The following is a 112,615-nucleotide window of genomic DNA, read 5'->3' as shown; positions in this document are numbered from 1 at the left end:
AGGCTTCGCGATTGTTTATGAAGAAGCGGGACAGCCCCTCACGTCCCGCGAATGATCGGCCGTCTCCCCTCAACGCGTGCCGATCGACATCAGGCCCGGTGCATCCCTCACAAGGGAGCGCCGGGCTTTTTCTTGGATGTTTGCCCTTGGCTTGGCAAACTTGGAGGGCGGCGCGGCCGCCCCTTTCTATTCATTCGTCGCAGGTGGGATCGCCGGGGCGGCAATCAAAATCCCTGCGGTCCGGCCTGCGATCATCGCCTCTCCGGTCGTCCCTCTGCCGTTCACCTCTTTGCCGATCGTCCCTTTGATTGTCGTCGCGCCAGTCACGATCTCGGTCGCGCCCATCGCGGTCGCCATCCCGCTCGCGCCAGTTGCGGTCGCGATCCCGGTTATCCCGATCCCGATTGTCGCGGTCGCGGTAGTAATAATCCGGGCCGCGGCTCCAGCGGTCACGGTCGCGATAGAAATCACGGTTGCGATAATAGCGGTCCCAGTAATTGTCGACGCTGAAGCGGATAACCGGAATGCCGAGCGGACGGTAATATTGCGGGCCGACATAGATGCGGCGCTGCTGGTAGAGGGCCTGCACGTACTGGCCGGAAACCCAGCCGCGGCCGCCGTAGAATTCGACGTCGCACCAGTTGACGTCGGAAAGGCATCCGCGGATCTCGACGGAAGAACCGGCGGGTATGACGGCAACGGCAGGATATCGGGTGCTCGGACCGGCACGCATGTTGACATTCGCCGTCGAGTAGCCCTCGGCAGCCTGCGCTATGGCGGGAGCCAGCATAAGCAGGCCGGCGGCTGCGATTTTAACAAAGAGATTTTTCACGCTTCTCAGTCCTTGTTGGCACGCTTTTCAGGCAGCGCTTGGCCGCGTTTCCTTGGCATATGCCACTGAAACAAAAGATAGAGTGATCGCCCGCAGGTTTTTAGGGCGGTATCATTCATCTTATCTTTCAATGGCTTATATGTCGCTCGCGATGAACGTAGCTTGAACGGCGAAGTGTCGGTCATCGCTCCTGGAGCCGCGAGTGGTGCTTCCGGCAAGGGCCGATACCGTTAACGGTCTGTTAACCTTTCGGCGGCAGTCTCACTGCAATACCCGCTTGCTCCTTGACCACGGATGAACTGGCACTGAGATGAGCGGATGACGAAAGGCCGGGTCGAACCGGCCTTTTTGTTGTGCGCCTTTGCTGGCACGCCGGCATGCAAGGCGTGCCACTTCAGTTCAGGCAGCGAGCGCCTGAAGAATCCGCACCCAGGAGCGGATGCCCTTGTGGTAGGAGACGAGCTCGTATTTCTCGTTCGGCGAATGGATGCGATCGTCGCTGAGGCCGAAGCCGACGAGCAGCGATTCCATACCGAGCATCTTCTGGAAATCTCCAACGATCGGGATCGACCCACCCATGCCGATGACGATGGCGGGTTTCGGCCACTCGTCGGAAAGCGCGTTCTTCGCCTTGGTGAGAACAGGCGAATCATAGGAGAGATGGATCGCCGGCGAGCCGCCATGCGGATGGAACTCGACCGAGCAATCGGCGGGAATCTTCGCGCTGATATAGCTGCGGAAAGCCTCGCGAATGGCGGCCGGATCCTGCGTGCCGACGAGGCGGAACGAAACCTTCGCCGAAGCCTTGGCGGCGATCACCGTCTTGAAGCCTTCGCCGGTATATCCGCCCCAGATGCCGTTGATTTCGGCGGTCGGCCGCGCCCAGGTGAGTTCCAGCACCGAGCGGCCTTTTTCGCCCGATGGAATGGAAAGGCCGACTTCGCCGAGGAAGCTCTCCGCGGTCTTGCCAAGCGTCTCCCATGACGCCTTGATGTTTTCGGGCGTTTCCTCGACGCCGTCATAGAAACCGTCAAGCGTAATGCGGCCCGTCTCGTCATGCAGACCGGCAAGAGCCTCGACGAGAATATGGATCGGATTGGCTGCCGCGCCGCCGAAGAGACCGGAATGCAGGTCGCGATCGGCGGCCGTCACGATCACTTCCTCGCCGACGAGGCCGCGCAGCGCTGCGGCGATTGCCGGCGTGTCGCGGTCCCACATGCCGGTATCGCAGACCAGCGCATAATCGGCCTTGAGCTCGGCGGCATTGGCTTCGAGGAAGGGCTTCAGGGAGGGCGAGCCGGATTCCTCCTCGCCCTCGAAGAGGATGGTGACGCGGCAGGGAAGCGCGCCGTTGATCTCCTTATAGGCGCGGCAAGCCTCGACAAAGGTCATCAACTGGCCCTTGTCGTCGGAGGTGCCGCGGCCGGTCAGGATCTTGCGGCCCTCGCCGACATCCTTGATCGATGGCTCGAAGGGGTCGTTTTCCCAGAGCTCGATCGGGTCGACCGGCTGAACGTCGTAATGGCCGTAGAAGAGAACATGCGGAGCATCGGCCGAAGCGCCGGCATGGTGGGCGACCACCATCGGATGGCCAGGCGTATCGCGCACGGAGGCCGTAAAGCCGAGCGTCCCGAGATAGCCGACGAGCCATTCGGCGGCCTTTCGACATTCGGCTTTATAGGCGGGATCGGTCGAAATCGACTGGATGCGCAGAAGCTCGAACAGCCTTTCGAGACTCTTGGAAAGGTTCTGATCCGCGCGCGCAAGCACCTGTTGTACATCCGTCATTTTCGACTCCTTTTTGAAATTCGGCCGGACGATAGACCAAACCAGGAAGGCAGGCGAGGCGGAAAAGGCAAAAATGGGCGGCGCGTAAGGCGTCCAGATCTAGTATCGGGTTCAAGAACATTGCCGGATCTTATAGAAGAAGTTTCTAATTCAATTTACAGTTATTTAGTACAACCTCGATAGCCTGATCGAATTCAGCTGTTCGGGGGGACGGATGTTTGCGGTCATCACATGTATTCGGGACTATCACGATTGGCGCCTGGTGCTTGTGGCGGCCGCGGTTTGCCTGATCGGCGCGATGGCAGCGATGCTGCTGCTTTCCCGCGCCCAGGAATGCGATGCCGGGCGACGCAAGCTCTGGATCGGCGCCGCGGCTTTTGCTTTCGGCACCGGCGTATGGGCAACCCACTTCATCGCGATGCTGGCCTATGACGGCGGCATGCCGATCGGCTACCAACTGGGCCTGACGACACTTTCTTTCCTCCTGTCGGTTGTCGGTTCGTGGGCGGCGATCCTCGTCGCTTCGGAAAGCCGCGGCAGGTTTTCTCGCATCCGCGGCGGCGTCCTGATGGCGCTCGGCATCGCCGCGATGCATCTGACCGGCATGCAGGCGATCGAAACGCAGGCGGTAATCGTCTACGACCCCTATATGACGTTGAGTGCGGTTCTCGCAGGAGCGCTGTTGTCAAGCGCCGCCTTCCACGCCTTTTTCGAATTGAAGGGACCGAGGCGGCTCCTCGCTTCGTCAATCACTTTTGTCCTCGCGATCTGCGCTCTCCATTTCATCTCGATGGCCAGCATCACGCTCGTGCCGGATCCCGGCAAAGAGGTTCCGGCAACGGTGCTCGATGCCAGCCTGCTTGCTGCGATCGTCGTTGTAGCGGCGACGACGCTCATTCTCATTGCGCTCGCAGCGGTCTTTATCGAAAGCCACCTGACGGATCTGAGGGGGCTCGCGAATGCCTCGCAGGAAGGGCTGCTGATCCTGCGGGAAGGCCGGATCATCGATGCCAATGAACGTTTCCAGGAACTCTCCGGCTGGAAGCTTGCCGATCTTGCCGGCAAGGCGCCCTCTGCTGTTTTGGGCGCCGTCCAGGGACAGAACAGGCTCGGCGAGACGCTGCTCAACACCAGGAACGGCAAGGAGACCGCCGTCGAAGTGAACACAAGCAGGATCGTCTATCGCGGGCACAATTGCGACGTTCTGGCGGTGCGCGATCTCAGTGAGCGCAGACAGGCCGAGGAAATGATCGAACATCTCGCCCACCACGATGTTCTCACCGATCTTCCGAACCGATCATTGTTCGACACGCGCATCCGCCAGGCGCTGCAAATGGCCGAACGAAAGAACGGCGAGGTTGCCCTCCTCTATATCGATCTCGATCGCTTCAAGACCGTCAACGACGTTTTCGGCCACGCCGAGGGTGACCGAATTCTCTGCAAAGTCGCCTCTATCCTGCGTCGCGTGACTGATGAAAGTGATACGATCGCCCGCCTCGGGGGCGATGAATTTGCCATCATCCAGCCCTCCGGACAGCAGCCGGCGGCAGCGCAGAAGCTCGCGGCCGTGATCCTCGACGAATTCGCCGTCGAGATGGATACGGCACGCGACCCGACCGCCGTCGGCGTCAGCCTTGGCATCGCCATTTATCCGGCCGACGGCAGCGATGCAGACGAGATCTGCAACAACGCTGATATCGCGCTCTACCGGGTCAAGCACGGTGGCCGCGGCAAGGCCTGTTTTTTCGATGCGGAAATGGACGAGGCCACACGAGCCCGCCGCCTGATCGAAAGCGAACTGCGCCACGCCATCACTCGCCATCAGATCCATCTCAGCTATCAGCCAATTCTCGATGCACATAGCGGCGTGATCAGCGGTTACGAGGCCTTGATGCGCTGGAACCGGCCGGGCCACGGTATATGCGAACCGGACGTCTTCATTCCGATCGCCGAGGAAAGCGGGTCGATAGTCCAACTCGGGGAATGGGTGCTGCAGCAGGCCTGCTCGGAGGCCGCTCGCTGGCCGCATCCGCTGACGATTGCCGTCAACGTCTCGCCGGTGCAGTTCATGCTGCCGAACCTGGCCGAGCGAATCGAAACAATCCTCGAGGAAACGCGGCTCGCGCCAGATCGGCTGGAAATTGAAATCACCGAGGCCGCTCTCTTCCGTGATCGCGATCGGGTGATGACCACGCTGCAGCGTCTGCGCAGTCTGGGAGTTCACATCGTCATGGACGACTTCGGCACCGGTTATTCCTCCCTTTCCAACCTGCGAACCTTCCCTTTCGACAAGATCAAGGTCGACCGCAGCTTCACCGGCATGCTGGAGCATGATGCGGCGGCGCGGTCGATCGTGCGCGCAATCATCGGCCTCGGTCACAGTCTCGGCATGCCTGTTGTGACGGAGGGCGTCGAAACCGAGACGCAGCGCCGGATCGTCGTCGAAGAAGGCTGCGCGCAGGTACAAGGTTTTTTGCTCGGCAAGCCGGATATCGAGCCGAGCATCAAGTTCGCCGCCCGCAGAAACTTCCTGTCTCCGACGGCCGACGCCGACGCGCTGCAGATATCGCGGTGGCGACCTACGCGTCTTGCCTGCGAGTAATCTGGGTCAAAGCGCCTTGGCGTTTTCCAGAAGCCGGCGGATATATTCAAGCGTCAGCTCGCGCTCGAAAACCCGAAACCCTTTAAACAGCGCAAGATCGGCCTCACGCGCGGTCTCGATCGCCTCGGCCTCCATGGCGCGGGCTCTCGGCGTCAGGAAGAGCAGTTGCGCCCGCTTGTCGGATGGATGCGGCCGGCGTTCGATTAGGCCGTCGCGGACCATGCGCGAAAGCGTATTGGCCATGGTCGCCTGCTCGATATCGACCCGCTCGAGAAGCTGTTTCTGGGTCAGCCCGTCCTCGGCCCAGAGTTCCAGCAGAATGGGGAACTGCCCAGGAGAAAAACCGAGCCCGACCGCGCGCTGGTGCAGCGAGCGGGCAAAACCCTTCGCCAGCTGGCTGGCAAGGTAGGCTCCCGAATCCATGCGGTTAAATCCCATGATTGCAAGTTAGGCTCAAAACCATGCCGGAGACAATGCAGCAAATCGCATACGATGCTCCATAACATGCAAGCGGCGATCAGAATTTCGAGTGTCTCGAAAAAACAAAAATCGCCATGGCCTGGAGGTTGGCCATGGCGACTTTAAAGTGGGGACAAAGGCCCGGAGAGGGGGGATAAGGCCTTTGTCCAAGCCTGACGCGGCGGGGGACAAGCCGGTAATCAGACCCGCGGCGCAATCAAGCGCCGGTGACATGGATTTGTGCCTTAGAATGTGGTTTTTCAAGGGAGGGCCATCGTTACAAATCGGTAACAGTTTGGTGAGCCGGAATCCCTGCCGCACAATTCCTGAGATCGGAATCGATGGAAGGATAAAATTATGCAGCAACGCCAAGTGCCCAGCGTCCTTTGCACGTCCGAAAATGCGCGCGGCGACGTAGCGCTCCGAGCGCCATAATCCTTTTCGCGCGCCGAACTTTATGCCGAACTCCATATGGACCTCGTCCCATGCCCGCGCTATCCATGCACGCATGAAAAAAGGCGATCACCTCTTCCTAGTCGATGGTTCCGGATTCATCTTCCGGGCGTTTCATGCACTGCCGCCGCTGACCCGCAAGACCGACGGCCTGCCGATCGGCGCCGTGTCCGGTTTCTGCAACATGCTGTGGAAGCTGCTGAGGGACGCGCGCAATACCGATGTCGGTGTGACCCCGACGCATCTTGCCGTCATCTTCGATTATTCCGCCAAGACGTTTCGCAAGGATCTCTACAACGCCTACAAGGCGAACCGCTCCGCGCCGCCGGAAGAACTCATCCCGCAATTCGGCCTTATAAGAGAGGCGACCCGCGCCTTCAATCTGCCCTGCATCGAGACCGAAGGCTTCGAGGCCGACGACATCATCGCCACCTATGCCCGCCAGGCCGAAGCGACCGGCGCCGATGTCACCATCGTCTCCTCCGACAAGGATCTGATGCAGCTCGTCAGCCCCAATGTCCATATGTATGACAGCATGAAGGACAAGCAGATCGGCATTCCCGATGTCATCGAGAAATGGGGCGTGCCGCCGGAAAAGATGATCGACCTGCAGGCGATGACCGGCGATTCGGTCGACAATGTTCCCGGCATTCCCGGCATCGGCCCGAAAACCGCCGCCCAACTTCTCGAGGAATACGGCGATCTCGATACGCTGCTCGAACGCGCCACCGAGATCAAGCAGGTCAAGCGCCGCGAGACGATCCTCGCCAATATCGACATGGCCAGGCTCTCGCGCGATCTCGTGCGGCTGCGCACCGATGTGCCGCTCGATCTCGATCTCGACGGGCTGGTGCTTGAACCGCAGAACGGTCCGAAGCTGATCGGCTTCCTGAAGACGATGGAATTCACCACGCTGACGCGCCGCGTCGCCGAAGCCTGCGATTGCGATGCGAGCGCCATCGAACCGGCGATCGTCCGCATCGAATGGGGTGAGACGGCCCGCGGCCCGGATCTCGATGCGGCCGAGCCCGAGCCCGTTGCCGGCGGCATCCCCGATGTTTCCGGCGAATCCGTGCCGGTGCCGCCGCGTGCAAAGGCGAAGACCGCGGTCGAAGGCGCCTTTTCGCCCGCCGATCTTGCCAAGGCGCGGGCCGAGGCCTTCGCGACGCTGCCCTTCGATCATTCGACCTATGCCACGATCCGCGATCTGGCGACGCTCGACCGCTGGATTGCCGATGCGCGCGCCACCGGCCTCGTTGCTTTCGATACCGAGACCACCTCGCTGGATGCGATGCAGGCCGAGCTTGTCGGCTTTTCGCTGGCGATCGCCGACAATACGGCTGATCCCACCGGCACGAAGATCCGCGCCGCCTATGTGCCGCTCGTCCATAAGAACGGCGTCGGCGATCTGCTCGGCGGCGGCCTTGCCGAAAACCAGATTCCCATGGGCGATGCCCTGCCACGGCTGAAGGCATTGCTGGAAGACGAATCGGTTCTCAAGGTCGCCCAGAACCTGAAATACGATTACCTGCTGATGAAGCGCTACGGCATCGAGACCAGGAGTTTCGACGACACGATGCTGATCTCCTACGTGCTCGATGCCGGCACCGGCGCGCATGGCATGGACCCGCTCTCGGAAAAATTCCTCGGCCATACCCCGATCCCCTACAAGGACGTGGCGGGCAGCGGCAAGGCGAACGTCACCTTCGATCTGGTCGATATCGACCGCGCCACCCACTATGCCGCCGAAGATGCCGAGGTGACGCTGCGCCTCTGGCTGGTGCTGAAGCCGCGTCTGGCGGCGGCGGGATTGACCAGCGTCTATGAACGGCTGGAGCGGCCGCTATTGCCGGTGCTGGCGCGCATGGAAGCGCGCGGCATCACCGTCGACCGGCAGATCCTGTCGCGCCTCTCCGGCGAGCTGGCCCAGAGTGCAGCAAGGCTGGAGGACGAGATTTACGTGCTGGCCGGCGAGCGCTTCAATATCGGTTCGCCGAAGCAGCTGGGCGATATCCTGTTCGGCAAGATGGGCCTTGCCGGCGGCAACAAAACGAAGACAGGCCAATGGTCCACCTCCGCGCAGGTGCTCGAGGATCTGGCCGCCGCCGGTTTCGAATTGCCGCGCAAGATCGTCGACTGGCGCCAGGTCACCAAGCTGAAATCCACCTATACCGACGCACTTCCGGGTTACGTTCACCCCGAGACAAAGCGGGTCCACACCTCCTACTCGCTGGCATCGACGACCACGGGGCGCCTGTCCTCGTCCGAGCCGAACCTGCAGAACATTCCGGTGCGCACCGCCGAAGGCCGCAAGATCCGCACCGCCTTCATCTCGACGCCTGGCCACAAGCTGATCTCTGCCGACTACAGCCAGATCGAACTGCGCGTGCTTGCCCATGTGGCCGAGATCCCGCAACTGACCAAGGCCTTCGAAGATGGCGTCGACATCCACGCCATGACGGCGTCGGAAATGTTCGGCGTGCCGGTGGAAGGTATGCCGGGCGAGGTGCGCCGCCGCGCCAAGGCGATCAATTTCGGCATCATCTACGGCATCTCGGCCTTCGGGCTTGCCAATCAGCTTTCGATCGAGCGTTCGGAAGCCGGCGACTACATCAAGAAGTATTTCGAGCGTTTCCCCGGCATCCGCGACTATATGGAAAGCCGAAAGGCCATGGCGCGCGACAAGGGTTACGTCGAAACGATCTTCGGCCGCCGCATCAACTATCCCGAAATCCGCTCTTCCAATCCATCCGTGCGCGCCTTTAACGAGCGTGCGGCGATCAACGCGCCGATCCAGGGCTCGGCTGCCGACGTCATCCGCCGGGCGATGATCAAGATAGAGCCGGCGCTTGTTGAAGTCGGCCTTGCCGATCGCGTCCGCATGCTGCTGCAGGTGCATGACGAACTCATCTTCGAGGTCGAGGACGAGGATGTCGAAAAGGCGATGCCGGTCATCGTCTCGGTCATGGAAAACGCCACCATGCCGGCGCTGGAAATGCGCGTGCCGCTGAGGGTCGATGCCCGCGCCGCCACCAATTGGGACGAGGCGCATTAAAAGCATGTCGCGCAAAACTGTGCGGCGGTTTTGCGACAACGACATGCGTGGAAATAAAGCCTAAAGCGCCAGCAGCGATCTGAAAGATTGCGACGCGCTTCAGAGCACCTCCCCTAAATTGGCAAAGATTTTTCTCACTGCCAGAACTCATTGAAAGTGCAGCGATTTATCCCAAGGGGTCGTATCGGAACGATACGGCTGGAAGGAACTTATTAACCTTCCTTTTCTATCCCGGTAGGGTCGTAATTTGCAAAGCATGAGTGAGTAGCGGACGCATGCGTTTTCCCAGAACCAATTTGACGGATGCCGGAGATTTTTCCAGCGAGATTGAAACGGACCTTCCGGAGGAAAACCCAGGGGAGAAGCCGGCGGCGCCCATCTGGCAGAGCAACTTTTCCCTCGCGCCGAACGTCCGTTTCACCCGCACGCCGGAAACGCTGATCAGCAGGCGGCGCGCGCCGAATGAGCCGGTTCGCGATGATTCGCAGATTGGACAGCAGGCGATACGGATAGAGCCGGTTGCCGTTGATGTGCCGTTCGATATCTATCTGCCGGAGCCGGACGAAATTTCCGCAGCACCGCACAGGATCGAACTGCAGCAGGCACCTTTGCTTGACGAGCCCGGCGCGCCCGCCTTCCGCGCCAGCGCCGAGCTTTCCTCCATTTCGGATTTCGCCTTCTGGGAAGTCATGGCCTTCGAAGAGGTCGAGCCGGTTCGCGCGCCGCCGTTGATATCCTTCCCGAAGACCGAGACCTCGCCCGAATCGATCACGTCGCTGTTCCGGATCATGGAATGGCGCCCCGGCCGGCCGGCTCCGGCTCCCGTCGTCTCTCGCCCGGCCCCCCAGCCGGCCGCGGTCTCCGCAAAGGTCGCCGTGCGCCCTGCGGCCGCAATATCCCTGGAAAAGCCCAGGCGCATTCCTGTCGAGGCACCGGTCGCGCCGGCCCCCCGGGCTGCGCCGGCTCCTCACATCGTATCGCCCCCTCAGGTCGCGCCGGCGCCGCAGCGCACGCCGCCCGTCGCAGCGGTCCTGCCGTCGCCGCGCCTGGCGGTGAGGCCCGAAAGGATCGATGCATCCGGCTATGAATTGCCGCCGCGTGCCCTTCTGCAGGAGCCTCCGGAACGCTTGGGCGAGATCATGTCGCAGGAGACGCTGGAGCAGAATGCCGGGCTTCTGGAAAGCGTGCTGGAAGATTTCGGCATCAAGGGCGAGATCATCCATGTCCGTCCCGGCCCCGTCGTCACCCTCTATGAATTCGAGCCGGCGCCGGGTGTGAAATCGTCGCGTGTCATCGGCCTTGCCGATGATATCGCCCGCTCTATGTCGGCGCTCTCGGCCCGCGTTGCCGTGGTCCCCGGCCGCAACGTCATCGGCATCGAATTGCCGAATGTCACACGCGAAACCGTTTACTTCCGCGAGATGATCGAGAGCCAGGATTTCGAGAAGAGTGGCTACAAGCTGGCGCTCGGCCTCGGCAAGACCATCGGCGGCGAACCTGTCATTGCCGAGCTCGCCAAGATGCCGCATCTGCTCGTCGCCGGCACCACCGGTTCCGGCAAGTCGGTCGCCATCAATACGATGATCCTGTCGCTGCTCTACCGCATGACGCCGGAACAGTGCCGGCTGATCATGGTCGACCCGAAGATGCTCGAACTGTCTGTCTATGACGGCATCCCGCATCTGCTGACGCCCGTCGTCACCGATCCGAAAAAGGCGGTCATGGCGCTGAAATGGGCCGTGCGCGAAATGGAAGAGCGCTATCGCAAGATGTCGCGCCTTGGTGTCCGCAACATCGACGGTTACAACGACCGCGTCGCCCAGGCCCGCGAAAAGGGCGAGACCATCCATGTCATGGTCCAGGTCGGCTTCGACAAGGGCACCGGCACTCCGATCGAGGAAAGCCAGGCACTGGACCTGACGCCGATGCCTTATATCGTCGTCATCGTCGACGAGATGGCCGACCTGATGATGGTCGCCGGCAAGGACATCGAAGGTGCGATCCAACGCCTCGCCCAGATGGCGCGTGCCGCCGGCATCCATCTGATCATGGCGACACAGCGTCCGTCGGTCGACGTCATCACCGGCACGATCAAGGCGAACTTCCCGACCCGCATCTCCTTCCAGGTGACCTCGAAGATCGACAGCCGCACCATTCTCGGCGAACAGGGCGCCGAGCAGCTGCTCGGTCAGGGAGATATGCTGCATATGCAGGGCGGCGGGCGGATTTCCCGTGTCCACGGTCCCTTCGTCTCGGATGTCGAGGTCGAAAAGGTCGTTGCCCATCTGAAGACCCAGGGCCGCCCGGAATATCTCGACACCGTCACCGCCGACGAGGAGGAAGAGACGGAAGAGGAAGAAGCCGGCGCCGTCTTCGACAAGAGCGCCATGGCTTCGGAGGATGGCAACGAGCTTTACGAGCAGGCGGTCAAGGTCGTCATGCGTGACAAGAAATGCTCGACCTCCTACATCCAGCGCCGCCTCGGCATCGGCTACAACCGCGCTGCCTCATTGGTGGAACGCATGGAAAAGGAAGGCCTCGTCGGCCCCGCCAACCATGTCGGCAAGCGCGAGATCGTATCGGGACGGGGCGACGGCGAGTAATCGCCGGCGGCCAGGGCGTCTGACGGATTCCTGTTTTACATCATCGAGGCAGCCAGCCGAACCGTCTCGCTGACAAACTCGGTCTTTCCGCCGGTATAAAAATCCCAATCGCCGTCTGCCTCCGCAGCCAGCTGGCGTTTCAGATCGGCATAGGCCTTGGCCCTCTCGGTGTGATCCCTGAGATAATCGCGAAACAGAATGCGCTCCCGATGCGCGCGATTATTAGGCCCGCAAAGATAGAGCTTGAAGCCATAACCTTCACGATCGCGCGTGAAGGCCCAGCGTTGCTCTCCTGTATCGCCGTGGAAGACGAAATCCGCCGCGCGCACGACCTCGATCGCCGCCGGCAGGAATGCCTCGGATATCATCACGGCATCGAGGTCGATCTTCGGCTTGGCCGCCAGGCCAGCCACTGATGTGCTGCCGATATGATCGATGGAAAGCAGGCAGTCGCCGAGCAACGCGGAGACCTCGGTGCTGATCTCGGCAAACAGCCGCGGCCAGGAAGGATCGTAGTCGACCACCTTGATGACGCGCATGCCCTTCCTCTCGATCTGGTCAGGGCGCCTTGGTCAGCAATCCGTCGAGGATCTCGATCATCTTCTGCTCGGCCTCTTCGAGCGAGCCGCTATTGTCGAGCTCCACCACGTCATATTCGCCGCGCACCGTCAGTGGTCCGCGGGCAAGCCGGGCCATGATATCCTCATGCGTCTCGCGGCCGCGCGCCTCCAGCCGGCCGGCGAGCACCTCTGGACTGGCGGTAACGTTGATGACCTTCAGCCGCGGGAAGGCGGCCTGGAAGCGATGAAGCGCCGAGCGCGAGCCGTTGGCGACGACGACATGGCCCCTTGACAGCGCCACCGAAACCTCGGCCGGAATGCCGTATTTCAGGCCATGCGCTTCCCACCAGACGGCGAAGGAGCCTGACTGCTCCATGGAGGCAAAACCTTCGAGGGAGACGGAAAGATGGTCTTCGCCGCCGGCGTCACGGTGACGGGTGATGACGCGGCGGACGAAATGCACATCGTCGCGGCCCTTGAAACGCCGGGCCGCGAGGTTCATCAGCGTGTCCTTGCCAGCGCCGCTCGGTCCGACGACGACGACCATGATGCCGCGCTCGGCTCCGGCTCCGGGGTGGGGTTCGTGCGACATCATGCGACACGGTGTCCCTGGCGCCAGACCGAGCGTGTCACCGGCACGCCGTGCGAACGGTGGACGCGCACGAGATCGGCGCGCAGCCCCGCCGCGATCCGGCCGCGGTCATCGAGACTGACGGTGCGGGCGGGCGTCGACGTCACCATGGCGATCGCCTTCGGCAGGCTGATGCTCTCCACCTCGTCGGCGAGGATGAACGGCGCATGCAGCAGGCTGAGCGGTACGTAGTCGGAGGAAAGCACGTCGAGCACCCCCATTTCGGCAAGGTCGCGGGCGGCGATATTGCCGGAATGCGACTTACCGCGCACGATGTTCGGCGCCCCCATCAGTACGCTCATGCCGTGTCCGTGCGATGCCCGGGCGGCATCGAAGCTGGTCGGGAATTCGGCCAGGCGCACGCCGTTGTCGATCGCTTCGTCGACATGCGAGAGCGTCGCATCATCATGGCTTGCCACGGTGATGCCGCGCTCGGCGCAGACATTGGCGATGGCGGTGCGGTGCGGCGTCGAATTGCGCGCCGATTCTGCCTGGCGCTTGGCGACGAAACGGGCGAAGGCCTCGTCGCTCAGCCCCCGCTTCTTCTGGTAGTAGAAAATATACTGATCCATCGTCTGGAACTGACGCTGGCCGGGTGCATGATCCATCAGCGAGACGAGCCGCACATGCCGGTCGTTTTCGAAATCGGCGAAATGTTCGAGCACATTGTCGGCCGAGACCTCGCAGCGCAGGTGGATGAGGTGCTCGGCGCGCAGCCTGCCTTCCGTCTCCGCCGACTGGATGGCATCGGCCATCTCGCGCATTTCGCCATGTTCGAAGCCGCCGTCCTCGTCCGCACCCATGCGCAGGCAGTCGAACACAGTGGTGATGCCTGATGTGACGATCTGGGCGTCATGCGCCTGGATGGCGGCGGTCTTGTTCCAGCGGATGCCGGGGCGCGGCTGATAATGCCCTTCGAGATGGTCGGTGTGCAGCTCTACAAGGCCGGGAATGATGTAGTCGCCTTCAAAATCTTCGCCGGCTACCGAGTTGCCCTCGGAGATATCGGCGATCTTCCCGTCGCGAATGAGGATCGAGCCCGAGAGGATGTCGTCCTCGAGAACGATGCGGGCGTTGGAAAACACGGTCTCTTTGCTCATGGCGTCAGGTCTTTCAGCTTTTGGCGCCGGCAAGCGGCAGCCAGGAATGAACTTTGAATGGGGCGCCGCGCGTCTCCTCGATGAAAACGGCAAGGCCGGAAATCGAAAGCGGCCGGCCGGTGAAATCGGCAAAGCGCTCGGTCAGGATCGCTTTCATCACCGCGGCGCGTGTCTCGGGCACCTGGCCGCTCAGTGTCATGTGAAAGCCGAAATCCTCCATGACGTAAGGATAACCCCAGCGTTGCAGATGGGCGCGCTGGCTGTCGCTGAGCTTCTCCGGGTTGCGCCGCGTCATATCGGCCTCGGAAAGTGCTGCGCGGAACGGCTCGAACGACCTTACCACCTTCGCGGCGAAATCCTGAAGCGGTTGATGAAGAGAACCGGGAACGAGGGCAAAAAAACGGCCGAGCTGGCCAAGCACAAGTTCAGGAATCTCGAAGGCTTGCGTGCGCTGGGCAAAATCCTCGGCAACGGCCATGAGATCCTTCTCGGTGACGGAGGAGGCGAGTGAGAACGGCGCCTTGATCGTGGCGTGAAAGCCGTAGCGGCGGGGGTCGGCGGTCAGCTCGAACTGTTCTGCAGCACCCAGCTGCTCATGTTCCGGTGCAGGATAGGTCTCGCCGGTGAAGGCATTGCGGCCGAGCCAGAACGAGGCCGCGCCGGTCAGGGGATCATCCTTCGGCGGCGAGAAATAGAGAGCGTAGCGCAAGGCTTTTATCCTGGGGATCGTCCAAACGGGGGAGCGCACTGTGCAGTGATTTGGCGGCGAACCGCAAGCAGGCTCCCGGCTAAAAGATTTCCGTGACAGAATGATGATGGCGTCAATTCGTCAGTGGCCCTTTTTTCCCATCACGCGCGAACGCAGCGCATTCGAGAGGTTGTCGAAGGCGAAGACCACGAGGAGGATCAGCAGGACCATATAGGCGACTTTGTCCCAGTCCGAATTGGTCTTCATGGATTCGAGCAGCTTGAGGCCGATGCCGCCCGCACCGACGGCGCCGATGACGGTCGCCGAGCGGGTATTCGATTCCCAGAAGTAGAGCGATTGCGAGATGAACACCGGCAGGACCTGGGGGATGACGCCGTAGCGTTGGACGGCCACCGGTGTCGCACCGACCGATCTCACGCCCTCACGCTGTTTGTCGTCAATGTTCTCGAGCGCTTCGGCATATACCTTTCCGAGCGCGCCCGTATCGGTGAAGAAGATCGCCGCGATGCCCGGAAGCGGCCCTGGGCCGAAGGCACGGGTGAAGAACAACGCCCAGATCAGCATGTCGATCGAGCGCAGGAAATCGAAGAGCCGCTTCGTGCCCCAGTTCGCAGCGCGGCTCCGCGTGATGTTGCGCGCGGCGATGAAGGCAAGCGGGAAAGCGACCAGCGTGCCGAAGAGCGTACCGACAAAGGCCATGACCAGCGTCTGCATCAACTTCGACAGGATGTCGCCATGCTGCCAGCTTGCGTTGTTCAGGAAGTTGTCCAACGCCAGCGAGGCATTGGACTGATTGGGATCGAGCCGTTCGCCGGAGAACATCAGGCCGACCACCTCAGGCAGGTTCCGGCCCCAGAAGGGCGACTGCGTATCGAAGAAGAAGTTCGCCCAGCCGAGAAAGCGGCGCTGGACATAGACCTGGCTGGTACGGATTTCCGCCTGTCCCGCGAAGCCGTAATAGACGATCACCTTGTTGTCGTCCTGCTCCATCTGGGCAGGCGCATCGGCCGGCAGGGAGGCGCGATCGCGGGTGACGGTCACGGGATAGAGCTTGCCGCCGATATAGAGGTCGACGCGGCTCGGCGTCACTTCCATGCGGTCCTCGTCGCCACCGAAGATGACGGTGTATCGGCTGCTGTCGGCATTGGGCTTCAGCCAGTTGATATCGGCGCCCTCGGGATACTGGCGGCGGCTCGTCCATTGGGGGACGACCTGATCGTTCTGGAAACGCAGGCGCGGCTGGGCGCGCCAGGAATACCAGTCCTGGACATAGATCGCAGCACGGTCCCAGTTGCCGTTCACAAAGGTGGGGATGACGTTGAAGAACGCGAAGCAGAAGGCAAGATAAATGAAAACCGCAGCTGAAATGAGGAGCAGACCCCAGCGTTGCATGAAGCTGCGATGGAAGACGTCCGGATAGGCGGAAAGCAGTCGTTCGCGCTCGGCGGCGTTGATCGTCGGAACCGAGGACATCAGGCTGCTCCCTGTCCGAATTCGAAGGACTGCTTGCCGATCAGCCGGCGGCGCAGCCAGGCGGAGAATTGGTCGACGCAAATGACGGTGATCAGCAGCAGGATGATGATCGCATAGGTCTTGGCAGCATGGTCGCGTCCGATCGACAGACTGAAGACCTCACCTATGCCACCGCCGCCGACGGCGCCGATTATAGTCGAGGCGCGCACGTTGATCTCAGTCCGCAGCAGCGTGTAGGAGACGAAGTTCGGCAACACCTGCGGCAGGATCGCGAAGCGCACACGCTCCAGCCAGCTGGCGCCGGCGGCGCGCAGCCCTTCATCCGGCTTCATGTCGGCATTCTCGACGACTTCGAAGAACAGCTTCCCAAGCGCGCCGACGGTATGGACCCATACCGCGATGATCGCTGAAATCGGACCGATCGACAGGATCGCGGCGAGAAGACCGGCGACGACGATTTCCGGGAAGGCGCGCATGATTTCCATGATGCGCCGCACGACCCAGCGCGTCACGCCTGCACCGACCAGATTGGTGGAAGCGAAAAAGCAGAGCAAGAACGCGCCGCTCGCACCGAGAATGGTGGAGACGATGGCGATGTTGAGCGTGATCGCGAGCTGGTAGAAGAAATTCGGGATGTAGAAACTATCGGTGATCCAGACGCGGTCGCTTGTATAGTCGTATTTGATCGAACCATCGGAGAAGGGCGACGGCAGGTCGAACATGGCGCGGAAGATCTCCAGCGGACTGTCCGGCACGAAGCTCTTCATGAAGTCGAAGAAATAGGGAAGGCGCTCGAAGAACTTGCCCGAATTGGCGCTGTTGGCGAAGTCGAGCGAGGCGCCGAGGATGATCAGGAAGACCACGATTGAAACGACGGTATAGATCCGCCGCGTTCGAACCTGGCTCTGATAATGATCGAGGATGGTGCGGGAGCCCTCCTGCAATCCGCTCAGAGAGTCCGCGCCGGCCGAGTGCGCCATATGTGGCTTCCTTCTTGGAAAACGGCGGCATCATCATGATGCCGCCGCAAGACTGTTCAGACTGAGGATCAGCCGCCGATAACGGCCTTACGGGCGTCGATGATCGTCTGGTAGAAGCTCTGGTCGACCGGCGCCCAATCAACGTAGCCGCCGCCCGTGAACGATTCGAAGCAGCTCTTGTCTGTCTTCGGCAGTTCGGCGAAGTAGGTGGTAACCTTCTTCTGGACGTCGGCCGGCAGCTTCTGGGAAACCATCAGCGGACCGTTCGGGATGAGCGGCGACTTCCAGACTTCGACGATATCGTCCATGTCGAGCAGGCCCTTGGTGACCATCTGGTGCAGGTTGCCGGAGGAATAGCCCTGCGCCCAGTCGCCCTGACCGGAACCGAAGGTGGTACCAACGTCGAACTTTTTGTCGAGAACGCCGAGAACCAGGTTCTCGTGGCCGCCGCCGAAGCCGGTTTCAGAGAAGTACTGCTTGACTGGAGCGCCGGTGTCCTTCGGAAGGGCAACGTTAGGAACAAGATAGCCGGAGGTAGAGTCCGGATCGGCGAAGCCGAGCTTCTTGCCCTTGGCGTCGGCGAGCGTCTTGATGCCGGAATCCTTGCGGGCAACCATGATCGAGTAGTATCCGGTCGAACCGTCGGCCTGCTTGGTGGTCAGGACCGGAGTGACGGCGTTCGGATCCTTGATATAGATCGCGGCGTAAGAGGCGGCGCCCATGACGGCGAGGTCGATCGTGCCGCCAAGGAGACCCTGGATGACGCCGTTGTAGTTCGGCGACGGGAAGAGCTGAACTTCAGAAACGCCAGTGGCAGCGATCAGGCCCGGCTTGACGCACTCGGTGCGGCGAACCTGGTCGGCTTCGTTTTCACCGCCATCGAGACCGATGCGGAGGACCTTGACGTCCTGGGCAGCAGCATTGCCGGCGAGGGCGGCGACGGCGATGGTTGCCATCAGGATCTTGCGGAATGCAGACATGGAAGTCTCCTTTTGTGACATGGTTTGTTTGTCAGTTATTTTTCCGACCGTTGTCCCGTCGGCCGGAAACGGGTCAGTGCACGGCGGCTGCTTTGGCCACCCTGCCGGATGAGATATCCTCGGCGCGACGCTTGGATTCGAGGCTGGTTGAGGTCATCGTTTCGTCGATGCCGGCGCCGTCCTTGTCCGTCCCGTAGATTTCCTTCACCGCTTCGGCAGTCAGCTCCGAGGGCTTGCCGTCGAAGACGACGCGGCCGCCGGCCATGCCGACGATGCGCTCACAATAGTTGCGGGCGGTGTCGAGCGTGTGAAGGTTGGTGATGACGGTGATGCCCTCGCGCTCGTTGATATCGCGCAGCGCATCCATGACGATCTTGGCGTTCAGCGGATCGAGCGAGGCGATCGGCTCGTCGGCGAGCACCATTTTCGGGTTCTGCATCAGCGCGCGGGCGATCGCCACGCGCTGCTGCTGGCCGCCGGAAAGCGTGCCGGCTGCCTGAAGCGCCGTCTGCTCGATGCCGAGGCGTTCGAGTGCCGCGATGGCATGCACGCGTTCCTCGCGGGTGAAGATGTTGAGCAGGCTCATAAGCGTCGAGCGATGATTGAGGCGGCCGAGCATGACATTGGTGAGAACGTCGAGGCGCGGCACCAGGTTGAACTGCTGGAAGATCATCGCGCAGTCGCGCTGCCAGTTGCGCAACGCCTGGCCGCGAAGCCCGGAGACCTCGACGCCGGCGAAATGAACGGAGCCGGAGCTCGGCTCCTGAAGGCGGTTGATCATGCGCAGCAGCGTCGACTTGCCGGCGCCGGAGCGGCCGATGATGCCGACCATCTGGCCTTGGGGAATGGCGAGCGTGACGGAATCGACAGCGAGCTTTTTTCCGAAACGACGTGTGACATTCTTCAGCTCGAACATCATGCTCTTCCCTTGCAATCCATGCCTTAATCAGCATCGCATTAGTCCCGCTTGATGAACCTCGCATGTCATATTTGTGTAAGTCCTGTCACAATTCTTCGCTCCCATATCGGGGGTTTTAACCGCCGTAGCGGGACAGGAAATCTTCCGCGTCCAGGTTGCGAAAATCCTCGAGCGCCTGGCGCAGCCGGTCATGCTCCCAGTCCCACCAGGAAAGCCTGTCCATCCGTTCGCCGACCTCTCTTGGAAAGCGCTCGCGGATGAGCTTGGCCGGCACCCCGCCGACGATCGTATAGGGCGCGACGTCCTTTGAGACGACGGCGCCGGCTCCGATCACCGCGCCGTTGCCGACGTTGACGCCGGGCAGGATCGTCGCCCCGTGGCCGATCCAGACGTCGTTGCCGATCGTCACGCGGTTTGCGCGCCGCCAGGCGAAGAAGTCCGTCTCCACGTCGCCGTCCGGCCAATAGTCGGCGGCGCGATAGGTGAAATGATGCAGTGTCGCGCGCCAGGTCGGATGGTTGGTGGCGTTGATGCGCACGGCGGCGGCGATATTGACGAACTTGCCGATCGTCGCACACCAGACGGAGCCATCCTGCATGATGTAGGAATAGTCGCCGAACGTGGCCTCGCTGATGCGGCAGCGTTCAGAGACCTCCGTATAGCGCCCGAAAGTGGAATCGCTGACGGATGCCGTCTCATGAAAGTACGGCTCGATGCCAAGCTTGCGGCTCATGCAGCGATCTTTCTGGGTGAGAACTGCTGGACGTCGAGGATGCGGTCGGCGACGGCTTCGCGCACCTCTTCGTCGTGGAAGATGCCGAGAAGAGCCACACCCGCCTTCTTCTTTTCCGCGATCATGCCGACGACGACGGCACGGTTCCTGGCATCGAGCGAGGCCGTGGGCTCGTCGAGAAGCAGGATCGTGTGCTCGGTGATGAAGCCGCGTGCGATATTGACGCGTTGCTGCTCGCCGCCGGAGAAGGTGGCGGGCGGAAGCTGCCAGAGCGTTTCCGGCAGGTTGAGCCTGGCAAGCAGGGCGCCCGCCTTTTCCCGTGCCGTGACGGCGTCCTCGCCGCGTGCCACCAGCGGTTCGGCAACCACGTCGATCGCCGCGACGCGCGGCACGGTGCGCAGGAACTGGCTGACATAACCGAGCGTATTGCGGCGGACGTTGAGCACTGTGCGCGGATCGGTGGAGGCGAGATCGACGATACGTCCGTCGTGGCGGATGAGGATCTGGCCGGTGTCGACGGCGTAATTGCCGTAGATCATCTTGAGCAGCGAGCTCTTGCCGATGCCCGATGGGCCACCGAGCACGACGCATTCGCCCGATGCGACGGAGAAGGCGACATCGGAGACGACAGGTAGCTTGATGCCGTCGCGCAGATGCATGGTGAAGCTCTTCGAGACTTCGGAAACGACGAGGGGCGTTGCCATGATTTGTTCTTCCTTGGTTTCCGACCTCAGACCTGCAGGATCGAGGAGACGAGCAGCTGCGTATAGGGTTCGCGCGGGTCGTCGAGCACGCGGTCGGTGAGCCCGTGTTCGATGACGTAGCCGTCCTTCATCACCATCATCCGGTGCGAGAGAAGGCGGGCGACGGCGAGATCGTGGGTGACGATGATGGCCGAGAGACCGAGATCGTTGACGAGGCCGCGCACGAGATCGAGCAGGCGCGCCTGCACCGAGACGTCGAGGCCGCCGGTCGGCTCGTCCATGAAAACGAGGCGCGGGCCGGTGACGAGGTTGCGGGCGATCTGCAATCGCTGGCGCATGCCGCCCGAAAAGGCGCGCGGCTGGTCGTCGATGCGGTCGGCGTCGATCTCGACGCGTTCGAGCCAGTCGATCGCCGAAGCGCGGATCTTGCCGTAGTGCCGGTCGCCGATCGCCATCAGCCGTTCGCCGACATTAGCGCCGGCAGAAACGGTCATGCGCAGGCCGTCGGCCGGGTTCTGATGCACGAAGCCCCAATCGGTGCGCATCAGGAAACGTCGCTCGGCCTCGTTCATGCGATAGAGATCGCGGTAGCTTCCGTCGCGCATGTGATATTCCACGCTGCCGGTGCTCGGCAGCAGCCGGGTGGAGAGGCAGTTGAGCAGCGTCGTCTTGCCGGAGCCGGATTCACCGACGATGGCGAGCACTTCGCCGGGCCAGAGTTCGAAGGAGACGTCGCGGCAGCCGATGCGGTTGCCGTAGAATTTCGAAACGTCGTGGACTTTGAGAAGCGGGGTGTCGCTCATTCTGCAGCCTCCCGGGCCAGCATCTCGCCGACATGGCCGTGCTCGCGGCGGTCTTCGCAATGATCGGTATCGGAGCAGACAAACATCCGCCCGCCCTTATCGTCGAGAACCACTTCGTCGAGATAGACGTCCTCGGCGCCGCAAAGGGCGCAGGGTTTGTCGAAGCGCTGGATATCGAAGGGATAATCCTCGAAATCCAGGCTGACGACGTCGGTATAGGGCGGAACCGCATAAATGCGCTTCTCGCGTCCGGCGCCGAAGAGCTGCAGCGCCTCCGACATGTGCATCTTCGGATTGTCGAATTTCGGCGTCGGCGACGGGTCCATGACATAGCGGCCATGGACCTTCACCGGGTAGGCGTAGGTCCGCGAAATGCGGCCGTTATGGGCGATGTCCTCGTAGAGCTTCACATGCATGAGGCCGTATTCTTCGAGCGCATGCATCTTGCGGGTCTCGGTCTCGCGCGGCTCGAGGAAACGTAGCGGCTCGGGGATCGGCACCTGGTAAACGAGCACCTGCCCGAGCCTAAGCTTTTCCTCGGGAATGCGGTGGCGCGTCTGGATGATCGTCGCATCCTTGGTATGCGTCGTCACCGCGACATTAGCGACCTTCTGGAAGAAGGCGCGGATCGAAACGGCGTTGGTCGTGTCGTCGGCGCCCTGATCGATGACCTTCAGCACGTCATCAGGTCCGATGATCGAGGCCGTCACCTGCACACCGCCGGTGCCCCAGCCATAGGGCATCGGCATTTCGCGCGAGGCGAAGGGCACCTGGTAACCCGGAATGGCGATCGCCTTCAGGATGGCGCGGCGGATCATCCGCTTGGTCTGTTCGTCGAGATAGGCGAAGTTGTAGCTGGCCAGATCGGTCATTCGGCGGCTTCCTTCATGTCTTCGCCACCGTTGCGGGCGGCTTCGAATTCGCGGCGCATGCGGCGGACGAGATCGAGTTCGGCCTGGAAGTCCACATAATGCGGAAGCTTCAGATGCTCGACGAAGCCCGTCGCCTGGACGTTGTCGGAGTGCGAGATGACGAATTCCTCGTCCTGGGCCGGCGCGGTGATGTCCTCGCCGAGCTCTTCGGCACGAAGCGCCCGGTCGACCAGCGACATCGCCATCGCCTTGCGCTCGCTCTGGCCGAAGACCAGGCCGTAGCCGCGGGTGAATTGCGGCGGTGCCTTGGCCGAACCCTTGAACTGGTTGACCATCTGGCATTCGGTGATCTGGATCGTGCCGAGCGAGACGGCGAAACCGAGTTCCGGCACGTCGAATTCCACCTCGACGTCGCCGATGCGGATTTCACCGGTGAAGGGGTGATTGCGGCCATAGCCGCGCTGGGTGGAGTAACCGAGCGCCAGCAGGAAGCCCTCGTCGCCGCGGGCAAGCGCCTGCAGGCGGAGATCCCGGGTCATCGGAAATTCCATCGGCTCGCGGGTCAGGTCGCCGATCTCGTGATCTTCCGGCATGTCGCCGTCAGCCTCGATCAGGCCTTCCTCGCCGAGGATCTCGGAGACGCGCATGACGCGGCCGGTCTCGGCGGGGCGCTGAGCGGGCGTTTCCACCGCCTCATCCGAAAGCAGCGAGGGATCGAGCAGGCGATGGGTATAGTCGAATGTGGGCCCAAGAAGCTGGCCGCCCGGCAAATCCTTGTAGGTCGCCGAGATGCGGCGTTCGATCGTCATATCAGCCGTGTCGAGCGGCTTCGAATAGCCGAAACGCGGTAGCGTCGTGCGGTAGGCGCGCAGCAGGAAGATCGCCTCGATCATGTCGCCCCGCGATTGGCGGATGGCGAGGGCTGCGAGCGTGCGGTCGAAAAGCGAAGCCTCAGCCATGACGCGGTCGACGGCGAGTGCCAGCTGCGCCACGATCTGGTCGATGCCGATCGCCGGCAGCGAACGATCGCCGCGGCGGCGGTCGGCGAGCAGGCGGTGGGCATTGGCAATGGCGGCCTCGCCACCCTTGACGGCAACATACATGAGCTCAGATCTCCGTTGCTGTGATCTTGGTGGTGCGCGGCAGGCAGAGGAAGCGTTTACCCGCCGTCAGCACGATGTCGACGCCGCGCGGAAAGAGCGCACGGTTCTCCGTCCAGAGCCGCAGGAAGGTCTCCGGCAGGCCGACCGGCGCCATCTCCGCTACACTCTGGATGCCGGGACCCATCAGCGTCAGCATGCGGCCGCCCTCGAGTTCGGCGAGTTCGATGACGAGGGTCGTCGAGCGGTCGGGATATTCCTGCGTACCTGATGCAAAGAGGCCGAAGGAGGAAAGTGCGGTGCCAGCCTCGGTGAAAGCAAAGCGCGCCTCGGCCTTTTCGGTCGTCAGCGGCGCGCCGGTATGGAAGCCGAGCCACTCCGGCACGGCGGATCTCGCCAGTCCCTGGGAAAGCCAGACGGGCGTGTCGTGGTCGCAAAGCGTCAGCGCGATCGTGCCAGCGGCGATGCCGAGCGGCGCCGGCGGAGCGACGTCGGGCTGAACCGTCTGGATCGTGCCGGGGCGGGCCATGCCGTCCATCAGCATCTTGAAGACGCTTTGGGCATGGAAGACCGGCTCGGCAAAGCCGCCGGTCAGAGCTTCTGTCTTCAGGCCCATCAGTTGTCTCCCCGCACCATGGTGAAGAAATCGACGCGGGTTGCCGCCGTCTCGTCCGCCTTGCGGCGTTCGGCATCGGCGATCCGCTCAGTGATCGGTAAAAGCAGTGCCTGTTCGACGAAATCCTTCGTCGCCTCCTCCTGCCAGAGCGCGTCGAAGATCGCCGCAAGCCGGGCCTTCTCGCGGTCGGTGCCGAGCGCCTGCGCATGACCGACCGCACCGGAGCCGAGCCGGACCGTCGCCCGCGTCACGGTCACTTCGCCGAGATTGAAGGGAGCGCCGCCGCCGCCGATGCGTCCACGCACCATCACCAGCCCGGTCTCCGGTCCGCGCACCGGATGGGCCACAGGCTTTTCCGGCAATGCATCGAAGACCGCCTGAAGTTCGCCCCGCTCCGCCCGCGCCAGCAGATCGGCGGCGCGTTTGCGCCCGGATGCCGTCTGTGACGCAGCGTCTGTCCTGTCCGCTGATATCATCGCCGCTTCCCTTAAAATGTCTATTGATATAGACAACTATACAAGATACACTTAGCTCTAAATCGATGTCGTGACAAGCGTGTGACATCGCGAGTTAAATGGGTGGGCAGGGGTGGAATGGCGGGATTGAAGCAGGTGCAAAGGCAAACCGGCGTGGCGCTCTGGCGCCAGATCGCCGATCGGATTCGCGAGGCGATCAGCACCGGAGCCTATGACGAAACGGGAATGGTACCGCCGGAAACCATGCTGGCGCTGCAATTCGGCGTCAACCGGCATACGGTGCGCAGCGCTTTGGCGGCATTGGCGCAGGAGGGGATCGTCCGTGCGGTACAAGGCCGCGGCACGCTGATCGAGCGCAAGGAGCGGCTGAATTTCCCGATCACCAGGCGCACGCGCTTCACCGCCGGCATCGGCGATCAGGCCCGTGAAATGCGAGGCCTTCTGCTCGATGAGGCGAAGGAGGAGGCGAGTGCCGAGATCGCCCGCTGGCTGGGCCTGAAGCAAGGAGATCAGGTGATCCGCCTGGAAACATTGCGCCAGGCAGATAAGCGGCCGGTTTCAAGGGCGACGAGCTGGTTTCCCGCCAAGCGCTTTGCCGGTATCGGTGAGGCTTACCGGACGGGGGAATCGATCACCAAGGCTTTCGCCGAACTCGGCCTGCCGGATTATGTGCGCGCCACGACCGAGGTGACGGCCGCCCATGCCAGTGCGGCCGATATGGCCGACTTAGAACTCACCCCCGGCGCGATCCTTCTGATCGCCAAGGCGATGAATACCGATCTTGAGGGTGTGCCGGTGCAATATTCGGTCAGCCGCTTCGCGGCCGACCGGGTACAGTTCACCATCGAGAATTAAGCGCCTTTCCCCGCCGAAGCGGGGAAAGATCAGCTGAGATCAATGTGCGCCCGACATATCGCCGAGCACTTCCTTGGAAGCGACGGTGGAATCCGCCTTCAGCGTGTAGACCATCGGCACGCCGGTCGCGAGATTGAGGGCAAGCACGCCTTCGCGGGTGAGCTTGTCGAGCACCATGACAAGCGAGCGCAGCGAATTGCCGTGCGCGGCAACCAGCACCTTCTCGCCCCTGAGCACGCGCGGCAGGATTTCTGTGAGGTAGTAGGGCCAGACGCGGGCGCCGGTGTCACGCAGGCTTTCACCGCCGGGAGGCGGCACGTCATAGGAGCGGCGCCAGATATGCACCTGTTCCTCGCCCCATTTGGCGCGTGCATCGTCCTTGTTGAGGCCCGAGAGGTCGCCGTAGTCGCGCTCGTTCAGCGCCTGGTCGCGGATCGTCGGGAGATCGGGCTGGCCGACCTTGTCGAGGATGAGCTTCAGCGTGTGCTGCGCACGCACCAGCACCGAGGTATAGGCGACGTCGAATTTGATTCCGTATTCGGCGAGCGCCGCACCGCCTGTATTGGCTTCCTGGATGCCGAGCTCGGTCAGATCGGGATCCTTCCAGCCGGTGAAGAGATTCTTCAGATTCCAGTCACTCTGGCCGTGGCGAACGAGGACGAGGGTACCGCTCATGAATATGCCTCCGTAGTATCGTTATGAGGAAGAAAGCCCGAGCACGTCGAGCATGGAATAGAGACCCGGCTTCTTGTCGCGCGCCCAAAGGGCGGCCTTGATGGCGCCGCGCGCAAAGATCGAGCGGTCGGCCGCACTGTGCGACAGGGTGACGATTTCACCTTCTCCGGCAAAAAGCACGGAATGTTCGCCGATGACGGAGCCGCCGCGCAGCGTCGCAAAGCCGATCGTGCCCGCCTCGCGGGCGCCGGTATGGCCGTCGCGCACCCGGACCGATTGCGAGGCAAGATCGATGCCGCGCCCCTTTGCCGCGGCCTCGCCGAGGAGAAGGGCGGTGCCGGACGGCGCATCCACCTTGTGCTTGTGGTGCATTTCCAGGATCTCGATATCCCAGTCATCAGGATCAAGCGCACGCGCTGCCTGCTCTGCGAGCACGCCGAGCAGATTGACCCCGAGGCTCATATTGCCCGACTTGACGATGCGGGCATGGCGCGCCGCCGCGGCGATCTTGGCATTGTCGTCGGGTAAACAGCCCGTCGTGCCGATGATATGGACGATGCGGGCCTGCGCGGCAAGGCCTGAAAATTCTACCGTTGCGGCAGGCGAGGTAAAGTCGAGCACGCCTTCGGCATCGAGAAAAGCGTTGAGCGGATCGTCGCCGATGGTGACACCGGTCGGGCCGAGACCGGCGATCTCGCCGGCATCCTTGCCGACGAAGGGCGAGCCGGCGCGCTCGACCGCGGCATGCAGCCTCACGCCCTCGATGGAATGGATGAGCCGGATCAGCGTCTGCCCCATGCGTCCTGCTGCGCCAACCACCACCAGTTTCATCGCAGCATCGCTCATGTCAGTCTCACCAGGTCAGTTTGAATCGGAGGCCGAAGGCCTCTGCAGGTTGTTGAGGCGAGCGTAAAGACCGTCGCTGACCTTCGCAAGCGTCTCGTGATTGCCTTCCTCGACGACGCGGCCCTGCTGCATGACGACGATCTTGTCGGCCCGCACCACGGTCGAAAGCCGATGGGCGATGACGACGACGGTGCGTCCGCTCATCGCTTCGTCGAGCGCTTTCTGCACGGCCGCCTCGGATTCGGTGTCGAGGGCCGAGGTCGCCTCGTCGAGAAGCAGGATCGGCGCATTGCGCACCAAAGCGCGCGCGATCGATAGCCGCTGGCGCTGGCCGCCCGAAAGCGTCACGCCGTTTTCGCCGACCGGTGTCTCGTAACCCTGCGGCTGTGCCGAGATGAAGTCATGCGCATAGGCAAGCCGGGCCGCCTCTTCCACCTCGGCATCGGTCGCTTCCGGCCGGCCATAGCGGATATTGTCGCGGATCGTGCCCTCGAACAGATAGGGCTGCTGCGAGACATAGGCGAGCTGCTGGCGCAGCGACTTCTTGGTGATGTGGGCGATGTCCTGTCCGTCGATCAGGATTTCGCCCTCGCGCGGATCGTAGAAGCGCGGAATGAGGCTGATGACGGTGGACTTGCCGGCGCCGGAGGGACCGACCAGCGCTGTGGTCGCGCCGCCCTCGGCGGTGAAACTGACGCCGCTGAGCACGCTCTCATTGCCGTAGGCGAAGGAAACATTGCGGAATTCGATCCTTGCCTGCGTCACCGTCAGCGGCCGGGCATCCGGCAGGTCCCGTTGGCGCGGTTCCATGTCGAGCAGTTCATAGATCATCCGCGCATTGACGACGGCACGCTCCATCTGAACCTGCAGGCGGGCAAGCCGGCGGGCCGGGTCATAGGCAAGCAGCAGCGCCGTGACGAAGGAGAAGAAGGCGCCCGGCGGCACATTGAAGTAGATCGAGCGGTAGGCGGCATAGGCAAGCACGCTGGCGACGGCAAAACCTGCGAAGCTTTCCGTCAGCGGAGAGGTGCGTTCGGAAAGCCGGGCAATCCGGTTCGCCCGGCTTTCGGCGCCCTTGATCAGTTTGTTGACCTTGCGTTCCAGTTCTTCTTCCATCGTGAAGGCTTTCACGATGGCGATGCCCTGGATCGTCTCCTGCATGGCGCCGAGAACATGGCTGTTCAGATGCACGGCCTCGCGGGTCGCCGAGCGCAGCCGCTTGGAAACATAACGCAGTGCATAGAGTAGCGGCGGCGCCATGATGAACACGGCAAGGCTGAGCAGCGGATCCTGGATGATCATCACGGCGAGCAGCGAAACGAAGGTCAGCAGGTCGCGCACCGTCGAGGTGATCGTCAGGTTGAGCACGTCGCGGATGCCGCTGACGTTCTGGCTCACCTGCGCGGCGATATGGGCCGAGCGCGCCTCGCTGAAGAAGCCGACCGAAAGCGTCATCAGATGCGCATAGAGCCGGCGCTGGTAACGGGCGACGATATCGTTGCCGACCCTGGAAAGCGCCACCGCCTGGCCATAGCTCGCAAAACCGCGCAGCACGAAGGCGATGAAGATCGAAAGACAGATGATCCAGACGACGTCGGCGCGCCGATTGGCGAAGGCCTCGTCGATGATTGCCCGCATGATCCAGGCGGTGAACGCCGTCGAAAGCGCCACCACGATGAGGCAGGCGATCGCAAAGACATAGCCCCACAGATGGTCGCGGCCGTTTTCAGCGATGATGCGCTTCAGGATGCCGGTTACGGTATCGCTGCTGACGCTCTGCGTTCTGCTTTCCGCCGCTTCCAAATAGGGTTTCCTGTCTCGGGCCAAGCGCCCCGCGAGGGCGACACGCACTTTTGCCGGGGTCTATAAAGAGTTGGGACCGGTTTGGCTAGAGCGCCGCGCGTCCGGATGGGACGCGCCAAGAACGCTCTATTGCCTTGCATGCCGGGGTTAGCGCCGCCAGCGGCGGCCTTCCGTCGAGACGCCGAAATTCGCCGGCATGCGCGCATAGGAGGAAAGCCCGGCAAGCGCCGCCAGCGGATGCGTCACCACATAGGTCGGGATAGTGCGAAGCAGCGTCGTATGCGGCGCCTTGTCCTCGAAGGCGATGCGGAATTCCGGCCTCTTCAGCGCCGGGATGATCTTCTGCGAAATCCCGCCTGAGAGATAGACGCCGCCGCGCGCCATGAACACCATCGCCATGTCGCCCGCCACGCGGCCGAGATAGGTGGCAAACAGCGAGACGGTCTCTATGGCTGCCTTGTCGCTGCCGGCAAGCGCGTGCGAGGTGATGTCGGCGGGATCCTTCATCGTCGGCTCGATGCCGTCGACCACGCAAATGGCATGGTAGAGGTTGACGAGGCCGCGCCCGCACAGGATCTGTTCGGCCGAAACGCGGCCTTCGATCGTCTCGATATGCGGGAAGATTTCATAATCGCGCTTGCTGCGCGGCCCGAGATCGACATGGCCGCCTTCGCCGGGAACCGGGATCCAGCTGTGCTGGGCATGCACGAGCCCGCCGACGCCGAGGCCGGTGCCCGGTCCGAGCACGACGCGGGAGGCGATCATGTCGCCGGTGGCGTCGCCGATGCGTTCGCGGTTTTCATCCGAAAGCGCGGCGATTGCCAGCGCCTGCGCCTCGAAATCGTTGACGACGAGCACATCCTCCATGCCGAGGCCCTCGATCATCGTCTTCGGCCGCACCACCCAGTCGCAATTGGTCAGCGGGATCTCGTCGTCGTTGATCGGGCCGGCGACGGCGAGGATCGCCGAGCGCGGCTGCACGACAGTCTTGTCGAGCACGCCTTGCTGGATCGCTTCATCTATCGTGGCGAAATCCGCCGTGCGCACGTTCGGAAACTGCTTCGGCTCGGCATAGGCATCGGCCAGGATGGAGAAGCGGGCATTCGTGCCGCCGATATCGCCGATCAGGATCGGGAAAGGCAGCGGAGCGGTGCTGTTGTTCGGTTTTGGCATGGCCGGTTCCGTGCTGATCAGGCTTCGAGTGTGGGAAGAAGTTTTGTAGCGGTCGCGTGGTTGAGCGCCATCGGAATATCATAGACGATCGCCAGCCGCATCAGCGCCTTCACGTCGACATCGTGCGGCATCGGCGTCAAAGGGTCGACGAAAAATATCAGGGCGTCGACCTCGCCGGTCGAAATCAGCGCGCCGATCTGCTGGTCGCCGCCGAGCGGTCCGCTTTTCAGCCTCGTAACGTTGAGGTCGGGAGCGGCGTCGAGCACCCGCCCGCCGGTCGTGCCCGTCGCGACGATCTTCCAGCGCGAGAGAATGTCGCGGTTGGCGCGGGCGAATGCCGCCATATCGTCCTTCTTCTGGTCATGCGCGATCAGCGCAAGGCATTTGCCGCCGGCCATGAAGTGAATCCCCGCCCCCACAGTTCAATCGATTTGACCGCTGTATACCAAGAGCCTGCGATTTGAAAGACAGCGCATCCACCCCTTCATTGGATCGCCGGCTTGTCGTTCGGAACCGGGCCGACATCCGGCAACGCGCCATCGGCGCCGTCAGCCGACGCGGCTGCCGGAGCGGCGGCGAGCGCGCTTGCGGCGGAGGGTCCGCCATAGGTGGCGGCCTGCATCGAAGCGACGGAAGCGGCGTTGAGCGCGGCGGCGCAAGCGTTGGGCAGATCGGTGACCATCATCTCACGCGGCGGCTTGGGCGGCTTGGCACCGGGCTTGGGCGGTTTCGGCGGCGCCCAAGGCGCCGGCGTGAACCAATAGGCGAGCGACTTGTCGCAGCCGTCGCCGGCGGGGACAGGAGCTTGCGGCGTGCATCCGGCAGCGCCCGGCGGGCATTTGATGCGGATGTGGAAATGCGAGTCATGACCGTATATCGGCCGGAGCTTACCAAGGTTGGTGCGGTCGCCGGCCCAGGTGTCGCACATCTTCTTCTTGATCGCCGGATTGACGAAGATGCGCTCCACTTCGGGATAGCTCGCCGCGAGCATCAGCAGCCGCGCGTGCGATTGAGTCCACACCTTGGGGTCGACGGTCAGGAACTTGCCCTTCTGCAGCATGGTGGTGAAGGGCAGATCCTGGCGCTCCTCGGCCGTCATGCGGCGCGCCGGCATCGGGCTAAACCAGATATCGGCATCGAGGCCAATCTGGTGCGAGGAATGGCCGTTGAGCATCGGCCCGCCGCGTGGTTGCGCGATATCGCCGACAAGGATGCCCGGCCAGCCGGCATATTTGACCGCATCCTGCGAAAACCGCTCCAAGAGCGCGATCATGGCCGGATTGCCCCAGCGACGGTTGCGCGAAAGCCGCATCGCCTGCCAGGTCGGCCCGTCGGTCGGCAGCGCCACCGCACCCGTCATGCAGCCCTTTGCGTAAAAGCCGATCGGCTGTGCCGGCCCCTGCGTCGGCAGGTCGACGGCGCCGAACTGCCCCTTGGCGCTGCCCGGGCTCGGTGTCTTCTGCTCAGCGCCGACGTCGCCAACGGCAAGGCCTGCGCCGATCGCGCCTGCAAGCGCCAGTGTGCCTAATGTCCTGAAAGCCTGGGCGAAGCCGAAAGCCATGCTGTTCCCTTAATTCGATGTCGAAGTGATTTGCACTCGAATCTATCCTGAAAAGCGATTTTGGTGAATCGATGTTTTGGCTGGACGGGCGCAGGAGGGGCCGGTGACGGAACGCCGCAGCGCCTCAGGCATTGAAAGGAGCTGGCGGCTCAAAATTTCGCGAGCCCGGCAAAAACCAGACTCTCTCCTGTTTTTCGCCCCTATTTCTCGTATTGTCGTATCCATCAATATTCAGGGGAAAATGGGAATGGCGGCTTTGTGGTCGAAAATCGGTCTGTTTCTGTCGCTTGCGGGTGCTCTGGCGCCGCGGACGGCATTGGCTGAAGGCCAGCCGTTTCAGATCGGAAGCTCGGTCATCAGCGAGATGAAGTACAAGCCGGGCTTTACTCATTTCGACTATGTGAACCCTAATGCCCCGAAGGGTGGAGACCTGCGCCTCTCCGCGAGCGGGGCCTTCGACACCTTCAACCCGGTACTTGCCAAAGGCCAGGTGGGAGTAGGCCTGACGCTCGTATACGACACCCTGATGAAGGCGGCAGATGACGAGCTGCTTGTCTCCTACGGCTTGCTCGCCGAAGGCCTGTCCTTCCCCACCGACGTCTCGAGCGCGACCTTCCGCCTGCGCAAGGAAGCGAAATGGGCGGATGGTCAGCCGGTAACGCCCGAGGATGTCATCTTCAGTCTGGATAAGACCAAGGAATTAAATCCCCTCACGGCGAACTATTACCGCCACGTCGCGAAGGCCGAGAAAACCGGCGAACGCGACGTCACCTTCACTTTCGACGAGAAGAACAACCGCGAGCTCCCGAATATTCTCGGCCAGTTGGTCGTCGTGCCGAAACACTGGTGGGAGGGGCAAGGGCCGGATGGCAAGCCCCGCGATATCTCAAAGACGACGCTTGAGCCGGTGATGGGATCCGGACCTTATAAGATTGCATCCTTCTCGCCCGGCGCGACGATACGCTATGAACTGCGTGACGACTATTGGGGCAAGGACCTCAATGTGAATGTCGGCCAGAACAATTTCCGCAACGTCATCTACACCTATTTTGGTGATCGGGACGTCGAGTTCGAAGCCTTTCGCGCCGGCAATAGCCACTACTGGCAGGAGACGACTGCTGCCCGCTGGGCGACGGGATATGATTTTCCGGCAGTGAAGGAAGGGCGTGTCAAAAAAGAGGAGGTTGCAAATCCGCTACGCGCCACCGGCATCATGCAGGCTCTCGTACCCAACATGCGACGTGACCTCTTCAAGGACATCAGGGTCCGCGAGGCGCTGAACTATGGACTGGATTTTGAGGAGCTGAACCGAACCGTTGCCTTTAACAGTTACAAACGCATCGACAGTTATTTCTGGAATACCGAACTCGCCTCGTCCGGCCTTCCGCAGGGCAGAGAACTGGAAATTCTGCAGGGCATGAAGGATAAGGTTCCGGCAGAAATCTTTACCACGCCCTATGCCAATCCGGTCGGTGGCGATCCGCAGAAGAGCCGTGATAACCTCCGCAAGGCAATTGCGCTTCTCAAAGAAGCCGGCTGGGAGATCAAGGGCAATCGCATGGTCAATACCAAGACCGGTCAGCCGATGAGCTTCGAGATCCTGTTGTCGAGCCCCATGCTGGAGCGCTGGGCGGTGCCCTATGCCAGCAATCTCAAGAAAATCGGCATAGATGCGCGAGTCCGGACGGTCGATGCATCGCAAGCCGTCAATCGCGAACGCAGCTTCGATTACGACATGATCTGGAATGTCTGGGCGCAGACCATGAACCCTGGCAACGAGCAAGCCGACTATTGGGGATCCGATTCGGTCAATCAGCAGGGGTCTCAAAATTACGCAGGCATTGCCAATCCAGCCGTCGATGAGCTCATTCGCATGATCATCTTCGCGTCGAACCGCGATGAGCAGGTCGCGGCGATCAAGGCGATGGACAGGGTACTGCTTGCAAACCATTACGTCATTCCGCTGTTCTACCGCGGTACCCAGAACATCGTCTATTGGAACACGATCACCCATCCCGCCGAATTCCCGGCCTATAGCCTAGGCTTCCCCGATGCCTGGTGGTCGACCTCGGCGAAATGAGCGGGCTTGCATTGAAGGCGGCCTCGGCTCCAAATGGCGCAAGCGAATCAATGATAAGCCGGTACGGCCGGCAAGGGAAGGCTGGCGGATTGAGCAGCATCGGACTGGACGGCAGGCAGACAAGAAGAAGATTTCCGGAGGCTGAAGGCTGATGGGCGCCTATGTCATTCGCCGCCTGCTTCTGATGATCCCGACCATCGTCGGCATCATGGCGATTTCCTTCATCGTCATTCAATTCGCACCGGGAGGCCCGGTCGAGCAGGTGATCGCCCAATTGACCGGTCAGGCCGATGGCGCCGATCAGCGCCTGTCCGGTGGCGGTGACCTGATGGGTGACGGAGGAGGGGACGAAGGCTCCAGATATCGCGGCGCCCAAGGGCTCGATCCGGAACTGATCGCCAAGCTTGAAAAACAGTTCGGCTTCGACAAGCCGCCGCTGACGCGTTTTGGCGAGATGATGTGGAATTACATCCGCTTCGATTTCGGCGAGAGCTTCTTCCGCAACACCTCCGTGCTCGACCTCATCAAGGAGAAGCTGCCGGTGTCGATCTCGCTTGGCATCTGGATCCTGATCTTCTCCTATGCCATTTCCATCCCGCTCGGCATTCGCAAGGCGGTCAAGGACGGATCGACCTTCGACGTCTGGACCTCGGGTGTCATCGTCGTCGGCTACGCCGTCCCGAGCTTCCTCTTTGGCATTCTGTTGATCGTACTTTTCGCCGGCGGCTCCTTCTACGACTGGTTTCCGCTGCGGGGCCTGGTTTCCGACAATTTCGATCAGCTCGCCTGGTGGCAGAAGCCGCTCGATTATTTCTGGCACCTCACCCTGCCGCTGATCTCGCTTTCGCTTGCAGCCTTCGCGACGACGACGCTTTTGACCAAGAATTCCTTCATCGAGGAAATCAAGAAGCAGTATGTCGTCACCGCCCGCGCCAAGGGTCTGAATGAGCGGCAGGTGCTTTACGGCCATATTTTCCGCAATGCCATGCTGATCATCATCGCCGGTTTCCCCGGCGCCTTCATCTCCGCCTTCTTCACCGGATCGCTGCTGATCGAAAATATCTTCTCGCTCGATGGCCTCGGCCGTCTCGGCTATCTCTCTGTGGTCAACCGGGATTATCCGATCGTCTTCGCCACACTCTACATCTTCTCGCTGCTCGGTCTGTTCGTCAGCTTGATTTCGGACCTGATCTACACCTGGATCGATCCGCGCATCGATTTCGAGCGGAGGGATGTCTGATGGACGCCGCCGCAAATCCTGTCACTGCAACCCCCGTCAAGCCGCCGCGCAAGGGGCTGCTGTCGCCGACCAACATCCGTCGCTGGAAGAATTTCCGGGCGAACGGCCGCGGCTACTGGTCGCTGTGGCTGTTCCTGCTGCTGTTCGGGCTAAGCCTGTTTGCAGAATTCCTCGCCAACGACCGCCCGGTCATCGCCTCCTACAAGGGCGAAATCCTGTTTCCCGTGCTGATCGACTATCCCGAGGAGAAGTTCGGCGGCTTCCTCGCAGAAACCGACTATCGTTCCTCGGTGATTGCCGACGAGATCAACGCCAATGGCTGGATGGTCTGGCCGCCGATCCGTTATTCCTACCGCTCGGTCAATTCGAACATTCCGCATTCGGCGCCCACCGCCCCGTTCTGGCTGATGACGAAGGAGGAGCGCTGCGCCGGCTATCCGCAAGGGATGAACGATCCCGCCTGCACCCTCGGCAATCTCAACTGGCTCGGCACCGATGACCAGGCCCGAGACGTGCTCGCTCGCGTCATCTACGGTTTCCGCATATCGGTGCTCTTCGGCCTGGCGCTCACCATCTGCTCGGCGATCATCGGCGTCACGGCAGGTGCGGTGCAGGGCTATTTCGGCGGCTGGACCGACCTCCTGCTGCAGCGTCTCATCGAAATCTGGTCGTCGATGCCGGTGCTTTACATCCTGCTGATCATCGCCGCCATTCTGCCGCCAGGCTTCTTCGTGCTGCTCGGCATCATGCTGCTCTTTTCCTGGGTCGGTTTCGTCGGCATCGTGCGCGCCGAATTCCTGCGCGCCCGTAATTTCGAATATGTCCGCGCCGCCCGCGCGCTCGGCGTCAACAACCGCACCATCATGTGGCGGCACATGCTGCCGAACGCCATGGTCGCGACGCTGACCTTCCTGCCCTTCATCCTCTCCGGCTCGATCACGACGCTGACCTCGCTCGATTTCCTCGGCTTCGGCATGCCGCCAGGCTCCCCCTCGCTCGGTGAGATGATCGCCCAGGGCAAGACCAATCTGCAGGCGCCGTGGCTCGGGCTGACGGCCTTCTTCACCATGTCGATCATGCTTTCCCTGCTGATCTTCATCGGCGAAGCCGTGCGTGATGCCTTCGATCCGAGGAAGACGTTTCAATGAGCGACATGACAGAACCCCTTCTTTCCGTCCGCGATCTCTCGGTTGCCTTTCATCAGGGCGGCGAAACCTCGCTCGCCGTCGATCATATCTCCTTCGATATCGCCAAAGGCGAGGTCGTGGCGCTGGTCGGCGAATCCGGCTCCGGCAAGTCGGTCTCGGCCAACTCGATCCTGCGGCTTTTGCCCTATCCCTCCGCGAGCCATCCCTCCGGCGAAATCTTCTTCAAGGGCAAGGACCTCCTGAAGGCGTCGGAGCGGGACCTGCGGGAGGTGCGCGGCAACGACATCACCATGATCTTCCAGGAGCCGATGACCTCGCTCAATCCGCTTCATACGATCGAGAAGCAGATCGCCGAGATCCTCGCTCTGCACCAGGGCCTTACCGGCCAGCCGGCGCGCGAGCGCGTGCTGGAATTGCTGAACCAGGTCGGCATCCGCGAACCGGAAAAGCGGCTGAAGGCCTATCCGCACGAACTGTCAGGCGGTCAGCGCCAGCGCGTCATGATCGCCATGGCACTCGCCAACCGGCCGGAGCTACTGATTGCAGACGAGCCGACCACGGCGCTTGACGTCACCGTGCAGGCGCAGATCCTCGAATTGCTCCGGCAGTTGAAGGCCGTCCACGGCATGTCGCTGCTGTTCATCACCCATGATCTCGGCATCGTCCGCAAATTCGCCGATCGCGTCTGCGTTATGACCAAGGGCAAGATCGTCGAAACCGGCACCGTCGAGGAGGTCTTCTCCAATCCGAAGCATGACTATACCCGCCATCTTCTCGCCTCCGAACCGCGCGGCGAGCCGCCGCTTGCCGATCCGTCGAAACCATTGGTGATGGAAGGTTCGGACATCCGCGTCTGGTTCCCGATCAAATCAGGGCTGATGCGCCGCGTCGTCGATCACGTCAAGGCGGTCGACGGCATCGATCTTTCGCTGCGCGCCGGCCAGACCCTCGGCGTCGTCGGCGAATCCGGTTCCGGCAAGACCACGCTCGGCCTGGCGCTCACACGGCTGATCTCCTCGCAAGGGCGAATTGCCTTTGTCGGCAAGGATATAGCCGGCTATTCATTCAGCGAGATGCGGCCGCTGCGCAACCAGCTGCAGGTCGTCTTCCAGGATCCCTATGGATCGCTGAGCCCCCGCATGTCGGTCGGCGATATCGTCGCCGAAGGGCTGAAGGTGCATGAGCGCTCGCTGACATCAGAAGAACGCGACCAGCGCGTCTGCTGGGCGCTGGAGGAGGTGGGTCTCGATCCCCTGACCCGCTGGCGTTACCCGCACGAATTCTCCGGCGGCCAGCGCCAGCGCATCGCCATTGCCCGGGCCATGGTGCTGAAGCCGCGCTTCGTCATGCTCGACGAGCCGACCTCCGCGCTCGACATGAGCGTGCAGGCGCAGGTGGTCGATCTCCTGCGCGATCTGCAGAAGAAGCACGATCTCGCCTATCTCTTCATCAGCCACGACCTGAAGGTAGTGAAGGCGCTCTCCAACGACGTCATCGTCATGCGTTTCGGCAAGGTGGTGGAGCAGGGCCCGTCAGCGGAAATCTTCCGCGCACCGAAGGACGATTACACCCGGGCGCTGATGGCCGCCGCTTTCAACATCGAGGCGGTGCCGACACCCGCCGTACAGCAATAAAAGAAGATCATGCCCGCAAGCCCCCCCGTTCTCGTCGATATCAAGTTCAATCCCGAAGGCGTCGCCCGCGTGCTGAAGACGGCCTTTGCCGACCGCGGCAGCATCAATCTCGCCGATCCGGCCGATCGGGCGCGCGATCTCCGCGCGGTCGAATATGCGCTCCTCTGGAAACCGGATGCCGACCTTTTCGCGCGGGCGCCGAACCTGAAAGTGATCTTTTCGGGTGGGGCCGGCGTCGACCATATCATCGGCATGGCGGGCCTGCCCGAGATCCCGATCGTCCGCTTCGTCGACCGCAGCCTGACGACCCGTATGAGCGAATGGGTGGTCATGCAATGCCTGATGCATCTGCGCGGGCAATACGCCCATGATAGCCACCAGCGCCAGCGCCAATGGGCAAAATTGATCGCGCCGGAGGCGGCGGAAGTGACGGTCGGTGTCATGGGCCTCGGCATTCTCGGGCAGGATGCGGTCGCCAAGCTGAGAGTGATGGGGTTCAACGTCATCGGCTGGTCGCGCAGCCGCAAGCAGATCGATGGCGTCGAAACCTTCGATGCCAGCGAGTTGGACAGCTTCCTCGCAAGGACCGACATCCTCGTCGGCCTGCTGCCACTGACGCCTGAAACAACAGGCTTCTATAACGCCCGGCTGTTTGCGAAGCTGCGCCGCGACTGCGCGCTCGGAAAGCCGGTCTTCATCAATGCCGGCCGCGGCAAGAGCCAGGTCGAGGCCGATATCGTCTCCGCCATCCGTGACGGTACCCTCGGCGGCGCTTCCCTGGATGTCTTCGAGGCGGAACCGCTTGCATCAGACCACCCATTGTGGGACTTGCAGAACGTCTTCATCACGCCGCACGATGCGGCGGTCTCCGAAGAAAACGCGCTGTTCCGTCATGTCGAGACGCAGATCGCTCGTTTCGAGCGCGGCGAGCCGCTGCAATTCGTGGTCGACCGCGCCGCCGGCTACTAAAGCATGTCGCGCAAAAGTGTGCAGCGGTTTTGCGATAACGACATGCGTAAAAACAAGGACCTAAAGCGCGAGGAGCGAATCTGAAAGATCGCGACGCGCTTTAGTTTAGGCTTTCGGAACCTTCCAGACAGCCACCCGTTTCCTCTGCGGAAATTCTTCGCAGCCGGATCGGCCGGTCAAGACAGCGGAAGGAGACGATGATGGCCCATCAGACGGAAACACGCTGGGAAAAGTCGGATGGCAAGCTCCACAAGGAACAGCAGATCCCGCCGGTGAAGGCAAGGCAGGGACGCATGGGTTATCGCATCCTGACGGTGCTGATCGTCGCGCTGGTGCTTGCTTTCGTGGTCTGGATACCGGTCGAGATCTGGGGAAATCGCGAGGCAAACGAGGTGGCACCGCAACAGCCGGGTCAGCAGCTCCAGTCGCAGCAGCCGGCTCCGGCTCCCGCGCCGGCGCTGCAGAATGGGACTGCCGTTCCAACCGAAACGCCGAACACCACGCCGGCCGCTCCGAATGTGGCACCCGCAACGCCGGCCCAATAATCGTGAGCAAAACCATGTTCACGTCCCGCCGCCACACCGCGGCGGGACGTTCATTGTTTTGTCTGGACTTTAGCCGCCGATTTTTCGATAAGAAGGCGCACGAGCCGGTTTTGTGCGCCGGCCGGGAACTTGGCAGTACCCAGGAATTTGGCAGCACCTGACCGAAGTGGACAGGGGCGGGAGTTTGATGGCCAGGACCGATATCGCAAGACGCGTCTACAATCACGCCTGGAAACTCGATCCGATCATCCGGAGTCTGATCGATACCGACTTCTACAAGCTTTTGATGCTGCAGATGATCTGGAAGCTTTATCCGAACGTGAACGCTTCCTTCACCCTCATCAACCGCACCAAGCGTGTGCGTCTGGCCGAGGAGCTCGACGAAGGCGAGTTGCGCGAGCAGCTCGATCATGCCCGCACGCTGAGACTTTCCAAAAAGGAAATGATCTGGCTTGCGGGTAACAGCTTCTATGGTCGCGCGCAGATCTTCGAGCCGGAATTCCTTGCCTGGCTTTCCAATTTCCAGCTTCCCGAATACGAGCTGTCGAAGAAGGACGGCCAGTATGTGCTGGATTTCCACGGATCGTGGAAGGAAACCACCATGTGGGAAATCCCGGCGCTCGCCATCGTCAACGAGCTGCGCTCGCGCTCGGCGATGAAGGCGCTCGGTCCCTTCACCCTCGATGTGCTCTATGCTCGCGCCAAGGCGAAGATGTGGTCGAAGGTCGAACGGCTGAAGGAATTGCCGGGCTTGCGTATCTCCGATTTCGGCACTCGCCGCCGCCACAGTTTCCTCTGGCAGCGCTGGTGCGTCGAGGCGCTGAAGGAAGGCATTGGCCCGGCTTTTGCCGGTACCAGCAACGTATTGCTGGCGATGGATTCCGATCTCGAGGCCGTCGGCACCAATGCTCATGAGCTGCCGATGGTGGCCGCCGCCCTGGCCGAAACCGACGAGCAGCTCCGCAACGCGCCCTACAAGATCCTGCGCGACTGGAACAAGCTCTATGGCGGCAACCTTCTGATCGTGCTGCCCGATGCCTTCGGCACCGCCGCCTTCCTGCGCGATGCGCCGGAATGGGTCGCCGACTGGACCGGTTTCCGCCCGGACAGTGCCCCGCCGATCGAAGGCGGCGAGAAGATTATCGACTGGTGGAAGAAGATGGGCCGCGATCCGCGCCAGAAGCTGCTGATCTTCTCCGACGGCCTCGATGTCGACGCCATCATCGACACCTACCGGCATTTCGAAGGCCGCGTGCGCATGAGCTTCGGCTGGGGCACGAACCTGACGAACGATTTTTCCGGCTGCGCGCCGATCGAGATCTCCGGCCTCAACCCGATCTCCGTCGTCTGCAAGGTCAGCGACGCCAACGGCCGTCCGGCGGTGAAGCTCTCCGACAACCCGCAGAAGGCGACCGGCGACCCGGCCGAGGTAGAACGCTACCTGAAATTCTTCGGCGCCGAGGACAGGATCGATCAGACCGTTCTGGTATAGGTCCGGGACAAGGCGTCGCCATCCCGTGACGCATTGGCATGCCCTGCCATCGCATCCTCGATCGACCAACCGAAGCGCCAGGCGTCGAACATCGAGTACCATTCCTGGAAATCGGTTATCGGCAGGATATCCGGCTTCGACATAGGATTGTCGGCCAGACTGCGGCCACGCGCACGGTCCCGTACGCCACGCTCCTGCATCTCAAGCAGATCCTCGAACATCATTACCCCCGGTCTTTACCCGATGGATTCATGCAATCATCCTAATAAAGCATTGTCGAGTCCGGATGCGAAAGTTCGAGTTTTTCACAGGATTAGCTCCAATTCGCTAGTTCTGGCGATAATGGAAACGGGAACTCGCCTGACGGCGTTCGAAACCATGCACGTTCAGCAATATGCTCCACGAGCGTCGTGACGGGGAGGCTCGGCTTCCTGGCTGGGGTCCGCCGCCGAGCCTCCCGGCTGGCCGACTTTGAACTGGCCGGCAGCGCCGGCAAGTTGCCGCTTTTCCGCAGGCGTGATCCAACCCAGATAATCTCGAAGGTTAATCGCCGGTTAATATCCACCGGTGTCTTCCCGAACCCGCACAAACCTGCAACGCGGGCGACAGCGGCGCGCGTCTTTTCAGACGGCAAAGGACGCTGCAACACTTTCAATGCCGCCTAATTTTGTCCTGAAATCGATTTCGATTTCAGGAACTGTGCAGGAGCGGCAACCTCTCGGGTTTTCAGGCAGCCAATCTGCGAAACCGGGTTCTGATCCGGTCGAGATAATAATGGCCGGGAGACGGCGCCGCCGTCATTGCATGGGCTTCCGAGGTTGGAACGCCTTCGAACAGACGTTCCTCGCCATTCTTGAAACAAATCCTGAGTCGTCCGTCGTCCTGGCTGAAATAGACGGATTTGATGATCTTCGACTTTACCGAAAGTTCTTCCACCTGTTTTACCTCTGTTTTTTAATTTGGCAGAAGGTAAACCCAAACGTGCAAAGACGCGGTGAAGCCGCATGGTAAAAATTCAGGAATCTTTCGACGATTAAAACCTCGTAGCGTCATCGGAGCGACGGGTTCGAGAGCCTCGAACGTACGCTTGCGAGTGGGGCATTTCGTTGCTCCGTCTCGCACACGTCCGCCGCGGCAAAGGCCTGTTTCCGCAATTTGGTCGGAACTCGAAATAAGATCAAGCCCGATCAGATTTCGCCAATCCGGCAGAGAAGGCCGTCAGCAAGGCCTTTCCTGGGATCCAGTCCTCAAGGCCGCTTTGCCCGTTGATGTGGCCGAAAGGACCGATCGCGACAAGACCGCTGCCCCACAGATCCGCTCGTGCATGGGCATGGTCGAGCGTGCCGAAAGGATCATCGGCGCTTGCGATGATCAGAGTGGGGAAGCGCATCTTTTGTGACGGTGGATCGGCGAATCCGGCCGCCTCCTCTGGGAATGACGCGGACTGCGGGTCCGGGACTGCCACAAGAAACGCTCCGGCAACGGTAAGCGAAGAAACCTGCTGCCAATGAGCGACCAGCAGACAGGCAAGGCTATGGGCGACCAGCAGGGGAGGGGTTGCTGATTCGCCGACGGCGCGCTCCAGGGCTGAAATCCAGTCCACCAGGTCGGGTTTTTCCCAATTGGCCGGTTGAAAACGTCGCATTTCCGGGTTCGACCTTTCCCAGCGTGTTTGCCAATGAGTATCGCCCGAACCGCCAATCCCCGGCAATATGATGATGTCCTTCATGTCTCTTCCTCTGATCATCCGCGCAGTTGAAAATGATGCATTTTCATTTGCTTCGGAATGAATGATCATCGGAAAACCGCGTCTCTTTCCGATGATTTTAAGGTGACCCCATGGCTTTTCAGGAAAACAATCGGGTATCGCTCGATCCAACCGATATCGCCATTATCGAGGCGATGCAGGAAAATGGACGCATTGCGATTTCCGAACTCGGTCGACGGGTCGGGCTCTCTCAGCCAGCAGCATCGGAACGGGTCAAGCGGCTGGAAGATCGCGGCATCATTGTCGGTTACACCGCCCGGATAGACCCCACCGCTCTGGGGATTGGAATGACGGCTGTGCTTCGCTTGCGCACGACGCATGAGCATATCAAGGCCTGTCTGAAACAGTTCGCGGAGATGCCGCAAGTCATGGAAGTATTGCGCCTCACCGGAGAGGACTGTTTTCTTTTGAAGGTGCTGGTTCCGTCGCCGGGGGAGCTGGAAACGATCGTGGACACGATCGCGCGTTTTGGAGCCGTGACGACATCTCTGGTGTTGCGCAGCGAGAATCCGAAACCGATCGGACGCGCCCTGCTGCAGCGCCCTTGAGAATATGCGGACGACCAGCTTGTTCCAGCGAAGCGTGCCGCCAAAACGCTTCCGCGTCCCGCTCTCGATACGGTTTGAATCAATATTGAGAATGAAGGTATGGCGGACAGGGTGGGATTCGAACCCACGGTACGCTTTCACGTACACACGCGTTCCAGGCGTGCGCCTTAAACCACTCGGCCACCTGTCCTTTTTTGGCGTTCGCGCCCAGGGTAGGAGCAAATCGTCGGAACGGCGCGATATATACCGATGAATTTACGTCGATCAACCTAAATCTAACAGTTTTTTGACTTCTTCCGATAAAACTCGCCTCGGCCCATCCATTGTGCTTCACCTCATCGACGACTATGTAATTCTCTAGGTGGAGAATGGCGCGGCCGGCCGGAATTGTCCGGCATATCGAGCGTCGGAGGAATTGATGCGTTTCCTGTTGCGTCTGGCGAGTCTTGTCGCGCTTGCGGCGGCCGTTATTGCCGGGACCATCGATTCGATCCAATCGGTTGCCGCGTCCTCCGTGGTGATGACGCCGATCTCCGATGCCTGGCAGGATGTGAGCCCGACGACGCTGACGTCGCTGCAATCCTCCCTTTCCTATTATATCCACCCGCGCTTCTACACCCTCATCTTCCAGTGGCTGATGCTCCAGCCGGCCTTTGCCGTTTTCCTGGTGATCGCGCTGCTTCTGTGGATGATCGGCTACAAGAAGCCGCCGGTGGCCGGTCGCTTCACCGCATAGCTAGGTGGTTTTGCCGGCACGGCCCGGTGAGAAATCCGGGTGGCGTAGCCTGCTCTTCGACATCGGTATCTACCGCCGGGCTGGCTAGAAAATCCGCATTCTGAGGGAGAGAATGTCCAAAAATCAGTCCCGAAGAGCTGATTTTCGGCAATCGCTGCAAATCTTTACCGCCTGAAAAATTTCTGGTGAATTTTTCCGTGAGCCATGCAAGGATGCACGCAGCCAGGCCTCCGGGGGGAGGTCGGTGGTTCCGCAGACATGCCCGAAAAGGGCTTGCGGGAGGACCCCTAACGAATAGCAACAACAGGGCTGCACAATGAAAAAATCCCTTCTCACTCTCTTTGCCGTGGCTGCCATGTCGACGACGGCGCTTGCCGCCGATGTCAAGCCGGCGCTGGTTTACGGCACCGGCGGGAAGTTCGATAAGTCCTTCAACGAGGCGGCCTATAACGGCGCCGAGAAGTTCAAGACCGAGACCGGCATTGCCTATCGCGACTTCGAGCCGACGGGCGACACCCAAGGCGAACAGGCCATCCGCAACTTCGCAAGCCGCGGGTTCAATCCGGTGGTTGCCGTTTCCTTCGCCTGGACCTCGGCCATCGAGAAGGTTGCAGCCGAATTCCCGGACACCAAGTTCATCATCGTTGACTCCGTCGTCGACAAGCCGAACGTCCGCTCGGTTGTCTACAAGGAAGAAGAAGGTTCCTACCTCGTCGGCGTTCTCGCCGGCATGGCCTCCAAGACCGGCAAGGTCGGCTTCGTCGGCGGCATGGACATCCCGCTGATCCGCAAGTTCGAATGCGGCTACGAGCAGGGCGCACGCTCCGTCAAGGCCGATATCGAAGTGTTCCAGAACATGACCGGCACGACGGGCGCTGCCTGGAACGACCCGGTCCGCGGCGGCGAGTTGGCGAAGAACCAGATCGACCAGGGCGCTGACGTCGTTTATGCGGCAGCCGGCGCCACCGGTCTCGGCGTTCTGCAGACCGCCGCCGACAACAAGAAGCTGTCGATCGGCGTCGACTCCAACCAGAACCATCTGCATCCGGGCTCGGTCCTGACTTCGATGGTCAAGCGCGTCGATCTCGCCGTCTACAATGCCTACAACGACACCAAGAACGACAAGTTCACCGGCGGTGTCCAGGCGCTCGGCGTCAAGGAAGACGGTGTCGGCGCCGCGATCGACGACAACAACAAGTCGCTGATCACACCGGAAATGCAGGCTGCCGTCGACAAGGCCAAGGCCGATATCATCGCGGGAACCGTCAAGGTTCACGATTACACCTCGGACAACGCTTGCCCGAAGTGATCCGCGCCCGTATGTGATCGACGATTGAGATCGGGCGTATGGCGGAGGGGATTTTCGCCATACGCCCTTTTCTTATTTGGAGTCTGCAGTGACAGATAAGCCCGCTATCGAGCTTGTCGGCATCGATAAGAAATTCGGTGCCGTCCACGCCAACAAGGACATCAACCTGACCGTTGCCAAGGGAACGATCCACGGCATCATCGGCGAAAACGGTGCCGGCAAATCGACCCTGATGTCGATCATCTACGGTTTCTACCATGCCGATAGCGGCGAGATCCTGGTCAACGGCAATCCGGTCACCATCCGCGACAGCCAGGCGGCGATCGCCACCGGCATCGGCATGGTGCACCAGCATTTCATGCTGGTCGATAATTTCACGGTGCTCGAGAACATCATGCTTGGCGCCGAAGGCGGCATGCTGTTGGCGAGGGGCGTCGCCTCGGCCCGCGCCGAGCTCAAGCGGCTGGAAACGGAATATGGCCTGGAGGTCGATCCGGACGCGCTGATCGAGGAGCTGCCGGTCGGCCTGCAGCAGCGTGTCGAGATCCTGAAAGCGATGTATCGCGGCGCCGAGATCCTGATCCTCGACGAGCCGACCGGCGTTCTGACGCCGGCAGAGGCCGATCATCTCTTCCGGATCCTCAAGGTGCTGCGCGACCAGGGCAAGACGATCATCCTCATCACCCACAAGCTGCGCGAGATCATGGCGATCACCGATACGGTCTCGGTCATGCGCCGCGGCGAAATGGTCGCGACCCGCAAGACGGCGGAGACGACGGTGGAGGAACTCGCCGAGCTGATGGTCGGCCGCCGCGTGCTGCTGCGCGTGCAGAAGGGCGAGGCCAACCCCGGATCTCCCGTGCTGTCCGTCCGCAACCTGACGGTCAAGGACAATCGCGGCGTCACCATGGTCGACAATGTCTCCTTCGACGTGCGCGCCGGCGAGATCGTCGGCATCGCCGGTGTCGCCGGCAATGGCCAGTCCGAATTGCTGGAGGCTATTGCCGGCATCCGCAAGCCGACCTCCGGCGAAATCCTGCTCGACGGCCAGACGATCGACAAGGCTGATCCCGCCCGCCTGCGTGATCTCGGCCTCGCGCATATTCCCGAGGACCGCCACCATATGGGCCTGGTGCTGAAATTCGAGGAATATGAAAATTCCGTGCTCGGCTATCATCGCCGCCCGGCCTACAGCAAAGGCCCGCTGCTCGATCTCGAAGCGATCCGCAAGGATGCGATGGAGAAGATCGAGAAGTACGACATCCGCCCGCCAAACCCGCGGCTTAAGACGGCGAATTTCTCCGGCGGCAACCAGCAGAAGATCGTCGTCGCCCGCGAGATCGAACGCGATCCGAAGATGCTGATCATCGGCCAGCCGACACGTGGCGTCGATATCGGCGCTATCGAATTCATCCACCGCCGGATCATCGAAATGCGCGATGCGGGCAAGGCGATCCTGCTCGTCTCCGTCGAGCTCGATGAAATCCGCTCCCTTTCGGACCGTATCCTTGTCATGTTTGCCGGCCATGTCGTCGGCGAGAAGACGCCCGATGCCGGTGAACAGACCCTCGGCCTGATGATGGCCGGCATTGCCGCGTGAGGCCTTTATGAGCACTGCTTCCGTTCCGCTGCCAAACTGGATCAACTACGGCCTCATCCCGCTTTTGAACCTTACCGTCGCCTTCCTGATCTCCGGCTTCGTCGTCTGGCTGATCGGTGAAAGCCCTCTCGATGCGCTGTCGCTGCTGATCGAGGGTGCGCTCGGCAATGGCGAGTTCATTGGCTTCACGCTGTTCTACGCGACGAGCTTCATCTTCACCGGCCTTTCCGTCGCGGTGGCAATCCATGCCGGTCTCTTCAACATCGGCTCCGAGGGCCAGGCCTACATGGGTGGCCTCGGCTGTGCACTGGTGGCGCTTTCGCTCGATAATTACGTGCCATGGTATGTGACGATGCCGGTTGCGGTGGTCGGCGCTGCACTCTTCGGCGCGGTTGCCGCCTTCATTCCGGCATGGCTTCAGGCGAAGCGGGGCAGCCATATCGTCATCACGACGATCATGTTCAACTACATCATCGCCTCGCTGATGAACTACCTGCTGGTGCACGTATTGATCGTGCCCGGCAAAATGGCGCCGGAAACACGCACATTCCTCGAGGGTGGGCAGTTGCCGAAGCTAACATGGCTGATGGAAATATTCGGGACAAAGCTGGGTGCTGCCCCGTTAAACGTCTCTTTCATCATTGCGCTGGTTATGTGCTACGTCGTCTGGCTTTTAATCTGGCGCACGAAACTTGGCTTCGAGATGCGCACGCTAGGCGTCAGTCCGACAGCTGCTTCATATGCCGGTATTCCCTACGTACGAATCGTGATGATCGCGATGATGCTCTCCGGCGCGCTGGCCGGCATGATGGCGCTGAATCCGGTTATGGGCGCCTCCGCCCGCCTGCAGGTGGGGTTCGTCGGCGGCGCCGGCTTCGTCGGCATCGCCGTATCGCTGATGGGCCGCAATCATCCGCTCGGCATCATCCTGGCGGCAATCCTCTTCGGCATCCTCTATCAGGGCGGCGACTGGATCTCCTTCGAAATGCCGAATATCACACGCGAGATGATCCTCGTCATCCAGGGTCTGGTGATCCTGTTTGCCGGCGCGCTGGAATATATGTTCCGGCCGGCGATGGTGCGCCTCTATCAGCAGTTCAAGCGCGGTTAAGGAGCGGGCGATGGATTATTATGACATCTTCATCAGCGTTCTAGCCTCCACCATCCGCCTGTCGATCCCGCTGATCTTCACCGCCCTTGCCGGTCTGTTTTCGGAACGCGCCGGCATCTTCGATATCGGCCTTGAGGGTAAGATGCTGGGCTCAGCCTTTGCCGCCGCCTGCGTTGCCTATCTCACCGGTTCCGCCTGGCTCGGGCTCGGTGCCGGCATCCTCTGCTCGGTGGCGCTGAGCCTGCTGCACGGCTTCGCCTCGATTACCAATCGCGGCAATCAGATCGTGTCAGGTGTGGCGATCAACTTCTTCATCGCCGGCATCACCATCGTGCTCGGCCAGGCCTGGTTCGGCCAGGGCGGGCGCACGCCGCAGCTGGCGCCGGATTCGCGTTTCGCGCCGATCATCCTCCCGGGCGCCGATGCCGCCCGCGACATTCCGATCATCGGCCCGCTTTATGCCAATGTCATATCCGGCAACAATATACTCACCTACCTCGCCTTCCTCGCCGTACCGTTTTCCTGGTGGGTGCTTTACCGCACACGTTTCGGCCTGCGCCTGCGCGCCGTCGGCGAAAATCCGGGCGCGGTCGATACGGCAGGTATTTCCGTTGCCTGGCTGCGCTACCGCGCCGTCATGTGTGCCGGCATTCTCTGCGGCTTTGCCGGCACTTATCTCGCCATCGCCCAGTCCGCCGCCTTCATCAAGGACATGTCGGCCGGCAAGGGCTACATCGCGCTCGCAGCACTCGTCTTCGCCAAGTGGAAGCCGGTCCCCGTCATGTTTGCCTGCCTGCTCTTCGGCTTTCTCGATGCGCTGGCAAATTTCATGCAGGGAAAGCAGGTGCCGCTGATCGGCGAAGTGCCGGTTCAGGTCTTCCAGGCGCTGCCCTATGTCCTTACCTGCGTCCTGCTTGCCGGCTTCATCGGCGTCGCGACCCCGCCGAAAGCTGGTGGCGTGCCCTATACGAAGGAGCGTTGATATGTCTCACGATCTGTTCGAAGCCGCCCGCGGCGCCATGGCCTTTGCCCATGCACCCTATTCGAAATTTCCGGTTGGCGCGGCGATCCGCGCCGAGGACGGCAAGGTCTATACCGGCGCCAACATCGAAAACCTCTCTTTTCCGCAAGGGTGGTGCGCCGAGCCGACGGCGATCGGCGCCATGATCATGGGCGGCGCCAAGAAGATCGTCGAAATGGCGGTCATTGCCGAAAAACTCCCGCTCTGCCCGCCCTGCGGCGGTTGCCGCCAGAAGATCTCCGAATTTGCCTCCAAGGAGACGAAGATCTACCTCTGCGATGAGGCGGGCGTGAAGAAGACCATGACGATGGAAGAGCTTCTTCCCTTCAGTTTCGAGACCGAACTCGGATGAAGGCGACCGTCAACCTGCTTGCCGCATTGCTCGGTGGCATCAAGCCACGCCACGGTATCGTGCTCGGCTCCGGTCTCGGCTCTCTCGTCGGTGCGCTGGACGGCGCCGTGCGTGTTCCCTATCGTGACCTGCCGGGCTTTCCCGTCAGTGCCGTCTCCGGCCATGCAGGCGAAGTTGTCGCCGGCCGTCTCGGCGGCGTGCCCGTTATCATGCTCTCCGGCCGCGTGCATTATTACGAGAGGGGCGATGCCAACGCCATGCGCCTGCCAATCGAGGTGCTGAAGGCGCTCGGCGTCGAAGCGCTGATCCTGACCAATTCGGCCGGATCGTTGCGTGACGACATGCCGCCCGGTTCGGTGATGCAGATCACCGATCACATCAACTATTCCGGCATGAACCCGCTGATCGGCGAGGAAAGCGATCACCGTTTCGTCGGCATGACCAATGCCTATGACGCGGGCCTTGCCGCGGCGATGCAAAGGGCAGCGGCAAAGCTTGAAATCGAGCTGGCGCAAGGTGTCTATATGTGGTTCTCCGGTCCAAGCTTCGAAACGCCGGCCGAAATCCGCATGGCGCGCATCCTTGGCGCCGATGCCGTCGGCATGTCGACTGTGCCTGAGGTCATCATCGCAAGAATGCTGGGCCTGAGGGTTGCCGCCGCCTCCGTTATCACCAACTATGGGGCAGGCATGACCGGCAATGAGCTCAGCCATGAAGAAACCAAGGACATGGCGCCCATTGGCGGCGCCCGTCTCGCCGCCATTTTGAAAGACATGATTGCGGCTGGAACAGGATGATTTTAGGCCGGGTCGGCCTAAAATCTGAATCCTGTTCTAAATAGATAATTAGAACATGGTGCCGAAACCGCGCACACTTTGCGGCTTCATGCTCTAGAGGATGCGAAGATGAATAGCCATTCCAACCGGGAGACGGCGGCTGTCGCCCTTTCTCTTCTCGATCTCACCAATTTGAAGGATGATTGCACCGAGGCGCAGATCGACGCGCTCTGCGCCCGGGCGCAGACGCCCTACGGCACCAGCGCTGCGATCTGCATCTGGCCGCGGTTCGTCGCTCAGGCCCGCAATATCCTCGGCACCGGGCACGCCGTGCGGATCGCGACCGTCGTCAACCTCCCCTCCGGCGATATGGAAGTAGCCGATGTCGCCGCTGAAGCACGCGAGGCGATTGCCGATGGCGCCGATGAGATCGATCTGGTCATCCCCTACCGCAAGCTGCTCGCCGGCAACGAGAAGGCGGTGACCGACATGGTCAAGGCCGTGCGCGCAGAATGCGCCGGCCCCGTCTTGCTGAAGGTCATCATCGAGACTGGCGAGCTGAAGGATGCGGCATTGATCCGCCATGCCTCCGAACTCGCCATCGAAGCCGGCGCCGATTTCATCAAGACCTCCACCGGCAAGGTCGCCGTCAATGCGACGCTCGAAGCCGCCGACATCATGATCCGCACTATCCGCGAGAGCGGACGCAAGGTCGGCTTCAAGCCATCAGGCGGCATCGGTTCGGTGGCCGATGCCGCGCTCTATCTGAGCCTTGCCGAAACCATCATGACACCGGACTGGGCGATGCCGTCGACGTTCCGCTTCGGCGCTTCCGACCTGCTCGACGATATCCTGGCGGTTCTGAGCGGAACACAGTCGGCACCGGCTGCGGCGTCGGGCTACTGAAATGATTCCGCAGGAGATCATCCGGCGTAAGCGCGATGGCGACGAACTCGACGCCGCCGAGATCAGCTCCTTCGTCGCGGCACTCGCCGCCGGTCAGTTGTCGGAAGGTCAGATCGGCGCATTCGCCATGGCCGTCTGGTTCAAGGGCATGTCGCGGACCGAAATCGTGGCCTTGACGCTGGCGATGGCCGATTCCGGCGACAGGCTGCAATGGGCCGATATCGATCGCCCGATCGCCGACAAGCATTCGACCGGTGGCGTCGGCGACAATGTTTCGCTGATGCTGGCGCCGATCGCCGCTGCCTGCGGCCTCGCCGTTCCGATGATCTCCGGGCGCGGCCTCGGCCATACCGGCGGCACGCTGGATAAGCTCGAATCCATTCCCGGCTATATGATCACCCCGGATGCGAACCTGTTCCACAAGGTCGTGAAGGAGGCGGGATGCGCCATCATCGGCCAGACCGGGACCTTGGCGCCCGCCGACGGCAGGCTCTATGCCGTGCGCGACGTGACCGCCACCGTCGATTCCATTCCCCTCATCACTGCCTCTATCCTCTCGAAGAAACTTGCGGCGGGGCTCGAGACGCTGGTGCTCGACGTCAAGGTCGGCAACGGCGCGTTCATGGCCGATCGCGGCCAGGCGGAGATCCTGGCGCAGTCACTGGTCGAGGTGGCCAATGGCGCAGGCGTGAAGACCTCGGCCCTGATCACCGACATGAACCAACCGCTCGCCGATAGTGCCGGCAATGCCGTCGAAATGCGCAACTGCCTGGATTTCCTGGCGGGCAGGAAGGCCGACACGCGGCTTGAGACCGTCGTTCTTGCTTTCGCCGCCGAGATGCTGGTGAAATCCGGTATCGCCGCCTCGTCTGATGAAGCCGAGAGGATGGCGCGGCAAGCCCTGTCATCGGGAAAGGCGGCCGAGGTCTTCGCGCGCATGGTGTCCATGCTCGGCGGCCCGGCCGATCTCATCGAAAACCCCGACCGATACCTGGCCAAGGCGCCGGTCGCAAAGCCTGTTCCGGCCGCCCGGTCCGGCTGGCTTGCCGCCTGCGATGCGCGCGGTATCGGGGTCAGTGTCATCGATCTTGGCGGCGGAAGACGCCATCCGGCGGACCGGATTGATCATCGCGTCGGCTTCTCCGAACTCCTGCCGCTCGGCACCCGCGTCAATGCCGGCGAACCGATCGCGCTGGTTCATGCCGCCGACGAAGCCGCGGCGGAAAGGGCAGCTGCGGCACTTGCCGCGCACTATCGCATCACCGAGGACAAGCCGGAGCTGACACCGGTAATTGCCGGCCTGATCTGACGCGGTTTACTGCTTGAGGCTGAGCGAACCGTCGGCGACGGAATAGGAGGCGAGCTTCTGCAAAAAGCTCATGCCGACCAGCGTCGTCGTCAGCGCATCGTCCTTCAGGACGAAGGCTTCAACCTCACGCACGCGAATACCGCCGATCTCGACCCGGTCGAGCGTCACATGCGCGGCCTTCGTCCGGCCGTTCGCGGTGTTCACCCCATAGCGGAAATCGAGCTGGTTGGCGGTGAAGCCCAGCCGGCGGGCGAGCGTCTCGTTGAGCGCCACATAGGTGGCGCCGGTATCGATCAGGCCCTGCACCGGCTTGCCGTTGATCTTGAAGCTGCCGGTATAATGGCCCTGCGCATCGGCCTGAAGGCGGATCGCATTGCTGCCGTAGGCCGGCTCCGGTGCGACCGGCTGCTCGGTTTGGGTCGATACGTAATTGGCGGAGAGAGCGTCAGCGGGCTGCTGGCTGGTGCTTCCGAAGAAGGAAGGCACCTGTGTGGCGAGCACTGCGGCGATGCTGGCGAATAGGACGGTACGCACGAGCATGAAACAGAAATCCTTCCTGTATAAACCCGGCTTCATGCAGGGCCTCATGCTCCAAGCTTGCTAAACCTCAAGTGCTGATAAGTTGCTAAGATCGACGCCAAAAGGCCCGGAACGAACCTCCGGGCCGTAAAGTCTTTCGATTTGGTAAAGGAAGGCTGAAATTACTTGGTGCCGTACATACGGTCGCCGGCATCGCCGAGGCCGGGCATGATGTAGCCCTTCTCGTTGAGATGACTGTCGATCGATGCGGTGAAGACGGGAACATCGGGATGCGCGGCGCGGAAGTTGCGGATGCCTTCCGGCGCGGCAAGCAGGCAGAGGAAGCGGATATTGTGGGCGCCGCGCTCCTTGAGCTTGTCGATCGCCGCGATCGAGGAATTGCCGGTCGCAAGCATCGGGTCGACGACGATGATCAGCCTTTCGGCCACGTCCTCCGGCGCCTTGAAGTAATACTCGACCGGCTGCAGCGTCTCGTGGTCGCGGTAGACGCCGATATGCGAGACGCGGGCGGACGGCACGAGATCGAGCATGCCTTCGAGCAGCCCGTTGCCGGCGCGCAGGATCGAGGCGAAGACCAGCTTCTTGCCCTCGAGGATCGGCGATTCCATCGTTTGCAGCGGCGTCTCGATCGTTTCCATCGTCAGTTCGAGATCGCGGGTCACTTCGTAGCAGAGCAGCGTCGAGATTTCGCGCAGCAAACGCCGGAAACTTCCCGTCGATGTCTCCTTGCGCCGCATGATGGTGAGCTTGTGCTGCACAAGCGGATGATCGATGACCGTGACGCCGTCCATGGGGAAGCCTTTCATTCTTTCTATCGAATGTTTCTTTCACGGAAATTGGCCCGACCGCAAGAGTGGCGGCCAATTTGCGTCGATCTTCCCCAGCCTCTGGGGTCTTTAAAGCCGGGCGAGCAAGTCCTTGCGCGTCTGCTCGTCGACGAAGGCCGCTTCGATCGCCGTGCGCGTCATCGCATCGATCTCGGCGTCGCTGAAGCCGAAAGCTCCGGCGGCAAGTTCATATTCCCGCTTCAGTGAAGTATAGAAGAATGGCGGATCGTCCGAGCTGATCGTCACCCGCACGCCCGCTTCCTTCAGTCGCCGCAGCGGATGGGACGCAAAATCGGGAAACACCCCGAGCGCGATATTGGAGCCCGGGCAGATCTCGAGCACGGTGCCGAGGTCGGCAAGCCGCTTCACTAGGTCGAGATCCTCGATGGCGCGCACGCCGTGGCCGATCCGCGAGGGGCGCACCGCATTGAGCGCGTCGTCAACGCTGAAGGCGCCGCAGACCTCGCCGGCATGAATGGTCAGCCCCAGGCCGGCATCGCGGGCGATATCGAAGGCGCGTGCGTAATCGGCCACACGGCCCATGCGCTCTTCGCCGGCAAGGTTGAAGCCGGTAATCAAAGGATTGTCCGCCTTTGCTGCATATTCGGCAGCGCCGATTACGCTTTCCGGACCGAAATGCCGCTCGCCGGTGACGATCAGCCGGGCCTCGATGCCGCTCTTTTCCCTGGCCCGCCGGATGCCTTCGCAGATACCGGATATATAGGCGTCGGCTCCCAGCCCGATGCGCTTGCCGTGGTCGGGCGAAACGATGAGCTCGCTGTAGATCGTATCGATGCCGGCGAGTTCGTCGAGATAGGTTTCGGTCAGAAGCGCATAATCCTCCTCGGTTCTGTAGACCTCGGAAACCTTGTCGTAACATTCGAGGAAGCTTGCGAAATCATGCCAGATATAGGCGCCGTCGCGAAGCTCAGCGCTGATGTCGACGCCATATTTCCGTGCCTGCGCCGCTGTCAGAGCTGGCGGTGCCGCACCCTCCAGGTGGCAGTGCAGTTCGACCTTCTTCAAATGCGATGTCACAGAAAACTCCTTCCGTGCGCTCCGGCCGGAATGCCGAGATGCCGCGCGATGCTTTCGCCGATATCGGCATAGCTGCGGCGCACGCCGATCGAACGCGACCGGATGCCGGGGCCATAAGCGATGACAGGCACGCGTTCGCGCGTATGGTCCGTGCCGCGCCAGGTCGGATCGCAGCCATGATCGGCGGTGAGCACGACGAGATCGCCGGGCTTCAGTTTCTTGTGGACTTCGGGCAAGCGCGCATCGAAGGCTTCGAGTGCTGCGGCATAACCCGGCACGTCGCGGCGATGACCGTAGATCATGTCGAAATCGACGAAATTGGTGAAAACGAGATCGCCGTCCTCAGCCGCGTCGATCGCCGAGAGCGACGCATCCATCAGCGCCTCATTGCCATTCGCCTTGATGACCCTGGAAATGCCCTGATGTGCGAAGATGTCGCCGATCTTTCCCACAGCATGCACATGTCGGCCATGCTCGATCAGCCGATCAAGCAGCGTCGGCTCCGGCGGCAGCACGGAGAAGTCGCGCCGGTTTCCGGTACGCTGGAAAGTAGAAGCGGACTGGCCAATAAAGGGCCGGGCGATGACGCGGCCGATATTGTAGGGATCGAGCAGCCCCCGGGCTAGACGGCAGAAGGCGAGCAGACGATCAAGGCCGAAATGCACCTCGTGCGCCGCGACCTGGAAGACCGAATCCGAGGAGGTATAGCAGATCGGCTTGCCGGTGCGGATATGTTCCTCGCCGAGCCGGGCGATGATCTCCGTTCCCGAGGCATGGCAGTTGCCGAGGATGCCGGGCACGTCAGCCTCCCTGCACAGCGCCTCGATGAATTCCTGAGGAAAGGCGTCGCCCTCTATCGGGAAGTAACCCCAATCGAAACTGACAGGTGTTCCCGCGATCTCCCAATGGCCCGACGGCGTATCCTTGCCGCGGGAAACTTCGGTGGCGGCGCCATAAATGCCGTAGACCTTCTCCGGGACGGGCATGCCGGCCGGAAACCTGCCGGAGGCCGATCGCGCGATATGCATCAGCCCGAGTTCCGACATGTTGGGCAGGGATAGCGGCCCTTCGCGCAATCCGGCACGGTCTGCGGCTCCGGCCGCGCAGAACTCGGCGATGTGCCCGAGCGTATCGGCGCCCTCGTCACCATAGGCCGCCGCATCCGGCGCTCCGCCGACGCCGAAGGAATCCAGAACAAAAAGAAAGGCACGCGCCATTTTACACCCGAGAGAGCCGATCGCCGACCTCTGCAATGTCGGAGGCGGCTGAGATCCAGCCATATAATGCTGCGGCCGGCTTGGCAAATTACAGCGCCTCGCGTCTTATTCAGACGCGCAAAGGACGCTGTAACATTTTGAATTGCTGCATAACTCCTGTCGATTTCGATTGAGGGAGTTATGCAGCAGAGAAGAGCGGGAAGGGCCGTCAGCAGTCGCCGCAGGGGATCGAGTCGCCTTGCCGCTGGCGGTAGAAATAATTGCGGCTGATGGTGATCGTGCGCATGCCGTCCGGCATGAAGTTCGGCGCGAACAGGAACATCGTATAGGGGATGCTGACCTCGGTACGAACAAGGAAGCTGTTCGCCGTCTTCATGTCGGTCGGCACGTCGCTCACTGCGGTGTCCTTGGCATAGGGCACCGTCCCGTCTTGCGCCCAGGACCAGAGCACTTTCGCATTGGCGCCGGCGTCGATGCTAATCCCGGTGATCTTCATCTTCAGCGACGTCGTGTTGTAGGGCAGGAAGATTGCGTTTGCGACCGATGGCATTTGCGCAAGCGCACTCTTGGTGACGGATTGCTGCTGGGTGACGAGGTCGGCCACCGCTCCTGCGGCGCGTGTCACCCGCTTGCTGACGCTGAGGCCGACCGTAATCTCGAAAGCGCCGATATAGAGCATGACGAGCACAGGAAAGAGGATCGCGAATTCGATCGCTCCGGCGCCCTTGCGGTCGCGGGCCAGCCGCCGCACCGTCAGGACCAATCTGGTGAACGGGTTGCGCAACGCCATTATGGATACTGCTCGTTCTGGAAGGCCGAGGTCCCGACGATCAGATATTGCCTCGGCATCGAAGCGTCCGTGGGGCGTATGGTGGTGATGTAAGGCCGGACCAGGTCCGCGGTGATTTCCCAGCGATAGTAAGCGCGCAGCATGTTGATCGTGCCGGCGCCGCCCGGCGCATATTTGAAGGCAGCCGGATTGATGTCGGCATATTTGTCGGTGGAAACCTTGGGGATCGTCGTCGGAATGGCCGAGAAGGTGCTGAACGTCTGCACATCCAGGTAGAGCTTGCTCGGCGTGGCGACTTCGGTCGCCGAGCAGCGGATCAGGATCGAGATCTCATCGCAGAAAGCCTGGCGGAATTGCGCCTGGTTCATATCGGTCGTGCGGCCGAGATTATAGGTGATCTGCCCGGTTCGCATCCGGCGGCTCATCGTATCGACGCCGTTGGAGACGAGTTCCTCGGCGGCGAAGGCGACGAAAGTTTCGAGGATTGCGAAAATCACCAGGAAATAGGGAATGGCGAGCAGGGCGAATTCGATCGCCGCGGCACCATCACGCGAGCGGGCGAGAGCGCGAAACCGTAAGAAACGGAATGGCGCAAAAGCGCGCCCCTTATCCGTCTTCTGATCAATTACCGTCATTGCCTGGACCCGAGCGACATTTTCCAGTCGTCAGACTAAGGTCCGTTCGTTGATTTTCCGTTTCAACCTGACACTATGATTTTAACGAATGGCCGAAGAACCGAGGCAAGCCGATCAAGGCGCGGTGGTCGCCTGCTGTGCATGCTGCTCGCAGTTCGGCGTGCAGGACAGCACGGAGCGCTGGGTCTGCCGGTAGACGCGCACCGTATTGCCCTCGTCGATCGACACCAGGATGCGTTCGTCGAGGATCGCGTTGCCGTCGGCATCGAGGAGGACCAGATTGGTGGTGCCGAAGCTGCGGCCTGTCAGCACGATGGTCTTGGAATCGGCCACGGTCGCATCGGCGACTGCGGCATTGCCGACAATCACCTTGCTGACGGGGCGGTCGAGCTTCAAGACGCGCGCGTGATCCATATAGACGCGCAGCATGTCATCGTCTGCGGCCGCGGACACTCCCGAAATACCGAAGACGGCGATCATGCCGGCAAAGAAAATGGTTTTGCCGCTCGATGACATTGGGTCCTCTTTCACGATCACAGCGCAATATCCGCATAGAATGGAAAAAATTGGTGAACGAAGCCTTAAGCCTACCACTCTGTTCCGGGATGAAGCGTAATGATCCGATTTGGTACGGCTTTAAGACGGCGCACGCCCCGGTTGGAAGCAGAATATGTGCTATTTCCAGATGAATACAGCGAATATCTCAGGAATATCGTTAAATATTGAGCGAAGTGAGTAAGAAAATACTGACTCTACAAAGGTCTGTTGTCTCGTTCACATGTCGTTAACTCTTTTCCTTAAGCCGATAGAAACGGCCATTCGCTAGGTTGCACTCATCCGATCAACGGCAAACAGTTGGCGGACGTGCTGAACATCAACTGGAGTTAGGAGTTACCATGACCAAGCTTTTTAGCCGTTTTCTGAAGGACGAATCCGGCGCGACCGCAATCGAATACGGCCTGATCGCCGCCCTCATTTCCGTAGCGCTCGTGACTGGCGCAACCACGCTCGGTGGCAAGCTCAACAGCACCTTCACCACGCTGGGTAACAAGCTGGACGACGCTGTCACCCCCTAATCTGCCAGAGCGCAGCTCTGTCTAGAAGATCGGGCTCACGAGCGAAATGCCGTGAGCCTATTTGTATTGGGCAGATGAGAATTTGAGGCAGGTGAGAAGATGATCGTAGCCGCAATCCTTCTGATTTTTCCGCTCTGCCTTGCTTTTGCGGCCATATCCGATCTGTTGACGATGACGATCCCGAACAGGGTATCGTTGATCATGGTGATTTCATTCGCCGTGTTGGCGCCATTGAGTGGAGTGGCTCTTCCGGCAATCGGAATGCATGCGCTGGGCGCCGCCATGGTGTTCGGCATTTGCTTTGCCATGTTTGCGCTCAATGTGATGGGCGGTGGAGATGCGAAACTGTTGAGCGCGGCTGCGCTCTGGTTCGGTTGCGAGCCTGCTCTGCTGACTTTTCTGGCCTATGTCAGTGCCATCGGCGGCTTGGTCACGTTGGCGATCCTGTTGATCCGGTCACAGTCAAATACGATATTGGCCATCGGCCTTCCCATCCCCAATTCGCTGCTGCTTGCCAAGAAGGTTCCTTACGGTATCGCGATCGCGATCGGCGGTTTCATGGCCTTCCCTTCCTCGCCGCTCTTCCTCGCCGCGCTGGAAAGCCTGAAATAACGGCATTTTAAATGCCCGTTAACTTAAAATGTAAGCATTCTATTAACCATAATTATACCAATTGCTGAGCATTCTACAGGGCGAACATATCGTGCCCTGAGGAATGATCGATGAAACCGGCCCGCCTTATAATCCTAGCTGTCGCCGTGGCGGCAGCCGGCCTTGCCGGCCTCCTGGCAATGCGCATGGCGGGCAGTGGCGGTGTCGTTACCCAGGTCCAGTCGGTCATCGAGAAGGAACCCACCGTCAACATCCTCGTCTCGAGCGCCAATCTGCCGGTCGGCGCAAGGCTGGACGACAAGTTGGTGCACTGGATGGCCTGGCCGCAGGGCGGCGTCGTCCCAGGCTTCATCACCGAAGCCGATAGGCCGGATGCGATCAAGGATCTGCAGGGCGCCGTCGTGCGTCTGCCGATCTTCGAAGGCGAACCGATCCGGCCGGAAAAGATCGCCGATTCCAGCAGCCGCATCCTTTCCTCCCTGTTGCCGGCCGGCAAGCGCGCCGTCGCGACCGAAATATCGGTGGCAACCGGTGCCGGCGGCTTCATCCTGCCGAATGACCGCGTCGACGTCATCATGGTCCGCAAGGGCGCCGAGGCCGACAAGCTCATCACCGAAACCGTGCTGAGCAATGTCCGCGTCCTCGCCATCGACCAGCAGATCCAGGAAAAGGACGACGGCTCGAAATCGGTGGTCGGCACGACCGCGACGCTCGAACTCACGCCCGATCAAACGAAGGTTCTTGCCGTCGCCCAGCAGATGGCGGACCGGCTGTCGCTCGCGCTGCGCTCGGTCGCCGATGCGCAGGAGCAGGATACCAGCGCCGCCGACTATCTGCTGAGCGGCGACAACGGCAGTGCGATCATCCAGGTCATCAAATCGGGCGCCATCGTCACGGATGCCGGCGCCGCGCCGAAGGCGGAGTAAGGGACGTGCAAATGGGCAATTCAACGCGGCGCGCCGGACCTCTCCTGACAGGCTGCCTTTCGCTGGCAGTCGGCCTCTCTGGTATAGTGCCGGCCTCTTTCGCCCCACTTTTCGCAGCGGGCGAGGCGCGTGCCGACTCCGATAGCCTGGTTCGGATCTCGCAGACCGGCTCCAATGCCCATCGCCGGCTGAAGATCGGTCTCAACAAGGCCGTCGTCGTTGATCTGCCGGAGGATGCGCATGATATCCTCGTCTCCGATCCGACCATGGCCGATGCCGTGACCCGCACCTCGCGGCGCATCTACCTGTTCGGCAAGAAGGTTGGCCAGACGAATATCTTCGTCTTCGGCGCCGGTGGACAGGAGATCGTCAATCTCGACATCGAGATCGAGCGCGACGTCTCCGGCCTCGAAGTCAATCTCCGTCGCTTCATTCCCGACTCCAACATCAACGTCGAAATCGTCTCCGACAACATCGTGCTGACCGGTACGGTGCGAACGCCACAGGATGCCACGCAGGCGGCCGATCTGGCGCAGGTCTTCCTGAAGGGCGGTGAGGCGACGACCAGAACCGAAACGGCATCCGGCACCGGCGGCGACAGCTCGGTGGCGCTCTTTGCCGAAGGTCGCCAGACCTCACAGGTTGTCAACCTCCTGCAGATCGAGGGCGAGGATCAGGTCACCCTCAAGGTAACGATCGCCGAGGTCCGCCGCGAGGTGCTGAAGCAGCTCGGCTTCGACAATCTGGTTTCCAATTCCTCCGGCATGACGGTTGCCCAGCTCGGCAGTCCGGGCGCCGACAGCGCGACGGCGACGGTCGGCGGCGGCCTGGCGGCGCTGTTCAAGAGCTCGATCGGCAAATACGACATTTCGACCTACCTCAACGCGCTGGAACAGGCCAAGGTCGTCAAGACGCTCGCCGAACCGACGCTGACGGCGATATCGGGTCAGGCCGCGACCTTCAATTCCGGTGGCCAGCAGCTTTATTCGACGACCGACAGCGACGGCAACGTCACCGTCGTACCGTTCAACTACGGTATCAACCTCGCCTTCAAGCCGGTCGTGCTGTCATCGGGACGCATCAGCCTGCAGATCAAGACCAATGTCTCCGAACCGGTAGCCGGCAGCGGCAACGCCACCTATCAGCGCCGTTCGGCGGAGACCTCGGTGGAGCTGCCCTCGGGCGGTTCGATCGCGCTCGCCGGCCTGATCCGCGACAATGTTTCCCAGACGATGGGCGGCACACCCGGCGTTTCGAAGATCCCGCTGCTCGGGACGCTCTTCCGCCAGAAGGGGTTCGAGCGCCAGGAAACCGAGCTCGTCATCATCGCAACGCCCTATCTGGTGCGCCCGGTGGCGCGTAACCAGCTCAACCGGCCGGACGACAATTTCAGCCCTGAGAATGACGGTGCAACCTTCTTCCTCAACCGTGTCAACAAAGTCTATGGCCGCCGCGAGGCGCCCGTCGCCGATGCGCAGTTCCACGGCTCGATCGGGTTCATCTACAAATGAGCGGGGCGCGAGCGGCAGCGATGGCAGAAAACAGAGATCAGGCGATGGCCCATATGAATGCGACGACACCTCGCCTCGGAATCTCGAAGGCGCTTTTTGCCACACTCGCCATGTCGGTGGCGATACTTTCCGGATGCGCTGGCCCGCATGACCAACTGACGACCGGCGGCATTCCGGACGATTACCGCGCCCGCCACCCGATCGTCGTCACGGAGGCGGAGCAGACGGTGGATATACCCGTCGCCTCCACCGATCGCCGCCTGACCATCGCTCAGCGCGACCTCATCCGCGGCTTTGCCGCAAACTACATCTCGCGCGCCTCGGGGCCGGTTTACGTGCTGTCGCCACAAGGCTCGCCCAATTCGGCGGCAGCCTATCAGCTGCGCAATCAGGTCCGTGCCGAGCTGACATCGAGGGGGATCGCAAGCTCGAAAATCGTCAACACCTCCTATGCCGCGGTCGGTCCTGGCGATGCGGCGCCGATCCGGCTGAGCTTTACCGGCACCACCGCGGTCACTACGCAATGCGGTCAATGGCCGAAGGACATATCGAACGATTTGACCAACCAGAACTACTATAATTTCGGCTGCGCCTCGCAGAACAACCTTGCCGCCCAGATCGCCAATCCGGAGGATCTGGTGGCGCCCCGCGGCATGACCCCGATCGATGCACAGCGGCGCAACAATGCGATCCAGGAATACCGGACGACGACGACGACGATCGAAGATGCTGGCGACAGCGGATTCTGAGGCGGAACGGAACGATGAGCGCGATCGAATACGAAATCAGGAATCCCAGCGAGCTTCGCAATGCCGAGGAGGCGGTGCGCATGGCGGATCTGGAAAGCATGCGGCCGCTGCCGCGCATCTCCGTGCATGCCTTCTGCGAGAGCGAGGCCCTGCAGCATGTCATGGAACGCTGCGCCAATGATCGGCGCGTCGCGAAAGTCAGCATGCGCATCACCAGCGGCGGCATCGCCGCTGCCGCCAATATGTTTTCCGGTGCCCCGACGCCGAACCTCATCATCCTCGAGACCAAGGCGAATGCCGCGAACTTGCTCGGCGAACTCGCGCCGCTCGCCGCCGTCTGCGATCCGACGACCAAGGTCGTCATTATCGGCTATTACAACGATATCGGGCTTTATCGCGAGCTCATCCGCAACGGCATTTCCGAATATATGGTCCAACCCGTCGCCATGCCCGATATCCTTACGGCGATGGCCTCGATCTTTGTCGATCCGGACTCCGAGCCGCTCGGCCGCAGCATCGCCTTCATCGGATCGAAGGGCGGCACCGGCGCTTCGACCATCGCGCACAATTGCGCCTTCGGTATTTCCAATCTCTTCTCCACCGAGACGATCCTCGCCGATCTCGACCTGCCCTATGGCACGGCGAACATCGACTTCGACCAGGATCCCGCCCAGGGCATCGCCGAAGCGGTCTTCGCACCCGATCGTCTCGACGAGGTCTTCCTCGACCGCCTGCTGACGAAATGCTCCGAGCATCTGTCGCTGCTTGCCGCACCCTCGCTGCTCGACCGTGCCTATGATTTCGACGGCCAGGCCTTCCAGCCGGTGCTCGACGTTCTGCAGCGCAGCGCGCCCGTCACCGTGCTCGATGTTCCGCATGCATGGTCGGAATGGACGCGCTCTGTGCTGTCGAGCGTCGACGAGGTGGTCATCGCAGCGGTTCCCGATCTCGCCAATCTGCGCAACGCCAAGAACATGCTGGACGCGCTACGCAAGATGCGGCCGAACGACCGGCCGCCGCATCTCATCCTCAATCAGGTCGGCATGCCGAAACGGCCGGAGATTTCGCCGTCGGATTTCTGTGAACCGCTGGAGATCGATCCGATCGCGATCATTCCCTTCGACATCAGTCTTTTCGGCAACGCCGCCAACAGCGGCCGGATGATTTCCGAAGTCGACCCGAAGTCGCCGACGGCGGAAACCTTTTCGCAGATATCGCATATCGTCACCGGCCGTGTCGCGATCAGGAAGGCGAAGAAGGGCGGCCTGCTGGGCCTCCTGAAGCGCAAGTAGACGATGAGCAATTCCAGCAAAACTGTGCAGCGGTTTTGCGTCCGGAATTGCGTGAAAACAAAAAGATAGTGCATTTCCTTGACTCGGAGAGATCGGGAAATGCTCTAGAACGAGCAGATTGGATCGAGTGGCATGTTTGGAAAACGCGGAAACGAAGGTTCCGGAAAGGTGGGAGGGGCGATTGCTCCGCCGCCGCCGGTTCCGGCCGCCGCCCCTGCGGCCTCTTCCCCCTCCATTCTGGTCGAACCCCCGCGCGAGTCGGCACGCCAGCAGGTGACGCCACCGCCGATGCAGACGCCGCAGCGCAAGCGCCCGGCCCGCACCGATGAATATTACGACACCAAGGCGCAGGTCTTTTCCGCGCTGATCGACACGATCGATCTCTCGCAGCTCTCCAAGCTCGACGGCGAAAGCGCCCGCGAGGAAATCCGCGACATCGTCAACGACATCATCACCATCAAGAACTTTGCGATGTCAATCTCCGAGCAGGAAGAACTGCTCGAGGACATCTGCAACGACGTCCTCGGCTATGGCCCGCTGGAGCCGTTGCTGGCGCGCGACGACATCGCCGACATCATGGTCAACGGCGCCGGCCAGACTTTCATCGAAGTCGGCGGCAAGACGATCGAATCCGAGATCCGCTTCCGCGACAATGCACAGCTTCTCTCGATCTGCCAGCGCATCGTCAGCCAGGTCGGCCGCCGCGTCGACGAATCGAGCCCGATCTGCGACGCCCGCCTGCCGGACGGTTCGCGCGTCAACGTCATCGCGCCGCCGCTGTCGATCGACGGGCCGGCGCTCACCATCCGCAAGTTCAAGAAGGACAAGCTGACGCTCGATCAGCTCGTCCGTTTTGGTGCGATCACGCCGGAAGGCGCAACCGTGCTGCAGATCATCGGGCGCGTGCGCTGCAATGTTGTCATTTCAGGCGGCACCGGCTCGGGCAAAACCACGCTTCTGAACTGCCTCACCAACTATATTGACAGGGACGAACGCGTCATCACCTGCGAGGATACCGCCGAACTGCAGCTGCAGCAGCCGCATGTCGTTCGTCTCGAAACGCGCCCGCCGAATATCGAAGGCGAGGGCGAGATCACCATGCGCGATCTTGTCAAGAACTGCCTGCGCATGCGTCCCGAGCGCATCATCGTCGGCGAAGTGCGCGGACCGGAGGTTTTCGACCTGCTGCAGGCGATGAACACCGGTCACGACGGTTCGATGGGCACGATCCACGCCAACACGCCGCGCGAATGCCTGAGCCGTATCGAATCGATGATCGCCATGGGCGGCTTTACCCTGCCGGCAAAGACGGTCCGCGAGATCATTTCCAGCTCGGTCGATGTCGTCATTCAGGCGGCGCGTCTTCGTGACGGTTCGCGCCGCATCACCCAGATCACCGAGGTGATCGGCATGGAAGGCGACGTCATCATCACCCAGGATCTGATGCGCTACGAGATCGAAGGCGAGGATGCGAACGGCCGCCTGATCGGCCGGCACATGTCGACCGGCGTGGGTAAGCCGCATTTCTGGGATCGCGCCCGCTACTTCAACGAGGAAAAGCGTCTTGCCGCCGCCCTCGACGCGATGGAAGCGAAAACGAAGGATTAGGTGAGATGTTCGGGTTCGATCCGATAGTGTTGGCAATCGTCGTCCTCGCCGCCGTCTCCGCGGCGGCGGTCGCCTATGCCCTGTTGTTTTCGAAGATCGAAGCCGACAAGAAATCGGCAAGCCGCATCAATCGCGTCAAATCTGCCGAAAGCGACCGGGTCAAGGTCAAGGCCGCCCGTGACCGCGTGCAGGAGCTGTCGAAGCGCCGTAAATCGGTACAGGACAATCTGAAGGATCTGGAAAAGCGCCAGCACGAAAAGACCAAGAAAACCGTGTCGATGAAATCGCGGCTGTTGCAGGCCGGCTTGACGATCACGGCGGCGAAATTCTATCTCATCAGCGCTGTCTTCGCCTCCGTGCTGCTGCTTGTCGCCTTGGTCGTCGGCGCATCGTGGATGGTCATGGTCGGTATCGCCGTCGTCGCCGGTCTCGGCCTGCCGCGCTGGGTCATCGGATTCCTGATCAAGCGCCGCCAGAACAAGTTTCTCAACGAGCTCCCCAATGCACTTGACGTCATCATCCGCTCGATCAAATCGGGCTTGCCACTCAACGATGCGATACGTCTTATCGCAACCGAGGGTACCGAGCCGGTCAAGAGCGAGTTCCGGCGGGTCATCGAAGCGCAGCAGGTGGGTCTCAGCATTTCCGATGCCTGCGCCCGCATGACGATCCACATGCCGCTTCAGGAAGTCAATTTCTTCGCCATCGTGATCGCCATCCAGTCGCAGGCCGGCGGCAATCTCTCGGAAGCGATCGGCAACCTCTCCAAGGTCCTGCGTGATCGCAGGAAGATGAAGGCCAAGGTTACCGCGCTCTCGATGGAAGCCAAGGCGTCGGCCTACATCATAGGCGCTCTGCCCTTCATCGTCGCGACCCTCGTCTACCTCACCTCGCCGGGCTACATGATGATCCTTTTCACCGATCCGCGTGGCCATTTCATCATGGGTCTCTCGGCAATCTGGATGTCGATCGGCATTTTCGTCATGCGCAAAATGGTCAGTTTTGATATCTAGCCGGAAGGACGCACCATGTCGCAGGACCTTGCCACAACGCTCACCAATCCGAGCATGCTGATCGCACTTTTCGTGGCGATCGCCGTCTTCGCTACTTTTTATACGATCGCTGTTCCCTTCTTCGAGCGCGGCGATCTCACAAAGCGCATGAAGGCCGTTTCGACCGAGCGCGAGCAGATCCGCGCCCGCGAGCGCGCGCGCATGAACGCGGAAACCGGCGCCGGCAAGGCTTCGCTCAGGAGCCAGAACAACCGCTCGGTCCGCCAGATCGTCGAGCGTTTCAACCTGCGTAAGGCGCTCGTCGACGACAATACGGTCAACAAGCTGCGCGCCGCCGGGTTTCGTTCGGAGAATGCGCTGAATAGCTTCCTCGTGGCGCGTTTCCTGCTGCCTTTCCTTTTTCTGGCGCTTGCTGCCTTCTGGGTCTTCGGCCTCGGCAATCTCGCCGAAAGGGGCATGGCCATCCGCCTCTTCGCCGTCATCGGCGTCGGTTATCTCGGCTTCTACGCACCAAATATCTATATCTCGAACCGCATGGGCAAGCGCCAGCACTCGATCAAGCGCGCCTGGCCGGATGCACTGGACCTGATGCTGATCTGCGTCGAATCCGGCATCTCGATCGAGGCTGCGATGCGTCGTGTGTCGGAAGAGCTCGGTGAGCAGTCGCCGGCGCTCGCCGAGGAGATGGTGCTGACCACGGCCGAGCTCTCCTTCCTGCCGGACCGCCGCGTGGCGCTCGAAAATCTTGCCACGCGCACCCAGATCGAGCTGGTGCGTTCGGTGACTCAGGCGCTGGTCCAGGCCGATCGCTACGGCACGCCGATCGCGCAGGCGCTGCGCGTTCTCGCCCAGGAAGGGCGCGACGAACGCATGAACGAGGCGGAAAAGAAGGCATCCGCCCTGCCGCCGAAACTGACGGTGCCGATGATCCTGTTCTTCCTGCCGGTGCTGATCGCCGTCATTCTCGGTCCGGCCGGGATTCAGGTGGCAGACAAGTTCTGACGGTTGCGCCGGCCCGGAAAGCGGATGCCGCTTTCGGCTGAAGGCGACGTTGCCTCAAAGGCCTTCGGCCGTTCGCGGCCTTCAAACACGCGTGACCGCCACCGGCATAGCTGGTAAACGGGATAGATGACCATTGGCAAGCGCGCGGATGCAGCCACAGTGCCCCTGGCGCGCGTTCAATCCAAGAGAGAGGTTTCCGATGTCTTCTGCCGGCATTTTCATCAGCATCATGGCAGCCCTGGCGGTCGGCGCGATGAGCCCCGGCCCGAGCTTCGTCGTCGTCTCCAGGATCGCTATCTCGCGTTCGAGGCTGGATGGCCTTGCGGCCGCACTCGGCATGGGCGCCGGCGGTGTCGTTTTTGCCGTGCTGGCGCTTGCCGGGCTGACGGCGCTGCTGTCTCAGTTCGAATGGCTCTATGTCTTGCTAAAGGTCGCGGGCGGCGCCTATCTCGTCTATATCGCCGTCAATATCTGGAGGAGCGCCGGTCAGCCGCTCGAAGTCTCTGACGCCGTCAACGGCAACCGAGCGCTGAGATTGAGCTTCGTGACTGCGCTGCTGACCCAGCTCAGCAACCCGAAAACCATCATTGTCTATGCCAGCCTCTTTGCGGCACTTCTGCCGAGGACGGTACCGCTCGATCTGATTTTCGCGCTGCCGCTCGGCGTCTTTGCCGTGGAGGCGGGGTGGTATTCGATCGTCGCCTTCGCCTTTTCGGCCCGCCACCCGCGGCGGCTCTATCTTGCCACCAAGAGCTGGATCGACCGCACCGCGGGTGCGGTCATGGCCGGCCTCGGCCTCCGGCTCATTCTCGCGGGCGTAAGTGATCGATAGGGTGGCGCTCGAGTTGGGCTTCGGCCGCTCTCAAGCTCGGAGGCGATCCGATCAGTTGGTATTGGTGTCACTCGGCGCCTTATCCTTGGCGGCGAGTTTCTGCCAGGAATTTGGCTGCGAGAGCATGCCTCTGAGATAGGCGACATTGGCATCGGCCTGCTGCGGCGAAAGTTCGCGCCGGGCGATCTGCTCGGCTTCCGGGAAACGCCCCTGCAGACCGACGACGAGGGCAAGGTTCTGCCTGACGCGGCTGTCGGCGGTCGGCTGGCTGGCGGCGGAGCGCAGATAGGTTTCGGCCGTGCGCAGATCGCCGGTCAGCACATAGGACATGCCGAGGTTGGAAAGGATGGAGGGCTCGTTCGGCTGGATGTCGAGCGCGTCACGGTAGCGCTGCCGGGCATCGCTTGGCCGGCCCATCTGGTCGAGGATCGCGCCTTGGGCCGAGATCAGCTTCCAGTCCGGACGATCCGGCGTCTGGGCGCGGCCGATCGTGTCGAGCGCCTGCTGGAACTGGCCGGCCGCCGCCTGTGCCTTGCCGTAGGCGGCCAGCACGTTGCGGTCGCCGGGATTGGCGATCGCCACCTGCTGCATGACGGCGAGCGCCTGCGTGTCGCGGCCGTTCATGCGCAGCAGATTGGCGTAGCTGACGCCGGTGACGGGATCGCGCGGGTTCTTTTCATAGGCCTGGCCGAGCCGGTCTGTCGCCGAGCGCAGCTCGGTCGCGTCCATCTCTTCGACCGGCTTGGTGAGTTTCGGCACCGAGCCCGTTGTCATCCGGTCCTTGGTCGTCGAGCAACCGGCAAGTGCCAAGACGAGCAGCGATGCCGCAGCGCCCTGCAGGATACGATTGGTGAATGTGGTGGTGAGCGAGGCAGGCATGACGCGTTCCTGGATTCCGAAATCGGCGCCTGACCTCGAAGCGGAACAGGGAAAGGTTTGACGCGTAATCTTCGCTCCAGCAATAGTCTGTTAACCCTAACAGACCGTTAAGGAACGATTCCTTGCGACCGCCGAAGGACAATCATGGCCCCCTATCAGTTCATCGAGAGACCAACCTCTTTCAACACGAAGGGCGGTTCGACGCTGCCGATCTTTGCCGTCACGCCTGCCCATATCGAGACCGGCACGATCGATCCGATCGCGCTCGAATGGGCGCGCAGGGCAGGCTACAAGGCTGAAAGCGGGTCGCTGCTGCTGATTCCGACGGCCGAAGGCCATCTCGGCGGCGCGCTTTACGGCCTCGGCACCAATCCATCCGAACAGCCTTACATCACCGGCAGGCTCGCCCGTGCGCTGCCGGCCGGCGACTGGCACATCGAGACCGCGCCGCTGACGGCAAATCGCCTGGCCCTCGGCTTTGGCCTCGGCAGCTACCGTTTCGACCGTTACAAATCCGAAAAATCGCCGGCGGCCACGCTGATGATCCCTCGCGATGCCGACGCCGCCGACATCAAGCGCCAGCTCGCCGGCGTCTTTCTCGCCCGCGACCTCATCAATACGCCGACGAACGACATGGGTCCGAACCAGCTCGAGGCTGTTTTCCGCGGCTTGGCGGGGCATTACAAGGCGGAGCTATCGGTTATTACGGGCGACGACCTGCTCAAACAGAATTTCCCGCTGGTCCATACCGTCGGCCGCGCCAGCGCCGATGCGCCGCGCCTTCTCGAGCTGCGCTGGGGCAAGAAGGGCCATCGCAAGGTGACGCTTGTCGGCAAGGGCGTCTGCTTCGATACCGGCGGTCTCGACATCAAGCCTGCCGCCTCCATGCTGCTGATGAAGAAGGACATGGGCGGCGCCGCGAATGTCATGGGACTTGCCTTGATGATCATGGACGCCAAGCTGAAGGTCGACCTGCGCGTTATCGTTCCGGTCGTCGAAAACGCGATCTCGTCCAATGCCTTCCGGCCCGGCGACATCTACCGGAGCCGCAAGGGCCTGACCGTCCAGATCGACAATACCGACGCCGAAGGCCGTTTGATCCTTGCCGATGCGCTTGCCTATGCCGACGAGGAAGAGCCCGAGCTGCTGATCGACATGGCGACGCTAACCGGCGCCGCCCGCGTTGCGCTTGGTCCGGATCTTCCGCCTTTCTTCACCGATGACGCCAATCTGGCGCATGACCTGACCGAAGCGAGCCTGGAAACCGACGATCCGCTCTGGCGCCTGCCACTCTATTCCGGCTACGAAAAGGATATCCGCACCAAATTCGCCGACCTCACCAATGCGCCGGCCGGCGGCATGGCGGGTGCGATCACTGCGGCCCTCTTCCTCAAGCGTTTTGTCAGCAAGGCGAAGAGCTGGGTGCATTTCGATATTTTCGGCTGGGCTCCGTCCGAACGGCCGCATTCGCCGGGCGGTGGCGAAGCTCAGGCGATCCGCGCGCTCTTTCACCATATCCGCGAGAGCCTGCGCTGACGCCATGTTAAGGCGCGTCGCCTCGCTGCCGATCGTTAAAATTTTATTCACCTTGCCGGGCGGCAATTTCTGCCGCCCCTTGCATGTACGTGGCAACTGCCGGAAAATGGAACGTTAGCGTAACGATCTTCCGGAGGGGCCGTGCCGATCGAACTGACCGCCTCGCAGGCGCTGGGGCTCTGGCATGGCGTGGCGCTCGATCAGGTCCGCCACGACGACCGCGATTTGACGTTGCGCCAGATGGCGATCCTGCTGCATATTTATCTGGTGCCGCCGCCGCACACCGTGCGCGGGCTTGCCGCCACGCTTGAAGTCACCAAGCCGGTCATTACCCGTGCCTTGGATACGATGGGCGAGATGGGCCTGGTTGATCGTGTGCGCGACGATGCCGACCGGCGCAATGTGATCATCAAGCGCACTGTCGGCGGTGCGCTTTATCTGGAAAAGGTCGGCGATCTCATCCGAGAGCAGGCCCGCCGGTTGCCGATCTGAAAGGAATGCGAATGACGATGCTCGACCGCCGCCTGCATGCCTATAGGTCTGATCTCGCGGAAGCGGCGCTCGAAGGCAAGGTCGAGGCGTCGCGTTTTACGGAAGGCGCCCCGGCCCGCGTCGCCGTCCCGGTCGTGGCCTTGCGTCCCGAACCGGACCTTGCCCGCGGCATCGATACCGAAATGCTTCTCGGCGAGGACGTGACGGTTTTCGATCGTGCCGGTGGCTGGTGCTGGGTGAAAGCCGCCTCGGACGGCTATGTCGGTTATATCGCGGCGGACGCGCTCTTGGAAGGCCGGCCGGCGCCCACCCATATCGTCACCGTCCAGCGCAGCTTCCTCTATCCCGAACCGGAACTGCGCAAGCCCCACCAGGCGATCCTGTCGATGGGAAGTCGCGTTCATGTAGCCGGCGAGGCGGAAGCGCGCGGCAATCGCTATGTCGTGCTCGAGGACGGAACGGCGATCTTCGCCAAGCATGTCCAGCCGATCGGCGCTCTCGGCGGCGCCGATTACGTGGAGGTCGTCGCCCGTTTCCTCGAAACGCCCTATCTCTGGGGCGGACGTTCCGGCCTCGGCATCGATTGCTCCGGCCTCGTCCAGCTGGCGATGCTGATGACGGGCAGAGCTGCGCCGCGCGATACCGACATGCAGGCGGCAGGCCTCGGCCAGCCGATCGACCGATCCGAAATCCGCCGTGGCGACCTGGTATTCTGGAAGGGTCATGTCGCCGTCTTCGAAGATCCGGAAACCATTCTGCACGCCAACGGCCATAGCATGACGGTGGCGCGCGAGAATTTCGAGGCCGCGGTCGAGCGCATCGGCTGGCTCTACGAGCAACCCACCGGCTATCGCCGCCCGATCAGCTGATCAGCCGATCGGAGGCTGCGGCCAGGATCTCACTCCGCCCGTCCAGTCCTCGAAGGCTTTCGACAGTCTCAGTACCCGCATGTCGTCGAAGCGCGGCCCGACGATCTGCAACCCTATCGGCATGCCCGAGCGGGAGAAACCGCAGTTGATCGAGGCGGCCGGCTGCTCCGACATGTTCCACGGCACCGTGAAACCGATATGTTCGAACGGCAGGGCCGGATCGTTGGTCGGAGATGCCCATTCGGCCGGATAGGAGATGATCGGATTGGTCGGCGAAAGCAGGGCGTCGATCTCGGTAAACAGCCGTCCGCAGCTCTTGCGCATCTCGATCGTCTGGTTGAAGCCTCTGACCGCATCGACGCCGCGGATGTCGGCGCCGCCCTTCGCCCAATCCCTGATATAGGGCAGGATGCTGTCGCGCCTGTTATCGTCGAGATCGGCGATATCGCCCCACAGCCGGGACCGCCAGAAATTGTCGAGCCCATCCAGCATCGCGCGTGTCAGCACCGGCTGGACCGATAGAATGGTCGCGCCGGCCGCCTCGAACTGTTTCGCCGCCGTTTCGACCGCGGCCCTGATCTCATCGTCCACCGCAAGCCCGCAGCCGGCATCGAGCATCAGCCCGATCTTCATGCCTGACAGGTCGATATCGAGATCCATCCAGTTGAAATCGTTCGGCGGCAGGCTGGTGCCGTCGCGCCAGTCCGGCCGTGACAGCGTCGCCATCGAAAAGGCCGCATCCTCGACGGTGCGCGCCATCGGTCCGACGCAGCGCCCGACATAATAGGGATCGGCTGGAACACGCCCATGGCTCGGTTTGAAGCCGAAGATGCCGGTCCAGCCGGCGGGAAGGCGCACCGAACCGCCGATATCGGTGCCGATATGCAGTGGTCCATAACCGGCCGCCGCCGCTGCGGAAGCCCCAGCGCTCGATCCGCCGGGATTCTGCGTGATGTCCCAGGGATTGCGGCTGAGAGGATGAAAGCTCGAAAGGCCGGAGGACAGCATGCCGTAATCGGGGCAGGTGGTCTTGGCGAAGATCACCGCGCCGTCTTCCCGAAGACGGCCGGCGGCCGGTGCATCCGCGTCCGCGGGTTTGAGTTCCACTGCCCTCGTGCCTGATGGCACCGGCTGGCCCTTTGTGGCGATGAGCTCTTTCAGCGTCACCGGGATGCCGTCGAGGGCACCCAGCGTTTCTCCCTTCGCCCAGCGCTCCGTCGACGCTTTCGCCTGGGCGCGCGCCAATTCCCGATCGTAGAGGTAGAGCGCCGCAATCGACGGTTCCCAGGCGGCGATATGGTCTTCGAGGGCGAGCCAGTATTCGAGGGGGGAGAGGCTTTTATCGGCGAAGTGCTGCCTGAGTTCGCGAATGGTAAGGTCGGTTTCGATCATGGCATGGTCTTTCGGGCGTTTCATCTTGGAAGAACATCAGCGGCTTGCCTCGCGCGGGTCGAGCAGATCGCGCAGACCGTCGCCGAGCATGTTGAAGCCGAAGACGGTGAGCGCGATGGCAAGGCCGGGCAGGATCGCCAGCCAGGGGGCGAGCGCCAGATAGGTTTGCGCATCGGCAAGCATCCGGCCCCAGGTCGGCGCCGGCGGCGCCATGCCGAGCCCGAGGAAGCTGAGACCCGCTTCGGTGAGGATCGCCAGCCCCAGCTGGATCGCGCCGTGCACGATGATCTGGCTGATGATATTCGGCAGCACATGGCGCAGCGAAATGGTCAGGCGGGTATTGCCGATGGCGCGCGCCGCCGTCACATAGTCGCGGCTCCAGGCCTGCAGCGAGGTCGCAAGCGTCACCCGGGCAAAGACCGGGATCATGAAGACGGCGATCGCGGTGATCGCGGTGAACCGCCCTGGCCCGAGAAAGGCGCCGAGCACCATGGCCGACAGGATCGGTGGCAGCGCGAAGATGACGTCGCAGATGCGCATCAGCAACGCCTCGAAATGACCGCGGATTGCCGCTGCCGAAATGCCGGCGATTGAGCCGAGCGTCCCGCCGATCGCAACCGCCGTGATAGCGATCGACAGTGAATTCCAGCATCCCGCCATCAGCATCGAAAGCACGTCGCGGCCGAACTGGTCCGTGCCGAGCAAGCCGAAGGCAAGCGGAGGCTGCAATTTATGGATGATCTGCATTTTCGCCGGCGGCAGCGGCGTCCAGACGAGCGACAGCAGTGCCACGGCGACCAGCAGGCCGATGATGACGACCCCCGAAATCAGGTTCATTCGCCGGCTAAGTCTAAAGACCCGGCGGCGGCTGATGGTGGCGGTGGACATGATCGGTGCCATGCGTCAGGCCGCCTTTCTCATCCTGGGATCGATCGCCAGGTAGGAGAGATCGACAATGAAATTCATCACAATGACCAGGCCTGCGAAGAATAGCACGACATCCTGCATGACGATGATGTCGCGCTGAGAGAGCGCCTGAAGGGCGAGCCGCCCGAGGCCAGGCAGGTTGAAGACGTTTTCCACCAGTACCGCGCCGGCGACGAGAAAGGTGAATTGCAACCCGATCATCGTCAGGATCGGGATCAGCGCATTCGGCACGATATGACGCCACAGCACCGCACTGCGTGACAGCCCCTTGGCGACCGCGGTACGGGCAAAATCCTCATGCATCGTGTCAAGCACCGCCGAGCGCGCCACCCGCGTCAACACGCCCGCCTGCGGCATCGCCAGCGCGACCGCGGGCATAATCAGCGCCTGCAATGCCGGCGTGAGGCCGGCACTCCAGCCCGGGAAACCGCCGGCCGGCATCAGCCCGAGCATCGTCGAAAACAGGATGATCAACAGCAGCGCCACCCAGAAGGCGGGCACGGCGATGCTGATCTGCGAAAACAGCGTCGCGACGACGTCGAAGACACCGCCGCGGCGCGAAGCGGCCAGCACGCCGAGCGGTAGGGCAATCGCCACCGAAAGCACGATCGCCATCAGCGCCAGCGGCAGCGTTACCGCCAACCGCTCGACGATCAACCCGGCGACCGGTACGCCATAGGTCAGCGAATTGCCGAGATCGCCGGAGAACACGCCGGCCAACCATTGCCCGTAACGCAACAGCAGCGGCTGGTCGAGGCCGAGACTGTGACGGAGTGCTGCAAGGGTTTCCGGTGTTGCCGAGGTGCCGAGCATGATCGAGGCGGGATCGCCGGGCAGAAGGTCCATGACAGCGAAGATCAGCAGCGAGACGACGACGAGCGTGACGATGAGACCGGTGAAGCGGCGGGCGAGGAGTGGGATCATATCAGATTGAGCACGGCCGCAATGGGACGCGGCACATCCTCTCCTCCGTCATTCCTGTGCTCGTCACAGGAATCCAGCCACGGCGCGTCGGCGCCGTGAAAGACTCTCATGCGATGAAGTCGTTCTCTCGCGCCCAAGGACTTGGGCGCACTGGATTCCTGTGACATCGCTCGGGCGAAGCCCTGAGGGCACAGGAATGAGGGAGCGAGAGGTTCGCGTGAATCGACCAAATCCGGCTGTCCTGCTTCAGGCACCAAGGCCATCACCTTCATCGTACGCCGCCTAGCCTGCCACCTTCACTCGTCCCAGGAAACACCAGACAGCACGTTGGAAGGGATCGGCTCGTTCTCCCACAGGCCCTTCAGTTTTTTGTCCCAGACGCCGAGCTTCGGCATGACGAAGAGGTAGAGCGCCGGCACGTCCTCGGCGAGGATCTTCTGCGCTTCGCCATAGATCGCATTCTGCGCGGCAGGATCGGCGGTCTCCTGGACCTTCTTCATCAGCGCGTTGAAAGCAGGGTTCTTATAATTGAAATAATAGGGATCGCGGGCATAGATGTCGATGTCGAGCGGTTCGGCATGGGCAACGATCGTCATGTCGAAGTTGCGGTCCTTCATGACGTCCTGAACCCACTTCGCCGGAAATTCGGTCGGCTCGATATTCATCGTTACGCCGATCTCGGCAAACATCGCCTGCATCACCTGGGCGCTGCGCGGCGCATAGGCCATCTGCGGCGATTTGATCGTGAAGGTGAAACCGTTGGGGTAGCCGGCTTCGGCAAGCAACGCCTTCGCTTTCTCGACGTCGTAGGGCAGCACGCCTGTCATGTCCTGATAGCCCGGATCGTTCGGCGTGTAGTGGCTGCCGATCGGTGTGCCGAGGCCGGACCATGCGCCGTCGATTACCGTCTTGCGGTCGATCGCCATCATCAGCGCCTGGCGGACGCGTTTGTCGTCGAAAGGCTTCTTGGCAGTGTTCATGCCGGCAACGACCTTGAGCTCGGTATTGCCGATCCTGGTGACGAGCCTCGCATCGCCGTCGAAAGAACTCATCAGCTCGGGTGCGGCAAATTCCGGAAAGGCATCGAGATCACCGGATTTCAGTGCAGCCGCCTGCGCCTGCGGATCGGCAATGAAGCGGAAGGTCACCTTGTCGAGCTTGGTGGCCGCATCCTTGTTCCAGTAATCGGCATTCCTGGCGATTTCGACCTTGTCGCCCTTCGCCCAGCTGACGAATTTGAAGGGACCGGTGCCAACAGGCGTCGTCTTGTCGTCGGCAGCGGTCTTCGGTGCGACCATCACCGAGGCTGGCCAGCCGAGCCAGTAGATCAGGCTGCCGGTCGGGGCCGAGAGATGCAGCACCAGCGTTTCGGCGTCCGGCGTATCGATCGAGGCGATCGAGGCGAAAAAACGCTTCTGCGGATTGACCGAGTCCGCGCCGCGGGCGCGGTCGAGCGAAAACTTGGCGCTCGCGGCATCGAAGGCCTCGCCGTCATGGAATTTGACCCCGGTCTGCAGCTTGAACGTATAGGTCAGGCCATCGGGAGAGATCTCCCAGCTTTTCGCCAGCTGCGGCTGGATCTTACCGGCCTGGTCGATCGTCACCAGCCCCTCGAACACGTTTTGCCAGGTCACCTGGCCGATTGCGACGGGTGCCGCGATCGTGGGGTCGAGACCGGTCGGCTCGACGCTCATGCCGAGATTGAGGGTGGTCTTCGCCGCCTCCGCCGGCGTCATCGCCGTCATCACCAGACCGGCCGAAAGCGCGGCACCGAGCGAAAGCCGCCGGGCGAAACGCGCTGAAGGCGCAAACGAAAGCTTAATCATCATGTTCCCTTGTCTGGCCGCGCGTCGATGACGAAGGCCTATTTGCGAATAGAGTGACACTATGCTAGTGCACACACAATGACGATTTTGTGTGCTCAGTGTAGCCGAAAAAGCTACACTGTAAATCCGCGGGCGATACAAGCTCGAAGCGTCAGTCTTTCACACCGGCCCGGCGGTTCGTGCGCTCGCGCATGAACCTCTCGATGAAGTCGAGCAGTTTCGTTGCGGCGAAGGATAGTTGACGATCCGGGGCGACGCAGAGATCGACATGGGTGCGGATGCCGGTTTTGCCGGCCAGCGGAATGGCAAGGAGCTGACCCGCCTCGATCTCGCGGCGGACGGTCAGCGCCGGTAGCAGTGTGGCGGCAGCCCCGCTGAGCACCAGTTCCTTCAGCATTTCGAGCGAGCTGGTGACGAAGACGGGATCGAGGCTCAGCCCTTCCTTCTCGAACAGCGCGTCGAAGGCCTGGCGGAAGCCGAAGGATTGGTCCGGCAGCGCCAATGCATAGTCGGCAAGCGTCCTCAGCGAGATCTCGGAAAGTGCTGCCGCCGGATGCTGCGGCGTGGTAATGAGATCATAGGCGATCTCGGAGCGCAGCCGCACCTTGGTGCCGGACATCGGTGGCGCAAACAGCGTCACCGCAATATCCGCCTCGGCGCTGTTAACGGCATCGACCGCCTGCCGCGCGCTGGTGATCGTCACGTTAAAACGCAGTTTTGGATATTTCAGGCTGAATTCGGCAAGCGCCGGCGCCAACAGATTGGCGACGGTGGCGCCATTGGCATAGATGCTGACACGGCCGCGCTGCAGGCCCTTGAGGTCTTCGATCAACTGCTGCACATGATCGAGCTCGCGCAGCGTCCGGCCGGCGCGGGCGGCAAGCAGCTCGCCGGCGGCCGTCAGCTTGACGCCGCGGGCGCTGCGTTCGACGAGCGGCGCGCCGAAATGATATTCGAGGTTCTCGATCTGCCGGCTGATCGCCGTCGGCGCGACATTGAGGTTCTCGGCCGCCTGGCGCATCGAATTGGTCCTGACCAGCTCGTCGAAATACATCAGCGCCCGGATCTGCATTCACGTCTCTCCGCCATTCGGCATATTGGATCTGTAGAGAGTCTGACCCTATTCAATCAGCTGCTGCTCGCATAGCGGTCGCGCCAGGCCTTTTGCGCGCCCTCGACCGGCAGCGCGGTCGCAGCGTAGACCCCTCGGGCGATTGCCCGCGCCATGACGAGGGTCGCAAGGTGGCACAGCTCCATCAGGCTTGCCATGTCGTCTCTTCGATGCTGGGCCGTCGAAGCGGCAAAGACGGTATCGCCGTCGAGCGGCAGGTGCGCCGGCAGCAGTGCCCTGGCAAACCCGTCATGGCCGGCAAGCGATAGCCGGTGCGCCTCGGTCTTTGTCAGCTGCGCATCGGTCACCACTGCGCCGATCGTCGTTGCCGGCGTGTTCATGCCCTTGAGCCGCATCCGGTGGTCGGCCACATCAGGCATGCCGAGCCCGCCGAATTCCGCGTCTTTTTCAAAGGGTGCCGCCCAGAAATGCGGCCCGTCGCCGATCGTTGCCGAACCGAGCGCATTGACGGCGACGATCGCTGCGACACGATGCCCGGCGCTGCTGACGGCGCTGGCCGAGCCGAGCCCGCCCTTGACGGTGGCCGTCGTCGCTCCCGTCCCGGCACCTGTCGTGCCGAGCGCGAATGTGCCCTTGGCCGCGGCCTGCAGTGCCGTATAACCCATGTCGCGATAGGGCGAGTGAAGGCCCCAATCCTTGTCGCCGCCGTTCAGCAGGTCCATCAGGATCGCCTGCGGCACGATCGGAATGCGCACCGACCCGACGGCAAAGCCGCGGCCGAGTTCGCGCAGGCCCGCCTGCACGCCGCCGGCGGCATCCAGCCCGAAGGCCGAGCCGCCGGAAAGCACGAAGGCATCAACGGCATTGACGGTCATCGACGGATCGAGCAGGCCGGTGTCGCGCCCGCCGGGCGCACCGCCGAGCACCGTGCCGGATGCGACGGCCGGTTCGTCGAAGACGATGACCGTGACGCCGGAACCGAGCGCAAGGTCGGTTGCATGGCCGACGGAAACGCCTTCGATGTCGGTGATGAGGTTCAGAAGATCGGGCACGGGCGGATCCTTATCACGGAAAGGCTGCCGATAGGACTGTACTGCATAATTCCTTAAATCGGAATCGATTTAAGGATAAAATTATGCAGCAATTCAAAGTGTTACAGCGTCCTTTGCGCGTCTGATAAAGACCCGCGGCGCTGTAATGCCCTCAAAAAACAAGACCGGCCCCATTTGGCGGGACCGGTCGGACATCGGGAAAAGCCGCGAATGCAGATCGCGGCCTCATGCCCTCAGGCATGAAGCGGCTTCGGATGACGGCGGGTCATCAGGTCATGGATGGCCAGCCGCACCTCGTCCGGCGAGCCGAAACGCTGCTCGTCGAGGTCGTGGACATGAAATTTCACGGCGATGAATTTCAGCCGGTCTTCATCGGGAATGACGATCCCGACGGGAACGCCTGCATATTCGATAACTTGCTTCTTCATAGATAGAACTCCTGCCGCACAATATGCGCAGCCATGGCGAATTGACTTGTCTGGTACCGTTGAAAGGAGGACGAACGTCACATTCGACAGTTCGGGCGGGAGAGGGCGCCCGGACGGTCATTGCCAAGCACAGATCGCCTAAGGAGATCGGCGAGAATATCGATATCTATCATGCTCGTTCCTTGTGTTGGCGTTGCACTTGAGTGGTCCCGGTAGAGCCCGGGGCCGGTGAAGGTTGCTTTCGATAATCCACTAACTTGGTAGAGATTACCCGGCAGCCTATCAGAAACATATTCCGAAACGTGTCAAAATATCGACGATCCGAAAAAATTCATTCCGTCGTAGCCCGAACTTACAGAAAGAAACATATCAGCTCTTCGTTAAATTCGTATGACAGAATCGGAAGTTCGATTGAACGCAGCGGCAGACATAGGAAGCCTTGTCGTATCCGGCAATGGCCGTTTCATTAAAAATCGACATGCCTCGAAATGACCGATTTGGTTAATGTTGGAAGCCCTGTGTCACCAGCCTTCTTCGAGCACTTTCTCCAGCATGTCCGCGAAGAAATCGGCGCTGTCGATGCTGAAGCAGAGCGGTGGTTTGATCTTCAGCACATTTTGGTGATCGCCGGTCGGCTGCATGATGACGCCGAGTTCGAGAAGCCGGTCGCAGATTGCAGCCGTCTCTTCCGTCGCCGGCTCCAGCGTCGTTCTGTCGCGGACGAATTCGAGGCCGAGATAGAGGCCCATGCCGTGCACGGCGCCTGCAATCGGATGGCGGTCGATCAGCGCGGCAAGCCGCGCCTTCAGGTGATCGCCGACCGTCCGGGCATTTTCCTGCAGCTTTTCCTCGGCCATGATGTCGAGCACCGTCATGCCGGCGACGCAACTGACCGGGCTGCCGCCGGTGGAGGAAAAGAAAGTGCCCTCCTTCTCCAGCGATTGCGCGATCTCCCGCGTTGTGATGACGGCGCCGAGCGGATGGCCGTTGCCCATGCCCTTGGCAATAGTGATGATATCGGGCACGACCCCTTGCTGCTCGAAGCCCCAGAAATAATGTCCGAGCCTGGAATAACCGACCTGCACCTCATCGGCGATGCAAAGGCCGCCGCGGGCGCGCACTTGCGCATAGATTTCCCTGAGATAACCGTCCGGCAGTGGAATGCCACCGGCATTGCCGTAAACCGATTCGGCGATGAAGCCTGCAAGGCCTTCGCCCGCAGCATCAATTGCCTCCAGCACCGGCGTCGCCATGCCGAGATAATCCGCTGCCGTATCGGGACCACGGAAGTCGCCGCGATAGGTATTCGGCGAAACGACGGTATGCACCCAGTCCGGCCGGGTGGTCGGTGCCTGCGGATTGTCGGCGATCGAGGTGGAGACGGCATCGCTCGCCGCCGACCAGCCATGATAGGCTTCGAGCAGGCAGAGCATGTTGCGCGCGCCGCTATGGGCTTGCGCGAGCCGAAGCGCCAGATCGTTGGCCTCGGAGCCGCTGTTGACCAGGAAGACCGCGTCGAGCCCGTCCGGCGACAGAGCGGCGAGGCGTTCGGAAAATTCGGTGATCGCGGCATAGTGGAAGCGCGAATTCGTGTTGAGCCGCAGCCATTGCGCGCCGATCGCCGCCGCGAGCTTGGGATGGCCATGGCCGAGAATGGTGACGTTGTTGACCATGTCGAGATAGGCGCGGCCCTCGACATCGAACAAATGCTCCTTCCAGCCGCGCTCGATCTGCGGCGGCGCCGCATAATAATTCTTCTGCGGTCTTGCGAGATGCGCCCGCCGCCTGGCGAAGAGCGCGGCGGTTTCAGGCTGCGGCGCATCCACTTGCGGGCTGAGAAGCAGCGAGGGCGAAGGGCAGAGCACCGACCAGGCCGCCGCCGCGCGCGGTGTGGCAAAGAGCGGCGGTTCGAGACCGGCGACGCTGCAAAGCTGAATGCGCAGCCCGCCGAGCGACGACGCCTCTCCGAAAACCGTGCCGAGCGAATCGCCGGCGGCAATCTCGGCTCCATCCTCGATCGAGAGGTCGAGCCCATCGAGATGCAGGGTCATGTTGTCGCCGACGAGCGTCAGATGCTGGTCCTTCCAGCCGATGCGGCCGGCAAAGGGCGCGGCAATCGCGCTGCCTGCGGCAAGGCATATGTCGACATGCAGGGCGCAGGTCGCCTGTCCCTTCGCAGTTCCCGCGCGGGAAAGCCGATATTCGCCGTAGCGCGTCGCTGCCGTACCGTTTTCGGTTGCCATGCGGGCAAGCAACCGCCAGTCCATGTCGGTATTTAGCCAGTTGCCGGCGGAAAAATGCGGGCTCCGCACCCCAAGATCGACATAGGCGATTCCGGCGGGATCGATGTCGGGCAGCAACGGCAGCCATCCCGATGTTTCCGGCGCGGCGACATCTGCGCCGGCTGCCTTGAGGATCGCCGCTTCCATAAGATCGAAGGGAACCGACATCGCCATATCGAAGATCGCCCGCTCGCGGTCGAGATTGTCGCGGACATAGTCATTGTCGGGATCGACCGAAATCTGCTGTTCGCCGCTGGCGACGAGAATGACCGCGCGTGCGACGATCAGTGGCCAGAGCGCCTTCAGTTCCTCGTCGCTCAGCGGATAGATCGCCTGATAGGCGGTGACAGCGGGCAGGATATGAAAAGGGTCGCCATCTGCCTGATGCAGCAGCGAAGCGCAGGTGACGGCGAGGTCGCCGACCAGCCAGCCGCGGATGATGTCGCCGAAATCGATCACCCCGTCGGGGATGATATGGCCACGGGCGTCACGGTGGCCGACGACATTGTCGCCGGTGACGTCGTGATGGACGGCCTGCAGCCGAAGCGACGGCGCCAACGGCTGAATGCGGCGGACGGCCATCACCATGGTCTTGGCGATCCGGTCGCGCGCCGCACTGTCGGTGATGGCCGAAAGCAGCTGCACGGCAACGGGACCTGCTCGTCTGAGATCCCATTGCAGGCTGCGGTCGAGACCGGGATGGTTGAAATCGGCAAGCGCCTGCGCCAGTCTGGCGCAGAGCGCGCCGAGTGCTGCCACGGAAGCCGGCGCCACATAGGTCAGCTCCGTCAGCCCCTGGCCTTCCAGATATTCGAGCAGCCGGACCTGATAACCCTGCCCGCGCACGGTAAGGACGACGATCTCCCGCCCGTCATTGGTGGCGATCACCTTCGGAACGCGCGGCGCATCTTGCTTGCTTTTGAGATGATGGATCGCCGCATTCTGTGCTTCGAGCTCGCGGGTCTCGTAGGCTGCATGGCAGATCTTCAGGACGTAGCGGCCACGATCGCTATCGACGCGATAGTTCCTATCCTGCTGGCTGCCGAGTTCGACAAGCGTGCCGGAGAGGCTGTAATGAGCAAGGAGGATCTCTTCCGCGTCGCTGGAGGTCACGTCGGGGCGCGGCAGCGCCATGCGATCAACAAGCGCCTCGTCGGTCACGACACCCCTCCCGCAGCATGATTCGATTACCTATTGAAGGCGATAATCAAGTACTTGCCGCTGGCAGGCAACGGGGATTGTTCATTTGCCAGCAAAAGAGATGTTGGCGGCGCTTACCCCATGCGTTCGGAGGCGTAGCCGCCGGGGCTGGCCGGGAAGACCACGGTGCGGTTGCCGTTCAGGAAGGTGCGGTGATGGATATGGGCGTGGATGGCGCGCGCCAGCACCTGGCTTTCGACATCGCGGCCGATCGAGACATAGTCGTCGGGCGATTGCGCATGGGTGATGCGCGCCGTGTCCTGCTCGATGATCGGGCCTTCGTCGAGATCGGCGGTGACGTAATGCGCCGTTGCTCCGATCAGCTTCACGCCGCGTTGATAGGCTTGCTTGTAAGGATTGGCGCCCTTGAAGCTCGGCAGGAAGGAATGGTGGATGTTGATGATCTTCCCAGACATCTTCTGGCACATCGCATCCGAAAGCACCTGCATGTAACGGGCCAGCACGATCAGTTCGGTGCCCGTCTGTTCGACGATCTCCATGATCTGGCCTTCGGCCTGCAGCTTGTTCTCCTTCGTCACCTTGATGTGGTGGAAGGGGATGTCATGGTTGACCACGACCTTCTGGTAGTCGAAATGGTTGGAGACGACACCGACGATATCGATCGGCAGCGCGCCGATCTTCCAGCGGTAGAGCAGATCGTTCAGACAATGGCCGAAGCGCGACACCATCAGCAGCACCTTCATGCGGGCATTGCCGTCATGGATCTCGGCATCCATGGCGAAGCGTTTGCAGATCGGGTCGAAACCTTCCTTGAGTTCGGCAAGCGGTACGCCTTCCTCGGAGATGAAGCTGACGCGCGTGAAGAACCTGCCGGTATCGAGATCGTCGAACTGCGAACTATCGACGATGTTGCAGCCCTTGTCGGCCAGATAGCTCGAAATCGCCGCCACGATGCCGCGCGTCGACTTGCAGGATACCGTCAATACGTAACTTGTCATGTCTTTCCCTCTTCCCTCTCCAAGGCCGCCGCTGTGCTTAGATCAAAGCCCGGACCGCGAATAGGCCGGCGCACTTTCATTCATGCGACAAATTGCAAGATAAACCATCACGTTTGTGCAAGTTCTGTCATTGCTCAGTCTGAAGCTTAGGAGATGTTGCGCGAAAAACTGTACCGTCAGCGCCGCTTGGATGCGTATTCTCGCCTTCGACGCGCTTTAGGCAGGCGGCCGGCTCGCCACCGCGACCTTCCGGCGGCGCGGCGAGGTGATCTCATGGATGATCGCACCGCCGATCGACGAGAGCACCAGCGAGAGGATCACGAAGAGCACCGGCTGCTGCAGGATGCCGATCGGCAGGCGGTCGGCGGCGACCCTGAGAAAAGCCAGCGTGAAGGCGTGGGTGATATAGATGCTATAAGAGCAGTCGCCGAGATAGTTCAGCCATCCGATCAGCGGCAGCCTGGAAAAATCGATGGAGATCGCGCCGTAGACGATGAAGATCGCCGGGATTCCCCAGGCATAGAACCGGCTTTCCGGTGGCATCAGCGCCTCGTTGATGGAGAGAAACGCAAAGCCCATGGCAAGGGCCGCCCAGGCCCAGCGGTTCGGCAGAAGCACCTTCTGTCCGTAGAGCCAGCCGAGCACGACGCCGGCGAGGAATTCCAGCATGATCGGTTCGCGGTAGAACCGGGTCACAGTCGTATCCGGCAGCAGCCGGCAGGCGATCAGGATGACCGCAAAGACGACAAACATCGCCGGGATGCGCCGAACTTCCTGTAGCGGCAATAGCAGCGCGAAGACGAAGTAGAAAAACATTTCGTAATTCAGCGTCCAGCCCGGAACGACGACAGGCGTGATCGTGCTGGGATCGGCAGGATTGCTCCACGGCAGGAAGAACAGCGAGGCGATGAGATGCGGCAGGTCGAACACCGTCGATTTCAGCAATGATGGAGCGACCAGCGCCACAGTCGCCGAAAACAGCGTCGCCAGCCAGTAGAGCGGCACGATCCTCTTGATGCGCCGGCGGGCGAAATCGATCGGGCTTATCGCGCGTCCGCTCGTCGTCAGCCACATCACGAAACCGCTCAAGACGAAGAAGATATCGACGCCGGTTTCGCCATAGACGAAGGCGGTGGCGTCGACTGCGGGATTGACCTTGGCAAGCTGCAATACCGCGTGGAAATAGACGACCATCAGCGCCGCGATGGCGCGCAGATACTGAAGCTGGACAAGCATCTTGCTCCCTCGGGCGTCGGTCTCAGCCGCGCCGCTGCGGTCAACTCAATACATCTGCCGGACGACCCTGCCGGATGCGCGGGCTGTCGTGGAAACGCATATATCCGACGACGAACCAGAGGAGACCGGCAATCTTCATCGAGAAGACCGCGGTGCCCCCGATCATCATATTCAGAAAAATGAAAAGAGAAAGTGAATGGGCGCAGCGCCGCTGCGCCGCCGTGCGCCCGGCGGGAAAAAGGCAGACGAACAGCCATAAGGCGATGACGCCGAAGATCGTCGCCGCGTAGATCAGGTAGACATAGCCGCTGTCGGCGAATTCGGCGACCCGGTCGACCGAAAGCCCAAGGACGGCGAGCGGATCGAGTTCCATGATCTTCTTCATCGTCAGGTTGATGCGGCCGGTGAAGTTGTCGCCGGTCGCGTTGGGTTTCAGGACATAGACGAGGAAGCCCGCAGCGACGATCAGCGGCATCAGCGCCAGATTGAAATTCTTCGGGATCTTCGGAAAGACGAAATAGCCGACGATGCAGGCAAAGCAGAAGATCAGCATCGTGCGCGTGTCGTTCGTCACCAGGATCAGCACGGCCGTGCCGATCATTAGCAGCCGGTCCCAGCGGCCAAGCCTCTCCCACATCGAAATCAGATAGACCGCGATCACGCCGCAGAAATTGGCAAGCGACACCTGTTCGAGGAAGATCGAGGAGGAACGGTGGTCGATGATGCCGAAGGAGAAGCGCTCGGGAAAGCCGAGCGCGTTCTGGAAGAGGCCCGTCGTGTTGTAGCTCAGCGGCAGCAGCCCGCGCGTATTGGCGAAATAATCGGACGGGTGGACGATGCTGACGTAGAACGGCACGCTGACGATCTCGAAGATCAGGAAGATCATGACGGCAAGGCTTGCCCAGCGAAAGGCGAGCTTCATCGTTTTCTCGTTGCTCCAGCCGCCGAGCCCGGTAAAGCAGAAGATGATCAGCACGTTGCGGAAGTGATCGATGAACAGCATGCGGTTGAGCACGCTGACATAGATGGTCACGATGAGTGTGAACAGCAGGAACAGGAAGGCCGGCAGGTCGGTCTCGTAGATCCCCTTATGCAGGATATAGATGATGGCGCTCGCCATGATCAGGCCTTCGCTGGCGGCGACATGCGTTATCGAGAGCGGCACGATGTTGTGGTTGATGAAGGCGAGAATGCCGTTGTAGAGCACGGAGAGCAGGCCGAGCCAGAGCACCGTATGATCGGTACGCGATGCCCTGCCGGCGGCATCGAGCCGGTTGCCGGCTACGGTGCCGGCTACAGTGAATGTCGCTGTCCTCTGATCGACGACCGCCATGCTCATTTCCCCGCAGGCTTGATCGCGGAGCAAGTGCCGGCACCGGCTTTTGCCACCTCGGCAAGAAGCCGCATCTGCGGCCGCTCAGGGCCTTCGCGCGGCTGGACGTTGAACGGCTCGTTCGCCGGCCACCAATCGCCGGCGGCCCAATAGGACCAGCCGAGCCAGACATCGCTATTATCAGACATGGTGGCGTAGATTTCGGTCAACCCGCTCATGCAGTCCGTGTCGGCGGAGGCGCCGAATTCGCCGAGAAAACCGCGCTTGTGGTTCCGCTTCAGCCAGGCGGTTACCCCAGCGATCGCCTCGACCGCAGCAGTCGAGCCTTCGCAGGTCGGATGGGTGCCGGAGGAATCGGCGTCGAGATACTGGTGGACCTCATACGCGTAGAAATCGAGCGGATCGCGCACGCCGAGCATCACCGTGCCGTTGGCGCCGCCGATCACGTCCTTTTCCCAGCTGCCCGCGCCGCTCCATGCCGTGCCCGGCACCAGGATGAGGTTGCGCGCGCCGACGGCGCGGATACTGCGGATCGCGGCATTGGCGGCATCCAGCCAGTCCGTCGCCTTGATGTCGTGCGGTTCGTTCATCAGGCCGAAGAGAACGCCGTCCTGATTGGCGAATTCGACGGCGAGCCTTGCCCAGAAGTCACCGAAGGCGGCATCCGTCGCCGGCGCCGTGCCGACCTGGGTCTTGTCGTAATAGCCGAAATTATGCGGGTCGAGCAGAACCGCCATGCCGTGTTTGCGGATCAGGCCGATCGTATCTTTGATTCGCTTGAGCTCATCCTCGTCGAGCCGCCCGCCGAGCGCCGGCTGCAACCGTTCCCAGCGGAAGGGCAGCCGGATGATCGTCATGCCTTTTTCGGCGAAATAGCCAATCGTGGCTTCGCTCGGATAGGTGTAATTGGTGCCGTAGATGCCGCCGCGCTCGCCATATTCGCCGCCGGACAGATTGACGCCGCGGTAGCAGGGGGCCTCAGTCGCAAGGGCCGGCGACGGGATCAGAGCGGCTGCAAGCAGCAGCGCTGTCAGATGTCGTGTCGTCTGCATGGGCATCCTCGCTATCGCGGCAAATCGCAACATCGGCGTCGCTGAGCTTATTTTAACGGTCCGTTAGCTAAGAATTTCTAAAGTATCGGCACCTCGGCTTCAGTCTTTCACGCTGGGCAGGACACGAGTGCGCGTATGAACCAGTATGACAGGAACAGGGTAAGCCGGCTCCCTGGCTGGCGCAGTTTTGAGCCATCTCAGACTGCGCCGGAAGGTGTGCGCATGCGCAGCCCTGTCATCCGACCGGATGATTTCGTCCGGCCATCGCCCGAACCCGCCCCGCCCCCCTTCGTGCCGCCGCCAAGCATTGCCGAAACCCGCCAATATGAGCGTCCGGCACCGCCTCCGCCTCCGAAACCGCCGGTCGTGGACGCGCCGCCGAATGCAGAGCTCGCGCCTGCCGCACCGCTTCTCGACCTCCGCTCGAGTATCGCCGCGATCTGGAGCCGGCGGCTGATCGTGTTTGGCCTGGCGCTTTTCGGAGCCCTCGCCGGCGGGGCGATGGCGCCGCTCATCGCCCAGAAATTCACCGCCGTCAGCAGCCTCTATTTCGACCCGCGCCAGATCGGCCTTGCCGATGCGGGAGCGCAATCTTCGGGTCCCTCGCCGGAAATGATCTCGGCGCTGATCGACAGCCAGGTGCAGATCCTCACCTCGGGCAATGTGCTGCGCCGCGTCGCCGAAGCCATGAAGCTCGACCAGGACCCCGAATTCACCGGCGGCCGGGCGGATGGCGCCGCCGTGATCGGCACTCTGCAGAAGGCGCTGGTCATCACCCGTGAGGCCAGCACCTATGTCGTCTCGCTGGCTGCCACGACCAACGATCCCGAAAAATCCGCAAGGCTTGCCAATCAGGTCGTCACCTCCTTCACCGAGGAAGAAAACAGCGCCTCGAACGGCATTTACGAAAACACCTCCTCGACGCTCGATGGACGCCTCGACGACCTGCGCCAGAAGGTGCTGGAAGCCGAGCAGGCCGTCGAAACCTTCCGCGCCGACAACGACATGGCCGCGACCGAAGGCAACCTGATCTCCGATCAGCGGCTCGTCTCGCTGAACACGCTGCTGGTGACGGCGCAGGAAAAGACCATCCAGGCAAAGGCGCGCGCCGATGCCGTCGCCAATCTCCGCGTCGAGGACATCGTCGCCGGCAACCAGATGGAGGGCGGCGTCACCTCGCCGCTCGTCAGCCTGCGTCAGCAATATGCCACCCAGGCCGCCGCCGTCGGTAGCCTCGAAAGCCAGATGGGCACCCGTCATCCGCGCCTGCAGGCGGCTCGCTCGTCGCTGCAGAGCATATCAGGCGAAATCAAGGGCGAATTGCAGCGTCTCGCCACCTCGGCAAGGGGCGAATACGAGCAGGCCAAGGCCGCCGAGGACAGCATCGCCAAGGAGCTTGCCGTGCAGAAGGCGCTGCACGCGACTTCGTCCGACAAGCAGGTGGAATTGAACGAATTGCAGCGCAAGGCGACCGCGGCGCGCAATATTTATGAGACGGTGCTGAAGCGCTCCAGCCAGACGAGCGAGGAGCAGAGCCTCAACCAGAGTAACATTCGCGTCATCTCGCCGGCCGAGCCGCCGGTCAAGGCCGACGGTCCTGGAAAGACGATTCTATTGATTGCCGGCGTTATCGGCGGTTTTCTCGCCGGTTTCGTCGTCGGCGCCGGCTTTGCGATCCTCGCCGGCCTCTTCGGCCATCCCGTCATCAGAAGTTATTTCAGGAAGTCGCCCGCCGCAGCCGCTTGATGACGGTCGTCGGTTTCCCTACATCGGGGAAGCGGCCTATAGAGCAATTCCAGGAAAAGTGCGAAGCGGTTTTCCGTCCGGAATTGTGTAAAACAAAAAGTTAGAGCGGTTCTGCGTTTCCGTGAAAAGCTGAACCGCTCTAGCCGGCAGGAGAGTTCCCATGCGGCTGTTGATGATGCTTCTGATATCGCTCGTCGCCGTGTCTGGCCTCGCCCCGACGTCCGCCCTTGCCGTCGACTGGACGAAATCGGTCGATTCGGGCGTTCAACCCCTCTATCCCTACAAGGGTCTTCCCGGCGTCAAGGCGCAGCCGGACAAGAAGGAAGAGGAATCATACAATTGCCGCACCGAAACCGTCCAGGTCCGCCGCCGTTACGACGAGATCTTCCGCTCGGGCGGCATGCCGACGCTGATGTATGTCTGCGAACGCGACGGCTTCGTTACCACGGGTGGCAAAGTTCCGCTCCGCGGCCACTATCAGCCGGTGCGGTGAGGGCCGGCGACGGGGGTCGGACCTGTTGCCGATCTTGTTTGTTTTAGGCCTCCAGCCAGACGAATTCCAGCCCAGGCCTCTGCAGATAGGGCATGCTGCCGATCGCGGCGCGGGCCTTGAGAGGATTGAGGCCGATGAACAGCGCTTCCGCGTCGTGCGCCAATGCAGGCGGCGCTATCACTGGATGGCCGAAATGTTCGGTGTTCTGCAGCCCCGGATTCTGGTCGAGGAACGCAGTCAGCTCAACATGTTCGCCGATACGGCTACAGATCCAGCTCCCATAAGCGCCAGCCCCGTAAATTGCCGCCCTCTTCCCGGAGAGCCGCCTTGCGGCATCGTCGAGATGCAAGGTGGCTTTCGTCCAGAAGTCGCAGATCTCGCGGGCGCGCGCCACCGCTTCGGCGACCGCCTCTCGATCCTCGAAGAGCGCGACAGGCACCGCGCACTTCTCCGCAACGGCGAAGAAGGCGCCGGGGAAAGAAGTGTCATCGATCGTCTTCAGCGTAAAGCCGGCGGCGGCGGCGGCGTAGCGAAGCGAAGCATGGCTAAAGTGGTTGAGGTGATCCGCAACAGTCATATCGCCCGGATTGGCCGAAACGTTGGGCAGCGACAGAAGCAGCAGACCGCCCGGCCGCAGCAGCGCACCGATATCACGGATGAAGCCGACGGGATCGGCTACATGCTCGATCACGAAGTGGCTCATCGCGGCGTCGAAGAAGCCTTTCCAGCTCTCGGGTGCGTTGTAGATGGCCTGCGCCTCAGCTGGCACCCAACCTTGCCAGGCGGCCTGGTAGTCAGCGCTGACGTCAAAGACGTGGGCCTTCAGATCCGGACGCGCTACGGTCATCTTGCGGAGTGTATCGGCCTTTGCCGCCCCGTAATCCAGCAAAGTTGCGCCCGCAGGCAGGTCGAGCAACCGCAGCGAAATATCCGTCTGGTGATCGGTTCGGTAGATGACCGAGCCATCGAGCTTCACCGCGAAAATCTGGTCGTGATTGTCGCTGTTCAGCGAGATGCGATAGCCGGTGTCGTAGAATGCCTGGATATCCGGAATATCGTCGCATTGTGCGTGGCCGCAGCCGTCGCATATGAAGACGCGCGTCGGAATATCCAGAAACGTCATGATGGATGTGAGAGCTGGCGCCGGCGTTTCATAGGCCGGCGTCGCGATCACTCCACCGCAAACGCGGCAGTTTTTCATGCAGCTTCCTCGCGCGTCGCAACGAGTTCAGGCAGAACGACCTTGAAGTCGACGCCTGCCATGAAGGAGCCCTGCCAACCGATGCGGATGCCGAGCGGGTCCGCATAGTTGAAGAAGCGGAACTGGATGCTCCAGCGCGGCATCTTGGAAACATTATGGCCCGACTGATGCAGCGTGAGGAAATCCATGAGGACGAGATCGCCGGGATTCGTCAGCGGCGCGATATGCTTATAGCGGGCGAGCCTCTCTTCGGCACGGTCGAGATGCAATGCATATGCACCGGTTTTGCTGGCGCCTGCGTCGTCGGAATAGACCGGAACGAGGCCTTCGGCATGCGAACCTTCGGCGATCTGAACCGGGCCCATGTCCTCGCTCATCGGCAGAAGCGGCGTCCAGAAGACGATGCCATCGACGCTGCGAAGTTGCGAAGGAAATTCCTGGTGCCACTGCGCGCGGAATTTTTCTTCGCCGGGGTTGTCGATGCGCATGCCGTAGCCAGTCGTGGTGATGCCCGGCACGCTGCCAGGACGAAGCCGCTGGAAGATGTCTTCGTTACTTGCGTCGGAGACCAGACGCAGGAAAGCCGGAATATGCTTGATGGCGTCGTAGATTTCGCCGCCCCAGGCGCGGTTCTGAGTAATGACCTGCGGATAGGCGATGGTCATGGCATCGAAGGCGGTGTCGGTCGGTGCATCGATATTGTATTTCTTGCAGACGAACTCGACGATCTTGCGGATGCCTTCATGGATCGGCGCGATGAGAGTTGCCGGGTCGTAAAATTGCTTGAGAAGGATATAGCCTTTAGAAGCGAATTCGTCTGCCGCATTGTCGGGCACGTTTTTATTGATCATTGTCATGATGTTACCGTTTCCTCCTTCAGGAAGTCTTGCCACGCGACAGTGGCCGGGATGAGACAGTTACGCGCCTCTGGACCCATTCGTGCGATAAGGTCGAGGATCGACACATAAGGTGTTGAGGCACCACACGGCTGGGGCCATGTCGTCCGGCTGTAGTTCATGTATTTGACCTGCACGCCTTCAGCGTCGAATACGTTGTGGTCGAGATAGTTGGCTGCTCCGTGGCCGGTCAGATATTCATCACCACCGGCGCGCAGGACGATATCGAGAACGCGCCGCCAGGATGTGCCGGGAATTTCCATATCACTTGTCCTGGAAATCTTGCGATTGGGGCCGATGCCCATGTAGCGGGCTGGCTCTTCGATGCTGGCGATCAAAAGATCGATCAGCGAAGACTGGTTGTAGGCCTTATCAAATATGGACAGTGCATCATTGATATAGGGGGCTCCCACCAGGGACTGGCGCAGAAGTTCGCGATGGCTCTTCTTCCACTCGTCGCCAACTGCTTGCAGGTCGGAGATTTTTTGAAACGTACCCTTCCCCGCAAGAGGAACTGTCATCCAGCAGCGGTCGCTACCGCGCAGAAGCTGTATCCGGTTGGTGAAGCTACCCTTCGAGAACTGGATGTCGTCGAGATAAATATAGCTGTCAGCCAGCATCAACTGCTCGAAGAAGCCCGGCCAGGGAAAGAGCATCGGTTGGGTGATGACAACGGCTGTCATGTCATTCCCCACCTAGTACGCGTTCGAGCAGCAACACGTTGTATAACTTGCCCTTGCTGTCGGTAAAATGGTTCTCAAGCGTCCCGACAAGGCGATAACCGACAGACAGGTGGGCACGGAGTGCAGCGAAGTTGTCGGCTCGCACCTCAGACAGCAGTTTGATGAGGTCGAGTTCATTCCCGGCAACCTTGATGAGTTCACGCAGGGCCGCTTGGCCGAGGCCTCTGTTGCGCGCTCTTGCTGCAAGGCAGATACCGCCATAGCCTGTACGGTTCTTGCGATGGACACTGTTGACCTGGATAAACCCTACGGCCTCCCCGCAGGCGGTATCGACAATAATCCGAAACATGCCGCCGATCTCAGACTTCCGGCGCTCCACCCAAGCACGCAGCGTGGTCTCATCAAGACCGTCCGGGATTGTGAGCAACAAAGCCTGCAAAGACAGGTCGCGCCGCATTTCGAAAAGCTGCGGTAAATGCTCTTCAGTAATATCTCTGAAAGTAATCGTGGGAGGAGGCTCTTTAACCAAAGGTGGGTTCATGGCATGAGCCCTCATTGGGAAATGACTGAGCACGTGCCGCATTTCATGCCGATTGCCGGACGCGGCCGGCGCCGCTTACTGCGGCAACAAGGACATCGGCGACACGGTCGATGTCCGCTTCGCTCATATCATGATAACTCGGCAGATTGATCGCGCGTTCCGGAATGCTCCAGGCGTTGACATTTTCCAGTCGGTCTTCGAACATCGAAAGGCTGGAAAGCGGATGGAAGAAGACACGCGCGTCGATGTCGGCTGCGTTGAACGCAGCCTGAAGCATCTCGCGCGAGACGCCGGTTGCGGGATGAAATACGGTAGTCGGCATCCAGGCTCCATTCAGTGTACCCGTGTATTCTGGATTCATGCTGATGCCGTTCAACGCAGAAAGCCGGACCATATAGGAGGCGAGGATTTCGCGCTTTCGGGCGACAAGCTCTTCGATACGCTCCAGCTGGGCGCAGCCGATCGCGGCCTGGATGTTCGACATCTTGTACTTGAAGCCAATGTCATCGGGCCAGAATTGCTTGGTCTGTCCGCGTGCGCGTCCATGATTGCTGAGCGTCAGCACCCTTTCGTAAAGTGCCGGGTCGCTGGTGACGAACATGCCGCCTTCGCCTGTCGTCAGCGTCTTGGTGCCATGGAAGGAAAATGTCCCGAATGCGCCGATCGATCCGGCATGGCGACCGTGCCAGACTGAGCCGATCGCCTCGGCTGCGTCTTCGATAACGGGAATTCCGGTTCGCTGGCTGATGTCCATCAGCGCGTCCATATCGCAGAGATTGCCGTAGATATGGGTTGCGATGATTGCTTTCGTGCGCGGAGTTATGGCGCGTTCGACTCCAAGCGGATCGATGCACCAGGTATCGGGTAACACGTCGACCAGAACTGGCGTGGCGCCGAGATGGACGATCGGCGCGACGGTGGCCACCCAGTTCGTATCGGCAAGAATGACCTCATCGCCGGCCTCGACGCCGAGGGCGGCAAGGCCCATATGCATGGCGCCGGTGCAGCTGGATGTAGCGATTGCATATGTGCTGCCGAGATAGGCGACGAAATCGCGCTCGAAGCGGATGATATAATCATAGCAACGCGCACCCCAGCCATTGGCGGCGGCATCCGCCGCATACTGCGTCTCAAGCTCGGTAATCGAGGGCTTTGTGTAGAAGATTCTGTTGCTCATGCCTGATTCTCTGAATATGCGCCCAAAACTCGCAACTGAGGCAGATTGTATCTGGATTAGCCGACGAAACTGGCGCGAGGCTTGGGCGCGCCGGTGCTCCGGTCAGATCATCACGTGCGCGGTGAGGTCCTGTTCAGTGAAAATGAGATTTGGTTTGTAGCCGAGCCCTACAAAGTGCTGATAGCGCGCCGCATTCGAAAGGAAGATGACCGTCCTTTTGAGTTGGCCGGGATCGTGAACCTTCGGTTCCGAGACGACCCTTATCTCGGCAGCAAGCCCGAGTTCGTAAAGCATATCCTCCAAGGCCTTCTTGTCGGCCACGCCGCATAGCATCAGATGCGTGATCCCAGCCGTTGCGGTGGCATGGTACGCAAGCGTCTGCAGTGCCACCATCAACGGCAGCCGATCCTTGAGGCCCACGACTTCCGGATGATTCGGCATGCCGCCGATCGACATACGGGTGTAGAGCTCATAGACCTTGATAAAATCTTTGCGCTGCGCCCAGAAGCGGATCGCCACCGACATGCGGTTTAACGTGAAGGCCTTGCAGAGCTCTTCGAACACGAGACGGGACTCACCTGTAAGGGCTAGGCTGCCCCGTTTGGAGGCGATATGCAGGAAGTATTCCAGCCCGCCGCGATACTTGTCCCAGGAGGTCATGACGTCGTCGTTGCCGGCCTGCTGCCGGTTCGGAGCGATCTTTGACACCGCAACGGATCGGTAGAACGGCTTCGGGAGGAAGACGACCGAACCCTGATCGAGGAAATGCGCGAGATAGGAGAATGCCCAGAAGCAGAATTCGCGGGGAACCCAGGAAGAGCGCAACGCCGAAGCCCGGTAGAGACCGATTTCGGGAAAGATGTGGCGCTCGCACACGAACTGGAAGACTTCAACAAAGCTGCGCTGGGCGAACTTTACTTCCTTTTCGATCGTGTAGAACTGGGACAGGTCCCTGTCGTTGACTTCGTCATAAAAATGCCAGGGCGCCTGGCAGACCGAGACGTCGGGATTGACGTCCATATAGCTGACGGCTTCTGTCAGACCGTCGGGCGCGAGAAAGTCGTCATCTGCATGATAGATGGCATATTCGCCGACGGCCTGGTGGAAGGCGCAGATCGTATTGGCGAGCGATCCGCCATTTGTGTCCCGCCGGTGGTAGCTGATCGGGACGCCCTTGGCGATGTATTCCTCCACGACCTGCGTCGTGTTGTCGGTCGAGGCGTTGTCGGAGATCACGACCTCATAGGGGAAATCGAATTTATAATGTGTCAGGAAGCGGTCGAGCGCGCTGCGCAGATAGGCTTCGCGATTGTACGTCGGAATGCAGACGCTGAGTTTGATGCCACTCAAAGGCGTGTCTCCTGGCTGTAGCTCTCAAGCGCGGCGTCGCGCTCGCTGATGACGCTCGGCGTGAACGGCCAGGCGATGGAAAAGGCGGGATCGTCCCAGCGGACGCCACGGGCAAGTTCCGGTACGTAGGATTCCGACATCTGGTAAAAGAGCTCGCAGTTGTCCTCGAGCGTCAGGAAGCCGTGCGCGCATCCGGCAGGTATATAGAAGGCGTTGTGACTGATCGCATCGAGCTCGACAGAGGCCCATTTGAGATAGCTTGACGAATCCGGCCTCAGATCGACCGCCACGTCGAATACCCTGCCGCGCGTGGCACGCACCAGCTTGATCTCCGGTCGCGGCTCGGCCTGGTAATGCATGCCGCGCAGCGTCCCGCGCCTGTGGTTCTGCGAGACGTTGCACTGCGGATAGACCGGCACGAGACCTTGCGCCGCAAAGGTCTGCGCGTCGAAGGTTCGTGCGAACATTCCCCGGTCGTCGGAGCGCGCGTCGACTTCCACGACAAAGGCGCCCGAAACCGCGGTCGGAAGAAACTTCATCCAAGCACCGTCAGTTCCGGCACGGCAACGGCGAAGCGTCCGCCCCAGGCGCCGATCCTGCTGTTGGCCGCAACGACCTCATTCTTGATGTTCCAGGGCAGGATGAGCACGTAGTCCGGCTGCGTCTCGTCCATCTTCTCCGGTGCGTAGATCGGCAGTTTGCTCCCCGGCAGGAAATGCCCCTGCTTGTGCGGATTGCGGTCGACGACGTAGTCGATGAGATCGGTGCCGACGCCGCAGAAATTCAGCAGTGTGTTGCCCTTGGCGGCAGCGCCATAGGCGGCGACCTTCTTGCCGCTCCGTTTGGCTTGTTCGAGGAAGGCGAGCAGGCCATCCTTGATCGGCGCCACGCGGCTCTGAAAGGCCTCGTAGGTCTCGACCTTGTCGAAGCCGGCGGCTGCCTCCTCAGTGCGCACCTTGGCAAGACCGTGGCCGATTGCGTGAGCCATGGACGTTGCATGGCAGGCCAGTACGCGGAGACTCCCGCCATGGGTCGGCAGTTCTTCCACGTCAAACACCTTGAGGCCGTGCGCCGCGAACACCTTTTCGACGGCGAGCAGCGACAGATAGTAGAAATGCTCGTGGTAGACAGTGTCGAACTGGATGTTTTCCATCAGCCGCAGCAAATGCGGGAATTCGACGCTGACGACACCGTCAGGCTTCAGCACGGCCGAAAGCCCGCCGACGAAGTCGTTGATGTCAGGCACGTGCGCCAGCACATTGTTGCCGATGACAATGTCGGCGGCAAACCCGCGGGAGACGAGATCGGCAGCTGCTTCCTTGCCGAAGAAACGCGCTTCCGTGGGAACGCCGATCTGCCGTGCCACTTCCGCGACGTTCTCGGCCGGCTCGATGCCGAGCACCGGCACGCCGGCTTCGACGAAATGCTTCAGCAGATAACCGTCATTGCTCGCCACTTCGATGACCTGTGATGTGGCGTCGAGGCCGAAGCGCTCGCGCGCCATGATCGTAAACTGGCGGGCATGCTCCACCCAGCCGTCGCTGTAGGAGGAGAAATAGGCATAGTGGCTGAAGATATCCTCCGGCGGAACAAAGGCATCGGCCTGTACCAGCCAGCATTCCGAGCAGACGAAGGCGCGCAGCGGATAGGAGGGCTCGGGCAGTTTGAGCTGCTCCTCCGTCAGATAGGCATTGGCGAGCGGCGTCGAGCCCAGATCGACGAAACGATGCTTCAGCGGAGTGTTGCAGAACCGGCAATTATGCGCTGTCATGATGCTGTTTCCTCATAGGCCGCGATCTGCCCGAGCGAGAAGGCGCGCATGTCGGCTCCCTCGCGGTTGGCCTTGTACCAGGCGGATGTCCAGTCGATTGTCTGCTTCAGGCCGAGGCGCGGACGCCAGCCGATGGCGGAGAGCGCCAGTGCCGAACTCAAGGTAAGGGCAGGCGCTTCCGGAAGATGTTTTCCCGGCGCGGGCTTCCAGACGTCGTTCACGCCATGAGCAAGGCCGAGCGCCTCGGCAAGTTTGGAGACTGTCGCGAAGCTCTGCGGGTCTGGGCCGAAATTGAGTGCTTCGGGTAGCTCCTGCTCGCCGGCAAGTGTCAAGGCCTCGGCGAAGGCGAGATAGCCGCCGAGCGGCTCCAGCACATGCTGCCAGGGGCGGATCGCTTCGGGATAGCGCAGCAGGATCGGCTGGCCGCTTTCGAAGGCGCGGATGAAGTCCGGGATCAGCCGGTCCTTCGACCAGTCGCCGCCGCCAATGACATTGCCGGCACGTACCGTCGCAAGCCTGATATCGCGCCCCTTGAAGAAGCTGTCGCGGTAGCTCTGGACGACGAGTTCGGTGCAGGCCTTGGAGTTGGAGTACGGGTCCTTGCCGCCCAGCATATCCGTCTCGACGAAGGGAACGCCGCTGCCGTTGTTGGCATAGACCTTGTCGGAGGTGACGACGAGAGCCGTCTTGACCGAGGGCGTTTCCCGCACCGCGTCAAGCACGTTAGCCGTTCCCATCACATTGGTCGCGAAGGTTTCGGTCGGGTTTTCATAGGAGCGCCGCACCAGCGCCTGCGCTGCCATGTGGATGACGATCTCAGGCTCGAAATCGGTGAAATGCTGCTTGAACGTCGCCCCTTCGCGGATGTCGGCAATGTGATGGCCCTGTCCGTGCCAGGGCGCAAGCCGCCCATAGAGCGAGGGATTGGTCTCGGGTTCGAGCGAGACCGCCGTCACTTCCGCACCGAGCTTTTCCAGCCACAGCGACAGCCAGGATCCCTTGAATCCAGTGTGTCCCGTCAGGAACACGCGCCTGCCATTCCAGAAGTCCGTCAGGCCCATAGCTTCCACGGTGCCTTTCCGGAGCTCCAGAGTTCCTCGAGTTGGTGACGCTCACGAAGCGTGTCCATCGGCTGCCAGAAACCATCATGCTTGAAAGCGGCGAGCTGCTGGTTCGTCGCCAGCCATTCCAGCGGGCCGGCCTCCCAGATCGTTTCGTCTCCGCCAATGAGGTCAATGACCGAGGGGTCAAGAACGAAGAAGCCGCCATTGATGCGCTGACCATCACCCTTCGGTTTCTCGATGAAGGCGGTCACCACATTGTTTTCGATATTGGTAGCGCCGAATCGGCCGGGAGGCGTCACCGCGCACATCGTTGCCTTGAGGCCATGGCTGCGATGGAACGCGACCTCGGCGGCGATATCGACGTCGCCGACGCCGTCGCCATAGGTCAAGCAGAAGGGCTCGCCGGGAGTGAGATGGTCGCGAACGCGCCCGAGGCGGCCGCCAGTCATCGAATACATCCCGGTATCGACCACGGTCACGCGCCAGTTCGGTCGTGTGCCGCCGTGATAATTGATGCTGTTGGAGGCGAGGTCGACGGTGATGTCGTTGTGGTGCAGAACAAGGTTTACGAAATATTCCTTGATCATATAGCCCTTGTAGCCGGCGCAGATGATAAAATCATTGAGCCCGTGATGAGCATAGATGCTCATGATGTGCCAGAGGATCGGCATGCCGCCGATTTCGACCAGAGGCTTGGGTCGGATACTGGTTTCCTCGGCAAGACGAGAGCCGAGGCCACCGGCGAGAATTACGACTTTCATCCCAAGCGAACTCCAGAGTGTCTAGTCAGGTTTCCCGACCACCCTCAGAGCCACCCCGGGCTCTTTAAAGGCGGAACGGCCGTATGTTCATCCTTGCCCCGGTATCCGATTTCGTTCTTGTGCGAGGCTTGCGGTGGTATCGGAACGGGCAGCCGCGCGTTTCGCAGGCCGTGCGTTGAGCAATGGAACAGGCTCGCCGTTCGGGACATCCCGTTTGGCCGAAGGCACGTCCCTCCAGCTTTACGAGGAGCGCCAAGCGGGCGCAATTGATCCGACCAGACGCGGTCGATCCTGATAGGAAAACGTCGGATACTGCCGGCCGATTACCCCCGGCAAAGGCTCGGCGCTTCGGCCCGAAGAAAAAAATCCCACTTCGGAATCCCGAAATTCCCCCGCTTCGGGATCCCGAAATTCGCCGCCTTTCGCGGGCTGTCGCCGCCGAGAAACATCCAATGATTTCAGGCCCCCAACCAATTTCGGGATTCCGAAGTGCTATATAGATTATGGTGGGAGTTCTCTACGCGCCGCCATACCTTGGCCGGATCGTTGCGTCTAAGCCTCTAGACTGAGCTGGAGTGGAGCATCGTCTGCCTCGGCGACCTTAGGCTTACGTTTTGTTGCCGCACGGCGTGGTCGCTTGGTGGTCTTCGGCAGAGTGTCGGAGCCGAGCTCGTCTGCCTCGGAGCTGGGCAGCAGCGGGTAGGCAGCAGGCACCGCGCCGGCGGAAGCTACCTCAATGACCGGTTTGGTGCGCGGCATTTCAACGGCCGTTTCGGCGGCTGACACCTCGCGCGCCTTTGGTGGCTGGGGGTTGCCGGCTGCGGACGTGGCGTATCGGATCATCGCAAGACTCCATTATGTTCGCTATATGTTCACATTTTGGAGTGAGGGAGTCAATGGAGGCCAGCAATCTCCAGCGGTGGAAATAAGCGTCCAGAAATGAGGATTCGGATAGTTCTTGGGAGCTATCGAGTGAACAAGCACTCAAGTGCATCGTGGCTGGCCTTTGCTACAAGGCACCAATGTACAACTTGGTTGGAAAGGCTTAACTCCTTGATCTTGGTAGCGATCAAGAATGGAATGGTGCCCAGAAGAGGACTCGAACCTCCACACCCTTTCGGGTACCAGCACCTGAAGCTGGCGCGTCTACCAATTCCGCCATCTGGGCGACGGAGAGCGATGTAAGGGGGTGGCTCCTGACTGTCAACTGGGTTTTTGAAGTTTTTCTGACAGTTGGCGAGAAAGCTGCCGATCACATGGGCGGGAGTGGCCCAAGGCGGCATAGCGTTTCGGCGGTCACGCCCTATATAAAGGAAATATCGAAAGGAATGCCTCATGCCCGTTGCTCGCACGCTTCTGCTCGCCGGCCTTCTCGCCATTCTCGCGCCCGCCATCGCCGGGGCCGATTCGCTGAAGCTGGGCAAGCCGGGGGTTGGGCCGCTGAACACGGGATCGACGCTCTGCGACTTTCGCGGCTGCTTCGGTTTCGGGCCGCAGCAATGGCATCGTCCCGCCTATGTCCAGCCGAACTACCGTCCGCGCGGCGCGACCGGGCCGACTTATTACCAGCCGGGGGCTGCCGGCCGACCGCAGCTGACCTATGATCCGCCGCCGGTGCAAAGGGTGCAGCCGAAGGCGCGCGATATGAACAGCCATGCCGCCTGGTGCAGCAACGAGTACCGTTCCTACAATCCGAGGACGGATCGTTTCCTCACCTATGAGGGCATCTACAAGACCTGCCGCTCGCCCTACCGCTGAGCTGTCAGCTTTCGAGCGCGGCGCGGTCGACATGGCCGAGATCGCGGCCGGGCTCGACGATGTCGCGGACCCGCTGTTTCAGCTCCTTCGGCCCGGGAAAGCCGCCGTCGCGCTTGCGCTCCCAGATCAGATCGCCATTGACGCGGATCTCGAAATTGCCGCCGGTGGCAGGGATCAGCGCCACTTCACCGAGGCTGTCGGAAAAGGTGTGCAGCAGCTCCTGCGCCATCCAGCTGGCGCGCAGCAGCCAGTTGCATTGGGTGCAGTAGAGGATCGTGACGCGGGCTTTCTCGGTCATGGCAATGTCCTTTCGTTTGCTGAGATTTAAGCCCTGTGGCGTGCGGGCGCAATCGCCCTCGCATAAGCGTCTTGCACGCCGCGCTGCGCCATGGTCTTTTCCCGTGGTCGGTCATATCAGGAAGAGCCTATGCGCGTCGCAGTCATCGAAAACATGCGGAATACCGGCCTCGGCGCGCTTGCCGCAGCGCTCGACGAGGCGGGAGCGGAGATCGAGTGGTTTCGGGTATGGCAGGACGGCATCCTGCCGTTAGACATATCGGGCCATGACGCGCTGGTCGTTCTTGGCGGCGAGCAGAGCGCGCTGGATGATGAATCCCACCCCTATCTGCCGGAACTCGTCCGGCTCACGCGCCGCTTCGGCGATGCCGGCAAGGCGGTGCTCGGCATCTGCCTCGGCAGCCAGATCCTCGCCCGCGCTTACGGCGCCGACAATCACTTAGGAATTGCCCGCGAATTCGGCTGGCACGGGATCGGCGTCACCGCCGATGGCCGGACCGATCCGCTGTTGTCGGCGCTTGGCGGCGAATTCACCATCTTCGAATGGCATGCCGATACGTTTTCGCTGCCTGAGGGCGCGGTGCGCCTCGCCTCGAGCCCCGTCGCTGAGAACCAGGCCTTCCGCATCGGCCGCGCCGTCTATGGCACCCAGTTCCATTTCGAGGCCAATTCAACGGTCGTCGCGCAATGGAAGGCCGAATTTCCCGATACGATCGCGCGCATCGCGCCGGGCTGGCTGGAGAACCATGCCGAGCTGGCCGCAAGGCACGCCGGTGCCGCCGATGCCGCAGGCCTTGCCATCGCGCGCGCCTGGGTCAGCCTGATCGAGAGGCAAGAGGTCGCGATGTTGTCGCGGGCCTCGGCGTGAGGGCTGAGGCGATGCCGGCAAGCGAACGCGAGAAAATGGCGGCAGGCGAATGGTACTGCTGCCTCGATGACGAACTCGATCTCTTGCGCCGGCAGGCGCGCTTAGCCGTCCACGCGCATAACACGCTGCCGCCGGACGAGCGTGGCGCCGTCGCGCCGGCCCTGAGGGCGCTGTTTGCGCAGGCAGCATTCGATGTCTTCATCGAGGCGCCGTTTCACTGTTCCTACGGTATCAATATCGTTCTCGGCGAACGCGTCTATCTCAATGCCGGCTGCACCATCCTCGATTCCGGCCGCGTGAGCATCGGCGACCGCAGCATGTTCGGCCCCGGGGTGCAGATCTATTGCGCCGAGCATCACAAGGATCCGGCACGTCGCAGCACCGGCATGGAGATCGCCCGGCCGGTCAGCATCGGCAGCGATGTCTGGATCGGCGGCAGCGCCATCATCCTCGGCGGCGTCACCATCGGCGACGGTGCGATCGTCGGCGCCGGCGCGGTGGTGACCAGGGATGTGCCGGCCGGCGCAACCGTGGTCGGCAATCCGGCCCGCATCCGCTAACGGCGGCAAAGCCGCCATTCCGCAATGATCTTGCCATCTCGACAGCAGCGATCATTCCGCTAGATGAGAGGGCAAAACGGGAGGGAATCATGAGCGAACTGAATTTACCGATGGAAGGCGGTTGCCGTTGCGGCCGGGTGCGATTGAAGATCAGCGCCCCGCCGCTGCTCACCATGGCCTGCCATTGCACGGGCTGCCAGAAGATGACATCAAGCGCCTATTCGCTGAGTGCGGCGATCCCCAGCGAAGGCTTCGAGGTGACACAAGGCGAGCCTGTCATCGGCGGGCTGCATGGCGTCACGAAGCATTATTTCTGCCCGCATTGCATGAGCTGGATGTTCACCCGGCCGGAAGGTATGGACTGGTTCGTCAATCTGCGCGCGACTATGCTCGACGACCCCAGCTGGTTTACGCCCTTCATCGAGACCTGGACGAGCGAGAAGCTGTCCTTTGCGGAGACCGGCGCGGTATACAGCTACACGGCGCTGCCGGAGATGGAGGCCTATGAGGGGCTGGTGAAGGAGTATATGGCGCGGAGTTGATCTCAGAAGCCCTGGAAGAGAAAGTCGACGGCAGCGATAATGCGATCGCTGTCGGCGGTAAGATCTGCCACCACGCCTCCAATCTCCTTTACGGAAATTGCGCCGGTGAATTGGGTAGCCATCACATAGGGCAGGTCATTAATCACGAATTGTGGATTGAGCTGACGCATGATTTTGGGAAGTGCTTCTAATGGAAGCATCGGCGCCATGGTCCGCGTTGTCAGCTCACCAAGCAAGTCGGACTGCAGATCAAGGGCGAGCGCGTCGGTATGCATGAGATTGTAAACATGAAACCGAGCCATCAGAACTGTCGATATTTCTGAAACGGCAGACCGTGCTTTTCGACATAGGCATTGGAAGCGGCAATAGCCTCAGCGTTCTCGATGCGCCAAAGCCGCTCTCGCTCCACCTTTATGGCCTTTGCGATGCCGTCCTCCGCCGCCCGGGATATATTGATCTGGAGCTCGCGCGCCTGGGAGACGAGGCCTTCGTCAAGAGATAGGTTTGCTGCTTTTCTCGTCTGCTGAGCCATAACGATCTCCATGCTCTTATGCACACATCGTATGCGCATAAGATGCCGTTGAGAAGCGGTATTCGTCGCCCATCTTGGACACTGCGATGATGGCCACCTGCGGGATCTCCATCTTGCCGAACTGGCGCAGGTGCTTCTTGCCGGCCCTCTACCTGTGCAGCAGCTTGCGCTTCCGTGAACGTTGAAACGCTCTAAAACTGACGGTATTTGGCGAAGGGCAAGCCGTGCTTTTCAACATATTCGTTTCCCAGACGGATAGCCTCGGCGTTCTCGCTACGCCAAAGCCGCTCGCGCTCCGCCTTTATGGCCTTTGCAATACCGTCCTCCGCCGCCCGGGATATGTTGATCTGGAGCTCGCGCGCCTGGGAGACGAGACCTTCGTCAAGAGACAGGTTCGCTGCTGTTCTCGTCTGCTGAGCCATAACAATCTCCTCAATCTTATGCGCAGATGATATGCGCATAAGATGACGTTGAGAAGCGTTATTCGTCGCCCATCTTCAGCGCTGCGATGAAGGCTTCCTGGGGAATCTCCACCTTGCCGAACTGGCGCATGCGCTTCTTGCCGGCCTTCTGCTTGTCGAGCAGCTTGCGCTTGCGGGTGGCATCGCCGCCGTAGCATTTCGCGGTCACGTCCTTGCGCAGCGCCGAGATCGTCTCGCGGGCAATGACGTTGCCGCCGATCGCCGCCTGGATCGGGATCTTGAACATGTGCTTCGGGATCAGCTCCTTGAGCTTCTCGCACATGTCGCGGCCACGCTTTTCGGCCGCCGTCCGGTGCACCATCATCGACAGCGCGTCGACCGGTTCGCCATTGACGAGGATCGACATCTTCACGAGGTTGCCCTCGCGGTGGTCGGTCAGCGTATAGTCGAAGGAGGCATAACCCTTCGAGATCGACTTCAGCCGGTCGTAGAAATCGAAGACGACTTCGTTGAGCGGCAGGTCGTAGGTCAGCATTGCGCGCGTGCCGACATAGGTGAGCTCGATCTGGATGCCGCGCCGGTCCTGGCAGAGCTTCAGGATGCCGCCGAGATAGTCGTCGGGCGTCAGGATCGTCGCGCGGATCCACGGCTCGTGGATTTCCGAGATCTTGACGACATCGGGCATGTCGGCCGGGTTGTGCAGCTCGCGCTCCGTGCCGTCGGTCATGTACATTTTGTAGACGACGGAAGGTGCGGTGGCGATGAGGTCGAGGTCGAACTCGCGCTCCAGCCGTTCCTGGATGATTTCGAGATGCAGCAGGCCGAGGAAGCCGCAGCGGAAGCCGAAGCCGAGGGCCGCCGACGATTCCATTTCGAAGGAGAAGGAAGCGTCGTTGAGGCGAAGCTTGCCCATGGCGGCGCGCAGATCCTCGAAATCGGCGGCATCGACCGGGAAGAGGCCGCAGAACACCACCGGCTGCGCCGGCTTGAAGCCCGGCAGCGCCTGGGCCGTCGGCCGCTTGTCCTCGGTGATCGTATCGCCAACGCGGGTATCGGCCACTTCCTTGATCGAAGCAGTGATGAAGCCGATCTCGCCGGGGCCGAGGCGGTCGATATTGACCATCTTCGGCGTCAGCACGCCGACGCGCTCCACCTGGTATTTCGCATCGGTGCCCATCATCCGCACCGTCTGGCCCTTGGTCAGCACGCCGTCGATAACGCGGACGAGAACCATGACTCCGAGATAGGCGTCGTACCAGCTGTCAACGAGCAGCGCCTTCAGTGGCGCCTTCTCGCCGCCGGGGCTCTTCGGCGCCGGCAGCTTGTGGACGATCGCTTCCAGCACGTCGGGAATGCCGAGGCCGGTCTTTGCCGAAATCAGCACGGCCTCCGAAGCGTCGATGCCGATCACTTCCTCGATCTGTTCCTTGATGCGGTCGGGTTCGGCGGCCGGCAGGTCGATTTTGTTGAGGACGGTGACGATCTCGTGATTATTGTCGATCGCCTGATAGACGTTGGCGAGCGTCTGCGCTTCGACGCCCTGGCTGGCGTCGACGACGAGCAACGAACCCTCGCAGGCCGATAGCGACCGCGAGACTTCATAGGCGAAGTCGACGTGGCCGGGCGTGTCGATCAGGTTGAGAATGTATTTCTCGCCGTTGTTCGCCTGGTAATGCAGGCGCACGGTCTGGGCCTTGATGGTAATGCCGCGCTCGCGCTCGATATCCATATTGTCGAGCACCTGCTCGGACATTTCGCGCTCGGCAAGGCCGCCCGTCGTCTGGATCAGGCGGTCGGCCAGTGTCGATTTGCCGTGGTCGATATGGGCCACGATCGAAAAGTTGCGGATATGGGACAGCGGAGTGGTGGAATTGGTGCTCATGCGCGCCATATAGCAGCGCCGCCCCCTGCCGCAAAGCGGTAATTATCCCGCTGTTTACGCTATTTCGTCCTGTGTCGGGCGCGTATCAGACCGGCCACGTCTCCAGCCGCCAGGCCGAATCCCAGAACATCCATTCATATTGCGAGGCGCGCACGAAGACATCGGTCATTTGCGCGCGCTCTACCGGCGATGCGGCGCGGGCGGCGATGTCGGTCAGCGCGATCACCTCGCGGGCACCGGCAGCAAATTGCGGATCGCCATAGGTGTTGATCCAGGCCTGGAAGGCATTGCCCTCGATAACAGGCCGGTTCTTGATCGCTTCGCCGACGTGCCAGTAGATCCAGAAGCAGGGAAGGATGGAGGACAGCGCCACCGCGTAGGAACTGTGATAGGCGGTGGCGAGCAGGAAGTTCGTATAGGCAAAGCCGGCAGGCGAGGGCTCGGCGGATGTGACGTCGGCGGAGGTGATGCCGAATTGAGTGAGGAAGCCGGCATGCAGGCCCTGCTCGACGGTGATCGCCTTCTGCGCCGAACCGAGGAAACGCAGGACCTGCGCATTGTCGGGCGCCTTGGCCGCGACGATCGCCAGGCATCGCGCATAATGCTTGAGGTAGAGCGCATCCTGCAGGATGTAGTGCCGGAAAATCTCCGGCGGCAGCGTGCCGTCCGAAAGGCGCTGCAGCAATGGCAACGCCTCGATCTCGGCCATGATGGGCGCGATCCTGTCCCAGGCGGCAGCCGTGAAGCTTCCTGTCAGTTCCGTGCTCTGTGTACTGGCGTCCATCACTTTCTCCTCGGATTACGCCGCCATATATGGACGGCGCAGCGGCGAAAGCAAGGCGCGTTTGGCCGCTTTTCGTAGTCACTTGATTCCATCATCGGATACTGTATTTCTCTTATAGTGGAATCATGGGGACTGGAAAATGGAACCGGAACTCGAACAGGCGATCGGCATCCGCATCCGCACGCTACGGCAGGAAAAGGCTCTGACGCTCGATGATCTGGCTGCGGCCTCCGGCGTCAGCCGGGCGATGATCTCGCGCATCGAGCGGGCGGAGGCGAGCCCGACCGCCTCGCTGCTGGCAAGGATCTGCGCCGCGCTCGGCCTGTCGCTGTCGGCCTTCTTTGCGGAAGAGGGGCAGGCCTCGCCGCTCGCCCGCCGGCAGGAGCAACAGGTCTGGCGCGATCCGGAGACCGGTTATCTCAGACGCTCTGTTTCACCCCCGGGCACCGCTTCCGATGTCGATATCGTCGAGGTCGAATTCCCCCCTGGCGCCCGCGTCAGCTTCCCCCCGCATGCGAGCGCCCATGGCATGACGCAGCATATCTGGCTGTTCGACGGCGAGCTGGAGATGACGGCGGATGAGATCGTCTACCGGCTGCGCCCGGGCGATTGCCTCTTCATGCCGGTCGGCGAGGGTCACGTCTTCCACAATCCCGGCAATATGCCGGCACGCTATTGCGTCGTGCTCGATCGCGGCGGCCGATAACAGCTTTCATTTCAGGAGAACAGCATGCCCGCTATTCGTACCCTTTCCGCCGAGGAGGCCCGCGCCGCCATTCCGGCTCTTTCGGAGGTGCTTGTAGATTGCGTCGCGGGCGGCGCCTCCGTCGGCTTCATGCAGCCCTATCGGCCTGAAGATGCCGAGCCCTATTGGCGCGATGTCGCCGATGCGGTCGCGACCGGCGGCAACTTGCTGTTGGTCGCCGAACTCGACGGCAGGATCGTCGGCACGGTGCAGGTGGGTGCGGCGCAGATGCCGAACCAGCCGCATCGCGGCGACCTGAAGAAGCTGCTGGTACACCGCTCCGCCCGCGGCAAGGGCCTCGCCCGGCTGCTGATGGATTCCGCCGAGCGCGAGGCGGCAAGCCGCGGCAAGACCCTGCTCGTGCTCGACACGGCAACCGGCAGCGATGCCGAGGCGATCTATCCGCGCCTGGGCTGGCAGCGCGTCGGTGTCATCCCCGATTATGCGCTGTGGCCGGAAGGCGGCTTCTGCGCCACCACGCTGTTCTACAAGCGGCTTACCTGATTGCGCCGGCCCCGCTCAAGCCGGCCTGGCGAAGACCGGAAGCGCGCCGCCAAGCGTCGCGCCCGCCGTCCATTGCGCGGCGTTCCAGCCGAATTGCCGCGCCGCTTCGATATTCACCGCCATATCATCGATGAAGGCGATTTCGCCGGGCAGCACGCCGGCCCGCTCGGTCGCCAGCCGGAAGAAGTCGGGCGAAGGTTTGCTGTGCCCGAGTGCGGCGGAATAGATGATGTCGTCGAAATGCGCGTTAAGGCCGATCTGCTCCATCAGGTAGCGCGCCCGCCTATGCTCCTGGTTGGTCGCCAGCAGGAGAGTGATGCCGCTTTGCCTGAGCGTAGCGAGTTCTTCCAGCAGATTGCGGTCGAGGCGGGAATCGTTCTCGAACCAGTAATCGATCAGTGCTTCGGCGCTGAGATGGGGTGCGATCTTTGCGAGAACGCCGGCGAGCTTCGGCTCCAGTGCCTCGCGGCCGATGATGATATCGCCCCAGTGCGTCTGGAAGAATTCCTGCTGCAGCAGGTCGACACGCAGCCCGAGATCACGTTCCAGATAGGTGAAGAGAGGCAGGCCATCGGTCGGACGACCATGAATGAGCACGCCGTCGACATCGACCATCAGCACTTTCATCCGGAAAATTTCCTCGTTCTCAAAACACCGGCGAAGGTGGCGTCGTTATTCCAGACGATCAAGGCCCCGCGCCGCTTTTTTGTCAGGGCCGAGCCGTGTAAATCTCCATTGTCAATCAAGGACAGGATCTGAAATGCGCGTCATCTATTCCGAAGATCACAAGCTGCGCGATGCCAGGACCGAGCTGCACGCCGGTCAGCTGGTGACGCCCTTCGAGGCGCCGTTCCGCGCCGAATGGATCCTCGCGGCGGTCAAGGAGGCGGGTTTTACGGATGTCGTGGCGCCTAATGCGCACGGGTTGGAAACGGCTCGAAAAGTGCATGATCCCGCCTATCTGGATTTTCTCGCCACCGTCTGGGACCGCTGGGTAGCGGCCGGTTTCACCGGCGAGGCGATCGCCAATTCCTTCGCCGTCCGTCGCACCAGCCAGCGTGTGCCCGACAATATCGTCGGTGCGATCGGCCACTACGCCAATGCCGCCGACACCTCGATCACCAAGGGTTCCTATGAGGCGGCGGTCGCTTCCATGCGCTGTGCCGTCACCGGCGCCGACTGGCTGGCAGAAGGCAATCGCTTCGCCTTCGCGCTCTGCCGCCCGCCCGGCCACCATGCCGGCATCGATCTCTTCGGCGGCTACTGCTTCATCAACAATTCGGGCGTCGCCGCGCAACGGCTGCTCGATCGAGGTGCGAAGAAGGTCGCCGTGCTGGATGTCGATTTCCACCATGGCAACGGCACGCAGGATCTCTTCTATCACAGAGGCGATGTCTTCACCGCCTCGCTGCATGGCGATCCCATGCACGCTTTTCCCTATTTCCTCGGCCATGCCGACGAGGAAGGCGAGGGGGAGGGCACGGGTGCCAACCGCAACTATCCGATGCCGCCAGGCACGCCCTTTGATATCTGGACTTCGGCCCTTGCCGATGCGCTCACCCGCATCAAGACCTTCGGCGCCGAGGCGATCGTCGTAGCCCTCGGCGTCGACACCTTCGAGCGCGACCCGATCTCCTTCTTCAGCCTCACCTCCGACGATTTCACAGGTATGGGCGCCATGATCGCTTCCGCCGGCTTGCCGGTGCTCGCCTGCATGGAGGGCGGTTACGGCGTGCCAGAGATCGGCCTCAACGTCGCCAACGTCCTCAAGGGTCTGGAAGCCTGATCACCGCCGATGACCGACGAGACCGTTCCATCCGATATCCCGACATCACGCATGCTGAGCTGGGCGCGCAATTCCGCTATCTATCGCCTCGAGCGGCGGATGATGACGGAAAAGCAGCTCTTTGACGCCATCACCCGCAAGGCGAAGGAGAAATTCGCAGGTATCAGCCCGGCACAACTGAAGGCCGTTGCCGATTTCGCGGTCAAATTTGCCTATGATAACAAGGTGCTCGACGACAGCGCCTATGCGGAGATCAGCACGCGCTCTGCCGTGCGCGGCGGTAAATCGAAGCGCGCGATCGCCCAGAAGCTTGCTGCCAAGGGCGTCTCCAGCGACAAGGTCGAGGCAGCACTTGAAGAGGCTGACGATCTCTATGCCGCAGCGATTTTTGCCCGCAAGCGCGCCTTCGGCCCCTTCCGCCGGGTCGAACTCGACGAAAAGCGAAAGGCCAAAGAGCTTTCGGCTTTTGCCCGCAACGGCTTCAGCTTCGACATCGGCAGGAAGGTTTTCGACATGAGCGTCGAAGATGCCGAAGAGGTCATCCTTACCGGCCGATCTTTGACGCCTCAGCATCAGCGCTCTTGATCCCGGCATGAAAAGTTTGAATTTGGTTCTCACCCGTCTTCGGCCTAGAACCGAGCCAGGATCGGGGGCCACATGGACATCAAGAATATCGAGACCACGGACGGCGCAGCCTTGATCGCGCAGCCGGGTCTATCGCCGACTTCGGGCGGCTTGGCGGCCGGTGTTGCCATGTGCCTGATGTCGATGTCGTCGATCCAGTTCGGCGCGGCACTATCTTCGTCAGCCATTGCGACTTATGGCGTTGCCGGCGCCACTTGGCTGCGGCTTGCTTTCGCGGCGATCATCCTTGCCGCTATCGTCAGGCCTTCGGTGCTGCGTTATAGCGGCGCCCAATGGCGGGCGACATTGCTGCTCGGCACGACGACGGCTGCCATGACGCTGTGTTTCTTCGCGGCGATCCAGCGGCTGCCGCTCGGACTGGCGATCGCCATTGATTTCCTCGGGCCGCTCTCGGTCGCCGTCTTCGGTTATGGCCTGACCTGGCGGCTCACCTGGCCGTTGATCGCTGCGGCCGGCATTCTCTTCCTCGCCCATGACGGCGAAGGCTGGGTCGGCAATCTCCCGGGCGTCCTCTTCGCCCTCGGCTCGGCTGTGGGATGGGCGGTCTATATCCTGCTGACGAAGAAGGTCGGCGCTGCCTTCAAGGGGCTGGAAGGCCTGTCGATGTCGCTGATCGTCGCCGGCCTCGTCGCAACTCCCTTCGGTCTTGCCGAGACAGGGGGCGCCTTCACTGTGAAGGGGCTGGTCGAGGTTCTCGGCCTTGCCATCCTCGTGCCGCTTTTGCCCTACGCGCTGGAGATGGTGGCGCTGCGGCGCATGCCGTCGGGATCCTTCGGCATCCTGATGAGCCTCGAACCGGCGCTCGGCGCTCTCGCCGGTTTCCTGATCCTCGCCCAGCCGATGACCGCGTTGCAGATGCTGGGAACGGCACTTGTGGTGGCGGCCAGCGCCGGCGCCACCGCCTCGGCGGGAAAGGCCTAAGATTTCTTAGGCGAGTTTCCGCGCGGGATCGTCGAGTGCCGGATTGTAGAAGAGCGACAGTGTCAGGCTTTTGGCGATCCGCTCCGCCGTTGCCATGAACCACGCCTTGGCTTCCGGCGTTGGGGCGATATCGTCGAGCGTCGCGGCAAACAGCGACAGCCATTTCGGAAAGAGATCGGCCGTCAGGTTCTGGACACCCGTGTGCGCCTGCACCGGCTTGCCGCCATAGGCGCCGCTGCGGAAGGCGACGGCCGACCAGAAGCTCTTCATCTTCGCCATATGCTCCGGCCAGCGGCCGGACAACCTGGCGTCGAACACCGGGCCGAGATCGGGATGCGTCAGCACGCGCCCGTAAAAGGTCTCGACCAGCTTGTCGATGAAGGCTGCGTCGACGCCCATCTCTCGCATCTCGGCCTCCGCCCTTTCGCGGATCGCCGCGACATGGGCAGGGCGGCCCTGAATCTCATTGTCCATTCCAAAACCCCGGCGCCGCGTGATGCGGCGCCCTCCCATATAGGTGTTTATCGCAGCGTGCCAAAGTCCTCCGTGCCGCTTGCGGCAATCTGTCAATTGGCCTGCACGCGCACTTGACCGCTATCACCACGTTCTTTAGATTTAGAATAATTCTAAATTTGGAGAAAGTCATGCTGGCGCGATTTTTCAGATCCTCGAAACGATCTTTCGAGTCGCTGTCCGAGCAGGAGATCCTCGCCCTGGCGATCGCTTCCGAGGAAGACGATGCCCGCATCTATCTCGCCTATGCCGACAGGCTGCGCCGCGAATTTCCGGCCTCGGCCAAGGTCTTCGAAGACATGGCCGAGGTCGAGGATACGCATCGCAAATCGCTGATCGAGATCCATCGCCAGCGTTTCGGCGAGCGCATCCCGCTGATCCGGCGCGAGCATGTGCAGGGCTTCTACGAGCGCAAGCCCGACTGGCTCAGGGCAAACCTTTCATTGGATGCGATGCGGGAAGAAACCGAGGCGATGGAGGAGCAGGCCTATCGTTTCTATGTCGAGTCAGCCAAGCGGACCTCGGACGCCTCGACGCGTGAGCTTCTCGGCGATCTCGCCCTTGCCGAACAGGGGCATGAGGATATCGCCCGCATGCTGGGCGACAAACATACGCCCGAAGACGTCAAGCACGACGAGGACGCGACGGTGCACCGGCAATTCGTGCTGACCTATGTGCAGCCGGGCCTTGCCGGGCTGATGGACGGCTCGGTCTCGACGCTGGCGCCGATCTTCGCCGCCGCCTTCGCCACGCAGGATACCTGGCAGACCTTCCTCGTTGGCCTCTCGGCCTCCGTCGGCGCCGGCATCTCGATGGGCTTCACCGAGGCCGCCCATGACGACGGCAAGATTTCCGGCAGAGGTTCGCCGGTCAAGCGCGGCCTTGCCTGCGGCATCATGACAGCGCTCGGCGGCCTCGGCCATGCACTGCCCTATCTGATCCCGCATTTCTGGACAGCGACGATCACCGCCGCCATCGTCGTCTTCTTCGAACTCTGGGCAATCGCCTTCATCCAGAACCGCTACATGGAAACCCCCTTCCTGCGCGCCGCCTTCCAGGTGGTTCTCGGCGGCGGCCTGGTGCTCGGCGCGGGTATATTGATTGGGAATGGGTGAGTTGCGATCGAGCGCAGCCCGGTTCT

General features: G+C 61.6%; 113 protein-coding genes and 2 tRNA genes. 47 read left to right on the top strand and 68 right to left on the bottom strand.

Translation table 11 applies throughout. From position 1 onward, the window contains the following. Positions 1-190 precede the first annotated feature (190 nt). Positions 191-832, bottom strand: a complete 642-nt coding sequence (locus tag RWK44_RS14765; protein WP_222011341.1) for an SH3 domain-containing protein — start codon at positions 830-832, stop codon at positions 191-193. Positions 833-1,231: 399 nt separating this feature from the next. After that, entirely contained in the window at positions 1,232-2,620 is a 1,389-nt protein-coding gene (locus tag RWK44_RS14760; protein ID WP_222011340.1) for a dipeptidase, read from the bottom strand. Between the two features lie 214 nt (positions 2,621-2,834). On the opposite strand from RWK44_RS14760, the gene RWK44_RS14755 reads away from it, so the two are divergent. Then, complete coding sequence (locus tag RWK44_RS14755) at positions 2,835-5,222, top strand: bifunctional diguanylate cyclase/phosphodiesterase (protein WP_316029004.1); 2,388 nt, start codon at positions 2,835-2,837, stop codon at positions 5,220-5,222. Positions 5,223-5,228: 6 nt separating this feature from the next. On the opposite strand, the gene RWK44_RS14750 is transcribed toward RWK44_RS14755, so the two are convergent. Continuing rightward, positions 5,229-5,645: a MarR family winged helix-turn-helix transcriptional regulator gene (locus RWK44_RS14750; RefSeq protein WP_003544385.1), complete on the bottom strand. Its 417-nt coding sequence runs from the start codon at positions 5,643-5,645 to the stop codon at positions 5,229-5,231. 544 nt (positions 5,646-6,189) lie between these two features. Between RWK44_RS14750 and polA the strand changes: the two genes are divergently transcribed. Both polA and RWK44_RS14740 read left to right on the top strand, forming a co-directional pair. Beyond that, positions 6,190-9,189: a DNA polymerase I gene (gene polA / locus RWK44_RS14745; protein ID WP_316029003.1), complete on the top strand. Its 3,000-nt coding sequence runs from the start codon at positions 6,190-6,192 to the stop codon at positions 9,187-9,189. A 275-nt stretch (positions 9,190-9,464) separates the two neighbouring features. Continuing rightward, positions 9,465-11,792, top strand: a complete 2,328-nt coding sequence (locus tag RWK44_RS14740) for a DNA translocase FtsK (protein ID WP_316029002.1) — start codon at positions 9,465-9,467, stop codon at positions 11,790-11,792. Between the two features lie 35 nt (positions 11,793-11,827). On the opposite strand, the gene RWK44_RS14735 is transcribed toward RWK44_RS14740, so the two are convergent. The 15 genes from RWK44_RS14735 to phnG form a co-directional block, all read right to left on the bottom strand. After that, complete coding sequence (locus RWK44_RS14735) at positions 11,828-12,331, bottom strand: GrpB family protein (protein WP_316029001.1); 504 nt, start codon at positions 12,329-12,331, stop codon at positions 11,828-11,830. Positions 12,332-12,350: 19 nt separating this feature from the next. Continuing rightward, positions 12,351-12,947: a phosphonate metabolism protein/1,5-bisphosphokinase (PRPP-forming) PhnN gene (phnN, locus tag RWK44_RS14730; protein WP_316029000.1), complete on the bottom strand. Its 597-nt coding sequence runs from the start codon at positions 12,945-12,947 to the stop codon at positions 12,351-12,353. Next, entirely contained in the window at positions 12,944-14,083 is a 1,140-nt protein-coding gene (locus RWK44_RS14725) for an alpha-D-ribose 1-methylphosphonate 5-triphosphate diphosphatase (RefSeq protein ID WP_316028999.1), read from the bottom strand. The genes phnN and RWK44_RS14725 overlap by 4 nt, the downstream gene beginning before the upstream one ends. A gap of 13 nt (positions 14,084-14,096) precedes the next feature. Beyond that, entirely contained in the window at positions 14,097-14,792 is a 696-nt protein-coding gene (locus RWK44_RS14720) for a DUF1045 domain-containing protein (RefSeq protein WP_316028998.1), read from the bottom strand. A 120-nt stretch (positions 14,793-14,912) separates the two neighbouring features. Beyond that, on the bottom strand, positions 14,913-16,265 hold the full coding sequence (gene phnE, locus RWK44_RS14715; protein ID WP_316028997.1) for a phosphonate ABC transporter, permease protein PhnE: 1,353 nt from the start codon (positions 16,263-16,265) through the stop codon (positions 14,913-14,915). Beyond that, positions 16,265-17,245 (bottom strand): phosphonate ABC transporter, permease protein PhnE, encoded by a 981-nt coding sequence (gene phnE, locus RWK44_RS14710; RefSeq protein WP_316028996.1) that lies wholly within the window; start codon positions 17,243-17,245, stop codon positions 16,265-16,267. Before phnE (RWK44_RS14710) ends, phnE (RWK44_RS14715) begins: the two co-directional genes overlap by 1 nt. Positions 17,246-17,313: 68 nt before the next feature. Then, positions 17,314-18,225 (bottom strand): phosphonate ABC transporter substrate-binding protein, encoded by a 912-nt coding sequence (gene phnD / locus RWK44_RS14705; RefSeq protein WP_316028995.1) that lies wholly within the window; start codon positions 18,223-18,225, stop codon positions 17,314-17,316. Positions 18,226-18,298: 73 nt separating this feature from the next. Beyond that, the gene (phnC, locus tag RWK44_RS14700) at positions 18,299-19,141 is read right to left on the bottom strand and encodes a phosphonate ABC transporter ATP-binding protein (protein ID WP_080635909.1); all 843 of its coding nucleotides are present in this window, start codon (positions 19,139-19,141) and stop codon (positions 18,299-18,301) included. 118 nt (positions 19,142-19,259) lie between these two features. Then, on the bottom strand, positions 19,260-19,877 hold the full coding sequence (locus RWK44_RS14695; protein WP_029873731.1) for a DapH/DapD/GlmU-related protein: 618 nt from the start codon (positions 19,875-19,877) through the stop codon (positions 19,260-19,262). Next, complete coding sequence (gene phnL / locus RWK44_RS14690; RefSeq protein WP_003544411.1) at positions 19,874-20,581, bottom strand: phosphonate C-P lyase system protein PhnL; 708 nt, start codon at positions 20,579-20,581, stop codon at positions 19,874-19,876. Before phnL ends, RWK44_RS14695 begins: the two co-directional genes overlap by 4 nt. A 26-nt stretch (positions 20,582-20,607) precedes the next feature. Next, entirely contained in the window at positions 20,608-21,384 is a 777-nt protein-coding gene (phnK, locus tag RWK44_RS14685) for a phosphonate C-P lyase system protein PhnK (RefSeq protein WP_003544413.1), read from the bottom strand. Beyond that, on the bottom strand, positions 21,381-22,256 hold the full coding sequence (locus tag RWK44_RS14680; RefSeq protein ID WP_131640051.1) for an alpha-D-ribose 1-methylphosphonate 5-phosphate C-P-lyase PhnJ: 876 nt from the start codon (positions 22,254-22,256) through the stop codon (positions 21,381-21,383). Before RWK44_RS14680 ends, phnK begins: the two co-directional genes overlap by 4 nt. Further along, positions 22,253-23,359, bottom strand: a complete 1,107-nt coding sequence (locus RWK44_RS14675) for a carbon-phosphorus lyase complex subunit PhnI (RefSeq protein ID WP_131666592.1) — start codon at positions 23,357-23,359, stop codon at positions 22,253-22,255. Before RWK44_RS14675 ends, RWK44_RS14680 begins: the two co-directional genes overlap by 4 nt. 4 nt (positions 23,360-23,363) lie before the next feature. After that, positions 23,364-23,972 (bottom strand): phosphonate C-P lyase system protein PhnH, encoded by a 609-nt coding sequence (gene phnH / locus RWK44_RS14670; RefSeq protein ID WP_316028994.1) that lies wholly within the window; start codon positions 23,970-23,972, stop codon positions 23,364-23,366. Then, positions 23,972-24,448, bottom strand: coding sequence for a phosphonate C-P lyase system protein PhnG (gene phnG / locus RWK44_RS14665; RefSeq protein ID WP_168268146.1), 477 nt, complete (start codon positions 24,446-24,448; stop codon positions 23,972-23,974). The genes phnH and phnG overlap by 1 nt, the downstream gene beginning before the upstream one ends. Positions 24,449-24,565: 117 nt before the next feature. Between phnG and phnF the strand changes: the two genes are divergently transcribed. Further along, positions 24,566-25,303, top strand: coding sequence for a phosphonate metabolism transcriptional regulator PhnF (gene phnF, locus RWK44_RS14660; RefSeq protein ID WP_131640048.1), 738 nt, complete (start codon positions 24,566-24,568; stop codon positions 25,301-25,303). A 39-nt stretch (positions 25,304-25,342) separates the two neighbouring features. Here the strand turns inward: phnF and RWK44_RS14655 are convergent, their stop codons facing one another. From RWK44_RS14655 to mepA, 6 genes are all read right to left on the bottom strand, one after another. After that, positions 25,343-25,978 (bottom strand): 2,3-bisphosphoglycerate-dependent phosphoglycerate mutase, encoded by a 636-nt coding sequence (locus RWK44_RS14655; RefSeq protein WP_316028993.1) that lies wholly within the window; start codon positions 25,976-25,978, stop codon positions 25,343-25,345. 21 nt (positions 25,979-25,999) lie between these two features. Beyond that, entirely contained in the window at positions 26,000-26,824 is an 825-nt protein-coding gene (gene dapB, locus RWK44_RS14650) for a 4-hydroxy-tetrahydrodipicolinate reductase (protein ID WP_316028992.1), read from the bottom strand. A gap of 15 nt (positions 26,825-26,839) precedes the next feature. Beyond that, positions 26,840-28,627 (bottom strand): ABC transporter ATP-binding protein, encoded by a 1,788-nt coding sequence (locus tag RWK44_RS14645; protein WP_017962779.1) that lies wholly within the window; start codon positions 28,625-28,627, stop codon positions 26,840-26,842. Positions 28,628-28,774: 147 nt separating this feature from the next. Further along, positions 28,775-29,800, bottom strand: a complete 1,026-nt coding sequence (locus RWK44_RS14640) for a glucokinase (protein ID WP_131640045.1) — start codon at positions 29,798-29,800, stop codon at positions 28,775-28,777. 17 nt (positions 29,801-29,817) lie between these two features. Further along, positions 29,818-30,198: a methylglyoxal synthase gene (locus RWK44_RS14635; protein ID WP_131666588.1), complete on the bottom strand. Its 381-nt coding sequence runs from the start codon at positions 30,196-30,198 to the stop codon at positions 29,818-29,820. Between the two features lie 86 nt (positions 30,199-30,284). Beyond that, positions 30,285-31,361 carry a penicillin-insensitive murein endopeptidase gene (gene mepA / locus RWK44_RS14630; RefSeq protein WP_131666587.1) on the bottom strand — a complete coding sequence of 359 codons (1,077 nt, stop codon included), beginning with the start codon at positions 31,359-31,361 and terminating at the stop codon, positions 30,285-30,287. Between the two features lie 247 nt (positions 31,362-31,608). On the opposite strand from mepA, the gene RWK44_RS14625 reads away from it, so the two are divergent. The 7 genes from RWK44_RS14625 to pncB all read left to right on the top strand — a co-directional run bounded on the left by RWK44_RS14625 (position 31,609) and on the right by pncB (position 40,469). Further along, positions 31,609-33,441, top strand: a complete 1,833-nt coding sequence (locus tag RWK44_RS14625; protein WP_131666586.1) for an extracellular solute-binding protein — start codon at positions 31,609-31,611, stop codon at positions 33,439-33,441. Positions 33,442-33,592: 151 nt separating this feature from the next. After that, a complete protein-coding gene (locus RWK44_RS14620; RefSeq protein ID WP_017962784.1) occupies positions 33,593-34,681 on the top strand; it encodes a microcin C ABC transporter permease YejB in 1,089 nt (362 codons plus the stop codon). Beyond that, positions 34,681-35,829 (top strand): ABC transporter permease, encoded by a 1,149-nt coding sequence (locus tag RWK44_RS14615; protein ID WP_131666585.1) that lies wholly within the window; start codon positions 34,681-34,683, stop codon positions 35,827-35,829. The genes RWK44_RS14620 and RWK44_RS14615 overlap by 1 nt, the downstream gene beginning before the upstream one ends. Beyond that, entirely contained in the window at positions 35,826-37,463 is a 1,638-nt protein-coding gene (locus tag RWK44_RS14610) for an ABC transporter ATP-binding protein (protein WP_316028991.1), read from the top strand. Before RWK44_RS14615 ends, RWK44_RS14610 begins: the two co-directional genes overlap by 4 nt. A 9-nt stretch (positions 37,464-37,472) precedes the next feature. Beyond that, positions 37,473-38,432 (top strand): 2-hydroxyacid dehydrogenase, encoded by a 960-nt coding sequence (locus RWK44_RS14605; RefSeq protein WP_316028990.1) that lies wholly within the window; start codon positions 37,473-37,475, stop codon positions 38,430-38,432. Between the two features lie 197 nt (positions 38,433-38,629). Further along, positions 38,630-38,977 (top strand): hypothetical protein, encoded by a 348-nt coding sequence (locus RWK44_RS14600; RefSeq protein WP_205936983.1) that lies wholly within the window; start codon positions 38,630-38,632, stop codon positions 38,975-38,977. 187 nt (positions 38,978-39,164) lie between these two features. Beyond that, entirely contained in the window at positions 39,165-40,469 is a 1,305-nt protein-coding gene (gene pncB / locus RWK44_RS14595; protein ID WP_020052392.1) for a nicotinate phosphoribosyltransferase, read from the top strand. Here pncB and RWK44_RS14590 read toward each other — a convergent pair. The 3 genes from RWK44_RS14590 to RWK44_RS14580 form a co-directional block, all read right to left on the bottom strand. Next, the gene (locus RWK44_RS14590) at positions 40,451-40,690 is read right to left on the bottom strand and encodes a CrpP-related protein (protein WP_168268127.1); all 240 of its coding nucleotides are present in this window, start codon (positions 40,688-40,690) and stop codon (positions 40,451-40,453) included. The two genes, pncB and RWK44_RS14590, sit on opposite strands and share 19 nt — an antisense overlap. Before the next feature lie 505 nt (positions 40,691-41,195). Then, positions 41,196-41,405, bottom strand: a complete 210-nt coding sequence (locus RWK44_RS14585; protein WP_020052394.1) for a KTSC domain-containing protein — start codon at positions 41,403-41,405, stop codon at positions 41,196-41,198. 241 nt (positions 41,406-41,646) lie between these two features. Then, a complete protein-coding gene (locus RWK44_RS14580; RefSeq protein WP_316028989.1) occupies positions 41,647-42,267 on the bottom strand; it encodes an RBBP9/YdeN family alpha/beta hydrolase in 621 nt (206 codons plus the stop codon). A 41-nt stretch (positions 42,268-42,308) separates the two neighbouring features. Between RWK44_RS14580 and RWK44_RS14575 the strand changes: the two genes are divergently transcribed. Beyond that, positions 42,309-42,785 carry an Lrp/AsnC family transcriptional regulator gene (locus tag RWK44_RS14575; RefSeq protein WP_316028988.1) on the top strand — a complete coding sequence of 159 codons (477 nt, stop codon included), beginning with the start codon at positions 42,309-42,311 and terminating at the stop codon, positions 42,783-42,785. Between the two features lie 100 nt (positions 42,786-42,885). On the opposite strand, the gene RWK44_RS14570 is transcribed toward RWK44_RS14575, so the two are convergent. Continuing rightward, positions 42,886-42,975: transfer RNA gene (locus RWK44_RS14570), tRNA-Ser, on the bottom strand. 228 nt (positions 42,976-43,203) lie between these two features. Here RWK44_RS14570 and RWK44_RS14565 point away from each other — a divergent pair. The 9 genes from RWK44_RS14565 to deoA all read left to right on the top strand — a co-directional run bounded on the left by RWK44_RS14565 (position 43,204) and on the right by deoA (position 51,905). Beyond that, the gene (locus RWK44_RS14565; RefSeq protein WP_003544459.1) at positions 43,204-43,521 is read left to right on the top strand and encodes a hypothetical protein; all 318 of its coding nucleotides are present in this window, start codon (positions 43,204-43,206) and stop codon (positions 43,519-43,521) included. A 316-nt stretch (positions 43,522-43,837) separates the two neighbouring features. Continuing rightward, positions 43,838-44,830 (top strand): BMP family lipoprotein, encoded by a 993-nt coding sequence (locus RWK44_RS14560; RefSeq protein WP_017962791.1) that lies wholly within the window; start codon positions 43,838-43,840, stop codon positions 44,828-44,830. 88 nt (positions 44,831-44,918) lie between these two features. Beyond that, on the top strand, positions 44,919-46,430 hold the full coding sequence (locus tag RWK44_RS14555) for an ABC transporter ATP-binding protein (protein ID WP_131666582.1): 1,512 nt from the start codon (positions 44,919-44,921) through the stop codon (positions 46,428-46,430). Between the two features lie 7 nt (positions 46,431-46,437). Continuing rightward, on the top strand, positions 46,438-47,541 hold the full coding sequence (locus RWK44_RS14550; RefSeq protein ID WP_131666581.1) for an ABC transporter permease: 1,104 nt from the start codon (positions 46,438-46,440) through the stop codon (positions 47,539-47,541). Positions 47,542-47,551: 10 nt separating this feature from the next. Continuing rightward, a complete protein-coding gene (locus RWK44_RS14545) occupies positions 47,552-48,523 on the top strand; it encodes an ABC transporter permease (RefSeq protein ID WP_131666580.1) in 972 nt (323 codons plus the stop codon). Position 48,524: 1 nt separating this feature from the next. Continuing rightward, the gene (locus tag RWK44_RS14540; RefSeq protein ID WP_003544464.1) at positions 48,525-48,914 is read left to right on the top strand and encodes a cytidine deaminase; all 390 of its coding nucleotides are present in this window, start codon (positions 48,525-48,527) and stop codon (positions 48,912-48,914) included. Next, complete coding sequence (locus tag RWK44_RS14535) at positions 48,911-49,711, top strand: purine-nucleoside phosphorylase (protein WP_221944878.1); 801 nt, start codon at positions 48,911-48,913, stop codon at positions 49,709-49,711. The genes RWK44_RS14540 and RWK44_RS14535 overlap by 4 nt, the downstream gene beginning before the upstream one ends. Positions 49,712-49,819: 108 nt before the next feature. Beyond that, positions 49,820-50,596 carry a deoxyribose-phosphate aldolase gene (gene deoC, locus RWK44_RS14530; RefSeq protein ID WP_222062291.1) on the top strand — a complete coding sequence of 259 codons (777 nt, stop codon included), beginning with the start codon at positions 49,820-49,822 and terminating at the stop codon, positions 50,594-50,596. Between the two features lies 1 nt (position 50,597). Then, positions 50,598-51,905, top strand: a complete 1,308-nt coding sequence (deoA, locus tag RWK44_RS14525) for a thymidine phosphorylase (protein ID WP_222062292.1) — start codon at positions 50,598-50,600, stop codon at positions 51,903-51,905. 6 nt (positions 51,906-51,911) lie between these two features. Here deoA and RWK44_RS14520 read toward each other — a convergent pair whose 3' ends face one another. The 7 genes from RWK44_RS14520 to RWK44_RS14490 form a co-directional block, all read right to left on the bottom strand. After that, positions 51,912-52,481, bottom strand: coding sequence for a TIGR02281 family clan AA aspartic protease (locus RWK44_RS14520; protein WP_168283198.1), 570 nt, complete (start codon positions 52,479-52,481; stop codon positions 51,912-51,914). 125 nt (positions 52,482-52,606) lie between these two features. Further along, positions 52,607-53,236 (bottom strand): uracil phosphoribosyltransferase, encoded by a 630-nt coding sequence (gene upp / locus RWK44_RS14515; RefSeq protein ID WP_003544477.1) that lies wholly within the window; start codon positions 53,234-53,236, stop codon positions 52,607-52,609. Between the two features lie 105 nt (positions 53,237-53,341). Then, complete coding sequence (locus RWK44_RS14510; protein WP_316028987.1) at positions 53,342-54,310, bottom strand: adenosine deaminase; 969 nt, start codon at positions 54,308-54,310, stop codon at positions 53,342-53,344. Next, positions 54,307-55,527, bottom strand: coding sequence for a phosphopentomutase (locus RWK44_RS14505; RefSeq protein WP_316028986.1), 1,221 nt, complete (start codon positions 55,525-55,527; stop codon positions 54,307-54,309). Before RWK44_RS14505 ends, RWK44_RS14510 begins: the two co-directional genes overlap by 4 nt. A 208-nt stretch (positions 55,528-55,735) precedes the next feature. After that, a complete protein-coding gene (locus RWK44_RS14500; protein ID WP_316028985.1) occupies positions 55,736-56,317 on the bottom strand; it encodes a TadE/TadG family type IV pilus assembly protein in 582 nt (193 codons plus the stop codon). Further along, positions 56,317-56,952 carry a TadE/TadG family type IV pilus assembly protein gene (locus RWK44_RS14495; RefSeq protein WP_316028984.1) on the bottom strand — a complete coding sequence of 212 codons (636 nt, stop codon included), beginning with the start codon at positions 56,950-56,952 and terminating at the stop codon, positions 56,317-56,319. Before RWK44_RS14495 ends, RWK44_RS14500 begins: the two co-directional genes overlap by 1 nt. A gap of 114 nt (positions 56,953-57,066) precedes the next feature. Continuing rightward, positions 57,067-57,468, bottom strand: coding sequence for a pilus assembly protein N-terminal domain-containing protein (locus RWK44_RS14490; RefSeq protein WP_316028983.1), 402 nt, complete (start codon positions 57,466-57,468; stop codon positions 57,067-57,069). 380 nt (positions 57,469-57,848) lie between these two features. Between RWK44_RS14490 and RWK44_RS14485 the strand changes: the two genes are divergently transcribed. The 10 genes from RWK44_RS14485 to RWK44_RS14440 all read left to right on the top strand — a co-directional run bounded on the left by RWK44_RS14485 (position 57,849) and on the right by RWK44_RS14440 (position 67,573). Beyond that, complete coding sequence (locus tag RWK44_RS14485; protein WP_017962804.1) at positions 57,849-58,028, top strand: Flp family type IVb pilin; 180 nt, start codon at positions 57,849-57,851, stop codon at positions 58,026-58,028. 99 nt (positions 58,029-58,127) lie between these two features. Continuing rightward, positions 58,128-58,640, top strand: a complete 513-nt coding sequence (locus RWK44_RS14480) for an A24 family peptidase (RefSeq protein ID WP_221962634.1) — start codon at positions 58,128-58,130, stop codon at positions 58,638-58,640. 110 nt (positions 58,641-58,750) lie between these two features. Further along, a complete protein-coding gene (cpaB, locus tag RWK44_RS14475) occupies positions 58,751-59,566 on the top strand; it encodes a Flp pilus assembly protein CpaB (RefSeq protein ID WP_221962632.1) in 816 nt (271 codons plus the stop codon). 11 nt (positions 59,567-59,577) lie between these two features. Then, on the top strand, positions 59,578-61,077 hold the full coding sequence (locus tag RWK44_RS14470; RefSeq protein WP_221962629.1) for a type II and III secretion system protein family protein: 1,500 nt from the start codon (positions 59,578-59,580) through the stop codon (positions 61,075-61,077). Beyond that, entirely contained in the window at positions 61,074-61,826 is a 753-nt protein-coding gene (locus RWK44_RS14465) for a CpaD family pilus assembly protein (protein WP_316028982.1), read from the top strand. Before RWK44_RS14470 ends, RWK44_RS14465 begins: the two co-directional genes overlap by 4 nt. A 14-nt stretch (positions 61,827-61,840) precedes the next feature. Beyond that, positions 61,841-63,118 (top strand): AAA family ATPase, encoded by a 1,278-nt coding sequence (locus RWK44_RS14460; protein WP_316028981.1) that lies wholly within the window; start codon positions 61,841-61,843, stop codon positions 63,116-63,118. 132 nt (positions 63,119-63,250) lie between these two features. Then, on the top strand, positions 63,251-64,726 hold the full coding sequence (locus RWK44_RS14455; protein ID WP_222269991.1) for a CpaF family protein: 1,476 nt from the start codon (positions 63,251-63,253) through the stop codon (positions 64,724-64,726). A gap of 5 nt (positions 64,727-64,731) precedes the next feature. Continuing rightward, positions 64,732-65,739, top strand: a complete 1,008-nt coding sequence (locus RWK44_RS14450) for a type II secretion system F family protein (RefSeq protein WP_316028980.1) — start codon at positions 64,732-64,734, stop codon at positions 65,737-65,739. Between the two features lie 15 nt (positions 65,740-65,754). Next, positions 65,755-66,741: a type II secretion system F family protein gene (locus tag RWK44_RS14445; protein WP_222269988.1), complete on the top strand. Its 987-nt coding sequence runs from the start codon at positions 65,755-65,757 to the stop codon at positions 66,739-66,741. A 199-nt stretch (positions 66,742-66,940) separates the two neighbouring features. Next, complete coding sequence (locus RWK44_RS14440; protein ID WP_316028979.1) at positions 66,941-67,573, top strand: LysE family translocator; 633 nt, start codon at positions 66,941-66,943, stop codon at positions 67,571-67,573. A 51-nt stretch (positions 67,574-67,624) separates the two neighbouring features. Here RWK44_RS14440 and RWK44_RS14435 read toward each other — a convergent pair whose 3' ends face one another. Beyond that, the gene (locus tag RWK44_RS14435) at positions 67,625-68,452 is read right to left on the bottom strand and encodes a tetratricopeptide repeat protein (RefSeq protein WP_131666566.1); all 828 of its coding nucleotides are present in this window, start codon (positions 68,450-68,452) and stop codon (positions 67,625-67,627) included. Positions 68,453-68,596: 144 nt separating this feature from the next. Between RWK44_RS14435 and RWK44_RS14430 the strand changes: the two genes are divergently transcribed. From RWK44_RS14430 to RWK44_RS14420, 3 genes are all read left to right on the top strand, one after another. After that, on the top strand, positions 68,597-69,988 hold the full coding sequence (locus RWK44_RS14430) for a leucyl aminopeptidase family protein (RefSeq protein ID WP_131640026.1): 1,392 nt from the start codon (positions 68,597-68,599) through the stop codon (positions 69,986-69,988). 141 nt (positions 69,989-70,129) lie between these two features. Beyond that, positions 70,130-70,480, top strand: coding sequence for a MarR family transcriptional regulator (locus tag RWK44_RS14425; protein WP_131666565.1), 351 nt, complete (start codon positions 70,130-70,132; stop codon positions 70,478-70,480). Between the two features lie 11 nt (positions 70,481-70,491). Continuing rightward, positions 70,492-71,349, top strand: coding sequence for a C40 family peptidase (locus tag RWK44_RS14420; RefSeq protein ID WP_131666564.1), 858 nt, complete (start codon positions 70,492-70,494; stop codon positions 71,347-71,349). Here RWK44_RS14420 and RWK44_RS14415 read toward each other — a convergent pair whose 3' ends face one another. From RWK44_RS14415 to RWK44_RS14360, 12 genes are all read right to left on the bottom strand, one after another. Continuing rightward, positions 71,350-72,741, bottom strand: coding sequence for an amidase (locus tag RWK44_RS14415; protein ID WP_131666563.1), 1,392 nt, complete (start codon positions 72,739-72,741; stop codon positions 71,350-71,352). A gap of 36 nt (positions 72,742-72,777) precedes the next feature. Further along, complete coding sequence (locus RWK44_RS14410; protein WP_131666562.1) at positions 72,778-73,641, bottom strand: ABC transporter permease; 864 nt, start codon at positions 73,639-73,641, stop codon at positions 72,778-72,780. Positions 73,642-73,644: 3 nt separating this feature from the next. Next, positions 73,645-74,592, bottom strand: a complete 948-nt coding sequence (locus RWK44_RS14405) for an ABC transporter permease (RefSeq protein WP_131666561.1) — start codon at positions 74,590-74,592, stop codon at positions 73,645-73,647. 296 nt (positions 74,593-74,888) lie between these two features. Next, positions 74,889-76,418 carry an ABC transporter substrate-binding protein gene (locus tag RWK44_RS14400; RefSeq protein WP_206105945.1) on the bottom strand — a complete coding sequence of 510 codons (1,530 nt, stop codon included), beginning with the start codon at positions 76,416-76,418 and terminating at the stop codon, positions 74,889-74,891. 151 nt (positions 76,419-76,569) lie between these two features. Then, positions 76,570-77,490 carry a LysR family transcriptional regulator gene (locus RWK44_RS14395; protein ID WP_131666559.1) on the bottom strand — a complete coding sequence of 307 codons (921 nt, stop codon included), beginning with the start codon at positions 77,488-77,490 and terminating at the stop codon, positions 76,570-76,572. Between the two features lie 56 nt (positions 77,491-77,546). After that, positions 77,547-78,542: a P1 family peptidase gene (locus RWK44_RS14390; protein WP_168268060.1), complete on the bottom strand. Its 996-nt coding sequence runs from the start codon at positions 78,540-78,542 to the stop codon at positions 77,547-77,549. A 233-nt stretch (positions 78,543-78,775) separates the two neighbouring features. Continuing rightward, on the bottom strand, positions 78,776-78,970 hold the full coding sequence (locus RWK44_RS14385) for a hypothetical protein (protein ID WP_003544544.1): 195 nt from the start codon (positions 78,968-78,970) through the stop codon (positions 78,776-78,778). Between the two features lie 521 nt (positions 78,971-79,491). Beyond that, the gene (locus tag RWK44_RS14380) at positions 79,492-82,413 is read right to left on the bottom strand and encodes an aminotransferase (RefSeq protein WP_316028978.1); all 2,922 of its coding nucleotides are present in this window, start codon (positions 82,411-82,413) and stop codon (positions 79,492-79,494) included. A 113-nt stretch (positions 82,414-82,526) separates the two neighbouring features. Next, the gene (gene purU / locus RWK44_RS14375; RefSeq protein WP_168283180.1) at positions 82,527-83,411 is read right to left on the bottom strand and encodes a formyltetrahydrofolate deformylase; all 885 of its coding nucleotides are present in this window, start codon (positions 83,409-83,411) and stop codon (positions 82,527-82,529) included. Between the two features lie 216 nt (positions 83,412-83,627). After that, positions 83,628-84,647, bottom strand: a complete 1,020-nt coding sequence (locus tag RWK44_RS14370) for an acyltransferase family protein (RefSeq protein ID WP_316028977.1) — start codon at positions 84,645-84,647, stop codon at positions 83,628-83,630. Between the two features lie 40 nt (positions 84,648-84,687). Continuing rightward, positions 84,688-85,980: a hypothetical protein gene (locus RWK44_RS14365; protein ID WP_168283178.1), complete on the bottom strand. Its 1,293-nt coding sequence runs from the start codon at positions 85,978-85,980 to the stop codon at positions 84,688-84,690. 2 nt (positions 85,981-85,982) lie between these two features. Further along, on the bottom strand, positions 85,983-87,032 hold the full coding sequence (locus RWK44_RS14360; protein ID WP_168283177.1) for a glycoside hydrolase family 5 protein: 1,050 nt from the start codon (positions 87,030-87,032) through the stop codon (positions 85,983-85,985). A 135-nt stretch (positions 87,033-87,167) separates the two neighbouring features. Here RWK44_RS14360 and RWK44_RS14355 point away from each other — a divergent pair, with 135 nt between their 5' ends. Together RWK44_RS14355 and RWK44_RS14350 are read left to right on the top strand one after the other, a co-directional pair. Then, complete coding sequence (locus tag RWK44_RS14355; protein ID WP_222062312.1) at positions 87,168-88,778, top strand: GumC family protein; 1,611 nt, start codon at positions 87,168-87,170, stop codon at positions 88,776-88,778. Positions 88,779-88,938: 160 nt separating this feature from the next. Continuing rightward, entirely contained in the window at positions 88,939-89,271 is a 333-nt protein-coding gene (locus RWK44_RS14350; protein WP_131666833.1) for a hypothetical protein, read from the top strand. 43 nt (positions 89,272-89,314) lie between these two features. Here the strand turns inward: RWK44_RS14350 and RWK44_RS14345 are convergent, their stop codons facing one another. From RWK44_RS14345 to RWK44_RS14295, 11 genes are all read right to left on the bottom strand, one after another. Further along, positions 89,315-90,472: a methyltransferase domain-containing protein gene (locus RWK44_RS14345; RefSeq protein WP_316028976.1), complete on the bottom strand. Its 1,158-nt coding sequence runs from the start codon at positions 90,470-90,472 to the stop codon at positions 89,315-89,317. Continuing rightward, positions 90,469-91,329: a phytanoyl-CoA dioxygenase family protein gene (locus RWK44_RS14340; RefSeq protein ID WP_020052441.1), complete on the bottom strand. Its 861-nt coding sequence runs from the start codon at positions 91,327-91,329 to the stop codon at positions 90,469-90,471. Before RWK44_RS14340 ends, RWK44_RS14345 begins: the two co-directional genes overlap by 4 nt. After that, positions 91,326-92,051: a WbqC family protein gene (locus RWK44_RS14335; RefSeq protein WP_316028975.1), complete on the bottom strand. Its 726-nt coding sequence runs from the start codon at positions 92,049-92,051 to the stop codon at positions 91,326-91,328. Before RWK44_RS14335 ends, RWK44_RS14340 begins: the two co-directional genes overlap by 4 nt. A gap of 1 nt (position 92,052) precedes the next feature. After that, entirely contained in the window at positions 92,053-92,592 is a 540-nt protein-coding gene (locus tag RWK44_RS14330) for a GNAT family N-acetyltransferase (protein WP_245503951.1), read from the bottom strand. 43 nt (positions 92,593-92,635) lie between these two features. Beyond that, a complete protein-coding gene (locus RWK44_RS14325) occupies positions 92,636-93,769 on the bottom strand; it encodes a DegT/DnrJ/EryC1/StrS family aminotransferase (protein WP_221999959.1) in 1,134 nt (377 codons plus the stop codon). Positions 93,770-93,871: 102 nt separating this feature from the next. Next, complete coding sequence (locus RWK44_RS14320) at positions 93,872-95,119, bottom strand: glycosyltransferase family 2 protein (RefSeq protein ID WP_020052445.1); 1,248 nt, start codon at positions 95,117-95,119, stop codon at positions 93,872-93,874. Continuing rightward, positions 95,116-95,658, bottom strand: coding sequence for a dTDP-4-dehydrorhamnose 3,5-epimerase (gene rfbC / locus RWK44_RS14315; protein ID WP_168283175.1), 543 nt, complete (start codon positions 95,656-95,658; stop codon positions 95,116-95,118). The genes RWK44_RS14320 and rfbC overlap by 4 nt, the downstream gene beginning before the upstream one ends. Then, positions 95,655-96,890, bottom strand: a complete 1,236-nt coding sequence (locus tag RWK44_RS14310; RefSeq protein WP_316028974.1) for a class I SAM-dependent methyltransferase — start codon at positions 96,888-96,890, stop codon at positions 95,655-95,657. Before RWK44_RS14310 ends, rfbC begins: the two co-directional genes overlap by 4 nt. Continuing rightward, entirely contained in the window at positions 96,887-97,951 is a 1,065-nt protein-coding gene (gene rfbG / locus RWK44_RS14305) for a CDP-glucose 4,6-dehydratase (RefSeq protein ID WP_316029053.1), read from the bottom strand. The genes RWK44_RS14310 and rfbG overlap by 4 nt, the downstream gene beginning before the upstream one ends. After that, the gene (gene rfbF / locus RWK44_RS14300) at positions 97,942-98,715 is read right to left on the bottom strand and encodes a glucose-1-phosphate cytidylyltransferase (RefSeq protein WP_020052449.1); all 774 of its coding nucleotides are present in this window, start codon (positions 98,713-98,715) and stop codon (positions 97,942-97,944) included. The genes rfbG and rfbF overlap by 10 nt, the downstream gene beginning before the upstream one ends. Positions 98,716-99,267: 552 nt before the next feature. After that, positions 99,268-99,501: a poly(hydroxyalkanoate) granule-associated protein gene (locus RWK44_RS14295; protein WP_316029052.1), complete on the bottom strand. Its 234-nt coding sequence runs from the start codon at positions 99,499-99,501 to the stop codon at positions 99,268-99,270. Between RWK44_RS14295 and RWK44_RS14290 the strand changes: the two genes are divergently transcribed. Next, the gene (locus RWK44_RS14290) at positions 99,452-99,658 is read left to right on the top strand and encodes a hypothetical protein (RefSeq protein WP_206105953.1); all 207 of its coding nucleotides are present in this window, start codon (positions 99,452-99,454) and stop codon (positions 99,656-99,658) included. The genes RWK44_RS14295 and RWK44_RS14290 overlap by 50 nt on opposite strands. A gap of 138 nt (positions 99,659-99,796) precedes the next feature. On the opposite strand, the gene RWK44_RS14285 is transcribed toward RWK44_RS14290, so the two are convergent. Next, a tRNA-Leu gene (locus tag RWK44_RS14285) sits at positions 99,797-99,883 on the bottom strand. Between the two features lie 167 nt (positions 99,884-100,050). On the opposite strand from RWK44_RS14285, the gene RWK44_RS14280 reads away from it, so the two are divergent. Further along, positions 100,051-100,473 (top strand): BA14K family protein, encoded by a 423-nt coding sequence (locus RWK44_RS14280; protein ID WP_020052455.1) that lies wholly within the window; start codon positions 100,051-100,053, stop codon positions 100,471-100,473. Positions 100,474-100,477: 4 nt separating this feature from the next. On the opposite strand, the gene RWK44_RS14275 is transcribed toward RWK44_RS14280, so the two are convergent. Then, positions 100,478-100,771: a SelT/SelW/SelH family protein gene (locus RWK44_RS14275; protein ID WP_131666816.1), complete on the bottom strand. Its 294-nt coding sequence runs from the start codon at positions 100,769-100,771 to the stop codon at positions 100,478-100,480. 90 nt (positions 100,772-100,861) lie between these two features. Here RWK44_RS14275 and RWK44_RS14270 point away from each other — a divergent pair, with 90 nt between their 5' ends. The 3 genes from RWK44_RS14270 to RWK44_RS14260 all read left to right on the top strand — a co-directional run bounded on the left by RWK44_RS14270 (position 100,862) and on the right by RWK44_RS14260 (position 102,740). Beyond that, entirely contained in the window at positions 100,862-101,638 is a 777-nt protein-coding gene (locus RWK44_RS14270; protein WP_206105952.1) for a type 1 glutamine amidotransferase, read from the top strand. An 11-nt stretch (positions 101,639-101,649) separates the two neighbouring features. After that, positions 101,650-102,198, top strand: coding sequence for a sugar O-acetyltransferase (locus RWK44_RS14265; protein ID WP_131666814.1), 549 nt, complete (start codon positions 101,650-101,652; stop codon positions 102,196-102,198). 89 nt (positions 102,199-102,287) lie between these two features. After that, a complete protein-coding gene (locus RWK44_RS14260; RefSeq protein WP_131666813.1) occupies positions 102,288-102,740 on the top strand; it encodes a GFA family protein in 453 nt (150 codons plus the stop codon). A 2-nt stretch (positions 102,741-102,742) separates the two neighbouring features. Here RWK44_RS14260 and RWK44_RS14255 read toward each other — a convergent pair whose 3' ends face one another. The 5 genes from RWK44_RS14255 to tenA all read right to left on the bottom strand — a co-directional run bounded on the left by RWK44_RS14255 (position 102,743) and on the right by tenA (position 106,360). Continuing rightward, positions 102,743-103,042, bottom strand: coding sequence for a CcdB family protein (locus RWK44_RS14255; protein WP_112905724.1), 300 nt, complete (start codon positions 103,040-103,042; stop codon positions 102,743-102,745). Next, the gene (locus RWK44_RS14250) at positions 103,042-103,272 is read right to left on the bottom strand and encodes a type II toxin-antitoxin system CcdA family antitoxin (protein WP_131666812.1); all 231 of its coding nucleotides are present in this window, start codon (positions 103,270-103,272) and stop codon (positions 103,042-103,044) included. Before RWK44_RS14250 ends, RWK44_RS14255 begins: the two co-directional genes overlap by 1 nt. Positions 103,273-103,463: 191 nt before the next feature. Next, on the bottom strand, positions 103,464-103,694 hold the full coding sequence (locus RWK44_RS14245; RefSeq protein ID WP_131666811.1) for a type II toxin-antitoxin system CcdA family antitoxin: 231 nt from the start codon (positions 103,692-103,694) through the stop codon (positions 103,464-103,466). Between the two features lie 58 nt (positions 103,695-103,752). Beyond that, positions 103,753-105,585 carry a translation elongation factor 4 gene (gene lepA, locus RWK44_RS14240; RefSeq protein WP_003544593.1) on the bottom strand — a complete coding sequence of 611 codons (1,833 nt, stop codon included), beginning with the start codon at positions 105,583-105,585 and terminating at the stop codon, positions 103,753-103,755. A gap of 76 nt (positions 105,586-105,661) precedes the next feature. Continuing rightward, complete coding sequence (tenA, locus tag RWK44_RS14235) at positions 105,662-106,360, bottom strand: thiaminase II (RefSeq protein WP_026265542.1); 699 nt, start codon at positions 106,358-106,360, stop codon at positions 105,662-105,664. 139 nt (positions 106,361-106,499) lie between these two features. Between tenA and RWK44_RS14230 the strand changes: the two genes are divergently transcribed. Both RWK44_RS14230 and RWK44_RS14225 read left to right on the top strand, forming a co-directional pair. Further along, complete coding sequence (locus RWK44_RS14230) at positions 106,500-107,066, top strand: helix-turn-helix domain-containing protein (RefSeq protein ID WP_027669209.1); 567 nt, start codon at positions 106,500-106,502, stop codon at positions 107,064-107,066. Positions 107,067-107,090: 24 nt separating this feature from the next. Continuing rightward, entirely contained in the window at positions 107,091-107,609 is a 519-nt protein-coding gene (locus RWK44_RS14225) for a GNAT family N-acetyltransferase (protein WP_131666810.1), read from the top strand. A 15-nt stretch (positions 107,610-107,624) separates the two neighbouring features. On the opposite strand, the gene RWK44_RS14220 is transcribed toward RWK44_RS14225, so the two are convergent. Next, positions 107,625-108,236, bottom strand: coding sequence for an HAD family hydrolase (locus RWK44_RS14220; RefSeq protein WP_131666809.1), 612 nt, complete (start codon positions 108,234-108,236; stop codon positions 107,625-107,627). 133 nt (positions 108,237-108,369) lie between these two features. Between RWK44_RS14220 and RWK44_RS14215 the strand changes: the two genes are divergently transcribed. From RWK44_RS14215 to RWK44_RS14205, 3 genes are all read left to right on the top strand, one after another. Continuing rightward, complete coding sequence (locus tag RWK44_RS14215) at positions 108,370-109,395, top strand: histone deacetylase family protein (RefSeq protein ID WP_131666808.1); 1,026 nt, start codon at positions 108,370-108,372, stop codon at positions 109,393-109,395. A 9-nt stretch (positions 109,396-109,404) separates the two neighbouring features. Then, a complete protein-coding gene (gene recX / locus RWK44_RS14210) occupies positions 109,405-109,980 on the top strand; it encodes a recombination regulator RecX (RefSeq protein WP_131666807.1) in 576 nt (191 codons plus the stop codon). Positions 109,981-110,052: 72 nt separating this feature from the next. Beyond that, complete coding sequence (locus tag RWK44_RS14205; protein WP_316028973.1) at positions 110,053-110,961, top strand: EamA family transporter; 909 nt, start codon at positions 110,053-110,055, stop codon at positions 110,959-110,961. Positions 110,962-110,967: 6 nt separating this feature from the next. On the opposite strand, the gene RWK44_RS14200 is transcribed toward RWK44_RS14205, so the two are convergent. Next, entirely contained in the window at positions 110,968-111,435 is a 468-nt protein-coding gene (locus RWK44_RS14200; protein WP_131666805.1) for a group III truncated hemoglobin, read from the bottom strand. A gap of 170 nt (positions 111,436-111,605) precedes the next feature. On the opposite strand from RWK44_RS14200, the gene mbfA reads away from it, so the two are divergent. Continuing rightward, complete coding sequence (gene mbfA, locus RWK44_RS14195) at positions 111,606-112,589, top strand: iron exporter MbfA (protein WP_316028972.1); 984 nt, start codon at positions 111,606-111,608, stop codon at positions 112,587-112,589. Positions 112,590-112,615: the final 26 nt, after the last annotated feature.

This window comes from Rhizobium sp. 25PS6, from assembly GCF_032464655.1.
GTDB lineage: Bacteria > Pseudomonadota > Alphaproteobacteria > Rhizobiales > Rhizobiaceae > Rhizobium > Rhizobium laguerreae.
This window is presented reverse-complemented; position numbering and strand designations above follow the sequence as displayed.

Bases quoted from the DNA above. Each gene is read 5' to 3' on its own strand.
- RWK44_RS14760 (WP_222011340.1), bottom strand. From the start codon at position 2,620: ATGACGGATGTACAACAGGTGCTTGCGCGCGCGGATCAGAACCTTTCC.
- RWK44_RS14755 (WP_316029004.1), top strand. From the start codon at position 2,835: ATGTTTGCGGTCATCACATGTATTCGGGACTATCACGATTGGCGCCTG.
- RWK44_RS14750 (WP_003544385.1), bottom strand. From the start codon at position 5,645: ATGGATTCGGGAGCCTACCTTGCCAGCCAGCTGGCGAAGGGTTTTGCC.
- polA (WP_316029003.1), top strand. From the start codon at position 6,190: ATGAAAAAAGGCGATCACCTCTTCCTAGTCGATGGTTCCGGATTCATC.
- RWK44_RS14740 (WP_316029002.1), top strand. From the start codon at position 9,465: ATGCGTTTTCCCAGAACCAATTTGACGGATGCCGGAGATTTTTCCAGC.
- RWK44_RS14735 (WP_316029001.1), bottom strand. From the start codon at position 12,331: ATGCGCGTCATCAAGGTGGTCGACTACGATCCTTCCTGGCCGCGGCTG.
- phnN (WP_316029000.1), bottom strand. From the start codon at position 12,947: ATGATGTCGCACGAACCCCACCCCGGAGCCGGAGCCGAGCGCGGCATC.
- RWK44_RS14725 (WP_316028999.1), bottom strand. From the start codon at position 14,083: ATGAGCAAAGAGACCGTGTTTTCCAACGCCCGCATCGTTCTCGAGGAC.
- phnE (WP_316028997.1), bottom strand. From the start codon at position 16,265: ATGTCCTCGGTTCCGACGATCAACGCCGCCGAGCGCGAACGACTGCTT.
- phnE (WP_316028996.1), bottom strand. From the start codon at position 17,245: ATGGCGCACTCGGCCGGCGCGGACTCTCTGAGCGGATTGCAGGAGGGC.
- phnD (WP_316028995.1), bottom strand. From the start codon at position 18,225: ATGTCTGCATTCCGCAAGATCCTGATGGCAACCATCGCCGTCGCCGCC.
- phnC (WP_080635909.1), bottom strand. From the start codon at position 19,141: ATGTTCGAGCTGAAGAATGTCACACGTCGTTTCGGAAAAAAGCTCGCT.
- RWK44_RS14695 (WP_029873731.1), bottom strand. From the start codon at position 19,877: ATGAGCCGCAAGCTTGGCATCGAGCCGTACTTTCATGAGACGGCATCC.
- phnL (WP_003544411.1), bottom strand. From the start codon at position 20,581: ATGGCAACGCCCCTCGTCGTTTCCGAAGTCTCGAAGAGCTTCACCATG.
- phnK (WP_003544413.1), bottom strand. From the start codon at position 21,384: ATGAGCGACACCCCGCTTCTCAAAGTCCACGACGTTTCGAAATTCTAC.
- RWK44_RS14680 (WP_131640051.1), bottom strand. From the start codon at position 22,256: ATGACCGATCTGGCCAGCTACAACTTCGCCTATCTCGACGAACAGACC.
- RWK44_RS14675 (WP_131666592.1), bottom strand. From the start codon at position 23,359: ATGTATGTTGCCGTCAAGGGTGGCGAGGCCGCCATTGCCAATGCCCAC.
- phnH (WP_316028994.1), bottom strand. From the start codon at position 23,972: ATGGGCCTGAAGACAGAAGCTCTGACCGGCGGCTTTGCCGAGCCGGTC.
- phnG (WP_168268146.1), bottom strand. From the start codon at position 24,448: ATGATATCAGCGGACAGGACAGACGCTGCGTCACAGACGGCATCCGGG.
- phnF (WP_131640048.1), top strand. From the start codon at position 24,566: ATGGCGGGATTGAAGCAGGTGCAAAGGCAAACCGGCGTGGCGCTCTGG.
- RWK44_RS14655 (WP_316028993.1), bottom strand. From the start codon at position 25,978: ATGAGCGGTACCCTCGTCCTCGTTCGCCACGGCCAGAGTGACTGGAAT.
- dapB (WP_316028992.1), bottom strand. From the start codon at position 26,824: ATGAGCGATGCTGCGATGAAACTGGTGGTGGTTGGCGCAGCAGGACGC.
- RWK44_RS14640 (WP_131640045.1), bottom strand. From the start codon at position 29,800: ATGCCAAAACCGAACAACAGCACCGCTCCGCTGCCTTTCCCGATCCTG.
- RWK44_RS14635 (WP_131666588.1), bottom strand. From the start codon at position 30,198: ATGGCCGGCGGCAAATGCCTTGCGCTGATCGCGCATGACCAGAAGAAG.
- mepA (WP_131666587.1), bottom strand. From the start codon at position 31,361: ATGGCTTTCGGCTTCGCCCAGGCTTTCAGGACATTAGGCACACTGGCG.
- RWK44_RS14625 (WP_131666586.1), top strand. From the start codon at position 31,609: ATGGCGGCTTTGTGGTCGAAAATCGGTCTGTTTCTGTCGCTTGCGGGT.
- RWK44_RS14620 (WP_017962784.1), top strand. From the start codon at position 33,593: ATGGGCGCCTATGTCATTCGCCGCCTGCTTCTGATGATCCCGACCATC.
- RWK44_RS14615 (WP_131666585.1), top strand. From the start codon at position 34,681: ATGGACGCCGCCGCAAATCCTGTCACTGCAACCCCCGTCAAGCCGCCG.
- RWK44_RS14610 (WP_316028991.1), top strand. From the start codon at position 35,826: ATGAGCGACATGACAGAACCCCTTCTTTCCGTCCGCGATCTCTCGGTT.
- RWK44_RS14605 (WP_316028990.1), top strand. From the start codon at position 37,473: ATGCCCGCAAGCCCCCCCGTTCTCGTCGATATCAAGTTCAATCCCGAA.
- RWK44_RS14600 (WP_205936983.1), top strand. From the start codon at position 38,630: ATGATGGCCCATCAGACGGAAACACGCTGGGAAAAGTCGGATGGCAAG.
- pncB (WP_020052392.1), top strand. From the start codon at position 39,165: ATGGCCAGGACCGATATCGCAAGACGCGTCTACAATCACGCCTGGAAA.
- RWK44_RS14590 (WP_168268127.1), bottom strand. From the start codon at position 40,690: ATGTTCGAGGATCTGCTTGAGATGCAGGAGCGTGGCGTACGGGACCGT.
- RWK44_RS14580 (WP_316028989.1), bottom strand. From the start codon at position 42,267: ATGATCATTCATTCCGAAGCAAATGAAAATGCATCATTTTCAACTGCG.
- RWK44_RS14575 (WP_316028988.1), top strand. From the start codon at position 42,309: ATGGCTTTTCAGGAAAACAATCGGGTATCGCTCGATCCAACCGATATC.
- RWK44_RS14565 (WP_003544459.1), top strand. From the start codon at position 43,204: ATGCGTTTCCTGTTGCGTCTGGCGAGTCTTGTCGCGCTTGCGGCGGCC.
- RWK44_RS14560 (WP_017962791.1), top strand. From the start codon at position 43,838: ATGAAAAAATCCCTTCTCACTCTCTTTGCCGTGGCTGCCATGTCGACG.
- RWK44_RS14550 (WP_131666581.1), top strand. From the start codon at position 46,438: ATGAGCACTGCTTCCGTTCCGCTGCCAAACTGGATCAACTACGGCCTC.
- RWK44_RS14545 (WP_131666580.1), top strand. From the start codon at position 47,552: ATGGATTATTATGACATCTTCATCAGCGTTCTAGCCTCCACCATCCGC.
- RWK44_RS14540 (WP_003544464.1), top strand. From the start codon at position 48,525: ATGTCTCACGATCTGTTCGAAGCCGCCCGCGGCGCCATGGCCTTTGCC.
- RWK44_RS14535 (WP_221944878.1), top strand. From the start codon at position 48,911: ATGAAGGCGACCGTCAACCTGCTTGCCGCATTGCTCGGTGGCATCAAG.
- deoC (WP_222062291.1), top strand. From the start codon at position 49,820: ATGAATAGCCATTCCAACCGGGAGACGGCGGCTGTCGCCCTTTCTCTT.
- deoA (WP_222062292.1), top strand. From the start codon at position 50,598: ATGATTCCGCAGGAGATCATCCGGCGTAAGCGCGATGGCGACGAACTC.
- RWK44_RS14520 (WP_168283198.1), bottom strand. From the start codon at position 52,481: ATGAAGCCGGGTTTATACAGGAAGGATTTCTGTTTCATGCTCGTGCGT.
- upp (WP_003544477.1), bottom strand. From the start codon at position 53,236: ATGGACGGCGTCACGGTCATCGATCATCCGCTTGTGCAGCACAAGCTC.
- RWK44_RS14505 (WP_316028986.1), bottom strand. From the start codon at position 55,527: ATGGCGCGTGCCTTTCTTTTTGTTCTGGATTCCTTCGGCGTCGGCGGA.
- RWK44_RS14500 (WP_316028985.1), bottom strand. From the start codon at position 56,317: ATGGCGTTGCGCAACCCGTTCACCAGATTGGTCCTGACGGTGCGGCGG.
- RWK44_RS14495 (WP_316028984.1), bottom strand. From the start codon at position 56,952: ATGACGGTAATTGATCAGAAGACGGATAAGGGGCGCGCTTTTGCGCCA.
- RWK44_RS14490 (WP_316028983.1), bottom strand. From the start codon at position 57,468: ATGTCATCGAGCGGCAAAACCATTTTCTTTGCCGGCATGATCGCCGTC.
- RWK44_RS14485 (WP_017962804.1), top strand. From the start codon at position 57,849: ATGACCAAGCTTTTTAGCCGTTTTCTGAAGGACGAATCCGGCGCGACC.
- RWK44_RS14480 (WP_221962634.1), top strand. From the start codon at position 58,128: ATGATCGTAGCCGCAATCCTTCTGATTTTTCCGCTCTGCCTTGCTTTT.
- cpaB (WP_221962632.1), top strand. From the start codon at position 58,751: ATGAAACCGGCCCGCCTTATAATCCTAGCTGTCGCCGTGGCGGCAGCC.
- RWK44_RS14470 (WP_221962629.1), top strand. From the start codon at position 59,578: ATGGGCAATTCAACGCGGCGCGCCGGACCTCTCCTGACAGGCTGCCTT.
- RWK44_RS14465 (WP_316028982.1), top strand. From the start codon at position 61,074: ATGAGCGGGGCGCGAGCGGCAGCGATGGCAGAAAACAGAGATCAGGCG.
- RWK44_RS14460 (WP_316028981.1), top strand. From the start codon at position 61,841: ATGAGCGCGATCGAATACGAAATCAGGAATCCCAGCGAGCTTCGCAAT.
- RWK44_RS14455 (WP_222269991.1), top strand. From the start codon at position 63,251: ATGTTTGGAAAACGCGGAAACGAAGGTTCCGGAAAGGTGGGAGGGGCG.
- RWK44_RS14450 (WP_316028980.1), top strand. From the start codon at position 64,732: ATGTTCGGGTTCGATCCGATAGTGTTGGCAATCGTCGTCCTCGCCGCC.
- RWK44_RS14445 (WP_222269988.1), top strand. From the start codon at position 65,755: ATGTCGCAGGACCTTGCCACAACGCTCACCAATCCGAGCATGCTGATC.
- RWK44_RS14440 (WP_316028979.1), top strand. From the start codon at position 66,941: ATGTCTTCTGCCGGCATTTTCATCAGCATCATGGCAGCCCTGGCGGTC.
- RWK44_RS14435 (WP_131666566.1), bottom strand. From the start codon at position 68,452: ATGCCTGCCTCGCTCACCACCACATTCACCAATCGTATCCTGCAGGGC.
- RWK44_RS14430 (WP_131640026.1), top strand. From the start codon at position 68,597: ATGGCCCCCTATCAGTTCATCGAGAGACCAACCTCTTTCAACACGAAG.
- RWK44_RS14420 (WP_131666564.1), top strand. From the start codon at position 70,492: ATGACGATGCTCGACCGCCGCCTGCATGCCTATAGGTCTGATCTCGCG.
- RWK44_RS14415 (WP_131666563.1), bottom strand. From the start codon at position 72,741: ATGATCGAAACCGACCTTACCATTCGCGAACTCAGGCAGCACTTCGCC.
- RWK44_RS14410 (WP_131666562.1), bottom strand. From the start codon at position 73,641: ATGGCACCGATCATGTCCACCGCCACCATCAGCCGCCGCCGGGTCTTT.
- RWK44_RS14405 (WP_131666561.1), bottom strand. From the start codon at position 74,592: ATGATCCCACTCCTCGCCCGCCGCTTCACCGGTCTCATCGTCACGCTC.
- RWK44_RS14400 (WP_206105945.1), bottom strand. From the start codon at position 76,418: ATGATTAAGCTTTCGTTTGCGCCTTCAGCGCGTTTCGCCCGGCGGCTT.
- RWK44_RS14395 (WP_131666559.1), bottom strand. From the start codon at position 77,490: ATGCAGATCCGGGCGCTGATGTATTTCGACGAGCTGGTCAGGACCAAT.
- RWK44_RS14385 (WP_003544544.1), bottom strand. From the start codon at position 78,970: ATGAAGAAGCAAGTTATCGAATATGCAGGCGTTCCCGTCGGGATCGTC.
- purU (WP_168283180.1), bottom strand. From the start codon at position 83,411: ATGACAAGTTACGTATTGACGGTATCCTGCAAGTCGACGCGCGGCATC.
- RWK44_RS14370 (WP_316028977.1), bottom strand. From the start codon at position 84,647: ATGCTTGTCCAGCTTCAGTATCTGCGCGCCATCGCGGCGCTGATGGTC.
- RWK44_RS14365 (WP_168283178.1), bottom strand. From the start codon at position 85,980: ATGGCGGTCGTCGATCAGAGGACAGCGACATTCACTGTAGCCGGCACC.
- RWK44_RS14360 (WP_168283177.1), bottom strand. From the start codon at position 87,032: ATGCAGACGACACGACATCTGACAGCGCTGCTGCTTGCAGCCGCTCTG.
- RWK44_RS14355 (WP_222062312.1), top strand. From the start codon at position 87,168: ATGAACCAGTATGACAGGAACAGGGTAAGCCGGCTCCCTGGCTGGCGC.
- RWK44_RS14350 (WP_131666833.1), top strand. From the start codon at position 88,939: ATGCGGCTGTTGATGATGCTTCTGATATCGCTCGTCGCCGTGTCTGGC.
- RWK44_RS14345 (WP_316028976.1), bottom strand. From the start codon at position 90,472: ATGAAAAACTGCCGCGTTTGCGGTGGAGTGATCGCGACGCCGGCCTAT.
- RWK44_RS14340 (WP_020052441.1), bottom strand. From the start codon at position 91,329: ATGACAATGATCAATAAAAACGTGCCCGACAATGCGGCAGACGAATTC.
- RWK44_RS14335 (WP_316028975.1), bottom strand. From the start codon at position 92,051: ATGACAGCCGTTGTCATCACCCAACCGATGCTCTTTCCCTGGCCGGGC.
- RWK44_RS14330 (WP_245503951.1), bottom strand. From the start codon at position 92,592: ATGAACCCACCTTTGGTTAAAGAGCCTCCTCCCACGATTACTTTCAGA.
- RWK44_RS14325 (WP_221999959.1), bottom strand. From the start codon at position 93,769: ATGAGCAACAGAATCTTCTACACAAAGCCCTCGATTACCGAGCTTGAG.
- rfbC (WP_168283175.1), bottom strand. From the start codon at position 95,658: ATGAAGTTTCTTCCGACCGCGGTTTCGGGCGCCTTTGTCGTGGAAGTC.
- RWK44_RS14310 (WP_316028974.1), bottom strand. From the start codon at position 96,890: ATGACAGCGCATAATTGCCGGTTCTGCAACACTCCGCTGAAGCATCGT.
- rfbG (WP_316029053.1), bottom strand. From the start codon at position 97,951: ATGGGCCTGACGGACTTCTGGAATGGCAGGCGCGTGTTCCTGACGGGA.
- rfbF (WP_020052449.1), bottom strand. From the start codon at position 98,715: ATGAAAGTCGTAATTCTCGCCGGTGGCCTCGGCTCTCGTCTTGCCGAG.
- RWK44_RS14290 (WP_206105953.1), top strand. From the start codon at position 99,452: ATGACCGGTTTGGTGCGCGGCATTTCAACGGCCGTTTCGGCGGCTGAC.
- RWK44_RS14280 (WP_020052455.1), top strand. From the start codon at position 100,051: ATGCCCGTTGCTCGCACGCTTCTGCTCGCCGGCCTTCTCGCCATTCTC.
- RWK44_RS14275 (WP_131666816.1), bottom strand. From the start codon at position 100,771: ATGACCGAGAAAGCCCGCGTCACGATCCTCTACTGCACCCAATGCAAC.
- RWK44_RS14270 (WP_206105952.1), top strand. From the start codon at position 100,862: ATGGTCTTTTCCCGTGGTCGGTCATATCAGGAAGAGCCTATGCGCGTC.
- RWK44_RS14265 (WP_131666814.1), top strand. From the start codon at position 101,650: ATGCCGGCAAGCGAACGCGAGAAAATGGCGGCAGGCGAATGGTACTGC.
- RWK44_RS14260 (WP_131666813.1), top strand. From the start codon at position 102,288: ATGAGCGAACTGAATTTACCGATGGAAGGCGGTTGCCGTTGCGGCCGG.
- RWK44_RS14255 (WP_112905724.1), bottom strand. From the start codon at position 103,042: ATGGCTCGGTTTCATGTTTACAATCTCATGCATACCGACGCGCTCGCC.
- RWK44_RS14250 (WP_131666812.1), bottom strand. From the start codon at position 103,272: ATGGCTCAGCAGACGAGAAAAGCAGCAAACCTATCTCTTGACGAAGGC.
- RWK44_RS14245 (WP_131666811.1), bottom strand. From the start codon at position 103,694: ATGGCTCAGCAGACGAGAACAGCAGCGAACCTGTCTCTTGACGAAGGT.
- lepA (WP_003544593.1), bottom strand. From the start codon at position 105,585: ATGGCGCGCATGAGCACCAATTCCACCACTCCGCTGTCCCATATCCGC.
- tenA (WP_026265542.1), bottom strand. From the start codon at position 106,360: ATGGACGCCAGTACACAGAGCACGGAACTGACAGGAAGCTTCACGGCT.
- RWK44_RS14230 (WP_027669209.1), top strand. From the start codon at position 106,500: ATGGAACCGGAACTCGAACAGGCGATCGGCATCCGCATCCGCACGCTA.
- RWK44_RS14225 (WP_131666810.1), top strand. From the start codon at position 107,091: ATGCCCGCTATTCGTACCCTTTCCGCCGAGGAGGCCCGCGCCGCCATT.
- RWK44_RS14220 (WP_131666809.1), bottom strand. From the start codon at position 108,236: ATGAAAGTGCTGATGGTCGATGTCGACGGCGTGCTCATTCATGGTCGT.
- RWK44_RS14215 (WP_131666808.1), top strand. From the start codon at position 108,370: ATGCGCGTCATCTATTCCGAAGATCACAAGCTGCGCGATGCCAGGACC.
- recX (WP_131666807.1), top strand. From the start codon at position 109,405: ATGACCGACGAGACCGTTCCATCCGATATCCCGACATCACGCATGCTG.
- RWK44_RS14205 (WP_316028973.1), top strand. From the start codon at position 110,053: ATGGACATCAAGAATATCGAGACCACGGACGGCGCAGCCTTGATCGCG.
- RWK44_RS14200 (WP_131666805.1), bottom strand. From the start codon at position 111,435: ATGGACAATGAGATTCAGGGCCGCCCTGCCCATGTCGCGGCGATCCGC.
- mbfA (WP_316028972.1), top strand. From the start codon at position 111,606: ATGCTGGCGCGATTTTTCAGATCCTCGAAACGATCTTTCGAGTCGCTG.